Source organism: Pseudorhodoferax sp. Leaf265 (assembly GCF_001422365.1).
Taxonomy (GTDB): Bacteria; Pseudomonadota; Gammaproteobacteria; order Burkholderiales; family Burkholderiaceae_C; genus Pseudorhodoferax.
Genome location: NZ_LMMT01000023.1, coordinates 112,453 through 223,626, shown reverse-complemented (window position 1 = coordinate 223,626; position 111,174 = coordinate 112,453). Strand labels below are relative to the sequence as shown.

At 71.1% G+C, this 111,174-nt stretch carries 102 protein-coding genes, 1 tRNA gene and 1 pseudogene (2 of these 104 cut by a window edge); 50 read left to right on the top strand and 54 right to left on the bottom strand.

Annotated features, from left to right (window positions below; genetic code table 11):
* Window positions 1-951, top strand: the 3' portion of a protein-coding gene (locus ASF45_RS19590) for a DUF1513 domain-containing protein (RefSeq protein ID WP_235580975.1). Its footprint begins 120 nt before the window's first position; the window shows 951 of its 1,071 coding nt (coding positions 121-1,071); its start codon lies beyond the left edge, outside the window; the stop codon is at window positions 949-951.
* A gap of 105 nt (window positions 952-1,056) precedes the next feature.
* On the opposite strand, the gene ASF45_RS19585 is transcribed toward ASF45_RS19590, so the two are convergent.
* Window positions 1,057-2,484 (bottom strand): MFS transporter, encoded by a 1,428-nt coding sequence (locus ASF45_RS19585; protein WP_056666445.1) that lies wholly within the window; start codon window positions 2,482-2,484, stop codon window positions 1,057-1,059.
* A gap of 68 nt (window positions 2,485-2,552) precedes the next feature.
* Here ASF45_RS19585 and ASF45_RS19580 point away from each other — a divergent pair, with 68 nt between their 5' ends.
* The gene (locus ASF45_RS19580) at window positions 2,553-3,503 is read left to right on the top strand and encodes a LysR family transcriptional regulator (RefSeq protein ID WP_056666442.1); all 951 of its coding nucleotides are present in this window, start codon (window positions 2,553-2,555) and stop codon (window positions 3,501-3,503) included.
* 45 nt (window positions 3,504-3,548) lie between these two features.
* Here ASF45_RS19580 and ASF45_RS19575 read toward each other — a convergent pair whose 3' ends face one another.
* Window positions 3,549-4,211 (bottom strand): metalloregulator ArsR/SmtB family transcription factor, encoded by a 663-nt coding sequence (locus ASF45_RS19575; RefSeq protein WP_056666439.1) that lies wholly within the window; start codon window positions 4,209-4,211, stop codon window positions 3,549-3,551.
* A gap of 70 nt (window positions 4,212-4,281) precedes the next feature.
* Here ASF45_RS19575 and ASF45_RS19570 point away from each other — a divergent pair, with 70 nt between their 5' ends.
* From ASF45_RS19570 to ASF45_RS19560, 3 genes are all read left to right on the top strand, one after another.
* Entirely contained in the window at window positions 4,282-5,697 is a 1,416-nt protein-coding gene (locus ASF45_RS19570) for an MFS transporter (RefSeq protein WP_056666437.1), read from the top strand.
* A 149-nt stretch (window positions 5,698-5,846) separates the two neighbouring features.
* Window positions 5,847-6,875: a MerR family transcriptional regulator gene (locus ASF45_RS19565; protein ID WP_056666434.1), complete on the top strand. Its 1,029-nt coding sequence runs from the start codon at window positions 5,847-5,849 to the stop codon at window positions 6,873-6,875.
* A 17-nt stretch (window positions 6,876-6,892) separates the two neighbouring features.
* On the top strand, window positions 6,893-8,341 hold the full coding sequence (locus ASF45_RS19560) for a carotenoid oxygenase family protein (RefSeq protein ID WP_056666431.1): 1,449 nt from the start codon (window positions 6,893-6,895) through the stop codon (window positions 8,339-8,341).
* A 30-nt stretch (window positions 8,342-8,371) separates the two neighbouring features.
* Here ASF45_RS19560 and ASF45_RS19555 read toward each other — a convergent pair whose 3' ends face one another.
* A complete protein-coding gene (locus ASF45_RS19555; RefSeq protein WP_056666429.1) occupies window positions 8,372-9,262 on the bottom strand; it encodes an SMP-30/gluconolactonase/LRE family protein in 891 nt (296 codons plus the stop codon).
* Window positions 9,263-9,354: 92 nt separating this feature from the next.
* On the opposite strand from ASF45_RS19555, the gene ASF45_RS19550 reads away from it, so the two are divergent.
* Window positions 9,355-10,347 carry a TRAP transporter substrate-binding protein gene (locus tag ASF45_RS19550; protein ID WP_056667024.1) on the top strand — a complete coding sequence of 331 codons (993 nt, stop codon included), beginning with the start codon at window positions 9,355-9,357 and terminating at the stop codon, window positions 10,345-10,347.
* Here the strand turns inward: ASF45_RS19550 and ASF45_RS19545 are convergent.
* From ASF45_RS19545 to ASF45_RS19500, 10 genes are all read right to left on the bottom strand, one after another.
* Window positions 10,314-10,817, bottom strand: coding sequence for an HAD family hydrolase (locus ASF45_RS19545; protein ID WP_056666426.1), 504 nt, complete (start codon window positions 10,815-10,817; stop codon window positions 10,314-10,316). The two genes, ASF45_RS19550 and ASF45_RS19545, sit on opposite strands and share 34 nt — an antisense overlap.
* Window positions 10,817-11,722 carry a CoA transferase gene (locus tag ASF45_RS19540; protein ID WP_056666423.1) on the bottom strand — a complete coding sequence of 302 codons (906 nt, stop codon included), beginning with the start codon at window positions 11,720-11,722 and terminating at the stop codon, window positions 10,817-10,819. Before ASF45_RS19540 ends, ASF45_RS19545 begins: the two co-directional genes overlap by 1 nt.
* Before the next feature lie 30 nt (window positions 11,723-11,752).
* Window positions 11,753-13,174: a hypothetical protein gene (locus ASF45_RS19535; RefSeq protein ID WP_056666420.1), complete on the bottom strand. Its 1,422-nt coding sequence runs from the start codon at window positions 13,172-13,174 to the stop codon at window positions 11,753-11,755.
* Window positions 13,175-13,222: 48 nt separating this feature from the next.
* Window positions 13,223-13,609 carry a DUF779 domain-containing protein gene (locus tag ASF45_RS19530; RefSeq protein WP_056666417.1) on the bottom strand — a complete coding sequence of 129 codons (387 nt, stop codon included), beginning with the start codon at window positions 13,607-13,609 and terminating at the stop codon, window positions 13,223-13,225.
* A gap of 4 nt (window positions 13,610-13,613) precedes the next feature.
* Entirely contained in the window at window positions 13,614-14,057 is a 444-nt protein-coding gene (gene azu, locus ASF45_RS19525) for an azurin (RefSeq protein ID WP_056666414.1), read from the bottom strand.
* 12 nt (window positions 14,058-14,069) lie between these two features.
* Entirely contained in the window at window positions 14,070-14,633 is a 564-nt protein-coding gene (locus tag ASF45_RS19520) for a pentapeptide repeat-containing protein (protein ID WP_056666410.1), read from the bottom strand.
* A gap of 2 nt (window positions 14,634-14,635) precedes the next feature.
* Window positions 14,636-16,486, bottom strand: a complete 1,851-nt coding sequence (locus tag ASF45_RS19515) for a methanol/ethanol family PQQ-dependent dehydrogenase (protein WP_056666407.1) — start codon at window positions 16,484-16,486, stop codon at window positions 14,636-14,638.
* A 29-nt stretch (window positions 16,487-16,515) separates the two neighbouring features.
* A complete protein-coding gene (gene pedF / locus ASF45_RS19510; protein ID WP_056666404.1) occupies window positions 16,516-16,986 on the bottom strand; it encodes a cytochrome c-550 PedF in 471 nt (156 codons plus the stop codon).
* A 79-nt stretch (window positions 16,987-17,065) separates the two neighbouring features.
* Window positions 17,066-18,586 carry an aldehyde dehydrogenase gene (adh, locus tag ASF45_RS19505; RefSeq protein ID WP_056666401.1) on the bottom strand — a complete coding sequence of 507 codons (1,521 nt, stop codon included), beginning with the start codon at window positions 18,584-18,586 and terminating at the stop codon, window positions 17,066-17,068.
* Between the two features lie 211 nt (window positions 18,587-18,797).
* Window positions 18,798-20,807 carry a TonB C-terminal domain-containing protein gene (locus ASF45_RS19500; protein ID WP_156473100.1) on the bottom strand — a complete coding sequence of 670 codons (2,010 nt, stop codon included), beginning with the start codon at window positions 20,805-20,807 and terminating at the stop codon, window positions 18,798-18,800.
* Window positions 20,808-21,058: 251 nt separating this feature from the next.
* Here ASF45_RS19500 and ASF45_RS19495 point away from each other — a divergent pair, with 251 nt between their 5' ends.
* Both ASF45_RS19495 and ASF45_RS19490 read left to right on the top strand, forming a co-directional pair.
* Entirely contained in the window at window positions 21,059-21,802 is a 744-nt protein-coding gene (locus tag ASF45_RS19495) for a quinoprotein dehydrogenase-associated SoxYZ-like carrier (RefSeq protein ID WP_056666395.1), read from the top strand.
* Complete coding sequence (locus ASF45_RS19490) at window positions 21,799-22,740, top strand: quinoprotein relay system zinc metallohydrolase 1 (RefSeq protein WP_056666392.1); 942 nt, start codon at window positions 21,799-21,801, stop codon at window positions 22,738-22,740. Before ASF45_RS19495 ends, ASF45_RS19490 begins: the two co-directional genes overlap by 4 nt.
* Here ASF45_RS19490 and ASF45_RS19485 read toward each other — a convergent pair.
* Complete coding sequence (locus ASF45_RS19485; RefSeq protein WP_156473099.1) at window positions 22,734-23,999, bottom strand: FAD/NAD(P)-binding oxidoreductase; 1,266 nt, start codon at window positions 23,997-23,999, stop codon at window positions 22,734-22,736. The genes ASF45_RS19490 and ASF45_RS19485 overlap by 7 nt on opposite strands.
* Before the next feature lie 134 nt (window positions 24,000-24,133).
* Here ASF45_RS19485 and ASF45_RS19480 point away from each other — a divergent pair, with 134 nt between their 5' ends.
* A complete protein-coding gene (locus ASF45_RS19480) occupies window positions 24,134-26,026 on the top strand; it encodes a sigma-54-dependent Fis family transcriptional regulator (protein ID WP_056666386.1) in 1,893 nt (630 codons plus the stop codon).
* 116 nt (window positions 26,027-26,142) lie between these two features.
* On the opposite strand, the gene trfA is transcribed toward ASF45_RS19480, so the two are convergent.
* Both trfA and ASF45_RS19470 read right to left on the bottom strand, forming a co-directional pair.
* Window positions 26,143-26,985: a plasmid replication initiator TrfA gene (trfA, locus tag ASF45_RS19475; protein ID WP_056666384.1), complete on the bottom strand. Its 843-nt coding sequence runs from the start codon at window positions 26,983-26,985 to the stop codon at window positions 26,143-26,145.
* A gap of 802 nt (window positions 26,986-27,787) precedes the next feature.
* On the bottom strand, window positions 27,788-28,282 hold the full coding sequence (locus ASF45_RS19470) for a hypothetical protein (RefSeq protein WP_056667021.1): 495 nt from the start codon (window positions 28,280-28,282) through the stop codon (window positions 27,788-27,790).
* 234 nt (window positions 28,283-28,516) lie between these two features.
* On the opposite strand from ASF45_RS19470, the gene ASF45_RS19465 reads away from it, so the two are divergent.
* Together ASF45_RS19465 and ASF45_RS19460 are read left to right on the top strand one after the other, a co-directional pair.
* On the top strand, window positions 28,517-30,088 hold the full coding sequence (locus ASF45_RS19465; RefSeq protein WP_056666381.1) for a methyl-accepting chemotaxis protein: 1,572 nt from the start codon (window positions 28,517-28,519) through the stop codon (window positions 30,086-30,088).
* Between the two features lie 94 nt (window positions 30,089-30,182).
* Window positions 30,183-31,922, top strand: coding sequence for a bifunctional diguanylate cyclase/phosphodiesterase (locus tag ASF45_RS19460; protein WP_056666378.1), 1,740 nt, complete (start codon window positions 30,183-30,185; stop codon window positions 31,920-31,922).
* 8 nt (window positions 31,923-31,930) lie between these two features.
* Here ASF45_RS19460 and ASF45_RS19455 read toward each other — a convergent pair whose 3' ends face one another.
* Genes ASF45_RS19455 through ASF45_RS35465 form a run of 3 tightly spaced genes read right to left on the bottom strand, consistent with a single transcriptional unit; the run spans window position 31,931 to window position 33,471 of the window.
* Window positions 31,931-32,719 (bottom strand): glucose 1-dehydrogenase, encoded by a 789-nt coding sequence (locus ASF45_RS19455; RefSeq protein ID WP_056666370.1) that lies wholly within the window; start codon window positions 32,717-32,719, stop codon window positions 31,931-31,933.
* A 14-nt stretch (window positions 32,720-32,733) separates the two neighbouring features.
* The gene (locus tag ASF45_RS19450; protein ID WP_056666368.1) at window positions 32,734-33,234 is read right to left on the bottom strand and encodes a gluconokinase; all 501 of its coding nucleotides are present in this window, start codon (window positions 33,232-33,234) and stop codon (window positions 32,734-32,736) included.
* Window positions 33,235-33,276: 42 nt separating this feature from the next.
* Window positions 33,277-33,471, bottom strand: coding sequence for a hypothetical protein (locus ASF45_RS35465; RefSeq protein WP_156473097.1), 195 nt, complete (start codon window positions 33,469-33,471; stop codon window positions 33,277-33,279).
* Here ASF45_RS35465 and ASF45_RS19445 point away from each other — a divergent pair.
* Window positions 33,470-35,524 (top strand): TonB-dependent receptor domain-containing protein, encoded by a 2,055-nt coding sequence (locus tag ASF45_RS19445; RefSeq protein ID WP_056666365.1) that lies wholly within the window; start codon window positions 33,470-33,472, stop codon window positions 35,522-35,524. The two genes, ASF45_RS35465 and ASF45_RS19445, sit on opposite strands and share 2 nt — an antisense overlap.
* Window positions 35,524-36,810: a class I SAM-dependent methyltransferase gene (locus ASF45_RS19440; RefSeq protein WP_056666362.1), complete on the top strand. Its 1,287-nt coding sequence runs from the start codon at window positions 35,524-35,526 to the stop codon at window positions 36,808-36,810. Before ASF45_RS19445 ends, ASF45_RS19440 begins: the two co-directional genes overlap by 1 nt.
* A 15-nt stretch (window positions 36,811-36,825) precedes the next feature.
* Here ASF45_RS19440 and ASF45_RS19435 read toward each other — a convergent pair whose 3' ends face one another.
* The 5 genes from ASF45_RS19435 to pobA form a co-directional block, all read right to left on the bottom strand.
* Window positions 36,826-38,163, bottom strand: a complete 1,338-nt coding sequence (locus tag ASF45_RS19435) for an ATP-binding protein (RefSeq protein WP_235580973.1) — start codon at window positions 38,161-38,163, stop codon at window positions 36,826-36,828.
* Entirely contained in the window at window positions 38,160-38,927 is a 768-nt protein-coding gene (locus ASF45_RS19430) for a response regulator (RefSeq protein ID WP_082551136.1), read from the bottom strand. The genes ASF45_RS19435 and ASF45_RS19430 overlap by 4 nt, the downstream gene beginning before the upstream one ends.
* A gap of 67 nt (window positions 38,928-38,994) precedes the next feature.
* Complete coding sequence (locus ASF45_RS19425; RefSeq protein ID WP_056666359.1) at window positions 38,995-40,182, bottom strand: ABC transporter substrate-binding protein; 1,188 nt, start codon at window positions 40,180-40,182, stop codon at window positions 38,995-38,997.
* Window positions 40,183-40,272: 90 nt separating this feature from the next.
* The gene (locus ASF45_RS19420; protein ID WP_056666354.1) at window positions 40,273-40,491 is read right to left on the bottom strand and encodes a hypothetical protein; all 219 of its coding nucleotides are present in this window, start codon (window positions 40,489-40,491) and stop codon (window positions 40,273-40,275) included.
* Window positions 40,492-40,536: 45 nt separating this feature from the next.
* Window positions 40,537-41,715, bottom strand: coding sequence for a 4-hydroxybenzoate 3-monooxygenase (pobA, locus tag ASF45_RS19415; protein ID WP_056666351.1), 1,179 nt, complete (start codon window positions 41,713-41,715; stop codon window positions 40,537-40,539).
* A gap of 144 nt (window positions 41,716-41,859) precedes the next feature.
* On the opposite strand from pobA, the gene ASF45_RS19410 reads away from it, so the two are divergent.
* From ASF45_RS19410 to ASF45_RS19375, 8 genes are all read left to right on the top strand, one after another.
* Complete coding sequence (locus ASF45_RS19410) at window positions 41,860-42,618, top strand: IclR family transcriptional regulator C-terminal domain-containing protein (RefSeq protein ID WP_056666349.1); 759 nt, start codon at window positions 41,860-41,862, stop codon at window positions 42,616-42,618.
* 78 nt (window positions 42,619-42,696) lie between these two features.
* Window positions 42,697-43,767: a substrate-binding domain-containing protein gene (locus tag ASF45_RS19405; protein WP_056666346.1), complete on the top strand. Its 1,071-nt coding sequence runs from the start codon at window positions 42,697-42,699 to the stop codon at window positions 43,765-43,767.
* Complete coding sequence (locus ASF45_RS19400) at window positions 43,751-44,758, top strand: extracellular solute-binding protein (RefSeq protein ID WP_056666342.1); 1,008 nt, start codon at window positions 43,751-43,753, stop codon at window positions 44,756-44,758. The genes ASF45_RS19405 and ASF45_RS19400 overlap by 17 nt, the downstream gene beginning before the upstream one ends.
* Window positions 44,758-45,576 (top strand): ABC transporter permease, encoded by an 819-nt coding sequence (locus ASF45_RS19395; protein ID WP_056666338.1) that lies wholly within the window; start codon window positions 44,758-44,760, stop codon window positions 45,574-45,576. The genes ASF45_RS19400 and ASF45_RS19395 overlap by 1 nt, the downstream gene beginning before the upstream one ends.
* Window positions 45,573-46,358 (top strand): ABC transporter permease, encoded by a 786-nt coding sequence (locus tag ASF45_RS19390; RefSeq protein ID WP_056666336.1) that lies wholly within the window; start codon window positions 45,573-45,575, stop codon window positions 46,356-46,358. The genes ASF45_RS19395 and ASF45_RS19390 overlap by 4 nt, the downstream gene beginning before the upstream one ends.
* A complete protein-coding gene (locus ASF45_RS19385) occupies window positions 46,355-47,326 on the top strand; it encodes an ABC transporter ATP-binding protein (protein ID WP_056666334.1) in 972 nt (323 codons plus the stop codon). Before ASF45_RS19390 ends, ASF45_RS19385 begins: the two co-directional genes overlap by 4 nt.
* Window positions 47,320-48,141, top strand: a complete 822-nt coding sequence (locus tag ASF45_RS19380; protein WP_056666332.1) for a phosphodiesterase — start codon at window positions 47,320-47,322, stop codon at window positions 48,139-48,141. The genes ASF45_RS19385 and ASF45_RS19380 overlap by 7 nt, the downstream gene beginning before the upstream one ends.
* 69 nt (window positions 48,142-48,210) lie before the next feature.
* Complete coding sequence (locus tag ASF45_RS19375) at window positions 48,211-49,782, top strand: phosphatidylserine/phosphatidylglycerophosphate/cardiolipin synthase family protein (protein ID WP_056666330.1); 1,572 nt, start codon at window positions 48,211-48,213, stop codon at window positions 49,780-49,782.
* A gap of 4 nt (window positions 49,783-49,786) precedes the next feature.
* Here ASF45_RS19375 and ASF45_RS19370 read toward each other — a convergent pair whose 3' ends face one another.
* Window positions 49,787-51,133 carry an amidohydrolase gene (locus tag ASF45_RS19370; protein ID WP_056666325.1) on the bottom strand — a complete coding sequence of 449 codons (1,347 nt, stop codon included), beginning with the start codon at window positions 51,131-51,133 and terminating at the stop codon, window positions 49,787-49,789.
* Between the two features lie 93 nt (window positions 51,134-51,226).
* Here ASF45_RS19370 and ASF45_RS19365 point away from each other — a divergent pair, with 93 nt between their 5' ends.
* Window positions 51,227-52,192 carry a LysR substrate-binding domain-containing protein gene (locus ASF45_RS19365; RefSeq protein WP_056666322.1) on the top strand — a complete coding sequence of 322 codons (966 nt, stop codon included), beginning with the start codon at window positions 51,227-51,229 and terminating at the stop codon, window positions 52,190-52,192.
* Window positions 52,193-52,219: 27 nt separating this feature from the next.
* Here the strand turns inward: ASF45_RS19365 and ASF45_RS19360 are convergent, their stop codons facing one another.
* Window positions 52,220-54,082 (bottom strand): diguanylate cyclase, encoded by a 1,863-nt coding sequence (locus ASF45_RS19360; RefSeq protein ID WP_056666316.1) that lies wholly within the window; start codon window positions 54,080-54,082, stop codon window positions 52,220-52,222.
* Between the two features lie 215 nt (window positions 54,083-54,297).
* Here ASF45_RS19360 and dinG point away from each other — a divergent pair, with 215 nt between their 5' ends.
* Window positions 54,298-56,499 carry an ATP-dependent DNA helicase DinG gene (gene dinG, locus ASF45_RS19355; RefSeq protein WP_235580972.1) on the top strand — a complete coding sequence of 734 codons (2,202 nt, stop codon included), beginning with the start codon at window positions 54,298-54,300 and terminating at the stop codon, window positions 56,497-56,499.
* Window positions 56,500-56,502: 3 nt separating this feature from the next.
* Here dinG and ASF45_RS19350 read toward each other — a convergent pair whose 3' ends face one another.
* From ASF45_RS19350 to ASF45_RS19335, 4 genes are all read right to left on the bottom strand, one after another.
* On the bottom strand, window positions 56,503-57,126 hold the full coding sequence (locus ASF45_RS19350) for a LysE family translocator (protein WP_056666313.1): 624 nt from the start codon (window positions 57,124-57,126) through the stop codon (window positions 56,503-56,505).
* 10 nt (window positions 57,127-57,136) lie between these two features.
* Entirely contained in the window at window positions 57,137-57,592 is a 456-nt protein-coding gene (locus ASF45_RS19345; protein ID WP_056667010.1) for a flavodoxin domain-containing protein, read from the bottom strand.
* Window positions 57,593-57,618: 26 nt separating this feature from the next.
* Entirely contained in the window at window positions 57,619-58,770 is a 1,152-nt protein-coding gene (locus ASF45_RS19340; protein ID WP_369802148.1) for an HPP family protein, read from the bottom strand.
* Window positions 58,771-58,835: 65 nt separating this feature from the next.
* Window positions 58,836-59,231: a DUF488 domain-containing protein gene (locus ASF45_RS19335; RefSeq protein WP_056666310.1), complete on the bottom strand. Its 396-nt coding sequence runs from the start codon at window positions 59,229-59,231 to the stop codon at window positions 58,836-58,838.
* Between the two features lie 57 nt (window positions 59,232-59,288).
* Here ASF45_RS19335 and ASF45_RS19330 point away from each other — a divergent pair.
* Window positions 59,289-59,365, top strand: a tRNA-Pro gene (locus tag ASF45_RS19330).
* Window positions 59,366-59,460: 95 nt separating this feature from the next.
* Here ASF45_RS19330 and ASF45_RS19325 read toward each other — a convergent pair.
* On the bottom strand, window positions 59,461-60,219 hold the full coding sequence (locus ASF45_RS19325; RefSeq protein ID WP_056666307.1) for a class I SAM-dependent methyltransferase: 759 nt from the start codon (window positions 60,217-60,219) through the stop codon (window positions 59,461-59,463).
* A 198-nt stretch (window positions 60,220-60,417) separates the two neighbouring features.
* On the opposite strand from ASF45_RS19325, the gene ASF45_RS19320 reads away from it, so the two are divergent.
* Genes ASF45_RS19320 through ASF45_RS19295 form a run of 6 tightly spaced genes read left to right on the top strand, consistent with a single transcriptional unit; the run spans window position 60,418 to window position 64,997 of the window.
* On the top strand, window positions 60,418-61,296 hold the full coding sequence (locus tag ASF45_RS19320; RefSeq protein ID WP_056666304.1) for a MipA/OmpV family protein: 879 nt from the start codon (window positions 60,418-60,420) through the stop codon (window positions 61,294-61,296).
* 58 nt (window positions 61,297-61,354) lie between these two features.
* Window positions 61,355-62,086, top strand: a complete 732-nt coding sequence (locus tag ASF45_RS19315; protein WP_063887724.1) for a lysophospholipid acyltransferase family protein — start codon at window positions 61,355-61,357, stop codon at window positions 62,084-62,086.
* The gene (locus tag ASF45_RS19310; RefSeq protein ID WP_056666302.1) at window positions 62,083-62,859 is read left to right on the top strand and encodes a glycosyltransferase family 2 protein; all 777 of its coding nucleotides are present in this window, start codon (window positions 62,083-62,085) and stop codon (window positions 62,857-62,859) included. Before ASF45_RS19315 ends, ASF45_RS19310 begins: the two co-directional genes overlap by 4 nt.
* Window positions 62,859-63,536: a phosphatase PAP2 family protein gene (locus ASF45_RS19305; RefSeq protein ID WP_056666299.1), complete on the top strand. Its 678-nt coding sequence runs from the start codon at window positions 62,859-62,861 to the stop codon at window positions 63,534-63,536. The genes ASF45_RS19310 and ASF45_RS19305 overlap by 1 nt, the downstream gene beginning before the upstream one ends.
* A 13-nt stretch (window positions 63,537-63,549) precedes the next feature.
* A complete protein-coding gene (locus tag ASF45_RS19300; protein ID WP_056666298.1) occupies window positions 63,550-63,795 on the top strand; it encodes an acyl carrier protein in 246 nt (81 codons plus the stop codon).
* Window positions 63,792-64,997 carry a beta-ketoacyl synthase gene (locus tag ASF45_RS19295; protein WP_056666295.1) on the top strand — a complete coding sequence of 402 codons (1,206 nt, stop codon included), beginning with the start codon at window positions 63,792-63,794 and terminating at the stop codon, window positions 64,995-64,997. The genes ASF45_RS19300 and ASF45_RS19295 overlap by 4 nt, the downstream gene beginning before the upstream one ends.
* On the opposite strand, the gene ASF45_RS19290 is transcribed toward ASF45_RS19295, so the two are convergent.
* Genes ASF45_RS19290 through ASF45_RS19220 form a run of 15 tightly spaced genes read right to left on the bottom strand, consistent with a single transcriptional unit; the run spans window position 64,984 to window position 79,205 of the window.
* On the bottom strand, window positions 64,984-66,594 hold the full coding sequence (locus ASF45_RS19290) for an NAD(P)/FAD-dependent oxidoreductase (RefSeq protein WP_056666293.1): 1,611 nt from the start codon (window positions 66,592-66,594) through the stop codon (window positions 64,984-64,986). The genes ASF45_RS19295 and ASF45_RS19290 overlap by 14 nt on opposite strands.
* A 2-nt stretch (window positions 66,595-66,596) precedes the next feature.
* The gene (gene fabG / locus ASF45_RS19285; RefSeq protein WP_056666290.1) at window positions 66,597-67,328 is read right to left on the bottom strand and encodes a 3-oxoacyl-ACP reductase FabG; all 732 of its coding nucleotides are present in this window, start codon (window positions 67,326-67,328) and stop codon (window positions 66,597-66,599) included.
* The gene (locus tag ASF45_RS19280; RefSeq protein ID WP_056666287.1) at window positions 67,325-67,774 is read right to left on the bottom strand and encodes a hypothetical protein; all 450 of its coding nucleotides are present in this window, start codon (window positions 67,772-67,774) and stop codon (window positions 67,325-67,327) included. Before ASF45_RS19280 ends, fabG begins: the two co-directional genes overlap by 4 nt.
* On the bottom strand, window positions 67,768-68,574 hold the full coding sequence (locus tag ASF45_RS19275) for a beta-ketoacyl synthase chain length factor (protein ID WP_056666285.1): 807 nt from the start codon (window positions 68,572-68,574) through the stop codon (window positions 67,768-67,770). The genes ASF45_RS19280 and ASF45_RS19275 overlap by 7 nt, the downstream gene beginning before the upstream one ends.
* Window positions 68,571-69,758, bottom strand: coding sequence for a beta-ketoacyl-[acyl-carrier-protein] synthase family protein (locus ASF45_RS19270; protein ID WP_056666282.1), 1,188 nt, complete (start codon window positions 69,756-69,758; stop codon window positions 68,571-68,573). Before ASF45_RS19270 ends, ASF45_RS19275 begins: the two co-directional genes overlap by 4 nt.
* Window positions 69,755-70,480, bottom strand: a complete 726-nt coding sequence (locus ASF45_RS19265) for a class I SAM-dependent methyltransferase (RefSeq protein WP_056666279.1) — start codon at window positions 70,478-70,480, stop codon at window positions 69,755-69,757. Before ASF45_RS19265 ends, ASF45_RS19270 begins: the two co-directional genes overlap by 4 nt.
* Window positions 70,477-71,307: a polysaccharide deacetylase family protein gene (locus ASF45_RS19260; RefSeq protein ID WP_056666999.1), complete on the bottom strand. Its 831-nt coding sequence runs from the start codon at window positions 71,305-71,307 to the stop codon at window positions 70,477-70,479. Before ASF45_RS19260 ends, ASF45_RS19265 begins: the two co-directional genes overlap by 4 nt.
* A 13-nt stretch (window positions 71,308-71,320) precedes the next feature.
* Window positions 71,321-73,690, bottom strand: coding sequence for an MMPL family transporter (locus ASF45_RS19255; protein ID WP_056666994.1), 2,370 nt, complete (start codon window positions 73,688-73,690; stop codon window positions 71,321-71,323).
* A gap of 19 nt (window positions 73,691-73,709) precedes the next feature.
* The gene (locus ASF45_RS19250) at window positions 73,710-74,255 is read right to left on the bottom strand and encodes a LolA-related protein (protein WP_082551135.1); all 546 of its coding nucleotides are present in this window, start codon (window positions 74,253-74,255) and stop codon (window positions 73,710-73,712) included.
* A 10-nt stretch (window positions 74,256-74,265) separates the two neighbouring features.
* Window positions 74,266-75,258, bottom strand: coding sequence for an acyl-CoA synthetase (locus ASF45_RS19245; RefSeq protein ID WP_056666273.1), 993 nt, complete (start codon window positions 75,256-75,258; stop codon window positions 74,266-74,268).
* The gene (locus ASF45_RS36560) at window positions 75,255-75,584 is read right to left on the bottom strand and encodes a hypothetical protein (RefSeq protein ID WP_056666270.1); all 330 of its coding nucleotides are present in this window, start codon (window positions 75,582-75,584) and stop codon (window positions 75,255-75,257) included. The genes ASF45_RS19245 and ASF45_RS36560 overlap by 4 nt, the downstream gene beginning before the upstream one ends.
* Complete coding sequence (locus ASF45_RS19235) at window positions 75,581-76,939, bottom strand: AMP-binding protein (RefSeq protein WP_056666266.1); 1,359 nt, start codon at window positions 76,937-76,939, stop codon at window positions 75,581-75,583. Before ASF45_RS19235 ends, ASF45_RS36560 begins: the two co-directional genes overlap by 4 nt.
* The gene (locus tag ASF45_RS19230) at window positions 76,936-77,607 is read right to left on the bottom strand and encodes a hypothetical protein (protein ID WP_056666264.1); all 672 of its coding nucleotides are present in this window, start codon (window positions 77,605-77,607) and stop codon (window positions 76,936-76,938) included. Before ASF45_RS19230 ends, ASF45_RS19235 begins: the two co-directional genes overlap by 4 nt.
* 13 nt (window positions 77,608-77,620) lie before the next feature.
* A complete protein-coding gene (locus tag ASF45_RS19225; protein ID WP_056666261.1) occupies window positions 77,621-77,896 on the bottom strand; it encodes a phosphopantetheine-binding protein in 276 nt (91 codons plus the stop codon).
* 4 nt (window positions 77,897-77,900) lie between these two features.
* A complete protein-coding gene (locus ASF45_RS19220) occupies window positions 77,901-79,205 on the bottom strand; it encodes a cation:proton antiporter (RefSeq protein WP_056666258.1) in 1,305 nt (434 codons plus the stop codon).
* Between the two features lie 88 nt (window positions 79,206-79,293).
* Here ASF45_RS19220 and ASF45_RS19215 point away from each other — a divergent pair, with 88 nt between their 5' ends.
* The 15 genes from ASF45_RS19215 to ASF45_RS19145 all read left to right on the top strand — a co-directional run bounded on the left by ASF45_RS19215 (window position 79,294) and on the right by ASF45_RS19145 (window position 91,386).
* Window positions 79,294-80,649, top strand: coding sequence for an NAD(P)/FAD-dependent oxidoreductase (locus ASF45_RS19215; RefSeq protein ID WP_056666254.1), 1,356 nt, complete (start codon window positions 79,294-79,296; stop codon window positions 80,647-80,649).
* An 85-nt stretch (window positions 80,650-80,734) separates the two neighbouring features.
* Window positions 80,735-81,295 (top strand): DUF4410 domain-containing protein, encoded by a 561-nt coding sequence (locus tag ASF45_RS19210; protein WP_082551134.1) that lies wholly within the window; start codon window positions 80,735-80,737, stop codon window positions 81,293-81,295.
* A 32-nt stretch (window positions 81,296-81,327) separates the two neighbouring features.
* Window positions 81,328-81,981: a hypothetical protein gene (locus ASF45_RS19205; RefSeq protein WP_056666248.1), complete on the top strand. Its 654-nt coding sequence runs from the start codon at window positions 81,328-81,330 to the stop codon at window positions 81,979-81,981.
* A gap of 86 nt (window positions 81,982-82,067) precedes the next feature.
* On the top strand, window positions 82,068-82,853 hold the full coding sequence (locus ASF45_RS19200) for a transglutaminase family protein (RefSeq protein WP_056666243.1): 786 nt from the start codon (window positions 82,068-82,070) through the stop codon (window positions 82,851-82,853).
* A 257-nt stretch (window positions 82,854-83,110) separates the two neighbouring features.
* Window positions 83,111-83,398: a hypothetical protein gene (locus ASF45_RS36110; protein WP_200932179.1), complete on the top strand. Its 288-nt coding sequence runs from the start codon at window positions 83,111-83,113 to the stop codon at window positions 83,396-83,398.
* The gene (gene infA, locus ASF45_RS19190; protein ID WP_056666238.1) at window positions 83,395-83,658 is read left to right on the top strand and encodes a translation initiation factor IF-1; all 264 of its coding nucleotides are present in this window, start codon (window positions 83,395-83,397) and stop codon (window positions 83,656-83,658) included. The genes ASF45_RS36110 and infA overlap by 4 nt, the downstream gene beginning before the upstream one ends.
* A 23-nt stretch (window positions 83,659-83,681) precedes the next feature.
* Window positions 83,682-84,041 (top strand): RNA-binding protein, encoded by a 360-nt coding sequence (locus ASF45_RS36855; protein WP_056666236.1) that lies wholly within the window; start codon window positions 83,682-83,684, stop codon window positions 84,039-84,041.
* A gap of 351 nt (window positions 84,042-84,392) precedes the next feature.
* Window positions 84,393-84,620, top strand: a complete 228-nt coding sequence (locus tag ASF45_RS19180; RefSeq protein WP_056666232.1) for a hypothetical protein — start codon at window positions 84,393-84,395, stop codon at window positions 84,618-84,620.
* A complete protein-coding gene (locus ASF45_RS19175; protein WP_235580970.1) occupies window positions 84,614-84,991 on the top strand; it encodes a VOC family protein in 378 nt (125 codons plus the stop codon). The genes ASF45_RS19180 and ASF45_RS19175 overlap by 7 nt, the downstream gene beginning before the upstream one ends.
* A gap of 19 nt (window positions 84,992-85,010) precedes the next feature.
* The gene (locus ASF45_RS19170) at window positions 85,011-86,303 is read left to right on the top strand and encodes an O-acetylhomoserine aminocarboxypropyltransferase/cysteine synthase family protein (protein WP_056666228.1); all 1,293 of its coding nucleotides are present in this window, start codon (window positions 85,011-85,013) and stop codon (window positions 86,301-86,303) included.
* A 183-nt stretch (window positions 86,304-86,486) separates the two neighbouring features.
* A complete protein-coding gene (locus tag ASF45_RS19165) occupies window positions 86,487-86,966 on the top strand; it encodes a rhodanese-like domain-containing protein (RefSeq protein WP_056666225.1) in 480 nt (159 codons plus the stop codon).
* 48 nt (window positions 86,967-87,014) lie between these two features.
* Window positions 87,015-87,923 carry a serine O-acetyltransferase EpsC gene (epsC, locus tag ASF45_RS19160; protein WP_056666222.1) on the top strand — a complete coding sequence of 303 codons (909 nt, stop codon included), beginning with the start codon at window positions 87,015-87,017 and terminating at the stop codon, window positions 87,921-87,923.
* Between the two features lie 11 nt (window positions 87,924-87,934).
* The gene (locus ASF45_RS19155; RefSeq protein WP_056666219.1) at window positions 87,935-88,204 is read left to right on the top strand and encodes a helix-turn-helix domain-containing protein; all 270 of its coding nucleotides are present in this window, start codon (window positions 87,935-87,937) and stop codon (window positions 88,202-88,204) included.
* Between the two features lie 61 nt (window positions 88,205-88,265).
* The gene (locus ASF45_RS19150) at window positions 88,266-89,204 is read left to right on the top strand and encodes a family 2A encapsulin nanocompartment shell protein (RefSeq protein WP_056666216.1); all 939 of its coding nucleotides are present in this window, start codon (window positions 88,266-88,268) and stop codon (window positions 89,202-89,204) included.
* Between the two features lie 187 nt (window positions 89,205-89,391).
* The gene (locus ASF45_RS19145) at window positions 89,392-91,386 is read left to right on the top strand and encodes a family 2A encapsulin nanocompartment cargo protein cysteine desulfurase (RefSeq protein ID WP_056666212.1); all 1,995 of its coding nucleotides are present in this window, start codon (window positions 89,392-89,394) and stop codon (window positions 91,384-91,386) included.
* 111 nt (window positions 91,387-91,497) lie between these two features.
* On the opposite strand, the gene ASF45_RS19140 is transcribed toward ASF45_RS19145, so the two are convergent.
* Window positions 91,498-91,878: a response regulator gene (locus tag ASF45_RS19140; RefSeq protein ID WP_056666209.1), complete on the bottom strand. Its 381-nt coding sequence runs from the start codon at window positions 91,876-91,878 to the stop codon at window positions 91,498-91,500.
* Window positions 91,879-92,150: 272 nt separating this feature from the next.
* Window positions 92,151-92,867 carry a Crp/Fnr family transcriptional regulator gene (locus ASF45_RS19135; RefSeq protein ID WP_056666986.1) on the bottom strand — a complete coding sequence of 239 codons (717 nt, stop codon included), beginning with the start codon at window positions 92,865-92,867 and terminating at the stop codon, window positions 92,151-92,153.
* 275 nt (window positions 92,868-93,142) lie between these two features.
* Here ASF45_RS19135 and ASF45_RS36550 point away from each other — a divergent pair.
* Window positions 93,143-93,478, top strand: a pseudogene (locus ASF45_RS36550) (helix-turn-helix domain-containing protein); the annotation flags it as partial.
* A 1-nt stretch (window position 93,479) separates the two neighbouring features.
* Here the strand turns inward: ASF45_RS36550 and ASF45_RS19130 are convergent.
* Complete coding sequence (locus ASF45_RS19130) at window positions 93,480-97,928, bottom strand: CheR family methyltransferase (protein ID WP_056666206.1); 4,449 nt, start codon at window positions 97,926-97,928, stop codon at window positions 93,480-93,482.
* 406 nt (window positions 97,929-98,334) lie between these two features.
* Here ASF45_RS19130 and ASF45_RS35460 point away from each other — a divergent pair, with 406 nt between their 5' ends.
* Window positions 98,335-98,514 (top strand): hypothetical protein, encoded by a 180-nt coding sequence (locus ASF45_RS35460; protein ID WP_156473094.1) that lies wholly within the window; start codon window positions 98,335-98,337, stop codon window positions 98,512-98,514.
* Between the two features lie 82 nt (window positions 98,515-98,596).
* On the opposite strand, the gene ASF45_RS19125 is transcribed toward ASF45_RS35460, so the two are convergent.
* Window positions 98,597-98,872, bottom strand: coding sequence for a DUF1488 family protein (locus ASF45_RS19125; protein WP_056666203.1), 276 nt, complete (start codon window positions 98,870-98,872; stop codon window positions 98,597-98,599).
* A gap of 349 nt (window positions 98,873-99,221) precedes the next feature.
* Between ASF45_RS19125 and ASF45_RS19120 the strand changes: the two genes are divergently transcribed.
* Entirely contained in the window at window positions 99,222-99,428 is a 207-nt protein-coding gene (locus ASF45_RS19120) for a hypothetical protein (RefSeq protein WP_056666200.1), read from the top strand.
* A gap of 46 nt (window positions 99,429-99,474) precedes the next feature.
* On the top strand, window positions 99,475-99,672 hold the full coding sequence (locus ASF45_RS19115) for a hypothetical protein (protein ID WP_156473093.1): 198 nt from the start codon (window positions 99,475-99,477) through the stop codon (window positions 99,670-99,672).
* Between the two features lie 7 nt (window positions 99,673-99,679).
* On the opposite strand, the gene ASF45_RS19110 is transcribed toward ASF45_RS19115, so the two are convergent.
* Complete coding sequence (locus tag ASF45_RS19110) at window positions 99,680-107,860, bottom strand: GH36-type glycosyl hydrolase domain-containing protein (RefSeq protein WP_056666195.1); 8,181 nt, start codon at window positions 107,858-107,860, stop codon at window positions 99,680-99,682.
* Window positions 107,861-107,871: 11 nt separating this feature from the next.
* A complete protein-coding gene (locus tag ASF45_RS36545; RefSeq protein WP_063887723.1) occupies window positions 107,872-108,087 on the bottom strand; it encodes a hypothetical protein in 216 nt (71 codons plus the stop codon).
* Window positions 108,088-108,422: 335 nt separating this feature from the next.
* Between ASF45_RS36545 and ASF45_RS19105 the strand changes: the two genes are divergently transcribed.
* Window positions 108,423-108,812, top strand: a complete 390-nt coding sequence (locus tag ASF45_RS19105) for a hypothetical protein (protein WP_056666192.1) — start codon at window positions 108,423-108,425, stop codon at window positions 108,810-108,812.
* Between the two features lie 170 nt (window positions 108,813-108,982).
* Here ASF45_RS19105 and ASF45_RS19100 read toward each other — a convergent pair whose 3' ends face one another.
* A complete protein-coding gene (locus ASF45_RS19100; RefSeq protein WP_082551131.1) occupies window positions 108,983-111,079 on the bottom strand; it encodes an ATP-binding protein in 2,097 nt (698 codons plus the stop codon).
* An 84-nt stretch (window positions 111,080-111,163) separates the two neighbouring features.
* Window positions 111,164-111,174 carry the final stretch of a hybrid sensor histidine kinase/response regulator gene (locus tag ASF45_RS19095; protein ID WP_056666186.1) on the bottom strand. The gene runs 1,594 nt beyond the window's last position, so the window shows 11 of its 1,605 coding nt (coding positions 1,595-1,605); its start codon lies off the right edge, out of view — the gene reads right to left on this strand; it ends in the stop codon at window positions 111,164-111,166.

The following is a 111,174-nucleotide window of genomic DNA, read 5'->3' as shown; positions in this document are numbered from 1 at the left end:
GCCGCGCGCTACCAGATCGGCCTGCTGGCCGCCCAGGCCGACGCACTGGTCGTGGCCCGCGCGCTCGACGTGCCCACGCGCGCCCACGGCCTGCTGGCCGAGGCGGGCGGCACGGTGCTGGCCGTGGCGCGCCGCCCGGGCGACTGGCTGCTGCGCTGGAAACCCGGCGAGGCCGATCCACAGACCGCCTGGATCGAGCCGGACCGCGCCTTCAACGGCCATGTGATCGCCAGCCGCGACGGCCGGCGCCTGTACACCACCGAGACCGACCTGGAAACGGGCGCCGGCCTGGTCGGCGTGCGCGACGCGGCCACGCTGGAGAAGACCGCCGAATGGCCCACGCGCGGAATGGACCCGCACGAGCTGCTGCTCGACGCCGATGGCAGCCTCGTGGTGGCCAACGGCGGCATCCCCACGCTGCCCGAGACCGGTCGCCTCAAGATCGGCCTGGAACGCATGGACGCCTCGCTCGTGCGGCTGGACACGCGCGATGGCGCCGTGCGGGGCCAGTGGCGCCTGCCCGATGCGCGCCTGAGCCTGCGCCACATCGCCTGGGGCGGCCAGGACGGCCGCCTGCTCGGTATCGCGCTGCAGGCCGAGCACGGCGACGCGGCCGCCAGGCAGTCCGCGCCGCTGCTGGCCCTGTTCGACGGCCAGGCGCTGCGCACCGCCGCGGCGCTGCGGCCGCTGGGCGGTTATGGCGGCGACATCGCCTGGGCCAACGGCGGCTTCGCCGTCAGCACGCCCAAGGTCGACGGCTTCGCGCGCTGGGGCGCCGACGGCCGCTGGCAGGGCTTCACGGCGCTGGCCGAGGCCTGCGCGTTGGCCGCCGACACCGGCCGCCTCTGGGCCGGCGGGCGCGAGGAGGCGCTGGTGACCGAGGCCGGCACCGTCGCCACGCGGCCGGTGCCGGCGCTGCGGCTGGACAACCACTGGCTGCGCCTGGCTTGAGACGCGGTGAACGCAGCGCGCGCGACGCGCGGGGTCGCGTGACTGCTGGCGTGCGCCGTGATGCTCCGGCCAGTCGCGATCGACGTCTTCGCGGCCCCTGACGCATCAGGCGTCGGCCGGCGCTGCAGCGGCCTGGGGCCGGCCCGGCAGCCAGCCGCTGGCGCCCAACGCCAGCAGCGCGGCCGCCATGCCACCGCCGAACACCTGCTGCAGTCCGTGCGCGAAGGCCTCGGCCGCGCCGTGCAGCGCCCGCATCTGGGCCGTCACGTCGTGGCTCAGCAGCAGGGCCAGCAGCGCAACACCGAAGGCCCCGCCCAGGCTGCGCAGCATGACCGGCACGGCCGTGGCCACGCCGGTGTGCCGGGCCGGCGCCGTGCGCTGCGCGACCATGGTGACGACCGGGAACATCGCGCCCAGGCCCGCGCCCAGCGGCGCCAGCGCCGCCGACAAGGCCAGCGGCTGCTGGGGCCACCAGCGCACGGCGGCGGCCAGCAGCCCGAATGCGAGCAGCATGGCCGCGCTGGCCAGCCGCGCCAGCCGCGCCGCGGGCCACCGCGCGCGCAGCAGCCGCCCGCTGGCGATGGCGGCCACCGTCAACCCGGCCATCAGCGGCGCCAGGTGCCAGGCCGCGCGCGTGGGCGCCAACTGCAGCCCGGTCTGCAGGTACTGCGGCACGAAGGCCACGGCCGCGTAGAGCGCCACGCCCGAGGCCACCGCCAGCAGGCTGGCCGCCGCGTAGGCCTTGTGCGCGAACAGGGACAGCGGCAGCAGCGGCTGCCTGGCCCGGTGCTGGCGCCACAGGAATCCCAACGTGCACGTGGCGCCCAGAACCGCAAGCAGACCGGCCGTGACCCAGGCCGGCAGACCCAGGCGCGCATGCTGGGTGGCCAGCAGCAGCGCCGCCAGCGCCAAGGCCAGCAGCAACGCACCGGCGTAGTCGATCGAAGCTGGCCCGTCGGTGGCCCGAGCCGGTGGCGCTGCGGGCAGGGTGCGCGCCAGCACCGCCCAGGCCAGCGCGCCCAATGGCACGTTGACCAGAAAAGCCCAGTGCCAGGACAAGGCCTGCACCAGCCAGCTGCCCGCCAGCGGACCGAACACCGTGGCCACGCCGTAGGCCGCGCCGAGCAGGGATTTGCGCACGCCTTGCTCCTCGACCGGGAACAGTTCGGTGACCGCCAGCATGCACAGCGTCATGAGGCCGCCGCCGCCGGCACCCTGCAGCGCGCGCGCCAGCACCACCTGGCGCAGGTCGGCGGCCAGGGCGCAGGCCAGCGAGCCGAGCAGGAACAGCCCCAGTGCGAGCAGCAGAATCGGCTTGCAGCCACGCACATCGGCCAGCCGGCCATACAGCGTGATGACCACGGTGGCGGCCAGCAGGTAGGCGGAGAACACCCAGGCGATCGGCCAGCTGCCGGCGAGTTCGCGCGCCATCACGGGCGCGGCGGTGGCCAGGATGGTCTGGTCCAGCGCGCCGAGCGCGAGCAGCAGCATCAGCATGGCGAAGGGCAGGCGGGGAGAGGGCGAAGTGGTCATGGCGGGCAAGTCTGCGGGGCGCCCAGAGTTCTGTACAGTGCAATCGATTCAAGCGTGGATTGCATGAGATGAAAACCTACGACCTGAACCTGCTGGCCGCGCTGGATGCGCTGCTGACCACCGGCAGCGTGACCGCCGCGGCCGAGCGTGTGCACCTGAGCACGCCCGCCATGAGCCATGCGCTGGCCCGCATCCGCGAGGTGTTCGGCGACCCCATCCTCGTGCGGGCTGGTCGCGCCATGGTGCCGACGGCGCGCGCCCAGGCCCTGGCCGAGCCCGTGCGGCGCCTGCTGGGCGAAGCCCAGGCGCTGCGCGCCAACGCCGATGCCGCGCAGTGGGCCGAGCGCACGCGCAGCTTTGTCGTGCGCGCGCCCGAGGGCTACGCCGTGGTATTCGGCGCGCCCTGGCTGCAGGCCCTGCAGGCGCGCATGCCACAGGCCAGCCTGCAGATCCTGCCCGCCACCTACGTGGATGCCATGGCGCTGCGCGAAGGCCGCATCGACGTGGACATCGGCACCGGCCTGGGCGTCGACGGCGAGACCGAGGAGCGCGTGGTGTCGCAGCAGCCCCTGCTGGGTGCCGCGCGCGCAGGCCACCCGCTGCTGGCCGCGCGGCTCACGGCGCGGCGCTGGGCCGCGGCCCGGCATGTGGACGTGGTGCTGCGGCCTGGCGAGCGGTCGGTGGCGGACCAGGCCCTGGCCGAGCGCGGCCTGCAACGCCGCGTGGAACTGGCCGTGCCCAACAGCTACTCAGCGCTGCTGGCCGCTGCCCAGTCCGACCTCGTGGCCTGCGTCAGCGAGCGCATGGCGCGCAGCCTGGCCGGTCCGCTGCAACTGCAGACCTTCGCGCTGCCGCTGGCACTGCCGCCGCAGCCCGTGCGCATGCTCTGGCACCGCCGCCACGCGAGCGACCCGGCCCACGCCTGGCTGCGGGCGTGCCTGGGACAGGTGCTGCGGGCGCCCGTGACGGTGCCAGCCGTGCTGCCGGACCTGGGACGGCCAGCCCTGCCCGCCGCATAGGCGCCTGCGTGGCGGCCTCCCGGGTGCTGGCGGGGCGCGCCGGCGTCAGCGCTGCGGCGTGACGCGGTACACGCAGCGCGACGCGCCCGCCAACAGGTGCTGCTCACGCGTGACGCTTGCGCCAGGCCCGACGATCTCCTGGAACAGCTGCAGCTCCGAGCGGCAAAAGCCCTGGCAGCTGCGCGCCGCGGCGCAGATCGGGCAGTGGTCCTCGACCAGCAGCCAGGCGCCGTCGGCCTGGCGTTCCACGCGCGCCATGTAGCCCTCCGCGCTGCGCACTGAGGCCAGTTGCTCCAACCGCTTGCCCGGCGTCTTGCCGGTACAGGCGCGCTGGTACGCCGCGCGCGCCTCGTCCTCGCGCTGCGCGATCAGGCGGTCCAGCCCGGCCTCGCCGAACAGCTGGCGGATGGAGCCGATCAGTTGCACGCTGAGCTGCGCGTGCGTGTCCGGAAAGCGGCGGTGGCCGGCCTCGGTCAGCACCCAGTTCTGGCGCGGCCGGCCCACGCCCGCGGCCGCCTCCTGCTGGCCGGCGACGAGGCCGGCCGCCAGCAGCTTGTGCACCTGCTGGCGTGCGGCCTCGGCCGTCATGTCCAACGCGTGCGCCAGTTGCGCCGTGGAGACCGGGCCGCGCGTCTTGACCTGGAACAGCATGCGCTCGGCCGCCGATGCGGCAACCTGGTTATCCAAGTCATTGCTTGTGGAAGTCATGGGGCTCGGGTTAATATCCAAACAACTACTTTGATAATAAGGCGCACCTGCCGCGCTGTCGAGAACCCCCATGTCCGCTGTCGCTTCTTCCCCCGCCTCGTCTTCCGCCACCGCCTCCTGGGGCGATCTGCTGCGCGGGCGCAACGGCCTGCTGGCCGTCGCGCTGACCGGCGGCGTGGCCCTGCACGCCATCAACGTGCACATCGTGACCACCGTGCTGCCCTCGGTCGTGCAGGACATCGGCGGACTCGACTGGTACGCCTGGAACACCACGCTGTTCGTCGTGGCCTCCATCGTCGGTGCGGCCGTGTCGGTGCGGCTGCTGGCCGCGCGCGGACCGCGCGGCGCCTGCCTGGCGGCGCTCGCGGTGTTCGCGGTCGGCTCGGCCGTCTGTGCAGGCGCGCTGTCCATGCCCTGGATGCTGGCCGGGCGCAGCGTGCAGGGCCTGGGCGGCGGCATGCTGGCCGCGCTGAGCTACGCGCTGATCCGCGTGGTGTTCGCGCCGCCGCTGTGGCCGCGTGCCGTGGCGCTGGTCTCGGGCATGTGGGGCGTGGCCACGCTGTGCGGGCCGGCCGTGGGCGGGCTGTTCGCGCAGGCCGGGCACTGGCGCTGGGCGTTCTGGACGCTGCTGCCGGTGTCGGCACTGCAGGCCGCGCTGGTGGCGGTGCAGCTGCGTGGCCATGGCGCGGCCGGTGGCAAGCCTGCCGTCGCCGTGCGCCAGATCGCGCTGCTGGCGGCTTCGGTGCTGGCCGTCGCAGCGGCCAGCCTGTCGCCGCAGCTGGCCTGGCAGGGTGCGGGCGTGCTGCTGGGCCTGGCGCTCGGCGCGGCCGCCATCGCACTGGACCGGCGCGCGGCCGTGCGCCTGCTGCCGCAGGGCGCGACGGCGCTGGCCTCGCCACTGGGTGCGGTCTACGCTTGCGTGGCGCTGCTGCTGGTCGGCACCACGACCGAGATCTACGTGCCGTACTTCCTGCAGACCCTGCACGGCTATACGCCGTTGGCGGCCGGCTACCTGACGGCGGCGATGGCGGCTGGCTGGAGCGCGGGTTCGCTGCTGTCCTCGGGCCGCGCGGCGGCGCAGGCAGAGTGGCTTTTGCGCGCCGGCCCGGTGCTGTGCACCATCGGCCTGCTGGGCTTGTCCGTGTTGATGCCTGCGGGCGTGGGCGGGGGCCTGCACATGCTGCTGTGCGGCCTCGCGCTGGCCGGCGTGGGTGCCGGCGTGGGCGTCGGCTGGCCGCACCTGCTCACGCGTGTGCTGCGCCTGGCCCCGGCCGGCGAGGGCGGCCTGGCCTCGGCCGCCATCACCACGGTGCAGCTGTACGGCATGGCCATCGGTGCGGCCGTTGCCGGCCTGGTCGCCAACGCGGCAGGGCTCACGGCGCCGGGCGGCATGGCGGGCGGGCAGTCGGCCGCGGTCTGGCTGTTTGCCAGCTTTGCGCTGGCGCCCGCTGCGGCGGCGTGGCTGGCGCGGCGGCTCACCGCCTGAGGGTGCCGGCAAGGCGCCGCAAGCGCCACGTGGGGTGCGCAGGGGCCGTCTGCGCCCGGTTCTGCGGCCTGCATCCGTCCCTCGATGCCGCTTGACCCTCTCGTGGCGGCAGGCTCTACGGTGCCTTCCATCGAGAAAAAGAGGGCGGCATGCAGTTGAAGATTGGCGAGTTGGTGCGGCGCACGGGCCTGACCGTGCGCGCATTGCGTCATTACGACGACATCGGTCTGTTGCAACCCTCGGCGCGGGCGCACAACGGATACCGGCTGTACGGCCGTGACGACATCGCGCGGCTGGTCCGCATGCAGTCGCTGCGGCGCCTGGATGTTTCCCTGGGCGACATCGCCACGTTGCTGGAGCGCGATGGCGGCGGGCTGGGCGATCTGGTGGACCAGCAACTGGCCGCGCTGGAACGCCAGATCCAGCAGGCGACGGCGTTGCGCGGCGTTCTCGCAGGGCTGCAGGCCCAGTTGCACAACAGCACGGAGCCGACCGTGGACCAATGGCTGGTGGCGCTGGAAAGCATGGTCGCCGGCGCGAAGTACTTCAGTGGCGACGGACTCGCCAGGTTGAACGCGCAGGACGGCGCCGCAGCGGATGCCCGTCGGCGCGCCAAAGCCGGGCTGACGGCACGCCTGCAGGCCCTGGTGCTCGCCGGTGCCCGGCCCGACGGCGCGCAGGCGATGGCACTGGCCAGCGAATGGATCGACCTGCTTCTGCAAGAGGCCGATGGCGACGAAGGCCTGCTCATGGACCTGCACGCCATGCACTGGAACGAGCCGGCGCGGCAGTCGCTCACGGGCGTGGGCCAGGCCGGCATGCAGTTCATCTCGCATGCGATGGCCTGTGGCCGCCTGCGACTCTACGCGGCGTGCTGCAGTGCCGATGAGATGGCCGTGCTGCAGCAGCACTATGTCCGGCACACCGACGCCTGGCCGCCGCTGATCCGCGCCGTGCGGGACTGCATGCTGCGTGGCCTGGCGCCGGACAGCGAGGCCATGCGACCGCTCGCGCTGCGGTGGCAGGCACTGGCCCTGGCCAAGGCCGGTGGTGACGCCCGGCTGCAGGCCAAGTTGCAGACCGCATTGCAGAACACGCCCGCGCTGCGCCGCGGCTCGGGCATCGACGCGGCGCTCGCGGCCTACGTCGCCGCAGCCATGCCGATCGCCACCCCGTGACCCACCAGGACGCAGCCATGCATTCGGCGCCATCCACGCTGCCACGCAACACCCGGCATTTCTACAGCGGCAACTTTGCGCCCTTGCGCGAGGAGCTCGAGTTGTCCGCGCTCGCGGTGACGGGCCAGATTCCCGCGCAGCTGTCCGGCGCCCTCTACCGGGTCGGCCCCAATCCGCAGCACGACCCGCGTGACGACCAGTACCACTGGTTCAGCGGCGACGGCATGGTCCACGCCTTCTTTCTCGACAAGGGACAGGTCGCCTACCGCAACCGCTGGGCCCGCACGCCCAAGTGGCAACTGGAGCACCAGGCCGGCCGCGCGCTGTTCGGCTCCTTCGGCAACCCCGCGACCAGCGACCCCGCCGCGCTGGGGCACAACAGCGGCACGGCCAACACCAACGTGCTGTGGCACGGCGGGCGCTTGTTTGCACTGGAAGAATCGCACCAGCCGTTCGAGCTGGACGGCCTCACGCTGGCGTCGAAAGGGCACCAGAGCTTCGGCGGCCAACTGGCCAGCCGGTGCACCGCACACCCCAAGGTCGATGCCGCCACGGGGGAATTGCATTTCTTCGCCTATTCGCCCGAGGGCCCCGGCACGCCCGGCATGCTCTACGGCGTGATGGACAAGGACTGTGCCGTGCAGCAGGTCCAGTCGTTCGACGCGCCGTACGCCAGCATGGCGCACGACTTCATGCTGACACGCCGGCACGTGCTGTTCCCCGTGATGCCGCTGACCACCAGCGTGGAGCGGGCCATGCGCGGCCAGCCGCTGCTGGCCTGGGAGCCGGGCAAGCGCACCCATGTCGGGGTGATGCGGCGCGGCCAATCGACCGATACGCTGCGCTGGTTCGAGGCGCCGGCCTGCCACGTGTTCCATGTGATGAATGCCTGGGATGCGGGCGACAACGGCGACACCGTGGTCGCCTACGTGATGCAGGCCGAGGTCGCACCGGGCCTGCCCGATGCGCAAGGCAGGCCCGGCGACCCCGGGGCCATGGCCGCCCGCCTGTGCCGGTGGACGTTCGACTTGGCGAGCGGCTCGCCGCACTTTCAGCGCGCGTACCTGGACGATCTGGTCGCGGAGTTTCCACGCATCGACGAGCGCTACACCGGCCTGCGCAACCGCTACGGCTTCTACACCTGCCACGCGAGCCCGCGTGCGCGGGACGACGCGCAAAGCGTGTTGTTCGACAGCCTCGCGCGCTTCGACTTCTCGACGGGCCAGCGGCAAACCTACACGCTGCCCGCGGGCGACGTCGTCTCCGAGCCGGTCTTCGTGCCCCGGTCCGCACAGGCCGGCGAAGGCGATGGCTGGTTGCTGGCCGTGGCGTGGCGCGGCCAGCACAACCGCAGCGACCTGCTGGTCCTCGACGCCATGGACATCACGGCAGGGCCGCTGGGCACCGCCCACCTGCCGCACCGGGTGCCATTCGGCTTCCACGGCAACTGGCGGCCGAACACCTGAGCTGCATCGGGGCCAGGCCCTGGGTGGGTCTCAATCCAGCCCGAAGCGCCGCTCGGCCAGGCCGGCCACACCGACATCGATGGCGAGCAGCGCGCCCGCCCACGGCTCGGCGCGCAACTGCGCGCGCGTGAGAAAGCGCCGTGCGGTGGTGATGAACAGGGTGCGCAGGTCCGGGCCGCCGAAGCACACGCAGGTCGGGTTGCTGACGGGCAGCGTGAGCACGCGGTCCACCGTGCCATCGGGCGCGTAGCGCACCACGCGGCCGCCCGCGAAGATGGCGTTCCACACGTAGCCCTGGCTGTCGACGCAGGCGCCATCGGGCCGGTCGCGCTGGGCGCTGTAGTCGACGAAGACCTCGCGCGGCCCCAGCGTGCCGGCGCCCACGTCCAGCCCGAAGCGCCAGGTCGTGTAGCGGCGGGTGTCGGAAAAGTACAGGGTGTCCTCCGACGGCGACAGCGCCACTGTGTTGGACACGACCACGTCGCCGAACTGGCGGTGCACGCGGCCGTCCGGGTCCACACGGTAAAAGCCTCCGTTGCCGCGGGAGAGCTGGTTGTCCATGGTGCCGACCCACAGACGCCCGCGGCTGTCGCAGCGCCCGTCGTTGAGACGGTTGTCCATGCCCACGGGTTCGACCTGGCACAGCGTCTCGCGCGCGCCCGTGCCGAGATCGAAGGTCTCCAGCGCGAGGTCGACGCCCAGCAGCACGCGGCCCGGGCGCCGCAGCAGCGCCAGCGTGCCCAGGTAGCGCTCGTCGAACTGCCAGACGTCGTGCCGACCGCTGGCCGGATGGAAGCGCTGCAGCCGCGCCTGCTCGATGTCCAGCCACAGCAGGCTCTGGGTCTGCTCGCACCACAGCGGGGTTTCGCCGAGCACGTCGCTGCTTGGTACGACGCAGCGCACGCCATCGCTTGTTTGCATGGAATCTCCTGGAAACTATTTTCTGATCTGAAAGACATTCAATTCTGCCGCCTAGAATCGCCGCCAGACTTTGGGAGGAGACGGTTTTGAAGATGAGCAAGCACATGGCGTCCATCCTGTTGCTCGCTGCCAGCGCGGCAGCCACGGCCCAGGACATCCAGGAACGCGTGATCAAGTTCGGCCACGTCAATCCGCAGGGCCACCATCTGTCCATGGGCGTGCAGAAGTTCGCCGAACTGGTGGCGGCGCGCAGCGGCGGCAAGATCACGGTCAAGGAGTTCGCCGCGAGCACGCTGGGCGGTGAGCAGCAGCAGTTCAGCGCCACGCAGGGCGGCGTGCAGGAGATGGTGGTGCTGTCGGCCACGGTCACGGGCGCGTCGGTCAAGGAGTTCACGCTGCTGGACATCCCGTTCTCGTTCACGCGCGGCGAGCAGGCCGATGCGCTGCTGCAGGGGCCGTTCGGCCAGGCGTTGCTGCAGCGGCTGCCTGACAAGAACCTGGTCGGCCTGGGCTTCTGGGAAGCCGGCTTTCGCCAGTTCACCAACAGCCGCCGGCCGGTCCAGACCGTGGAGGACCTGAAGGGCCTGAAGGTCCGCGTGATTCCGAACCCGATGTTCATCGAGAGCTTTGCCGCGCTCGGCACCAACCCCGTGCCCCTGGCCTTCCCCGAGCTGTATGGCGCGCTCGAGTCCAAGGCCATGGACGCGCAGGAGAACCCGTTCGCGATCACGCTGAGCGCCAAGCTGTTCGAGGTGCAGAAGTACCTCAGCGTGACCAACCATGTCTACACCGCGAGCCCGGTGCTGGTCAGCAAGCGCTTCTGGGACAAGCTCAGCGCTGCCGAGCAGAAGATTCTGCAGAACGCCGCCACCGAAGCTGGCGCCTACCAGCGCAAGCTGAGCCGCGACACCTCGGTCGCCGCGCGCAAGGAACTGGAAGGCAAGATGCAGGTCAACGACGTGCCTGCGCCCGTGCTGGCACGCATGCGCGAGCTGACGGCACCGGTGGCCGACAAGTTCGCGGCAAGCTATGACCCGGCGCTGGTCAAGCTCTACCGCGAGGAACTGGACAAGGCCAGGAAGTAGGGCGCCAACGCCGCCAGGCCGTGCACCTCGGCCACTGGCAGCGGCGGCGTCGGCCGCGCGCCATCCGCGTTGAACCAGACCGTGCGCACCCCGAAGCGCGCCGGTCCCAGCACATCCTGTTCCAGCGAATCGCCGACCATCGCGGTCTCGTGCAGCGGCACGCCGGTGGTGGCCTGCACGGCCTGCCAGAAGACCGGCTGGTCCTTGCGTGCGCCGATCTCGGTGAAGCAAAAGATGTGCTGGAAGTGCTGCAGCAGGCCGGCACGCTCCAACGCCAGCGCGATCAGCGGCCGCGTGGACACGCTGGCGTTGGTCGCGATGTGCAAGGGCCAGCGCGCGGCGAGTGCGGCCAGCGTGGCGTGCGCGCCCGGCATCGCCTCGACCTGCGGCCACAGCGCCATGGCACGGTCTTGCGGACCGTCCTCGGACATCAGCGTGCCGCCCCAGTCGAAGCAGATGCAGCGCAGCATCAGCGCGGCAGACCGTGCAGCGGGATGTCCTGTTCGTGCCCCAGCTTTTCCAGCTGCTTGCGCGTGCGCGCGGCGAAGAAGGCCGCCACGGCCTCGTGCGTGGAGCGCGCCAGCATGCCCTTGCGCGAAGCGTCCGCCACGCCGGCAGCCAGGCACAGCGCCTTGGCGAAATGCGGCTCCAGCGCGGCCACGGCCACGCGGCCGTCCTTGCAGGGGTAGACGCGGTAGCCGGCATGCGCACCACCGACCGAGCCCTGCGGTGTGGTGAGGCCCCAGGTGCGCGGCAGCGCGAGGTAGGCCGCGGCATCGGCCAGCGCCACTTCGAGGAACTGGCCCGTGCCCTTGGCCGCGCGCAGCAGCTGGGCCTGCAGCACGGCCTCGCTGGCCGCCAGCGAGCCGCCCATGTCGGCATACAGCGTCGGCGGCAGCTCCAGGCCATTGACCAGGCCGTGCTCGGCCACGTAGGTCAGGTCGTGGCCGGGCTCCTCGGCGCGTTCGCCGGTGGCGCCCACGATGGCCACCTGCGAGAGCTGCGGGTAGAGCTTGTGCAGCTTGCGCCAGCCGAGGTCGAGCTTGGCCAGTGCCGAGGGCCGGAACGAGGTCAGCAACACGTCGGTGCGCGCCAGTTCGCGGTGCAGCGCTTTCTGGCCTGCCTCCAGCTTGAGGTTGGCCTGCAGCACGCGCACGCCGTCGTGCAGGGTGGCGTAGGCGCCCGGCGCGTAGATGGCCATGGGGTCGCCCGGGCCGCCGTCGGGCGCGGGCGGTTCCAGCTTGACGCAGGTCGCGCCCATGGCGCGGCAGCGCATCAGCGCGGCGGGGCCGGGCAGGTTGAGCGCCAGGCTCAGGATGCGCACGCCGGCCAGAGGGCGCGGCGCACGGGCGGGTCGGGTGATGGTGCTGGTCATGCGGAAGAGGGCGGCCGAAAGGGCCGCAATCTACCGCACGCCGGGCAGCAGATCCTCGCGTGTGTGTCGCTCACGCGGCTCGGTGTGCGTCTCCACGGCGCGGTGGTTCAGCAGCTTGGCATAGGTCAGCAGCTGCCGGTCTGCCTGCTGGGCGTCGGCGCGCACGAGCCGGCCGTGGGCCGTCGCCACCGTGGTCGTGCCACGGCTCTGGTCGTCGATGTCGGTGCGGTGGTAGTTGCCGCCCTTCAGGTCGATCTCGGCCTCGCCGAGTGCACGCAGGTACTGCGCCTGCAGCACGGCGCTGCGCGTCTGCGTCACGGTGATGTCCCCCGTGGCACTCGTGCGCTGCACGTTGGTCTGCTGCGCCACGGCGTAGCGGGCCTGGCTGACCTCGGTGAGGTAGCCATTCTGGTTGGTCTTGCTGGACTCGCCTGCGATGCGCAGTTCGAAGTCGGCCAGTCCGCTGAGCAGCGGTGCCACCTGGTTCTGCACCGCCTGTGGTGTGCCGTCCAGCGCCTGCGCCTGGCCATCGTTGGCGCCGTGCAACTGCGCGAAAGCCTGGCGCAGTTGCTCCACGAGTTCGGCACCGATGTGGCCGCGGTCTGCAGCCGCATCGAACTGCGTGAGGTACTGCGCGATGCTGGCCTGGCGCAGCTCCTCGCGCGCGGCTGCCAGCGGCTGGGCGGCGTCCAGGCGCAGCGACAAGTCGCCGGCCGTGCCCTGCATGTCGATGCGTTTCTCGCGCGCATTGGCCTGCAGGCTGAAGCTGCGCAGCGGGTCGTCGGCCCGGGGATTGCGCACCGTGAGTTCGATGGATGACAGCTGCTTGGTGTCGTAGGCCAGCAGGCCGGACAGCTCCAGCTGCGGCTGGTCCGCACGGCCCAGGCCGGCGAGGGCCTTGTCGAAGCCCTCGGCCAGCGCACCCAGGGCCTGGCGCTCGGCGTCGGTCAGCGCGCCGCTGCTGCGCATGTCGACCTGCAGGCCGCCCTGGACCTGGCCCGATCCGCGGTGGACGGCGATGGACAGTTCCACCGTCGCGCCCGACTGCGTGCGGATGCGCAGCTGCAGTGTCACGGCGCTGTCGCGCGCGCTGGCCAGCGCATCGCTGGCCGCCACGCCGCTGGCGTGCTGCACCAGCGTCTGCCGGTAGTCGCCGCCTTGTTCGGCCAGCCGCGTGAGCAGGGCGCCGCCCAGGCCGCGCCACTGCGACGCCAGGCTGCCCGTGCCGTTGGCAGCGTTGCGCTGCATCAGGCTGCTGATCGCGTCGCCGGGCGCGCTGGCCCAGCTGCGGGTCGGGCCGGTCGGGCGGTCGTAGACCGTGGACGCGGGTTCGCTGCGCCCGAGTTGCAGCACGGTGGACGGTGGCGTGGCGGTGGCCTCGGCCACGGGCTGGCGCGCCAGGGCCGCGCTGGCGGGCCATGGCGTGCTGCCGACGGCGGATACGGTGGTCATGCGGGTCGGGCACCTCGGTAGGGGCGGGGCGCCCGGATGGCGGCCCGTTCACGCGGTATCGGCTTTTCCCGCGCTTTCCGTAGCCTGCAGTTCGGCCCATTCGGCGTCCGTGAACAGCCGCGAACGCGTCAGAAAGCGCTGGCCCGTCGGTCCCTCCAGCGAGAACATGCCGCCGCGGCCCGGCACCACGTCGATGATGAGCTGGGTGTGCTGCCAGTATTCGAACTGCGGCCCGCTGATGTAGAACGGCATGCCGCCGATGCTGCCGAGCAGCCGGTCGTAGTCGCCCACGATGAACTCGCCGGCGCCGTAGCACATGGGCGCGCTGCCGTCGCAGCAGCCGCCCGACTGGTGGAACATCAGCGGGCCGTGCCGCGTGCGCAGCTGCGCGATCAGCACCAGCGCGGCCGGCGTTGCGGTGACGCGGTCCACCATGGCATCACCCGAAGACCAGCTTGCCCTTCATCACCGACCAGTGGCCGGGGAAGGAGCAGAAGAAGCTGTAGTCGCCGCCCTTGGTGAGCTTGGCAGTGGAAAAGCTGATCTTGGTGCTCGCGCCGCCACCGATGACCGGCGTGGCGGCGATGACGCGTTCGTCGCCAGGCTTGACGTAGTTTGCCGCCACGCCGGCGTTCATGCCGGCCAGCGCCACCGAGCGCATGGCCGCTGTCTCGGTCAGCACCCAGTTGTGGCCCATGGCCGTGGCCGGCAGCTGGCCGGTGTGCTGGAGCGTCAGCTCGACCGTGGTGCAGTCGGCCGCGACCTTGAGCTCGGCCTGGTCGAACTGCATCTGGTCGGTGGAGCCGATGGTGAGCGCGCAGGTCCTGGCCTGGGCGGCACCGGCCAGCAGCACACCGGCGCATGCGAGGAAGCAGGTTTTCATGGGGGTCATCTCTTACCAATCGACGGGGCAGCCCGTGCAGCCCTCGAAATCCACATCGGAGAACACCGCGAAGCGCAGCTTGGTGCCGCGCATCGACGCATTGCGGAAGGTCGACGTGCTGAACTTGGTCTCCTGCACGTCGGCGCTGTCCAGTCGCGCACCCTCGTAGCGGGTGCCGATGGACCAGGCGCCCGAGAGGTTGGCGGCCGACAGGTCGGCCTGCATGAAGTCGGACTTGCTCATGCGCGCCGATTCGAAGTCCGCGCCGACCAGCCGGGCGCGCACGAAGCGCGCTTGTGCCAGGTAGGCCTTGCCGAACTGCGCGGCCAGCGCGCTGGCGTCGGTGAAGTCCGCGCCGACCAGGTTGGCCGCGCGCAGGTCGGCACGGTCCAGGTTCGCACCGCGGAAGTTCGCGCCCTGCAGGTCCTTGCCGACGAGGTTGGCGAAGCGCAGGTCGGCACCGGCGCATTGCGCGCGCGGGCCGGGGGTGCAGGTCGGCTTGTCGGCAGTCTGCGCTGCAGCACCCAGGGATGCTGCCAGCGCCGCCGCGCCCAGGAGGATGCGAAGCGGCTGCATGCTCAGCTCTTGGGCAGCTTGAACACCCAGAACGAGCCGCCCTGCGTGACGGTCTTGGTCAGGTCGGCCATGTCGCCGCCCCACAGCGGCACGGCGCCGCCGTAGCCCGAGGCGATGCCGATGTACTGCTCGCCGTCCTGCTCCCAGGTGGTCGGGATCGCGATGATCCCCGAGCCGGTCTGGAACTTCCAGAGTTCGTCGCCGTTCTTCGCGTCGAAGACCTTCACGTAGCCGTTCGAGGTGCCCGTCACCACCAGGCCGCCGGCCGTGGCCAGCGTGCCGGCCCACAGCGGATAGACCTCCTTCTTCTCCCAGGCGATCTTGCCGGTCTGCGGGTCCAGCGCGCGCAGCGTGCCCACATGGTCGTCGTGCAGGCGCTTGATGCGGAAACCCATGCCCAGGTAGGCCGATCCGGGCTTGTAGGCCAGGTGCTCGGCCCAGTAGTCCATGCCCCAGTGGTTGGCCGCGATGTAGAACAGGCCAGTCTCGGGGCTGTAGCTCATCGGGTTCCAGTTCTTGCCGCCCAGGAACGGGGGCGAGACGAACACCGATTCGCCCTTGTCCTGGCCCTCGGCCGGCTGCTTGGGCCGCTGGTTCGGGTTCTCGATCGGCCTGCCCGTCTTGAGGTCGAAGCCCTTGGCCCAGGTGATGCCGTCCACGAAGGGGTAGGCCGCCAGCAGCGCCGTGGGCTTGTTCGGGTAGCCCGCGCCGGTCGCCAGCTTGTTCACGTCGGTGACGAAGAAGAAACCGTTGCGGTCGGCATGGGCACCGGCCTTGATGGTCTTGCCGTTCTTGTCCTTGTAGTCGAACAGCACGATCTCGTTGTTGCCCGAGAAGTCCCAGGTGTCGTTGGGCGTGTGCTGGAAGAAGCCCTTGAGCTCGCCCGTGGTCGCATCGACATAGGCCTGGCCCGAGGTGAACAGGCTGTCGTACTTGGACGCGTCGGCGCCGGGCGCCGTGCGCAGGTTGCCGTTCCAGGGCGCGGGGTTGCCGGCGCCGATCACGATGGTGTTGGTCTCGGGGTCGTAGGTCGCGCTCTGCCACGGCGCGCCGCCGCCCTGGCTCCAGGGCTGGACCTTGCCCGTGGCGCTCTTGGGGTCGGCGGGCCACGACGGTGCCTTGGGGTCGCCCGTGTGCGTGCCGGGCTTGCCGTCGAGCCGGCCCTGGTGGCCTTCGACCAGCGGACGCGCCCAGACCTCCTCGCCGGTCTCGGGGTCGCGCGCGAACAGCCAGCCGACCACGCCGAACTCGTCACCCGAGCTGCCGTGGATCAGCAGCACGCGGCCGTTCTTCTCCTTCACGAGCGTGGGCGCGCCGGTCATGGTGTAGCCCACCTTGTGGTCGCCGAACTTCTTGTTCCAGACCACCTTGCCGGTGTCCTTGTTGAGCGCCACGACGCGTGCATCGAGTGTGCCGAAGTAGACCTTGTCGCCGTAGATCGCGGCGCCGCGGTTGACCACGTCGCAGCAGGGGCGGATGTCGTCGGGCAGGCGGTGCTCGTAGGCCCAGAGCTGTTTGCCGGTCTTGGCGTCGAGCGCGAACATGCGCGAGTACGAGGCCGTCACATAGACCACGCCCGCGTGCACCAGGGCCTGCGTCTCCTGGCCGCGCTGCTTCTCGCCGCCGAACGAGAAACTCCAGGCCGGCGTGAGCCTGGCCACGTTGCTGCGGTCGATCTGCTTGAGCGTGGAGAAGCGCTGGCCCTTCAGGCCCATGCCGTAGGACAGCACGTCCTTGGTGCTGGCGTGGTCGTTGGCGATCTCGTCCCAGCTGACGGTGGGGCTGTCGGGCTGCGCGTGGGCGGCCGTGGCCAGCAGCAGGGCTGCGGCGATGGCGATGGTGGTCTTGTGCATGGATGGTCTCCTCGGTGGTTGGACTTGTGTCAATCGGGCTTCTTGGTGTCGACGTAGCTGCGGATGGCCCAGATGGCCTCCTGCGTGAAGATCTCCTTGAACGGTGGCATGTAGACGCGGCCGTCGCGCGTGCGGCCCTGCATCACGGTGGCGAGGAAGTACTGGTCCATCTCGGCCATGCAGGCCTTGTCGGGCTTCTTGGCATCGCCGCAGTCGGCGTTGAGCTTGCGCAGGTCGGGCGCGATGCCGCCGGACTTGGCCTCCAGCCCGTGGCAGCGCGCGCAGTTGGCGTTGTAGGCCGAGCTGCCGATGCGCACGGCCTCGCCGTTGGCAGACGCCTTGCTACCGGTCGGGCTGTAGGGGTTGTCGTCCAGCGGCTTGTCGCCGAGCTGGGGCAGGGTGTGGGTGTCCACGGCCTGCGGGGCCATGTCGCCGTGGGCGAACGCGCTGCCGGCCAGGGCCAGGGCCAGCGCCGCGATCAGGGGGCGTGCGATCTTCATGGGGGTGTCTCGTCGTCGTTCGGGCATGCGGCAGCCCAGCCTGGTGCGCCAGGCGTGGGCACAACGGGGTGTCAGCAGATCAGAAGAAGCCCAGCTTGCTTTCGCTGTAGCTGACCAGGAGGTTCTTGGTCTGCTGGTAGTGGTCCAGCATCATCTTGTGGTTCTCGCGGCCGATGCCCGACTGCTTGTAGCCGCCGAAGGCCGCGTGCGCGGGGTATTGGTGGTAGCAGTTGGTCCACACGCGGCCGGCCTGGATGCCCTTGCCCATGCGGAAGGCGCGGTTCATGTCGCGGCTCCAGACGCCGGCGCCCAGGCCGTACAGCGTGTCGTTGGCGATCGCCAGCGCTTCGTCTTCGTCCTTGAAGGTGGTGACCGAGACCACCGGGCCGAAGATCTCCTCCTGGAAGATGCGCATCTTGTTGTGGCCCAGGAACACGGTCGGCTGCACGTAGTAGCCGCCGGCCAGGTCGCCGTCGAGCTGGGCGCGCGCACCACCGGTCAGCACGGCAGCGCCTTCCTGGCGGCCGATGTCCAGGTAGGAGAGGATCTTCTCCAGCTGCTCGCCCGAGGCCTGCGCGCCGATCATGGTGGCCATGTCCAGCGGGCTGCCCTGCTTGATGGCCTTCACGCGGGCCAGCGCGCGTTCCATGAAGCGGTCGTAGATGGATTCCTGGATCAGCGCGCGGCTCGGGCAGGTGCAGACCTCGCCCTGGTTCAGCGCGAACATCGCGAAGCCTTCGAGCGCCTTGTCGAAGAAGCCGTCGTCCTTGTCGAGCACGTCGGCGAAGAAGATGTTGGGGCTCTTGCCGCCGAGTTCCAGCGTCACGGGGATCAGGTTCTGGCTGGCGTACTGCGAGATCAGCCGGCCCGTGGTGGTCTCGCCCGTGAACGCGATCTTGCCGATGCGGTTGGACGATGCCAGCGGCTTGCCGGCCTCCACGCCGAAGCCGTTCACGATGTTCAGCACGCCGGGCGGCAGCAGGTCGCCGATCAGTTCGGCCAGCACCAGGATGGAGACCGGCGTCTGCTCGGCGGGCTTCAGGACCACGCAGTTGCCGGCGGCCAGCGCGGGTGCCAGCTTCCAGATCGCCATCAGCAGCGGGAAATTCCAGGGAATGATCTGGCCCACGACGCCGATGGGTTCGTGGAAGTGGTAGGCGTAGGTCTCGTGGTCGATCTGGCTGATGCCGCCTTCCTGGGCGCGCACGCAGGCCGCGAAGTAGCGGAAGTGGTCGATGCCCAGCGGCAGGTCGGCGGCCATGGTCTCGCGGATCGGCTTGCCGTTGTCCCAGGTCTCGGCCGTGGCCAGCAGCTCGATGTTCTCCTGCATGCGGTCGGCGATCCTGTTGAGGATGTTGGCGCGCTCCGTGGTGGAGGTCTTGCCCCAGGCGGCCTTGGCCTTGTGTGCGGCGTCCAGCGCCAGTTCGATGTCGGCCGCCTTGGAGCGCGGCACTTCGCAGAACGGCTTGCCCGTGATCGGCGTGATGTTCTCGAAGTACTGGCCGTCCACCGGCTCCACCCAGGTGCCGCCGATGAAGTTGCCATAGCGCTTCTTGAAAGGCACGGCGGTACCGAATTTGCCGGGTTCGAGCATGTCCATTGTTGACTCCGTCTGTCAGTGATGGCCCCGCGACATGCGGTGGCTGGCCTGGACCAGTGCAAGCGGCAGGCCCGGTGGGCCTGGGACAAACACCGAGGGGGTGCTCAGAGGGAGAAGCATGCGGGGCGGACTGGCCTGCCGCGAATTGCGACAGCGCCGGTGCGCAGGCGGCGACGCGTCTGTCGCGGCTTGCGACAGCCGCGGGGTTTGCCTAGTACAGCCGGATCGCCACGTCGAAATGCCAGGTGCGGCGGATCTCCACCACGTCGAAGTCGCGCGCCAGCCGGGGCGGGAAAGCCGGGTAGTTGGCCTGGCCCTGCACGATGCCGCGCACCGCCTCGTCGATGGCCGCGACGCCGCTGGAGCGCACGAAGGTGATGGCCTCCACCGAGCCGTCGCGGCGCACGGCGACCGTCACGACCGGGGGCTGGTGCGGCTGCTGGAGCAGTGCGCGCACCTGCTCGGTGGGCGTGTCGAGTTCGATCTTGCGGCTCCAGGCGTCGCCGTATAGACGCAAGTCTTCGTTCGGATCGCCGCGCGCGAGGTTGCGGCCGCGCCTGGCATGGCTCCAGGACGAGGGCAGGTCGGGCCCCGCGCGCGCCGCGGCTTCGGCGGCGGCGCGCTGGTCGGCCTCGGCGTTCAGCTGCCGGCCGATCGCGCGCAGCCGCTCTTCGCGCTGGGCTTCGTAGGCGCGCGCCGCCTCGCGCTTGGCGGCCTCGCGCTGGGCCGCTTCACTGGCGGCGGAAGCCTGGCGCTGCTCGGCTTGCTGGCGGGCAGCGGCTTCTTGCGCAGCCGCCTGCGCCCGCGCCGCCTCCTCGCGTGCCGCCTCCTGCCGGGCCGCTTCGGCCCTGGCGTTGTCCTGGCGCGCCGCTTCCTGTTGTGCGGCCGCTTGTCGCGCGGCCTCGGCGCGTTCGGCCTGCTGGCGCGCGGCTTCTGCACGAGCGGCTTCTGCACGAGCCGCTTCCTGCCGCGCAGCTTCCTGCCTGGCGGCTTCGGCGCGTGCGGCTTCCTGTCGCGCGGCTTCGGCCCTGGCACTTTCCTGGCGAGCCGCTTCCTGTTGCGCGGCGGCCTGGCGCAGGGTCTCTCGCTGGACCGACTCCTCGCGTGCGGCTTCCTGGCGGGCCGCTTCGGCACGCACGGCCTCCTGGCGCAGGGCCTCCTGCCGGGCGGCCTCGGCCGTCGCGCTCGCCTGGCGCGCGGCCTCCTGCTGCGCGGCGGCCCGGCGTGCGTCTGCGGCACGTTCGGCATCCTGCCGCTCGGCGTCGGCGCGAACGGCCTCCTGGCGCGCAACGTCCTGCCGTTGCTCCTCTTCCCTGGCGCGCTCCTGGCGCTCCGCCTCCTGCTGCGCAGCGGCTTGCCTTGCGGCTTCGGCGCGCGCGGTTTCCTGCCGCACGGCTTGCGCACGCGCAGCCTGCTGGAGCGCAAGCTCCTGTTCCGCGGCAGCGTGTCGCGCAGCCTGCAGCCGCGCTGATTCGGCGGCCTGGGCCGCCTGCTGCGCGACGAGTTGCTGCTCGGCCGCCGCGCGTTCGACCGCGAGCCGGTCCGCTTCGGCCTGCTGCCGGGCGTCTTCCTGCTGCGCGGCCTGGGCGCGCGCAGCCTGTTGACGCTCGGTGTCCTGGTGTTCCAGTGCGGCCAACTGCTCGGCCTGTTGCGCGGCAGCCTCCTGGTGCTCCATCGCCAGGCGAGCCGCCTCGGCCTGCGCTGCCTGCGCTCGGGCAGCCTCCTGTTGCGCTGCCAGCGCCGCTTCGCGTGCCCGTGCCTGAGCGCGCTGGGCTGCCTCCAGGGCAGCCTGGCGGCTGGCCTCGGCCCGCTCTGCCTCCAACCGTTCCGTCTCGGCACGCACGGCCTCGGTGGCCTGCAGACCGGCGTCCCGGCGTTCTGCCGCGTCTTGCGCAGCTGCCTGCTGCGTGGTGTCGCTTCCGGTGTGGACGGATGGCATCGCCAGCACTGCAGTGCCGGGCACCGGTGCCGGCGCGGCAGGTGCGGCAAACGGCGCGGCGGACAGGGAGGGCGCCCGGCGGCCGACGGCGGGCGCCATGTCCGTGCCAGGCGCGGCCGGTGCCGGTGGGCTCGGCGCCGCGGCGGGTTCGAGCACCACGCGCAGCGCGGGCACTTCGCCGCGCCGCTCCTGCCAGGGCAGGCCCAGGCCCGGCAGGCCGAACTCGGCGCTGCCGAAGGTCAGGCTCAGCACCAGCGCGTGCACCAGCAGCGAGCCCAGCACGCCACGCACCAGCCCCGCGCCGGGATGGCGCCGGGGCCACGGCGGCGGGTATGCGATGGAGGGGGAATCCGCTGGGACCGACACGTGCTCTGCTTGCGCGCCCGTGCCATGCGCGCGGGACTGTGGATCAGGCCGCAACTGTAGTCGCAGCCGGTGCGGCCCCCGGGGAAAGCGCTGAGAAGATTCGCGCTTTGCGACACGCTGTGCGCGCGCCGCAGCCCTAGCATGCGGCTCCTACCGGAAAGGCGTCGATGCGAACCTTGCTGCTGCTGTGCCTGCTCGGCCAGCTCCTGCCCGCGCTGGCTGCGGACGATCCTTTGCGCTCGCCGCTGTGGAACGGCATGCGCCAGCGCATGCTCGGCAGCGAGGCCGTGGTGTTCGATGCGCGCGTGCAGGTGGCCATGCCGCACAGTGCGGAAGACCCGATGGCCGTGCCCGTGGAGGTGCGTTTCGACGGTCTGGCCGACGTGGACCAGGTGCGCGTGTTCGCCGACCTGAACCCGATCCCGCAGGTGCTGGACTATTGGCCCGGCCGGGCGGGTGGGGCGCTGGCCCTGCGCATCAAGGTCGAGCAGTCGACGCCGGTGCGTGCGGCCGTGCGCACGCGGGGCGGCACCTGGCACGTGGGCGGCGCCTGGGTGGCGGCCGCGGGCGGGGGCTGCACCATGCCCAGCCAGGGCAGCGGCAATGCGGCCTGGCAGGAGCGACTGGGCGAAGTCTCGGCGCGGCTGTGGCCGCGGCCCGCCGGCGCGAGCCGCTTGCGCCTGCGCGTGGTGCACCCCATGGACACGGGCCTGGCCGGCGGCATCCCGGTGTTCCATGTGGACCGGCTCGCACTGCGCGATGCCGCGGGGCAGGAGCTCGTGCGGCTGCAGCTGCACGAGCCCGTGGCCGAGAACCCCATGCTGAGCGTGGACCTGCAGTACCGCGGTGCCGTGCGCATCGAAGGGCGCGACACGCAGGGCAACCGGATCGCGGCGCAGGTCGTGCCATGAGGCAGATCCGGCAGATCCGCTCCGTGGGGCTGGGGCTCCTGTTGTTCGGCACCGCGGCGTTCGCGCGCGACTTTCCCCAGCCGCAGCGCGTGGCCGATGGCGTCTACGTGCTCGAGGGTGCGCGCGAGCACTTCAGCCGCGCCAATGGCGGCGACATCGCCAACACCGGCTTCATCGGCACGCCGGCCGGTACCGTGGTCATCGACACCGGAGCCTCGCTGCGCTATGGCCAGGCACAACGCGCGGCGGTGCGGGCGGCGACCGGCCACGACGTGGTGCAGGTCTACATCACGCACGCCCACCCCGACCATTTCCTGGGCAACCAGGCCTATGCCGACGTGCCGGTCCAGGCCCTGCCGGCCACGGCCGAGCGCATCGCGCAGGGCGGCGACCAGCTGGCCCAGAACCTCTACCTGCTCGTGGGCAGCGCCATGGCCGGCACCGCGGTGCAGGCGCCTGGCGCGCTGGCCACGCCCACGCCCGATGCGGTGGCGTTCGGCGGCCGCCGGCTGCAGCTGATCGCGCTGCAGGGCCACAGCAGCGCCGATCTCGCGGTCTTCGACGAGGCCACGGGCAGCCTGTTCGCGGGCGACCTGGTGTTCTTCGAGCGTGCACCGACCACGGCCGACGCCGACCTGCCGGCCTGGCTGGACGCGCTGGACCGGCTCGCGCGGCTGCCTGTGCGCGTGCTGGTGCCGGGCCACGGGCCGGTGGTGCGCGGCCCCGAGGCCATCGCCCAGACCCGCGACTACCTGCTCTGGGTGCAACGCACGCTGCGCGAGGCGGCAGCCCAGGGGCTGGACATGAACGAGGTGATGCGGTTGCAGGCGCCCGAGCGGCTGCGCCGGCTCGCGGTGCTGCAGGCCGAGTGGCAACGCACCGTGATGCACCTGTACCCGGCGGTGGAGGCCGGCAGCCTGCCCAGGCTGGGTCACTGACCCGCGAAGCTGTCGCGCAGCAGGGCGCGCCACCAGGCCTGGGCCGCGCGCGCTTCCCGGGCCCGCTGCGCGGCGTCGCCATCGTCAGCGATGCGTTGCTGCAGCGCCGACATGCGGCCGGCCAGCGCGGCGTAGTCGCCGTGCAGTGCGATGGCCTCCTCGGGCGCCAGCAGGCTGTAGCACTGGCTCTGCAGCACAGGGGGAGGCGGCGCCGCCTCTCCACGAAGCGCTGCGCAGATGGCCGCGGCACAGGCCAGCGCGGCGCTGTGGGCCGCCATGGCCGACTTGGGCAAGGGGTAGGCCGCGGCGGCATCGCCCAGCACGTGCACGCCCGCGTGGCGCAGCGAGGCGAAGCTGTCGGCCTGCACCGGACACCAGCCGGTCTCGTCCACCAGGTCGGCCGCGTGGCACGGCGCAGCGGCCTGCTGGGCCGGGATGATGCAGGCCAGGTCGGGCCGCAGGCGTTCGCCGCCGGCCAGGCGCACCTCGCCGCGTGCCGTGTCCACCGCCACGACCTCGCCACCCTGGGCGCGCGGCCACCATTCCACGCTGCCGGGCAGCCGCCCCCAGGCGCGCTGGAACAGCGGGCGCAGGCTGAAGTCGTCCTTGGCGTCGGCGACGAGCAGCTTGGCACGCCGCCCCCGCAGCGCCCAGGCGAACAGGCTGGCGCGCTCGTAGGGCCCGGGCGGGCAGCGGTAGGGATGGGCCGGCACGCCGATCAGCACGGTCGCGCCGTCGCGCAGCGCCGCGAAGCGCTGGCCCAGGGCCCGCATCGATGCGTCGCCGAGCCAGCCATGCGGCATCCGCGCACTGTTGCCTGCGTCCAGGCCCGCGATGCCGTCCCACACCAGGTCGATGCCGGGCGCCAGCACCAGCCGGTCGGCCGCGTGCCAACGGCCCATGCCGTCGCGCACGCGCAACCGCACGGGGTCGAGTTCGGCGATGGCCTCGGCGCGCCAGTCCACGCCCAGTGCCGCCAGCCCGGCCGGGCTGGCGGACACCGCCGCCGGATCGCGCAGGCCGGCCAGCATGGCGTTGGCCATCGGCCCGGCCACGAAGCGGCGCCGCGGCTCGAACAGCAGCACCTGCAGCCGCGGCCACAGCCGCTTGAGCGCGCCGGCGCAGCTGGCCCCGGCAAAGCCGCCGCCGACCACGACCACGCGTGCGCCGGCCGACGCGTGCGCACTGAAGGCCGGCCCGGCGCTGCACAGCGCGGCCGCCTGGCGCAGGATGCGCCGGCGTTGAAGATCCATCGCCATGGCGCCAGCCTAGCTGCGGCGCCGCCGCAGTGCGACCCGGGGAAAGCGACAGGAAAATTCGCAACTTGCGACAAACCGGCCAGGGCCTCGCCCGCTACGATGCCAGCCCGGACCTTGCACAACGGAGACACGCCATGACGGACGCCCCCGCCCCGGCCCACCCGCTCGACGGGTGCGATCCGATCGCCCTGGCCCGCGAACTGTTCTTCCGCCAGGGCCGCGAGGCCACCGGCGTCGCCGAGCCCATCGCGCGTTCCTGGCAGCGCAGCCGGCACCTGCCCTGGCAGCACCCGCAGCTCGAGCCGATCACGCAGGGCGAACTCGACGAACGGCGCGAGCAGTCGCTGCGCCTCTTGGCCTGTGCCCAGCCCGAGCTGGACGGCCTGGCCGAGCACGCCGCCGGCAACGGCTGCGTGGTGATCCTGACCGATGCGAGCGGGCTGATCCTGCACGAGATCGGCAGCCCGGATTTCCTGCCCAAGGCCGAACGCATCGCGCTCAAGCCGGGCGTGGAGTGGTCCGAAGGCCTGCGCGGCACCAATGCGATCGGCACAGCCCTGGTCGAGCGCCATGCCGTGATGGTGCTGGGCGGCGAGCACTACCTGGCGCCCTATGCCCAGCTCGGCTGCGCCGCCGCGCCCATCCTGGACGGCCGCGGCGCGGTGGCCGGCCTGCTGGACATCTCGGGCGACACGCAGCGCGTGAACCAGCACGCGCTGGGCCTGGTGCGCATGTCGGCCCAGCAGGTCGAGCACCGCATGCTGCTGGCCGGTGCCCACGGCCACGTGCTGCGCTTCCATGCCCGGCCCAGCCTGATCGGCACGCCGCGCGAAGCCATGCTGGTCATCACCGACGGCCGCATCGCCGCTGCCAACCGGCTCGCGCTGGAGCTGTTCGAGAGCGACTGGGCCGGCCTGCTGGACCGCGACATCCGCGACCTGCTGGGCCGCGACTGGGGCCGGCTGGAGCACCAGCGCGGCCTGTTGACCCTGCCCGGCGGCCGCCAGATCGCGGGCGTGGTCGAGCGCCTGGGCGCGCCGCTGCATGCGGCGCCGCGCCGCCGCGCCAGCGAGGCCCAGGACGTCGGCCCCGATGCCGACCCCGTGGCGCCGCTGCTGGCCAAGGCCGCGCGCGTGCTCGACCAGGGCGTGCCCGTGCTCGTGACCGGCGAGACCGGCAGCGGCAAGGACGTGTTTGCGCGCCGCCTGCATGCGGCCAGCCGGCGCAGCGCCGGCCCGTTCGTGGCGCTGGACTGTGCCTCGCTGCCGGAGAACCTGATCGAGGCCGAACTGTTCGGTTACGAGGACGGCGCCTTCACCGGCGCGCGCAAGCGCGGCAGCCCGGGCCGCGTGCGCGAGGCCGATGGTGGCATCCTGTTCCTGGACGAGATCGGGGAGATGCCGATCGGACTGCAGAGCCGGCTGCTGCGCGTGCTGGAGAACCGCGTGGTGGTGCCGCTCGGCGGCGGCCGGCCCGTGGCGGTGGATTTCGACCTGGTCTGCGCCACGCACCAGAGCCTGCAGGCCATGGTGCAGGCCGGCCGTTTCCGGGCCGACCTGATGTACCGGCTGGCCGGCTTCACGGCCAGTGTGCCGGCGCTGCGCGAACGGGCCGACCGGCGCGCGCTCATCGCGCGGCTGTTCGACGAACTCGGTGGCCAGCAGCGCCGCCTGCGGCTGCGCGAAGAGGTGCTGGACCGGCTCGCCGCGCACAGCTGGCCCGGCAATGTGCGTGAGCTGCGCAGCGTGCTGAAGTCGCTGGTGGCGCTGGCGGAGGAGGGCGACCAGGTGGGCCTGGACGAATTGCCGGCTTCCCTGCGCGACGCCATGCCGGTCCCTGCAGCGCCGGCGCTGCCTGCCGAAGCGTTCGACCGGCCGCTTGCGGGGACGGAGTCCCTGCGCGATGCCACCCGGTCGGCGATCGCGCAGGCGCTGGAGGTCAGTGGCAACGATGTGGCGCAGGCGGCGCGTCTGCTGGGCGTGCACCGCAGCACGGTGTACCGGCATCTGGCGCGGCGGCAGCCGTAGCACGGGCGGAAAACGGGGTCTGCTTCAAACCCCGAGTAGGCACAGGGCCGCAGGGTGGCTGCCCAGGGTTCTGCCTCAAACCACGAGTGCTGCCTCGTGGTTTGAGGCAGGAGTCCTCAGGCTGCGAGCGGGCCCTCGACCACGGGCATGTGCGGGCGGCGCAGCACATGCACGGTCTTGGTCTTGGTGTCGTAGATGAAGTCGGAGATCAGCCGGCGCTCCTTGAGCACATCCAGCGCTTCCAGCAGGTTGCGGCGAAAGCCCGACAGGCAGGTCGCGGTCGATCCGCTGAGGCCGAACAGGGTCTCGACCTTGTAGGGAAACGGTGTCTCGTGGGTGCTGAAGAAGCCGTAGATCCATTGCGCCAGCGGCGTCAAGCCCAGGCGCTCCTCGCCATTGAGCAAGGTGAAGGCATCGGGCTGGAACAGCTCCAGGATGTTGGGGTCGAGGTAGAGCCGCCACTTCTCGCGCGACTTGGAGCCCGCATCCGACCACTCCAGCCGCATGATCAGGTTGCCCGAGAAGCCTTTGCCGTTGGGCTTGTCGACCCAGACCGAGCCTTCGCGCATGCGGGCGATGGAATCGCGCAGGCGCTTGTAGGTGTCGCCGCTGTTGCCCCAGCCGATGGCCACGCCCAGCGAGCTGGCCGAGACCTCCACCTGGTCGCCGATGGGCTGCATGCGGGCCAGGTGGACGACCTGCAGCCACACGGTGAGGTCGTCCTGGCGCAGTTCCTTGCCGGTGTAGCGGATCTCCTGGCCGGCCACCGAGACGATGACCTGGCGGTCGAAGCTGCGGCGCGGCTTGCGCTTGTCTGCACAGGTGAACAGGGCCGAGCGGGCCAGTGCATTGGGCGCACCACGCACGCGTTCGCCCCACAGCGGCAGTTGGGTCGGCCCGGCGAGGAGCATGCCGTGGGACTTGCGTTTGGACTTGGGAAGAGTGGCGAGGTCGGTCATCGGGCCGCGACGATAGCAGCCGCCTGTCGTCGCTTGAGGCAGGAGTCTCGTGGTTTGAATCAAGCTGTTCGTGTCTTGAGACAGCCTGTGGTGTCGACCAGCCCGCGTGCGGGCCGCCTGGAAGCCCGATCTGTCGTCGGTTGAGGCAGGCTTGGGGCGAACCAGGGCGACAAGCGGGCTGGATCGTGGTTTGAAGCAGGCCTGCCTGTCGTGGTTTGACGCCGGTTCGAAGACCTGCCGTTGTCGTGGTTTGAGACCGTTTCTTGCGCACCCGATCGCGCATGCCCACGCGCCAGAAACCGCCCGGGGCAAGCCCCGGACCCCTTCCGCCATCGATTCCGGCAAGCCGAAATCGACGGCGGCTGCGTTTGCGGATTAAGAATTTGATTAATAAGAAAGGATTAGAGACCGATTAAAGAGTGATTAGCGGGGTGCCAATACTTTTGCAAGTCATTGATTGCAATGAGAAATTTAGAAGGCCTTCCGATTCATTCGCCGAGTTGCTGCGCCTCATCCGACGAGTGCGTCCGCTTCATCCCGCGATGGGGCCAGCGTCATCCCACGACGCGAGCTGATTCATCTGCCGAAGGACGGTGCGCGCTGTGGCGTGATTCAAACCCCGACAGGCAAGTACAGGGAGCGTGCCTCAAACCACGAGGTGCTTGCTGCCCCAGGCGTGCTTCATGCCACGAGAGTTGCTCTGCGACAGCGTGCGTCAAACCACGAGCACAGGTTGCCGTACCGGCGCCTGCGGCGATTCGTGGTTTGAGACAGCAGGCGCTCACCGTGCTCCTGGGCCTGCTCAGCGCACCCGCGCGGCGTAGCCGCTGTCGATCCAGGCCTCGGCCCTGTCCGCGCTGAGCTTGAAATCGGCCGCGACGCGGGCCTGGCCCAGGGTCTCGCCCGATTCGTCCTGCGCCGTCAGCACCGCATAGGGGTACTCCTCGTCCGGCACGATGGTCAGGGCCACGCGGATGCGCTCGGAGCCCGCGCCCACGCTCACCTCCTTGTGCAGCCGCGCATGCAGTTGCTGCTCGTGCCGGCGCAGCACCTCGGCCGCAGTCTTCACCAGCGTGTGGAAGGCCGCAGCGTCCAGCGGCTTGGGGTTCTTCTTGTCGCGGCCCATGGTCCAGGGGCCGACCAGGGCCGGCTCGGCCTCGCCACGCAAGGTCATGGACACGGCCCAGCCGTCGTCGTCCTCGTTCTTGATGACTTCGGCGGTCCAGCGCTCGTCACGCCACAGGCGGGCTTGCTGGACTGGGCCGTCGGCCGCGGGAGAAAGTGCTTCGTCGTTCATCGCGGCATTGTCCGGCCCCGGCTGCTGCATCCGCGCGCACATGACCGGCATCAACTTTGACCAAGGTCAAGACCATTGTGTTGATTGCAACGCATGATCCGGAGGTGTTCCCGGCGACGGTGATGCGTAGAAGAATGCAAGGTCGCTCCTTGTCCCCGTGTACCGTGCTTTGTGGCCTTATGGGCAACGAATGCAGGCACGCGGGCTTCTCCGGTTGGTAGCAACAAGGCATACATGAACAAACTCAAGATCTCCTCGCGCCTGGCTCTTCTGATCGGCATCCTCGTGGTGCTGATGGGGGGCATCGGCGCCATCGGTCTGCTGGGCATGGGCCGCACCAACGCAGCCTTCGAAACCGTCTTCCACGATCGCATGGAGCCGCTGCACGAGCTGGCCGAGGTCCAGCGGCTGACGCTGCGCAACCGCATGGAAGCCACCAGCGCACTGGTCGACCAGCGCACCGACGCCACGCGCGCGCGGCTGCAGAGCATGGAGGCCAACACGCGCGAGATCGACAGGCACTGGAAGCGCTACATGGCCTCGGCCATGACCGCCGAGGAAGCCGAGATGGCCAAGGCCTTCGAGGCCGCGCGCGCACGCTTCCTGGCCGAAGGCCTGCTGCCGATGGAAGAGGCCCTGCTGGCCAGCCGCTACGAGGAGGCGCGCCGCATCAATGACGACAGGCTCGCGCCCCTGTACGAGGAGGTGCGCAAGCCCATCGTGGCGTTGGTGCAGGTGCAGTTCGACGAAGGGCTCAAGGAGTTCAACGCCTCGCACAGCCGCTACGAGGCGGTGCGCACCGCCACGCTGGTCCTGCTGGTGGCTGGCGTGCTGTTCGCGCTGGTCTTCGGCGTGGCGCTGGTGCGCGGCATCGCGCGGTCGCTGCGCAACGCGGTGGAGGTCTCCGGCGCCATCGCCGGCGGCGACCTCACGCGGGCGCTGGACGTGCGTGGGCGCGACGAGGTGGCGCTGTTGCTGCAGTCGCTGGCCGCCATGCAGGGCAACCTGGTGCAGATCGTCGACCGCGTGCGCCAGGGCTCGAATGCGGTGTCCAACGCCAGCGCCGAGATCGCGCAGGGCAACCAGGATCTGTCGAGCCGCACCGAAAGCCAGGCCAGCGCGCTGCAGCAGACGGCCGCGAGCATGGAGCAGCTCAGCGCCACCGTGCGCCAGAACGCCGACAGCGCGCGCGAAGGCGATGCGCTGGCCCGCGGCGCCTCCGGCGTCGCCGAGCGCGGCGGCGCAGTCGTGGGGCGGGTGGTCAGCACCATGCAGGGCATCGACGAAAGCGCGCGCCGGATGGCCGAGATCATCTCGGTCATCGACGGCATCGCGTTCCAGACCAACATCCTGGCGCTCAACGCCGCCGTGGAGGCTGCGCGCGCGGGCGAGCAGGGCCGCGGCTTCGCGGTGGTGGCCGGCGAGGTGCGCGGCCTGGCCCAGCGCAGCGCGCAGGCGGCCAAGGAGATCAAGGGCCTGATCACCGAGAGCGTGGACCGGGTCGCGCAGGGCAGTGCGCTGGCCGACGAGGCCGGCCGCACCATGCAGGAGGTGGTGGCCAGCATCCGCCGCGTGACCGACCTGATGGCGCAGATCAGCGCCGCCAGCGGCGAGCAGAGCGATGGCGTGGTGCAGATCGGCGAGGCGGTGCAAAACATGGACCAGGCCACCCAGCAGAACGCCGCCCTGGTCGAGCAGATGGCGGCGGCTGCCGCCAGCCTGCGCAGCCAGGCGCGCGAGCTGGTCCAGACAGTCTCGGTGTTCCGCACCGGTGCGGCCGTGCCCGCGCTCCACGCTCCCCGCTGACCGATGGTGCACATGCATCCCGAAGCCCAGGGGGAACAAGGCATCCTGTCGATCGCCGCTGCGCGCAGCATGCAGCGCCAGCTGCGCGAATTGCATGCGCGAGGTCAGCGAACTCAATGCCGCGCTGGACGCGCATGCCATCGTGGCCGTGACGGACGCGCGCGGCGTGATCCTTCGCGTCAACGACAAGTTCTGCGCCATCTCGGGCTACGCACGGGAGGAGCTCGTCGGCAGCACGCACCGCGTCATCCACTCAGGCAGGCATCCCGAGAGCTTCTTCGCCGAGATGTGGCGCTGCATCGCCGGCGGCCAGGTCTGGCATGGCGAGATCTGCAACCGGGCCAGGGACGGCGCGCTGTACTGGGTGTCCACCACCATCGTGCCCTTCCTGGACGCCGACGGCCGGCCCGAGCAGTACATCGCCATCCGCACCGACATCACCCAGCGCAAGCGGGCCGAGGAGGAGGCCCAGCGCATGGCCTTTTTCGACACGCTCACGGGCCTGCCCAACCGGCGCCTCATGCACGACCGGCTGGAGCAGCTGCTGGGCCGGACGCGCCGCCATGGCCTGCCCGGCGCGCTGGTGCTGATCGACCTGGACAACTTCAAGGAGGTCAACGACACGCTGGGCCACGGCCAGGGCGACGCCCTGCTGCGCCTGGTGGCGCAGCGCCTGCAGTCCTGCGTGCGCCGCAGCGACACCGTGGCGCGGCTCGGTGGCGACGAGTTCGTGCTGCTGCTCGGCGATCTGGGCGCCGACCTGTCCGCGGCCACGCTGCGCGCGGCCGACCTGGGCGAGAAGCTGCGCCGCATCCTGGAGCAGCCGTACTTCCTGGACGGCGACCGCGTGCACGCCGCGCTGAGCGCGGGCGTGGTGTTGCTGCAAGGGCGCGACGAGAGCGTGGACCAGGTGCTCAGCCAGGCCGACATGGCGCTCTACAAGGCCAAGGGCGCAGGCGGCAACCAGGTCTGCTTCTTCGATCCGGCGCTGCAGGCCGACGTGAATGCCCGCGCCGGCCTGCTGGCCGACCTGCGCCAGGCCCAGGCCCGCGGCGAACTGCGCCTGTACTTCCAGCCCATCGTGCAGGCCGATCGGCAGGTCGGCGGCTTCGAGGCGCTGTTGCGCTGGGTGCACCCGGTGCGTGGCCTGGTGTCGCCGGCCGACTTCATCCCGCTGGCCGAGCAGTCCGGCCTGATCCTGCCGATCGGCCAGTGGGTGCTGGACCAGGCCTGCGCCCAACTGGCGCGCTGGGCGCAGGGCCCGGCCACGCGCGGCTGGACGCTGGCCGTCAACGTGAGCGCACGCCAGTTCCGCGATGACGGCTTCGTGCCCAGCGTGCAGCGCGCGCTGGCCTGCAGCGGCGCCGACCCGCACCGGCTGCGGCTGGAGCTGACCGAGAGCATGCTGCACGCCGACCTGGACGCCACCATCGCCCGCATGGCGGCGCTGCGCCGGGTCGGCGTGCGCTTCGCGCTGGACGATTTCGGCACCGGCTACTCCTCGCTGAGCTACCTCAAGCGCCTGCCGCTGGACCAGCTCAAGATCGACAAGTCCTTCGTCGCCGAGATCACCACGGATCCGGACGACGCGGCCATCGCCCGCACCATCGTCTCGCTGGCCCGCAGCCTGCGGCTGCGCGTGGTGGCCGAGGGCGTGGAGACCGAGGGGCAGTTCGCGTTCCTGCGCCGCATCGGCTGCCATGGCTACCAGGGCTACCTGTTCGCTGCGCCGCAGCCGCTGCACGACGCGGTGCGCAGCGCCGGCGTGGCGCCCGGGGCGCTGCAGTCGCCGGACAGTTCGGCCACACCCTTGCGCGCCGCGCTGGCGCAGTGAGCAGGCCCTCAGAGCTGGGCTGTCACGCCGCCGTCCACGTACAGGATGTGGCCGTTGACGAAGCGTGAGGCATCGCTGGCCAGGAAAATCGCCGCGCCCGTCAGGTCCTCGAGTTCGCCCCAGCGCCTGGAAGGCGTGCGGCCGACCAGCCAGTCGGAGAACGCGGCATCGTCGACCAGCGCCTGGTTCAGTTCGGTCTTGAAGTAGCCTGGGCCCAGGCCGTTGACCTGGATGCCGTGGCGGCCCCAGTCGATGGCCATGCCCTTGGTCAGCATCTTCACCGCGCCCTTGCTGGCGGTGTAGGGCGCGATGCCGGGGCGGCCCAGCTCGCTCTGCACCGAGCAGACGTTGACGATCTTGCCGCGCCCGCGCGGGATCATGTGGCGCGCCACGGCCTGGCCGACCAGGAACACGCTGTCCACATTGGTTTTCATGATCTCGTGCCAGTGCGCCTGCTCGAACTGGTCGAGCGGGCCGCGGCGTTGCATGCCGGCGTTGTTGACGAGGATGTCGATGGCGCCGTGCTCGGCCTCGATGCGGTCGACGGCGGCGCGCACGGCCTCGCCCGCGGTCACGTCGAACGCGGCCGTCAGCACCTCCAGGCCCGCGTGCCGCAGCGCCTGCGCCGCCCGCTCGAGCTTGTCGGCGTTGCGCGCATTGAGCACCACGCGCGCACCGGCGCCGGCCAGGCCGCGCGCGAGCGCCAGGCCGATGCCGGTGCTGGAGCCGGTGACGAGGGCCAGGCGGCCCGTGAGGTCGAACTGCGCAAGCGCGGGGCGGGCGGTGCCGTGGGCCATGGGGTGCATCTCCTTCAGGGGTTGGGCGCCAGTTGCCGCAGCACGGCGTCGCGCTGGGCCTCGAGCGGCAGCAGGGCATCGACGCGGACCACGCCGGGCTCGCCGACGGGCGACTCCAGCGCCGCAAACTGGTTGGCCACCAGCTGGGCCGGAAAGAAGTGGCCCTGGCGCGCACCCACGCGGGCCTGGGCCTCGGCCTGGCTGATGTCGACGAAGACGAACTGCAGGCCGGGTACGTAGCTGCGCAGCAGGTCGCGGTAGCGGCGCTTCAAGGCCGAGCAGGTCAGCACCACGCTGGCCGCGTCGTCGTCGCGCACGCGCTGGCCGAGCTGTTCCAGCCAGGGCCAGCGGTCCTCGTCGGTCAGCGCGATGCCCTGCGCCATCTTGGCCAGGTTGGCCGGCGGGTGGTGGTCGTCGCCCTCGATCAATGGCCCGCCCAGCGCCTGCGCCAGCGCGGCGCCCAGCGAGGACTTGCCGCAACCCGACACCCCCATCACCACCAGCTTCATGGCCATCGCAGCCTCCTGTGGCACGGCGTCATATGCCGTGTCGTGCTGTCACAAGTTGACAAATTTTGCAGCATGCCGATGCATATCATTCTCAATTGGATGCGGTGGGAGTCCCCGCCAGCGCAGCGCGCCGAGCGCCTGCACATCCACCTTCTTCGCCGATTGTGCAGCCGGGCCGCCGGTCTGCCTGGGCGCAGCCGTGCCCGGCTGCCGGACGCTGTTTGTTGTTTCTGGAGAGTCCATGTCCACGTTCCGTTTTCCGCTCACGGCGACCGCCGTTGCCGCCGGCATGCTGCTGGCCCACCATGCCGCAGCCCAGACCGCTGAGAGCGTGGGCCAGCTCGACGCCATCACCGTGACGGCTGGCGGCTACGAGCAAAGCGTCAAGGACGCGCCGGCCTCGATCAGCGTGATCACCGCGGCCGAGATCGCCAAGAAGTCCTACACCGACGTCACCGACGTGCTCAAGAACATCCCCGGCGTGCACATCCAGGGCGGCGGCGTGGAGCAGTCCGTGATGATCCGCGGCATGAGCTCGGACTACACGCTGTTCCTCGTGGACGGCCGGCCGCAGCAGGACAACCAGGCCTTCGGGCTGAACGGCACCTCGACCGGCGCGCCCATCGCCTTCCTGCCGCCGCTGGACTCCATCGAGCGCATCGAAGTGATCCGCGGCCCGTCTTCCTCGCTGTACGGCTCGGACGCCATCGGCGGGGTGGTCAACATCATCACCAGGAAGGTGGTGAACGAATTCAGCGGCAGCGTCACCAGCGAATACATCCACCCCGGCGCGGGCAACGATGTGACCAATGCCGGCTGGACGAGCAGCGTGGCCCTGAACATGCCGATCAAGAAGGATGTGCTCTCGCTGCAACTGACCGGCGGATTCCGCCACCAGAAGGAAGCGGACTTCGTCGGCGGCGACGACAACACCGCGGCCGATCCCAAGTTCCGCAACCAGAACCTGGGTGCCAAGCTGGGCCTGCGGCTGGACGCGCAGAACACCTTCACGCTGGGCGGTGGCCGCACCACGCAGCAGCGCTGGCACAACCCGGGCAAGAGCCTTGCCGTGGACGACGCCGCCAGCTACAGCAAGGCCGTGCGCGACAACCTGTTCGTGACCCACGAAGGCCGCTACAAGGACATGCTGTGGGAAACCTACCTCAACTACGACACCTCGGAGAACCCCACGCGTGTCAACGCCACCACCGGCAACGGCATCGACTTCGACACCTTGAGCGCCAACACCCAGGCCACCTTCTTCCTGGGCAGGCACACGGTCACGGCCGGCGCCAACTACAAGCATGAGGAACTGCAGGACGGTTCGACCAACGGCCTGAATCTGCCCGGCATCGTGGTGCCCACCGACGTGGTGACCATGGAGCGCAAGCAGAAAGCCGTGTTCCTGGAAGACAACTGGCAGCTGACCGACGACCTGGCGCTGTTGCTGTCGGGCCGCTACGACCACAGCGACACCTACGGCGGCAAGTTCAGCCCCAAGGTCTACTCGGTCTACAACCTGACGCCGCAGCTGGCGCTCAAGGGCGGCCTGACCACGGGCTACAAGACGCCCGCACTGCGCTCGGCCGCCACGGACTTCGGCAGCACCTCCATGGGCGGCGTGATCATCGGCAACCCGGACCTCAAGCCCGAGACCACGCGCAACTTCGAGATCGGCCTGAACTACGGCAGCAAGCAGACCGGCCTGTCCGGCAGCCTCACGGTCTACAAGAGCAAGTTCAAGGACAAGCTGCTGCGCACCGGCCGCATCTGCGCGCAGAACGTGGTCTGCGAATGGGGCGGCGTGACCTACCCGGCGCACCCCTTCGGCTACACCACCATGACCAACGTGGACTCGGCCGAGCTGCAGGGCGTGGAGTGGACGCTGGACTGGAAGATCAACCGCGAGCTGACCTACCGCCACAGCTACACCTATGCGGAGTCGGAGCAGACCTCGGGCACCAACGCCGGCAAGCCGCTCAACGACATCCCCGAGCACATGTTCAACGTGGCGCTGGACTGGCGCGCTGCCGCCCAGTGGAACCTGTGGACGCAGCTGAACTACCGCGGCAAGACCTCGGGCCGGACCACCAACGCCAGCGGCTCGGCGACCAACGACGTGCGCTACCCGGCCTACACCTTCCTGGACCTGGGCGCGGTCTATGACGTCACCAAGGACGTGAAGCTGCGCTTCGGCGTCTACAACCTGACCAACAAGACCGTGACGCCCGAGGACGGCTTCGCCTACGTGCTGGATGGCCGGCGCTACAGCGTCGCCCTGAACGTGCGCTTCTGATGGCACAGCGGGCCGACGGCTACACCACCGATGTCGACTACCCGGCCTTCTTCTACAAGGAGATGCAGCCGGTGTGGCTGGCCTGCGTGGCGCGCCTGCTGGGGTTCGGCGCGCCCGATGTGGCGCGGCCCTTCCGCTACGGCGAGCTGGGCTGCGGCGTGGGCATCAACCTGCTGGTGGCGGCGGCCTGCCATCCGCAGGCCGCGTTCGTCGGCGTGGATGCCAACGAACGGCACCTGCGCACCGCGCGCGAGGCAGCGCAGGCGGCGGGCCTCACGAACATCACGTTCGTCCACGCCGGCTTCACCGAATTCGCCGCCAGCCGGCCCGCGCCCTTCGACTTCCTGGCCACGCACGGCGTGTGGTCCTGGATCGCGCCGCAGCACCGCGCCGGCCTGCTGGCCTGCGTGCAGGCGCAGCTGGCGCCTGGCGGCCTGTTCTACCTGCACTACATGTGCCACCCGGGCTCCACCGACTTGCAGGCGCTGCAGCATGTGCTGAACCTGTTTGCGCCGCATGTGCCGGGCGACTCGGCCCGGCAGCTGCAGATGGGCCTGAAGCTGCTGCGCCAGCTGGCCGAGCGCGGCATGTTCGCGGACCGGCCCGGCGTGCTGCGGCACCTCCAGGTGCTCCAAAACAAGGACCCGCACCACCTGGCCCACGAGTTCCTGACCGACCACTGGCAGCCCCAGCATGGCGTCGACGTGCACCGGCAGGTCGGCGCGCTGGGCCTGGACTACCTGGGCAACGCGGACGTGTTCAACAACCTGGACGTGGCGCTGTCCATCCCCGGGCAACTGCAGGCCGTGGTGCGGCAGACGCAGATCCCGGCCCTGGCCGAAACGCTCAAGGACATGGCGCGCAACAGCCACCAGCGCATGGACCTGTTCCAGCGCGGCGCCCGGCCGCTGGGGCAGGAGGCGCACACCGCGCAGCTGGGTGCCACGGTGTTCCAGGCCATGCCCGGTGCCCCGGCCAGCGGGCCGGTGGCGTTCACCACGCCCATCGGCCCGGTCGAGGTGCCGCAGGCGCTCGTCAGCGCGCTGCTGCAGCGGTTGGCGGCCGGTCCTGCCTCATTCGCCGAATTGGTGCAGCTGCCGGCCTTTGCGGGCCAGCCCGGGGCGCTGCTGCAGATCCTGCAGCTCCTGCTGATGCAGGAGCTGGTGCATCCGGCCCAGGCGGCACCGGACCCCGGCCGGGCGCAAGCGCTGACGCAATGGTTTGCGCACAAGGGCGTCGCCCTGCGCGTTCTGGAAAAGGCGGGGACGGCCGTCAGGATCGCCTGACGGCTTCTCTTCACATCAGGGCAAGCTGACCGTGGCGCGCAACCCGCCCTCGGGCCGGTTGGCCAGCGCCACCTCGCCGCCGTGGGCGCGCACGCAGGAGCGCGCGATCGACAGGCCCAGGCCCACACCGCCGCCCTGGTGGTTGCGGGCCGGGTCCAGCTGGAAGAAGGGCTCGAACACCTGTTCCAGCAGTCCAGGGTCCAGGCCCGGCCCCGCGTCGTCCACCGTGATGCGCACGCCACCCGCGGCCGCCAGGCCCAGGCGCGCCTGCCGGCCGTGGCGCACCGCGTTGTCCACGAGGTTGGCCACGGCGCGCTTGAGGCTCACGGGCCGGGCGCGGTAGGGCAGGGCCGGCCCGTCTTCCAACGCCACGTCGTGGCCCAGCGCGCGCTGCTCCTGCACCACCTGCTGCAGCAGTTCGCGCAGGTCGACCGCGCGCGTGGGCTCGCTGGCCGCGTCGTCCCGCGCGAAGTCCAGCGTCTGCTCCACCATCACGCGCATCTCGTCGAGCGTGCGCACCATGGCCGCGCGCTGTTCGGCGTCGTCCACGAGTTCGGCGCGCAGCCGCAGCGCCGTGATGGGCGTGCGGAAGTCGTGGCTCACGGCGGCCAGCAGCTGCGTGCGGTGGTCGATGAAGCGCGTGAGCTTGTCCTGCATGAGGTTGAACGCGGCCGAGACCTCGCGTGCCTCGCGCGGGCCGACCAGCGGCAGCGGCGCGATGCGCTCGCCGCGGCTCACGCGCTCGGCAGCATCGGCCAGCGCCTTGATCGGCCGCAGCATGCGCCAGACGAAGAACAGCACGATGGCCAGCACCGGCAGGGTGCTCGTGGGCAGCGAGAAGCGCAGCAGCCGCCACCACTGGTAGCCGGCCAGCGGCAGCTGGCGCGCATGCAGCCAGCGCCCGTCGGGCAGGCGCACGGCCGATTCCAGCGTCAGGATGGACCAGCCCAGCTCGACCTCGAAGGCCGCGAAGGCGCCGCCGGGCGGCACGTCCAGCACCACGCGGATGGCATCCGCCGGCACCTGGGGCAGCTTGGCGGCCAGCGCCTGCAGCATGCGCTCCTCCTCGGCCGAGGGCGGGTGGTCGTGCGCCACCGGCGGTTGCGCGTCGAGCCAGAAACGCCCGCTCGCGGTGCTGAGCGTGTCCAGCACCTCCTGGACATCCTCGGCATCGGTGAGCTGCAGCACGCGCCAGGTGATGGCCAGGCGCTCGAGCACGCGGTCGCGCGCCACCGGGTTGAGCACCTGGGCGTTGTACTGCAGCGCCACGATGGCCAGCACATGGGTGGCCAAGAGGCCCAGCAGCAGCAGGGCGGCGAGCTGGCCCGCCATGCTGCGCGGCCACAGCTTCATGCGCGTGCGCTGACGTTGGCGACGAAGATGTAGCCGTTGCCCCAGGCGGTCTTGATCAGCGCGGGCTTGCGCGGGTCGGCCTCGAGCTTCTGGCGCAGCCGGCTGATCTGCTTGTCGATGCTGCGGTCGAACACGCTCTGCTCGCCGCGCTGGGTCAGGTCGAGCAGGCGCTCGCGGCTCAGCACCTCGTTGGCGTGCTGCACCAGCACCAGCAGCAGCTGGAATTCCACCTCGCTGAGCGGCACGTCCTGGCCGGCCCGGTCGCGCAGTTCGCGCCGCGCCACGTCGAAGGTCCAGCCGTCGAAGACCAGGCAGCTGCTGCGCGCGGCCGGCAGCACAGTGCGCGCCTGGCGCCGCAGCACGGCGTGGATGCGGGCCAGCAACTCGCTGGGCTCGAAGGGCTTGACCACGTAGTCGTCGGCGCCGGTCTGCAGGCCGGCCACGCGGTCGCCCAGCGTGGCGCGCGCCGTCAGCAGGATGACGGGCAGGCCCAGCGCACCGCCGATGGTGCGGCACAGGTCCAGGCCGCTGGCGTCGGGCAGCATGATGTCGAGCACGACCAGGTCGACGGGGCTGCCCGCCAGCTGGGCGTGCATGGCGGCCGCGCTGCCGGCCGTGGCGACCTGCAGGCCGCAGCGGCGCAGGTAGGTGGCCAGCGGCACACGGATGTCCTCGTGGTCGTCGACCACGAGCACGCGCACCGGCGCCTCGGCCGGTGCCTGGCCGGCCGCAGCGTCGCCCGGCGTGCCGGCATGGTCGAACATCGTGCAGATCCCGTGACAATAAGAATGATTCTCATCATTTTACGGGGCATGCTGCTGTTCACCATTCCTAGACGAAAGCCCAGGTCTTTCCGTTGAAGCGCTGCAACTTCATGTACTCGACCACGCGGTAGTCGGTCGGGCTGGTACTGATCAGGCTGCCGGGCAGCAGCGCCGGGTTGCGCCAGTCCTTGAGGCTGGCGGCCTGACGCATGATGTTCTCGCGTGTGAGGTCGTCGCCGCACTGGCGCAGCACCTGCTCCAGCGTGAGCGCAATCGCCCAGCCCATGGTGTAGAGCGCGTCGTTGAGGTCGGCGTCGGGCTGGTACTTCTTCATCGTGGCGACGAAGGGCGCCAGGTCCGGGTCGTTCGCCCACTGCGGGTCGGTGATGTCCTTGATGAAGCCGGCCGTGCGCACGCGCGTGGCGTTGTCCAGGCCCGCGGGCGCCAATGTGGCGCTGACCGAGGCCGAGCCCAGGTGCAGGTAGATGTCGGGCTGCCAGCGCAGGTCGGCGGCCTTGCGGATGCTCTGGGCCGCATGGCGCGCGTAGGCGAACAGCATCAGCGTGTCCGCGCCCTTTTCCTTGATCGTGATGAGCTGCGAGTCCACCGTCGGGTCGGTGGCCTGGAAGCTCTGCGCCGAGACGATCTGCTTGGCCTTGTCGCCCAGGCCGTCCGTCAGGCCGGCCAGCAGCTCCTTGCCGAAGTCGTCGTCCTGGTAGAGCACGCCGATCTTCGCGTCCGGCCGCTCGGCGAGGATGCTGCGCGCGTAGAAGCGGGCCTCGGCCCGCAGCGTGGGCTGCCAGCCCATGGTCCAGGGAAACTGCTCTGGCTGGGCGAAGGTGTCCGAGCCGGCCGAGATGAACAGCTGCGGCACCTTCTTCTGGTTCAGGTAGCGGCGCGTGCCCACGTTCACGGATGTGCCCAGCACGCCGAAGATCAGCGCCACCTCGTCCTGTTCGACCAGCTTGCGCGTGAGCTCCACGGCCTTGGGCGGCGCGTAGCCGTCGTCCAGCGAGAGGAAGACGATCTTGCGGCCGTTGATGCCGCCGTTGTCGTTCAGGGACTTGAAGTGCGCGGCCTCGGCGCGGCCGAGTTGCGCATAGGCCGAGGCCGGGCCGCTGTAGGGCAGGGTCTGGCCGATGCGGATCTCGGTGTCGCTGGTGCCGGGGCCGTACTTCTTCGCCTGGGCCCGGCCCGCCAACGGTGCCGCGGCGAGCGCGAGCATCAGGGCGCGGCGCTGGATGGGGTGGTGCATGTCGTCTCCGTTGTTGTTGGGAGCGGCCACGGTAGTGACCGCTACCCGGAGACGGCATCGTCGGAAGCGACTATTTTTCGTCGCTCGCGCTCAGCTGGCGGCCGAGGCGCCGCTGCGCGTCCCGTGTCGCGTGGATACAGCGGGTACTGGCACATGGGCTTGGACGCGATCTCGGCGAACGGCGCCAGCGCGTTCTTGTTGGTTGGTGGCGTCCATCCATTGCGAGACCTGCAGCACGCGCTCGCGGAAGTTGGCGGGCTCGTAGGTCGGCGGGTCGAAGGCCGCGTTCTGCGCGATGAAGTCGCGCACATCGCCATTGCCGTAGCGCTAGACCTGGTTGAAGCCGTTGCCGGCTCACCACTCGGCCGGCAGGCCCACGTAGTTCTCGGCCAGCGCGGTCGAGGCCGCATGCGACTTCACGAGGTAGTCGAGCTCGGCCTCCTGGATCTTCTGGCCGAAGGCGCCGGTGTCGGGGAAGCGGTGCATGAGCGAGGTGAACCACCAGGAGAAGCGCTCGGCCTTCCAGACGCGGCGCAGGCAGGTGGCGGAGTAGTGGTCGATGCCGCTCGTGCTCTTGTCGGCATAGAACTCGCGTAGCGCATGCCAAAGGTAGCCCACGTCCGAGGCCGCCAGGTTCAGGCCCTTGGCGCCCGTGGGCGGCACGATGTGCGCCGCGTCACCGGCCAGGAACAGCCGGCCGAAGCGCATGGGCTCGGCCACGAAGCTGCGCAGCGGCGCGATGCTTTTCTCCAGCGAAGGGCCGGTGATGAGTTGCTCGGCGGCCTCGGGGTCGAGCCGGGCGCGCAGCTCGTTCCAAAAGGCCTCGTCGCTCCAGTCCTCGACCTTCTCGGTGAGCCTGCACTGCACGTAGTAGCGGCTGCGCGTGGCGCTGCGCTGGCTGCACAGCGCGAAGCCACGCTCGGTGTTGGCGTAGATCAGTTCGTGCGAGACCGGTGGCACATCGGCCAGGACGCCGAGCCAGCCGAAGGGATAGACCTTCTCGTACTCGGTGATGGCGCCAGCCGGCACGCTCTGGCGGCTGATGCCGTGGTAGCCGTCGCAACCGGCGATGAAGTCGCATTGCAGGGTCTTGCGTTGGCCGTCCTCTGTCCAGCTCACGCTGGGGCTGGTGCCGTCGAAGTCGTGCAACTGCACGTCGGCAGCCTGGTAGATGGTCGTGAGGCCGGCGGCGGCGCGCGCCTCCATGAGGTCGCGCGTGACCTCGGTCTGGCCGTACACCACCACGCGCTTGCCGCCGGACAGGCCATGCAGGTCGATGCGGTGGCGTTGGCCCTTGAACAGCAGTTCGATGCCGTCGTGCGGCAGGCCTTCGGCGCGCGCCCGCTGGTCCACGCCGGCAGCCGCCAGCAGGTCCATGGTGATCTGCTCCAGCACGCCGGCGCGGATGCGCCCCAGCACATAGTCGCCGCTCTGGCGCTCCAGGATCACGTTGGCGATGCCGGCCTGGTGCAGCAACTGGCCGAGCAGAAGGCCGGAAGGGCCGGCGCCGATGATGGCGACTTGGGTGCGCATGGGGTGTCTCCGCGGGTCTGAAAAGGGATGCCGCGAGCGTAGGGCGCCGGCGCGCCGCGTGGGATGGCCGGTGCGCGCTGTTGTGCGATCATCGGCCTGCCTGCGCGATGATCGCGCAGTTCTGCGGGATGTCGGAGGGATTGCATGACCATTGCCAAAGCAGACCTCATCGAAGGCATGGCCAAGGGCATGGCCGTGCTGGAGAGCTTCGACACCGAGCGCCAGCGGCTCAACGCCACGCTGGCGGCCCAGCGTGCCGGCATCACGCGCGCCGCAGCGCGGCGCCACCTGCTCACGCTGGCGCACCTGGGTTACCTGGAAACCGACGGCAGCTACTTCTGGCTGGCACCCAAGGTGCTGCGCTTTTCAGGCAGCTACCTGGCCTCGGCGCGGCTGCCGCGCGCGATCCAGCCCACGCTGAACCGGCTCGCGGCGCAGACGGGCGAATCCTTCTCGGCCGTGGTGCGCGATGGCGACGAGGTCGTCATCGTGGCGCGCAGCGGCACCTTGCGCATGCTGGCCTACGGCCTGCACCTGGGGGCGCGGCTGCCGCTGCATGCCACCTCCACGGGGCGGGTGCTGCTGGCGGCCGAGACACGCACCGCCTTCGCGGACTGGATGAAGGGCAGGGCGCTGGCCCGGCTGACTGTGCACACGGCCACGGACGCCAGGCGCTTTCGCGAACTCATCGCCGAGGTGCGCCGTCTCGACTACTGCGTGGCCATCGAAGAGCACGAGCTCGGCGTGCACGCGCTGGCCGTGCCGCTGCGCAACATGCAGGGCCGCACGGTGGCGGCGCTCAACGTGGTGGCTTCGCCCGCGCGCACCGGGCGCGAGGCCATGGAGCGCGAACTGCTGCCGGCCATGCTGGATGCGGCGCGTGAGCTGCGCGGGCTGTTGTAGCGCACAGCCCCTCGGCGTCACGCCGCTGTCACGCGCGGCCGGAAGAATGAAAACGTTTACAACGCTTTCACCCGCCACGTGTCCACCCAGCGCTCCGCCACGATCAAGGACATCGCCTCGCGCGCCGAGGTGTCGATTGCCACCGTCTCGCGCGTGCTCAACGCCAAGGCCGGTGTCAGCGATGCCGCCAGCGAGGCGGTGCTGGCCGCCGCGCGGCAACTGGGCTTCAGGCCCAACCAGCTCGGCCGCAACCTGCGCGCCGCACGCAGCGCCACGCTGGGCGTGATGCTGCCGCGCCTGGGGCATCCGGTGTTCGCCGAATGCCTGCAGGGCATCGAGCAGGCGGCGCGCGGCCGGGGCCTGTCCATCGTGGTCTCGGCCACCGACTACGACCGCGCGACCGAGGAGGCCGTCAGCGAGCAGCTGCTGCGCCAGCGCGTGGACGGCCTCATCCTGACCGTGGCCGATGCGGCCGACAACCCGCTGCTGGACAAGCTCGATGCCGAGGGCGTGCCCTATGTGCTGGTGTTCAACCAGCCGCTCGCGGCCAAGGCCGCGGTGCGCAGCAGCGTGGGCGTGGACAACCGCGCAGCTGCACGCGAGATGGTGCAGCAGCTGCTGGCCTGGGGCCACCGCGAGATCCACATGCTGGCCGGCCAGTTCGGCCAGTCCGACCGCGCGCGCCAGCGCTTCGCCGGCTACTGTGATGCGATGCAGCAGGCCGGCCGCGACTGGCGCGCGCCGCTGCAGGTGCCGTTCACGACCGACGACACGCGCGATGTGCTGCTGCACCTGCTGCACGAGCGGCCGCAGACCACGGCGCTGTTCTGCTCCAACGACCAGCTGACCATGACCGTGGTGCGCGACCTGCGCGCGCTGGGCCTGTTCGTGCCCGGCGACATCAGCGTCGCGGGCTTCGACGGCGTGCAGACCGGCGCACTCATGCATCCCCCGCTGACCACGGTGTCCACGCCCACGGTGCAGATTGGCCGCGCGGCCGTGGCGTTGCTCAGCGAACGCATCGCGGGCGCGGCACCCCAGGGCGCCGTGCTGCTGCCACATGCGCTGGTGCCGGGCGGCACCGCGCGCGAACCTTCCCCCATCCCCCCACGCCTTCCCGAAAGGACTTCCCATGCTGACCCGTCGTGACTTCGCGCTGGCCCTGGCGGCCGCCGGCCTCGGTACTTCCGCGAGCGCCCAGGCGGCCCGCGCCGTCTGCTACAACTGCTCGCCCGAATGGGCCGACTGGGGCGGCATGCTGCGCCTGCTGAACCAGCGCCACGGCATCCTCGTGCCGCCGGACAACAAGAACTCGGGCCAGGCGCTGGCGGCCATGATCGCCGAGCGCGCCAAGCCCGTGGCCGACGTCTGCTACCTGGGCGGTCAGGTCGGCCCGGCGGCCAAGGCCGCCGGTGTGATCGAGCCCTACCAGCCCCAGCGCTTCGCCCAGATCCCGGCCGGCCTGAAGGACGCCGACGGCAGCTGGTTCGCGATCCACTCGGGCACGCTGGGCTTTTTCGTCAACACGCAGGCGCTGCGCGGCAAGCCCGTGCCGCGCAGCTGGGCCGACCTCCTCAAGCCCGACTACAAGGGCCTGGTCGGCTACCTGAACCCGGCCAGCGCCGCGGTCGGCCAGGTCGGCGTGATCGCGGCCAACCTCGCGCTGGGCGGCAGCTACGAGAACCTGGAGCCCGGCATCCGCTTCTTCAAGCAGCTGCAGGCCAACGCGCCCATCGTGCCCACGCAGACCGCCTATGCGCGCGTGCTGTCGGGCGAGATCCCGATCCTGCTGGACTACGACTTCAATGCCTACCGCGCGCAATACGCCGACCAGGCGCCCACGGCCTTCGTGATCCCGCAGGAGGGCACGCAGCAACTGCCCTACGTGATGGCCCTGGTCAGGAACAGCCCGAACCCCGAGAACGGCAAGAAGCTGCTGGACTTCGTGCTGTCCGACGAAGGCCAGGCGCACTGGGCCCGCGCCTACCTGCGCCCGGTGTTCGCGAACGCGATGCCCGGGGACGTGAAGACGCGTTTTCTGCCCGACGCCGACTACCAGCGCGCCCAGGCGGTCGAGGTGCTCAAGCTGTCCGCCGCGTCGAAGGCCATCGGCGAGCGCTATCAGAAAGAGGTCGGCTGATGCCGCGTGACCGCGCCTGGCTGGTCGGCCTGATGCTGCCGAGCGCGGCCTTCTTCCTGGTGTTCTTCGCGCTGCCGCTGGGCCGACTGCTGCTGGTGGGCGCCAGCGGCGACCTCGGCTGGGGCGCCTACGCCGCGGCCGTGACCGAGCCGCGCTACCTGCGCAGCATGCTCTCCACGGTGCTGCTGTCGGCCGCCGTGACGGCCGCCACGCTGGTGATCTCTGGCGTGGCCGGCGTGTTCCTCGCCCGCCAGCAGTTCCCCGGCCAGCGCCTGCTGACGGCGCTGCTCACGCTGCCGCTGGCCTTTCCGGGCGTGGTGATCGGCTTCATGGTCATCATGCTGGGCGGGCGCCAGGGCCTGGTGCCGGCCGTCACCGAGGCCTTGACCGGCGAGCGCCTCGTGTTCGCCTATTCCATGGCCGGACTGTTCATCGGCTACATCTACTTCTCGATCCCGCGCACCATCCTCACGGTGATGGCGGCTGCCGAGAAGCTGGACCCGCAACTGCTGGAGGCCGCGCGTTCGCTCGGCGCGTCGCCCTGGCAGCAGCTGCGCGACGTGCTGGTGCCGGGCCTCCAACCCGCGCTGCTGGCGGCCGGCGCGATCTGCTTCGCCACCGCCATGGGCGCCTTCGGCACGGCCTTCACGCTGGCCACCAAGATCGACGTGCTGCCCATGGTCATCTACACCGAGTTCACGCTGCAGGCCAACCTCGCGATGGCCGCGGCCCTGTCCTTCGTGCTGGGCGGCGTGACCTGGGCCGCGCTGGCCTTCGCGCGCAGCCTGGCAGGAAACAGCGTGGTGGCGGCGGCATGAGACGTCCTGCGCTGTTCTGGCTGCTGCTGGCCTTCACGCTCTGCGTCGCGGCCTTCCTGGTCGTGCCGGTGGGGTTGTCGGTGCTCACCGGGCTGACCAACAACCAGTTCCAGGGTGTGTCCAGCGGCCTCACGTTCAAGTGGGTCGTCAAGGTCTGGACCGACTACCAGGGCCCGCTGTGGCTGTCGCTGGGCATCGCGCTGGCCTGCCTGGCCTGCACGCTGCTGCTGGGCGTGCCGTCGGCCTACGTGCTCTCGCGCACACAGGGCCGCTGGGCGCGCGCGATCGAGGAACTGCTCATGCTGCCCGTGGCGCTGCCGGGCCTGGCCACCGGCCTGGCGCTGATCCTGGCCTATGGCGCGGTGGGCAGCTTCCGTACGCACTGGAGCTTCGTGCTCGTGGGCCATGTGCTGTTCACGCTGCCGTTCATGGTGCGCGCGGTGCTGGCCGTGCTGCTGTCGGTGGACATGCGCCAGCTGGAGGAGGGCGCGCGCAGCCTGGGCGCCTCGTTCGCGCAGCGCTTCTTCGGCATCGTGCTGCCGAATTGCAAACCCGGCATCGTGGCCGGCGCGCTGATGGTGCTGACGCTGTCCATCGGCGAGTTCAACATGTCGCTGCTGCTGCACAGCCCGTTCACGCAGACCCTGCCCGTGGGCCTGGCCGACGCCTACGCTTCGCTGCGCATCGAGGTCGGCAGCGCCTACACCATCGTGTTCTTTCTGATGATCGTCCCGCTGCTGATCGCCCTGCAGGTCGCCGGCGGACGGTCCAAGACCCCATGAATCCATCGACAGACCATGGCGTGCGCATCACGCTTTCACACTGCACCAAGCACTTCGGCACGCAGCGCGTGCTCGAGCCCACCGACCTCACCATCGCCGCTGGCGAAACGCTGGTGCTGCTGGGCCCCTCGGGCTGCGGCAAGACCACCACGCTGCGGCTGATCGCCGGCCTGGAGGCACCCGACAGCGGCCGTGTGCAGTTCGACAGCGAGGACGTCACAGCGCTGCCCATCGAGCGCCGCAACGTGGGCATGGTGTTCCAGAGCTATGCGCTGTTCCCCCACATGACGGTGGCCGAGAACGTGGCCTACGGCCTCAAGGTGCGCGGCATGGCGGCGGCCGACCGCGCGCGCCGCGTGGACGAGATGCTGGAGATGGTGCAGATCGGGCCGCTGGCCGGCCGCGCGATCACGCAACTCTCGGGCGGCCAGAAGCAGCGCGTGGCACTGGCCCGCGCGATCGCGCCGCGCCCGCGCGTGCTGCTGCTCGACGAGCCGCTGACCGCGCTGGACGCGCGCCTGCGCGAGACGCTGCGCAGCGACATCGACGCGCTCTTGCGCTCCATCGGCATCACCACGGTCTACGTCACGCACGACCAGGCCGAGGCCATGGCGCTGGCCGACCGCATCGCCGTGATGGACAAGGGCCGCATCGCCCAGCTGGGCACGCCGCGCGAGATCTACTTCCAGCCGGCCAATGCCTTCGTGGCCGACTTCGTCGGCACGCTGAACCGCGTGGGCGGTCAGCGCTTCCGTCCCGAGGATGCCGAACTCGTCGCGCCGCAGGACGCGGCCCTTGCCGGCCAGGTGACCGCCAGCCACTTTCTGGGCGACCATCAGCGTGTGCAGCTGCGCATGGATGGCGGCGAGGACATCGTGCTCAAGCTGCCGCCGCGCGCGCTGCTGGCAGCCGGCCAGCGCGTGGGCCTGCGCATCCATCCGAATCCGCTGGAGAGCACCGCATGCTGATCGCCCAGATCTCCGACCTGCACATCAAGGCCCAGGCCAGGCTGGCCTACGGCATCGTCGACACGGCCGGCCTGCTGGCCGCCTGCGTGCAGCAGCTGCTGCGGCTGGACCCGCAGCCCGACGCCGTGCTCGTGACCGGCGACCTGGTCGACTACGGCCGGCCCGAGGAGTACGCGCTGCTGCGCGAACTGCTGGCGCCGCTGGCGCTGCCGTTGTACCTGCTGCCCGGCAACCACGACGAACGCGAGGCGCTGCGCGCGGCCTTCCCCGAGCCGCGCTTCGACTACCTGCGCCAGCAGGCCGGCTTCCTGCAGTACGCGGTGGACCTGGGGCCGCTGCGCCTGCTGGCCCTGGACACCGTGGTGCCGCAGCAAGGCCATGGCGCGCTGTGCGCGCAGCGCCTGGACTGGCTCGACCGCCAGCTGGCCGCCGACCCGCGCCCGACCATCGTGGCCATGCACCATCCGCCGTTCGCGACCGGCATCGCGCACATGGACGCCATCGGCCTGCTGCAGGGCGCGGCGGAGCTGGAGGCCGTGCTGCGCCGCCACCCGCAGGTCGAGCGCGTGTTGTGCGGTCATCTGCACCGCAGCATCCAGGCCCGTTTCGGCGGCACGCTGGCGTCGACCTGCCCGAGCCCGGCGCACCAGGTCGCGCTGGACCTGCGCGACGCGGGCCCGGACTGCTTCGTGATGGAGCCGCCCGGCTACCAGCTGCACGCCTGGCGCGGTGGCCGGCTGGTCACGCACACCGAGGTGCTGGGCGACTGGCCGGGGCCCTACCGGTTCCGCGAGGGCGGGGTGCTGATCGACTGACGCCCCCATGGCAGCTTGACCGCGCTCAAGCTAGGATGGTCCCGCCGGATTCTTTGCGCGGTGCGAACCATGACAACCACGAGATCGCTGCTGCTGGCCTGCTTGCTCGCCTGGTCCGCGGGCTGGCTCACGGGCTGCGCCTCGCTGCCCGCCCGCCAGGCGCCGCCGCCGGCCTACGCGCTGGCCGATGTGGGCGCCACCAGCCTGGCGCGCCTGGCCGCTGCCAGCACACCGGCCGATGCGGCCGGCAGGTCGGGGCTGCGCATGCTGCCCGAAGGCCCGTTCTCGCTCGACGCCCGGCTGGCGCTGGCCGCCACGGCGGAGAAGTCGCTGGACCTGCAGTACTACCAGCTGCAGAGCGACAGCGTGGGTTTGCGCCTGTTGCGCGCGCTGCGCGATGCGGCGGCGCGCGGCGTGCGCGTGCGCCTGCTGGTCGACGACTTCTACACCGCCGGCCAGGACGAGCTGTTCAGCACGCTGGCCGCCTACCCGAACGTGCAGGTGCGGCTGTTCAACCCGCTGCCCGAGCGCAAGGGCAGCTTCGTGGGCCGCTTCATCGGCTCCGCGCTGGCGTTCTCGCGCATCAACCACCGCATGCACAACAAGCTGTTCATCGCCGACGGCAGCGTCTCCGTCGCTGGTGGCCGCAACATCGGTGACGAGTACTTCATGCAGAGCGAGACCGCCAACTTCATCGACGCCGATGTGCTGGCCACGGGACCCGTGGTGCGCGAGCAGTCCGCCGCCTTCGACCTGTACTGGAACAGCGCCCATGTCTGGCCCATCGAGCAGGTGGTGCCGCCTTTGCTGGCGCCCGAGGACGCACGCAGGCGCTTCGACGCGATCGCCGGCCCGCAGGACCCCCCGATCGAGGTCCGCGCACACGACGTGCTGGGCAGGACGCCTGTGCACCAGCAGCTGGCCGAGGGCCGGCTCGACCTGATGTTCGCCAAGGCCAGCGTGCTCGTCGACGATCCCGACAAGATCACGCGCACCAATGCCGACGCGCGGCTCGCGGGCAGCGTGACGCAGCATGTGCTGGACCTCATGGACTCGGCCCGTTCGCAGCTGCTGATCATTTCGCCGTACTTCATCCCCGGGCGCCTGGGCATGCAGCGCCTGGGCCGCGCCGTGGGCAACGGCATCCGGGTGACGATCTACACCAACTCGCTGAGCTCCACCGACGAGCCGCTGGTCTACCTGGGCTACGCGCGCTACCGCGACGACCTGCTCCGGCTCGGCTTCGAGATCTACGAGGTGGCGCCGCACCGGGGTGCCACCACCAACCTGGGCGCCTTCGGCACCTCGATCTCGCGCCTGCACGCCAAGATTTCCGTGGTGGACGACGACCGCATCTTCGTCGGCTCGATGAACCTGGACAGCCGCTCGGCCCGCATCAACACCGAGATCGGCCTGGTGGTCGAGAGCGCCGAGGTGGTGCGCGAGTTCCGCCGCCTGATTCCGGCGCGCGGCTTCCAGTCGGCCTACCGGCTGCGGCTGTCCGACAGCGGCCGCGTGGAGTGGCTGGAGCCGCGCGAGGACGGCGGCTTCACGGTGCACCATGACAACCCCGGCACCAACTGGGTGGCCGAGATCTGGCACTGGTTCAGTTCGCTCTTCGTGGGCGAGGAGCAGCTGTAGTGCCTCAGCGCTGGTCCATCGCCATGTAGTCCACCGTCAGGTGCGACAACGTGCGCACGCCGACCAGCAGGCTGGCCTCGTCGACGAAGAAGCGCGGCGAGTGGTTGGGCTCGGCCTTGGCCGCGTCCTGGCCCGGCGGCGTGGCGCCGATGAACACGAACAGGCCGGGCACGGCCTGGGCGAAGAACGAGAAATCCTCGCCGCCCGTGCTCTTGGGCACGGTGTCCGCGCGCGCGCCGGGCACGCGGCGCAGGCTGGCGGCCATCTTCTCGGTCAAGGCAGGGTCGTTCACGGTGGGCGCGTAGCCGTCAGGCTCGAAGTGCACATGGGCCTGGCCGCCGCCGCTCTGCGCGATCAGCGCGGCCGTCTCGCCCATGCGCTGCATGATGAACTTGCGCATGCCCTCGTCGTAAGTCCGGAGCGTGCCGCTCATCTTCACCTCGTCGGGAATGATGTTGTAGCGCGTGCCGCCGTTGATTGTGCCCACGCTGAGCACCGAGGGCTCCTTGGTCACGTTGACCTGACGGCTCTCGATCGTTTGAAAGCCCAGCACGATCTGCGAGGCCAGCACGATGGGGTCGATGCCCGACCAGGGCTGCGAGCCATGTGTCTGGCGGCCCTTCACGTCGACCTTGAAGGCGTCCGAGCCGGCCAGGATGGGGCCCGCCTTGTAGCCGATGGTGCCGGTGTTGCCGCCCGACATCAGGTGCAGGCCGAACACCACTTCCGGCTTGGGCGCATCGAAGGCGCCTTCGGCCAGCATGCGGCGCGAACCGCCGATCTCGCCGTTCGGCAGTTTCTCCTCGGCCGGCTGGAACAGGAGCTTGACGGTGCCGGGCAACTGCTCCTTCATGGAGGCCAGCACCTCGGCCACGCCCATCAGGATGGCGACATGGCCGTCGTGGCCGCAGGCGTGCATCACGTCGACCTCCTTGCCGTCCCAGACGGCGCGGGCCTTGGAGGCGAAGGGCAGGTCGACCTGCTCCTTGACGGGCAGCGCGTCCATGTCGGCGCGCAGCGCCACCACGGGGCCAGGGCGGCCGCCCTGCAGCGTGGCGACCAGCCCGGTCACGGCCACGCCCTCGCGCACCGTGAAGCCCAGCCGCTTCAGGTGGGCCGCGACCAGGGCGGCGGTGCGCTTTTCCTGGTTGCCGAGCTCGGGGTGCTGGTGGATGTCGCGGCGCCAGGCGATGACCTGCTGCTCGATGGCCTGCGAGCGCTGCGCGATCAGCGGGTACAGGGCCTGGGCGGCGGCCGGCGGCGGCGGGGTCTGGGCCGTGGCGTACGAGGCCAGCGTGGCGAGCAGCGCTGGCAGCAGCCGGCGGGCAGGGAGAAGCAGGGCGGTGGTCATGGGAACTCGGGGCAGGGGAAAGGCCGGCAGCTTAGGCGGCGCTACGATAGGCGTCCAATCCAATAACGATGCATTGATAAGCATTGCCTATCGATGAATGCCAGCCCGCCCACCACCGGCCACGTGCTGCACGAGCGCCTGCTCGCACGCCTGCGGCTGCGCCACCTGAAGCTCATCGACGCACTGGCCACCCAGGCCCACCTGCGCCGTGCGGCCGAGGCCGTGCACATCAGCCAACCTGCCGCCACGCAACTGTTGCGCGAGCTCGAAGACCTGCTGGGTCTGGCGCTGTTCGAGCGCCATGCGCGCGGCATGCGCATCACCGAGGCCGGCCGCGTGCTGGCCCGCCATGCGCGCGTGGCGATCGAGGCGTTGGCCAGCACCGCCGAGGCGCTCGCGCAGCAGGCCGCGGGGCAGCAGCGGCCACTGCGCGTGGGCGCGATCCTGGCCGCGCTGTCCAGCCTGCTGCGGCCGGCGCTGCCGGTCCTGCGCGCGCAGCATCCCACGCTGCGGCTGGCGATCGAGGAGGCCAGCATCGAGCGCCTGCTGGCCCGCCTGCAGGGCGGCGCGCTCGACCTCGTGCTATTGCGCCGGCCCGCGCCCGTGCCCGAGGGTTGCCGCTTCGAGCCGCTGCGGGCCGACCGCATGGTGGTGCTGGCCGGCACCGACCACCCCTGGACCGGCCGCAAGCGCCTGCGCCTGCGCGACCTGGCCGAGGCACGCTGGGTGCTGCCGCCGCCGCATTTCGCGGTGCGCCAGGCGCTGGACGCGGCCTTCGCGCGCGAACAGGCCCAGCCGCTGGCCCATGCCCTCCAGGTGCTGGTGCCGGAGCTGTTGCCCGCGGTGCTGGCCGAGCCCGGCGTGCTGGCGCCCGTGCCGCAGTGCGCACTGGACCGGCTCGACGGCTCCCGCGTGCAGGTGTTGCCACTGGCGCTGGACGCTCCGCTGGAGCCGCTCGGCATGCTGTACCGGCAGGCCGATGCGGACGGGACGCTGGCCCCGCTGCAGACACTCGTGGATTTCCTGCGCAGCCAGTGGGCACGGCCGGCAGCGGCATGAAGGCCGCACCGCCGCCGGCGCGCGGCGTCAGCGGCGTTCCTGCAGTTCCGCGGCCGACCCGGCGACCACGAAAGTCCGCCGGCCGGTCTGCTTGGCCTGGTACATGGCGGCGTCGGCCGCGGCCAGGATCTGCTGCTCCGCGGTGCCGGCCACGGCACTGAGGGCGACGCCGATGCTGCAGCCGACCTCGACCAGCACCTCGCCGTCCAGCACGATGGGGCGCTGCACCGCCTCCATGCAACGCGTCAGCACGGGCTGCACGTCCTGTGCCGTCACGGCGCCGGCCACGATCCAGGCGAACTCGTCGCCGCCCAGGCGGGCCACCGTGTCGTTGGCGCGCAGCGCGGTGCGCAGCCGGTCGCCGACGGCGCGCAGCACGGTGTCGCCGGCTTCATGCCCATGGCGGTCGTTCACGGGCTTGAACCCGTCCAGATCCATGTAGCAGACCGCGAACTGCGGGCCGGAGCGCCGTGCTTGCGCGGCGCTGCGCCGCAGGTGCTGCTCGAACAGCCGGCGGTTGGCCAGGCCGGTCAGCGCATCGTGCAAGGCCAGGTGCTGGGCACGCTCCTCGCTGTGCTTGAGCACATCGATGTCGACGATCATCCAGATGGATTCGGTATCGCTGAGCGCCGCGCCGCTGAGGTCGACCCACAGCGCGCCGCCGGCGCGCGTCTGCATCTGGATCTGGGTGCGAAAGCGCCCGTCGCGCTGCAGGGCCGGATAGCCGGCCTGCCAGATCTCCTCGAAGGCCGCGTCGCTCGTGTACAGGATCCGGGTCGACTGGCCGGGCAGGGCCGCCGCGGCATGGCCCAGGATGCGCTCCATCGCGCGGTTGGCCCACAGGATCTTGCGGTCCTGCACCCGGATCATGCCGATCATGTCGTTGTCCAGGATCAGGTTCTGCTGCCGCGCGAGCCGCGAGGCATAGGTGCTGATCGCGAACTGGCGGCGGTGCTGCAACAGCATGAAGGTGAACACCGCGACGACCAGCGCGAAGGTGGATCCGGCGATGGCCCAGTGCCGCCGCGCGCTGCTGGCCCAGGGGGTGAGGTAGTTCTCCGCGCTGAAACCGACGAGCACGGTCAGCGGATAGCCCGGAACCCGGCGGTAGGCCGTGATGCGTTCGACCTGGTCCAGCGCCGTGGGCGTGATGTACGAGCCGGCATCGCGCCGCTGCGCGAAGGCGCGCTGCAGTTCGGCCGAGACCTCCCGCCCGCCCAGGCCCCGGGTGGAGTGCGGTTCGGCCGCCGAATGGCGCGCCGCCAGGGCCAGGGTGTCCGTGCGCAGCGAGACGGCACCGCTGTCGCCGACCGACATCTGCGCGAACAGGCGCTGGAAATGGCTGGCCAGCAGCACCGCGTAGACGATGCCGCTGAACTCACCGGACGGCGATTGCAGCCGCAGCGCCACGGCGATGCCCCATTCCTGCGACACGCGGCTGAACAGCGGTTCGGAGACGATGTGGCGCGACGAGGCACGGGCCTGCGCGAAGTAGTCGCGGTCGCCGACGAAGACCGGGGCGCTGCCCTGCGGCAAGCCGGCGACCACCGTGCCCGAGGCATCCGTGGCGCGCAGCGCGCTCGCGAACGGCACCAGCCCGTGCTGCTCCCGGATGGCGTGGCGCAGCCGCTCGGCCACGGGGCGGGTGTCGGTCTCGTGCCGGTAGTCCAGCGCAACGCTCGTCAACGCGTTCTCGACCAGGCGCAGTTCGGAGGCGATCTCGATGCCCAGGCCATGGGCCACGTTGTCGGCAGCGTTCTTCGCGCGCGCGAGATCGCTCCGCCGCGCCGCGTCCAGGCTGGCCCAGGTCGCCAGGAACAGTGCAAGGCCGATCAGAAGGGCGCCGAAGAGGGTCCACGCCGCCGTTTGCCAAAAAGGACGCGTGGGCATCCGTACCAGCCTGTTGACCACTGTCGATGTCCTCGCAAGGTGGGCAGGAGCCGTGAGCGTAGCGCGCATCGACCGCTCGCCGCACCGCTCAGCGCGGCTCTCGTGGCCGCTGCGCCGCGCACTGTATCGCCAAAAGCAGTGCGCCGGCCGCTGCGCCTACACTTGCGGCCCGCGCCCGATCCTGGCGCCGCGGCACCGTTTCTGCATCCGCCCCCGTGCCTCCCCCGATCCCCACCCCCGGCCCCGCGCCCGCCGCCCTGGCAGAGGACGCACTGAACGCGTTCGACCGCGTGCTCGCGCGCAACCAGGGCCTGCGCGCCCGCGAAGGCCAGCGCCAGATGGCCGAACGCGTGGCCCGCACCTTCGCGGCTGGCGAACTGGGGCAGGTGGAGGAGGGCGAGGAAGCCGGGCGCGCCATCGCCGTGATCGAGGCCGGCACCGGCGTGGGCAAGTCGCTGGCCTATGCGGTGCCGGCCATCGCGCTGGCCTTGTCGCGCAAGACCCGCGTGCTGATCTCCACGGCCACGGTGGCGCTGCAGGAGCAGCTGGTGCACAAGGACCTGCCGGCGCTGGCCGCCGCGATGGACGAGCCCTTCCGCTTTGCGCTGGCCAAGGGCCGCGGCCGCTATGTCTGCAAGCTCAAGCTGGCGCGCCAGGCCGGCGAGGAGGGCGGCGGCGAGGACGACCTGTTCGCCGACGAGGGCGGCGACGACGGCAGCGGCCTGCCGCCCGGCTCCGATGCCGAGCGCCAGGCACGGCTGCAGTTCTACGGCGCACTCTCCAAGAGCCTGGGCCGCGACTGGGACGGCGACCGCGACAACCTGGCCCAGCAGCCCGCGCCCGAGGCCTGGTGGCCGGTGGCGGCCGAGGCCAGTTCCTGCACCGGCAAGCACTGCCCGGCCTTCAACGGCTGCACCTACTTCGAGAAGCGGCGCGAACTGGTCGGCGCCCAGGTCATCGTGGTCAACCACGACCTGTTGCTGGCCTCGCTGGGCGGGCGCAACCTGCCGGCGCTGGACAACAGTCTGCTGGTGCTCGACGAGGCGCACCACCTGCCTGCGGTGGCGCTGGAGCGCTTCGCCTGCAGCATGGACCTGGCGGCCACGGCCTGGATCGAGACCCTGGGTGCGCGCTGCAAGCGCATCGGGGCGCTGATGCTGGTGTCCGAGGCGGCCGATGCGCCGCGCCAGGCGGCCCAGCTGCAGCAGAGCCTGATCGACCTGCAGCGCCTGGTGCTCGATGTCTACGCGGCCGATTTCGCCGAGGCCCGCGAAGGCCCGGACGGCAGCCGCGTGCGCGTGCCCGACAGCCGGCTGCCCGAGGTGCTGGTCGAACCCCTGGAACTGGTCTGCGCCATGGCCGACAGCTTCCTGGCCGCGCTGTCGGGCGTGGCCAAGGCCTTGCGCGCGCAGATCCGCGACCTGCCCGACGAGGCGCGCCGCCTGTCCGTGCTCTACGCCCAGCTCGGCATGCTCACGCCGCGGCTGGAGCAGGTGCACGCCACGGCGCAGTTGCTGTTGCAGGAGCCGGTGGGCACTGCCGCCCCCGTGGCCAAGTGGTTCAGCCTGCACGGCGGCGGCGTGCGCGGCCCGCGCGTGCGCGCCCATGCCAGCCATGTGCTGCCGGGCGGCAGCCTGCGCGCCCAGCTGTGGAGTGCCGCGCGCGCCGTGGTCATGAGCTCGGCCACGCTGCGCGCCGGCGATGCCTTCGACTTCTTCCTGCACGAGGCGGGCCTGGCCGGCGACGAGGCCGTGACCACGCTGGCCGTGGCCAGCCCCTTCGACTACCCGCGCCAGGGCCGCTTCGTCGTCGTGGAGACGCGCGCCGACCCCAAGGACGCCGCCCGCTTCACGCCCGAGATGGTGGGGCTGCTCATGGCCGACCTGGCCGAGGTGCGGCGCGGCGCACTGGTGCTGTTCACCTCGCGCGAGCAGATGCGCCAGGCCGTGGCCGCGCTGCCTGCGGCGCTGCGCGCGCTGGTGCTGGTGCAGGGCGAGCTGCCGCGCACCGTGCTGCTGGAGCGCCACCGCGCGGCCGTGGCGGCCGGCGGCCCGTCCATCGTGTTCGGCCTGCAGTCCTTCGGCGAGGGCATGGACCTGCCCGGCGCGCAGTGCGAGCAGCTGTTCATCACCAAGCTGCCGTTCGCCTCGCCCGACGACCCGGTCGGCGAGACGCGCGCGGCCTGGCTGCGCAGCAACGGCCGCGATGCCTTCGTCGAACTGGTGCTGCCGGCCACCGCCATGCGTCTTGCGCAATGGGCCGGCCGCGCCATCCGCACCGAGGACGACCAGTGCAGCATCCACTGCTACGACCGGCGCCTCGTGGCCACGGCCTTCGGCCGCCGGCTGCTGGCCGCGCTGCCGCCGTTCGCGCGTTGGCGGCGCGACACGCAAGGGCGCATGCACGCCCTGGCGTGAGCTTCAGGCGCTGCGCCGCGCGAACAGCAGCAAGGTGCCCATCAGCGCGAACAGGCTGCCGCAGATGCGGTTGATCCAGCGCGCCGGCCCGCTGCGCGCCAACCAGGGTGCCAGGCGCGCCACGCCGAGCGCGCAGGCCGTCAGCACGCTGAACTCGATCGCCACGAAGCTCAGCGCCAGCAGCGCGAACTGCGGCAGCATGGGCGCGGCCGGGTTCAGGAACTGCGGGAAGAAGGCCGCGAAGAACAGCAAGGCCTTGGGGTTGCTGGCGCCGACCAGGAAGCCCTGCAGGTAGGACGAGCGGCGCGAGGGCCCGGCCGCGGCATCGACCTGCAGCGCGGGCGCCGGGCTGCGCAGCGTCTTGATGCCCAGCCAGACCAGGTAGGCCGCGCCCAGCGTCTTGGCCACCGTGAAGGCCGTCTCCGAGGAGGCCAGCAGCGCGCCCAGGCCCATGGCCGACAGCAGCATCACGCACAACACGGCGCTGACCGAGCCGGCCACGCTGGTCATCGCGGCGCGCGGGCCGTGGTGCAGCGCGCGCGTCATGCACATGAGCATGGTGGGGCCGGGCGTCACGACCAGCAGCAGCACGGCGGCCAGGTAGAGCAGGTAGGTGGAGAGGGTCATGGCATGGATCTCAGGTGCGGGCGTGGGCCAGCCAGGCGCGGCACCAGTCCACGCCCGCCGTCTCGGCATCTTCGTCGCCGCTGGCGTCGTGGGTGAAGACCTCGCCGATGCGTTGGGCGCCCAGGTCCTGCAAGGCCGCGTCGAACTTGAGGCCACCTTCGACGAAGGTGGAGGCATGCGCGCCGGCATCGCCGAGCGCGATCAGGCCGTAGCGCAGCTTGCCCAGGTAGTGCGGCTCGTTGAGGAGCGAGGCGTACAGCGCCTGGGCGTTGTCGGGCACGTCGCCTGCGCCAGTGGTGGAGGTGCAGACCAGGAACAGCGCGTCCTCGTCGAACACGCGGATGTCCAGCCCGTCCATGGGCTGCACGGCGATGTCGGCCACCAGGTCGGTGCACGAGAGCTGGATGGCCTGGGCCACGGACAGGGCGTTGCCGGTCACGGTGCCGACGAGGATCTTCAGTTGCATGGCGCCGAGCATAGCGGCGCCGCGCTTCAAGCGGCCCGCACGGTGCGGTGCAGGGCGCGGATCAGGTCGGACTGCGTGATCACGCCGACCACGCGGCGCTCCTCGTCGAGCACCGGGATGTGGTGGTGGCCGGCCTCGGAGAACAGCGGCAGCAGCTCGCTGATGTAGCGGTCGGCGCTGGCGATGCGCACCTGGCGCGTCATGATCTGGCCCACCACGTGGGGCTTGTCGTCGTGCGTGAGGCCGCTGGCGCGGATCAGGCTGCGCAGGCGCGCGCCCAGGCCTTCGATGGACGTGAAGTCCGCATGCTTCATGAAGTCGGCCACGGTCACGATGCCGACGATGCGCTGGGCGCGGTCGACCACCGGCAGGGCCTTGATGCGGCGCTCGCGCATCAGCCGCCAGGCCTCCTCCAGCGTGCAGCCGAAGGGCACCGTGAGCGGCGGCGTGGACATCACGTCGCGGCAGCGCAGCTCGCCGAACTTGCGCTCGTAGGCCGCCGCCTCGGCGAACTGCAGCAGTTGCTCCAGGTCTTGCCGGCTGATGTCCAGCACCTGGTCGTAGTGGGCCAGTGCGGCGTCCAGGTCGGCGCCCGAGAAACGGGCTGGCGCGGCCGCGGCGGTGGCCGGGCGCAGCGATACCGTGTGCGGATAGGCCCGCCCGGTCAGCCGGTTGTAGGCCACGCCGACCAGCACGATGACCAGCGTGTCCATCAACACGGGCGACAAGGCGAAGCCGGGTTCCACGCCCGACAGCGCCGCCAGCAGGGCCGTGGCACCGCCGGGCGGATGCAGGCAGCGCAGCGCGAACATGGCGGCGATCGCCAGTCCCACGGCCAGCGGCGCGGCCAGGCCCAGGTCGCCGGCGTAGCGCGCGCACAGCGCGCCGACCAGCGCGGAGACGGTGTTGCCGGCCACGGCCGGCCAGGGCTGGGCCAGCGGGCTGGCCGGCACGGCGAACACCAGCACGGCCGTGGCGCCCATGGGCGCGATCAGCCCCAGCGCCGGCAGGCCGGGCGCCAGCGCATGCGCGACCAGCGAGGCGATGAGGATGCCCACCGCGCTGCCGAGCGCGGCGCGGCCGATCTCGCGCGAACTCACGCGGCCACCGGCCACCAGGCCGGTGGTCCAGAAGCCGTGGGCCAGGGCCTGGAGGCGAGCGAGGAACGGAGAGGGGATCAAGCGCGATGCCGGTGCGGGCGGACCATCCGGAAAACCGCAAATCCTATCATCACGTGATGCTTTCAGGCGATGGCGGCGCCGCGCGCGGCCAGCAGTTCACGCAGCAGCGAGCGGTGGCAGCGCGCCTCGTGCTCGCAGTAGCAGCCCACCGACAGGTTGGCACCGTGCGACAGCGCGGCCAGCAGGTCCAGATTGCGGGCGGCCTCGGGGGTGTTCATCTCGCGCAGGTACTGCTTGCGAAAGCCGGCCCAGGCCTTGGCATCGCCCGAGGCCTGGGCCGCCTGGCCCAGCGCCATGGTCTCGGCGCTGGGCGCGAGGTTGGGGTACCAGCAGTCGTACCAGTCCTGGCTGGCGAACGCGGTCTTGGGCACGCCGCGCGGCGGCCGGCGGACCGTGCCGATGCGCAGGCCTTCGTCGGCGGCGCGTGGCGAACCGAGGCGAACGATGCGGATGCTCATGTTGTTTGTCTCCGTGCTACAGGAATGCCCGCGCGTCCAGGCTAGAATGGCGGGCTTCGGAGCGTAGCGCAGTCTGGTAGCGCATCTGGTTTGGGACCAGAGGGTCGTAGGTTCGAATCCTATCGCTCCGACCACACAAGACGGCCAAGGGCGTCCGGCAGACATGCCGGACGCCCTTTGTCATTGGGCTGCCAACTGGGGAGCCGACCGGGGAGCCATGGGTGCGTCTTCAGCCCGGCTTGCGCGCCGTGTACTCGGAGAACACGCCGAGCTCGGTGTGCCGCTGCACCTGCTCGAAGCCGGCCTCGCGCAGCGCGGCCAGCACCGACTCCGGCGGGATGCAGGCGTCGATGGTGTCCCAGTAGTAGCGCCACAGCTCGGCCGTGTCGCGCTGGCGACCCACGACGCGGGCGACCAGCGGGACGAAGGCCCGCATGTAGGCACGCAGCAGCGCGCGGCCCATGCGGTGTTCGGGCCGCGTGATCTCCAGCACCAGCAGCCGGCCGCCCGGACGCAGCACGCGGTGGAACTCGGCAAAGGCCGCGTGCACGTCGGCGATGTGGCGCAGCGCATAGCCCATGCTCAGGAAATCGTGGCTGGCATCGGGTTGGGGCAGGGCCTCGGCGCGGCCTTGCAACAGCTGCACCTGCGGCAGGCGGACTTCGCCCAGCATGCCGGGGCTGGGGTCCACGCCGACCAGGCGCCCCTCGAAACCGATCAGCCGCAGGGCTTCGCGCGCGACCAGGCCGGTGCCGATGCCCACGTCCAGCACCCGCGCGCCGCTGCCGAGCCCGGCGCGCTGCAAGGCCATGCGCCGGTACCAGGGGCCGGTGCCCAGCGCCAGCAGGCGCTCGATGCGGTCGTAGTCGGAGGCGGTGGCGTCGAAGATGCGGCGCAGGTAGCGGTCGCGTTCGGATTCGTCTGCGTAGTACGCACGCAGCGGTGCGTGCGGCGCCAACGCGGAGGGCGCCTGTCCTGGTGGGTGCATGCGGGCATTATTTCCGAGGCGCGCGTCGTGCAGGCGTGACAGTTGGTAGCAGGCGGGGGCTGAGGGGCGGCGATGGCGAAAGAAAACCAGGGAGAATCACGCGCTTCGGGAAGGGAGCCTCCACCCAGCCCTCCGGAGATTCGCATTGACCGATCCAAGCAAGCAACGCACCGACGCCATGCCCGGCGTGCAGGCCTGATGCGCGCGCGCGCGTTCCTGCGGCAGGCCGCCGTGCTGGCCGCGGCACTGCCCGCCGCAGGGCTGGCAGCCGAGCCCATCGCGGCCGGCCCCGCTGCCGACAACGGCCTGGGCGCGGGCCAGCGCCCGCTGTGGGAGCTGGGTCTGGGTGTGGCCGCATTGCGCCTGCCCGACTACCGCGGTGCCGACCAGGGCCGCAACTACCTGCTGCCCTTGCCGTACATCGTCTACCGCGGCGACTGGCTCAGGGCCGACCGCGACGGCGCGCGCGCCGTGCTGCTGGACACGCCACGCGTCCAGTTCGACCTGAGCCTGGCGGCCTCGGCCCCCGCGCGCAGCAAGGACAACGACGCGCGCCGCGGCATGCGCAACCTGAAGGGGCTGGCCGAGATCGGCCCCAACCTCAACCTGGCGCTGGCGCGCTCCGCACAGGAGCGCTGGAAGCTGGATCTGCGGCTGCCCGTGCGCGCCGCCTTCACGCTGGAGAAGTCGCCGCGCTTTGCCGGCACCACCTTCTCGCCGCACCTGAACCTCGATGTGGCCAACGTCGCCGGTGGCTGGAACCTCGGCATGCTCACAGGCCCGGTGTTCGGCGACCGCAAGAACCACGCGTACTTCTACGGCGTCGGCGCCGGCGATGCCACGGCGAGTCGGCCGGCCTACGAAGCCCGCGGCGGCTACGGCGGCTGGCAGGCGCTGGCCTCGACCTCGCGCCGCTTCGGCAACACCTGGGTCGGCGCCTTCGTGCGCTACGACCGACTCGACGGCGCCGCTTTCGACGACAGCCCGCTGATGCGGCGCAACTCGGCACTCTCGGCCGGCATCGGCGTGTCGTGGATCCTCGCCACCTCGTCCGAGCGGGTGGCGGGCAGGGATTGAGCTGGAACGTGCCGAGGAATTCCTGGGAACCGCCGCTGCAGCGCAGCGGCGTTCACGCATGAGCATGCTGCGCCGGCTCTGGCAGTGCACGCTGTTCTACCTGCTGCTCGCGCACCTGGGCGCCATGTCGCTGACATGGAACCTGGTCTGCGTGCTGTTGTATCCGCTGTTGCCGCGCGCGCATGGCACGGTGGTCGGGCGGGCGGCGATCTCCTCGGTCTACCGCGGCTTCTGGACCTGCGCGCAGTGGCTGGGCCTCATGCGCATCGACTACGAGGCGCTGGACGCCCTGTCGCGCGACCAGGGCCTGATCATCGCGGCCAACCATCCCTGCATGCTGGACGCGCTGCTGATCGTCGCGCGCGTGCCACGCGGCATCTGCATCATGCGCGCCAGTCTCATGCGCAATCCCTTCCTGGGCGCTGGCGCGCGCATGGCGCGCTACATCCGCAACGACCCGCCGCGCAGCATGGTCCGCGGCGCCGTGGAGAACCTGCGCGCCGGTGGCCAGCTCGTGCTGTTTCCCGAGGGCACGCGCACCGTGCAGCCGCCGATCAACCCGTTCCGCCCCGGCATCACGCTGATGGCCCATCTGGCGCAGGTACCGATCCAGACCGTGTTCATCGAGACCGGCACCGACTACCTGCGCAAGGGCTGGCCGATCTGGCGCGCGCCGCAGTTCCCGATGGCGTTCACGGTGCGGCTGGGCCAGCGCTTCGCGCCCGAGGCCGACCATGCAGGGCTGCTGCAGCGGCTGGAACATTACTTCGCCGAAGAGTTGCGGCCATGACCATCCCATCGACCACCCATGTGCTGCTGATCCCCAGCTACAACACCGGCCCCAAGGTCTACGAGACCGTGGCCGCGGCGCGCGCGCAGTGGAACCCGGTCTGGGTCGTCACCGACGGCAGCACGGACGGCACGCCGGCCGGCCTGCAGGCCATGGCGGCCGAAGACCCGGGCCTGGTCGTCATCGCGCTGCCGGCCAACGTGGGCAAGGGCGCGGCGCTGCTGCACGGGCTGGAGCGTGCGCAGGCCGCCGGCTTCACGCACGCGCTGACCATGGACTCGGACGGCCAGCATCCGGCCGCGCTGATCCAGGCCTTCATGCAGGCCTCCATCGCGCGGCCCGAGACCATGGTGCTGGGCCGGCCCGTGTTCGACGCCTCCGCGCCGCTGCTGCGCGTGCGCGGGCGCCGCGTGTCGAACTGGTGGACCAACCTGGAAACGCTGGGCGCCGGCATCGACGATTCGCTCTATGGCTTTCGCGTCTACCCCATCGCCGACCTCGTGGCCGTGATGCGCCGCCAGCCCTGGATGCGCCGCTTCGATTTCGACACCGAGGCCGTGGTGCGGCTGGCCTGGCGCGGCGTCAAGCCCGTGAACCTGGCCGCGCCCGTCAAGTACCTGACGGCCGAGGAGGGCGGTGTCTCGCACTTCCGCTACGGCCGCGACAACGCGTTGCTGAGCTGGATGCACTTTCGGCTCATGCTCGAGTTCGTGCTGCGCCTGCCGCTCTTGGCCTGGCGCCGTGCCACGCGGCGTGCGCCGTTCCAGCCGTGATGTCCCGCTCCGCGCACCCCGACTGGCGGGCCGAGATCTGGTCGCGCATGCGCGAGCTGTTTTGGCTCAAGTTGCTCGGCACCGCGTTGTGGACCACGCTGTTCTTCATCGGCTACTTCGAGCTGCTGCGCCACCCCGCGCACCCGGTCACCGTGATGCCGCTGACCTGGGTCGACGCGCTGGTGCCGTTCCAGCCGGCCATGCTGTGGCCCTACCTGTCGCTGTGGTTCTACATCGGCATCGCGCCCGGCCTGCAGCGCGGCTTTCCGCAGTTGCTGGTGTACGGGCTGTGGACCGTGGTGCTGATGGGTGGCGGCCTCGCCATCTTCCACTTCTGGCCGACCGCCGTGCCGCCGCTGACGCTGGACCGCACGCTGTACCCGGGCTTCTCGATGCTGGAGGGCGTGGACGCCGCCGGCAACGCCTCGCCGTCCATGCACGTGGCCTCGGCCGTCTTCACCGGCATCCGCATCCATGCCGTGCTGCGCGAGACCGGCTCGCCCATGGCGCTGCGCCTGGCCAACCTGGTGTGGGCCGCGCTGATCGCCTGGTCCACCATGGCCGTGCGCCAGCACGTGGCGCTGGACGTGCTGGGCGGCGCGTGCCTGGGGCTGCTGGTGGCATTGGCCTCGCTGCGCTGGCGCCCGAGCACGGGCTATCATGCCCCCCGCCCGTAGAAGACCGTCCACCATGAGTTCCCTGCCCGCTCTCCAGGAGCTGATCCACAGCAAGTTCGGCATCGACGCCGCCACCCTGACGCCCGACACCTCGATGCGCGAGTCCGGCTTCGATTCGCTGGCCCTGGTCGAGTTCGTGTTCGCGGTGGAGGACCAGTTCAAGATCTCCGTGCCGGACGACAACACCAGCATCGACACGCTGGCCGAATTCGCGGCCCTGGTCGACCGGCTGGTCGCTGCCAAGCAGGCCGCTGCGTGAGCACTGCGGTCGCTGTCACCGGCCTTGGTGTGGTCTCACCCCATGGGTCGGACGCCGGCACCCTGTTCGATGCACTGCTGCAGGGCCGCTCGGCCATCGCACCGGTGTTCCCCGAGCTGGCCAAGCCGGCCTGCGCCGCCACCGTCGACTTCGACCCGCTGCAGTGGTTCACCAAGCTGCAGCTGACCGGCGTCGACCGCGTGAGCCAGCTGGCCGTCGCTGCCGCCGACCTGGCACTGCGCGACGCCGGAGTGCCCGGCGATGTGGCGCCCGAACGCCTGGGCGTCTACGCCGGTTGCGGCATGGGCGGCGCCGCCGCGCTGGAAGCCGCCTACCGCAGCGGCGGCCGCGTGCCGCCGCTCACCATCCCGGCCTTCATGCCCAACGCGCCGGCCGCCCATGTGGCCATGCGCCACAAGGTGCTGGGGCCGGTGCTGACCTATTCCGTGGCCTGCGCCTCGTCGGCCGTGGCCATCGCCGAGGCCGCCGCCGCCGTGCAGCGTGGCGATCTCGACGTGGCCATCGCCGGCGGCAGCGAAGCGCTGATCGTGCCCGGCGTCGTGCTGGCCTGGCAGGCCATGCACACGCTGGCCGCCTTCGACGAGGGCATGGCGGCATCCTGCGTGCGGCCGTTCGCGGCCGACCGCAGCGGCTTCGCGCTGGGCGAGGGCGCGGCCTTCGTGGTGCTCGAGTCGGCCGAGCGTGCGCGTGCGCGGGGCGCCCGCGTCCATGCGCGGCTGGCCGGCTGGGGCATCAGCAGCGACGCGACCCACCTGACCAAGCCCGACGCGGCCGGCCAGGCCCGCGCGCTGAGCGCCGCGCTGCGCCGCGCCGATCTCGCGCCGCGCGACGTCGGCTACTGCAATGCGCACGGCACGGCCACGCGCGCCGGCGATGTGGTCGAGTGCGAGGCGCTGGCCCAGGTGTTTGGCGCTGCGCTGCCCGATCTGGCCGTCAGTTCCACCAAGGCCTTGCACGGCCATCTGCTGGGCGCGGCCGGTGCGCTCGAGGCCGTGGTCACGGTGCAGACGCTGGCCCAGCGCCGACTGCCGCCCAATGCCCATTGCAGCGCACCCGATCCGCAATGCCGCGTGCCGCTGGTGCCGGCCAGCGGGGCGCAGGCGCCACAGCTGGCGGCCGCGCTCAGCAACTCGTTCGCGTTCGGCGGCACCAATGCGGTGCTGCTGTTCACGCGGGACTGAGGTTCGGAAACAAGAGGTTCTGCGCCGCAGGCGCGGCCGGCCGCTGCGCCATCACGGCGCGCAGGGCTTCGGCCGGCAGGCCCGGGTGCTGGCGCAGCGCGCGGTCCATGAGCTGCTCGGCGAGCTGGTGCAGCAGCTGAAGATTGGCCTGCAGCCGCGCATCGAAGGCGGCCTGGTCCAGCCGATCGGCGAGGCCGCGGTTCATCTCGGCGAACCATGCGAGCTTGGCCTGGTCCAGCATGCGGCGCGGCCGCGCGCCGCCGTCCGCGGCGCCCCAGGCGCGCAGAAAGTCCTGCACCGCCACGTTGATGCGGTGCGACCAGGCCAGGTCGTCCTGCAGCCGGGCCATGGCCTGCACGTCGACCAGCCGGTTCTGGAAGAACAGCTGGCACATCACGCCCCAGTAGAAGGTGTAGTCCCACAGCACCTTGAGCGGCATCACCTCGGCGCTGTGGAACAGCGGGTACTGGCCGGTGTAGATCGGCAGCATGGCCTCGTACAGCGAGAAGTAGATGCGCTCGTACATCGGCGCCAGCATGCCGACCGGGGCCTGGGCGCGGTCGCGCTCGACCATCTCCGTCACGAAGCTGTTGGAGATCGCGATGAAGTCGCCGCCCGGCGAGTAGAACGGGTCCAGGAACAGCCCGGCCTCGCCCGTCAGCGCCCAGCGGTCGCTGCCGCTCCAGACCTTCTTGCAGCCGTAGGAGAAACGCTTGAAGAACGCGAAGTCCTGCAGGCCGTCGCGCTTGGCATCGAGGTCGGCATGGAGCTGCGGCTGGTGGACCAGCAGCCAGTCCATGGCCTTGTCGAAGCTGTTCAGCGTCTCGGGCGGGTGCAGCGCGGGGTCGGCCACGATGCCGACCGAGTGCGAACCCGAGGCCAGCGGGATCAGCCAGACCCAGTAGCCCGCGCCGACCAGATGGTTGGTCGACAGCCAGCGGTTGGGCGGGTTGCAGCGCGCCAGCCATTCCGTGTCCTGCGTCCAGTCGGCCACGTCGATGCGGCGGTCGATGCGGAACCAGACGGCATGGGCCGTGTGGTCGTTGGGCTGGGCCAGGTCGAGCCGGCGCTTGATCAGGCCGGCGCGGCCGCTGGCGTCGACGATCCAGTCGGCCGTGGCCTCGTGCTCTTCGCCGCCGTGCGTGTAGCGCACCTGGTGCCGTTCTCCCTTGCGGCCCAGCGTGAAGTCGCGCACCAGCGCGCCATCGCGGTGCTGAACGCCGGCGGTCTGCACCATCTGCGCGAGGTCGTTCTCCAGCATGCCGCGGTCCAGCTGGTAGCTCTGCGTCGGCAAAAAGGTGCTGGCGCCCAGTTCGGTGACCTGCGTGATGTCGGGCGCGCCGTCGCTCCAGAAGAAGCGGAAGCCGAACTTCTTGAGCTGGCGCCGCTCCAGGTAGTCCTTGAGGCCCAGCACCTGCGACAGGTGGTGCGCCTGGATCTCGACCGAGGATTCTCCGACCTTGTGGGCGGCCTCGGGCAGCGGGTGCGTGCGGCGCTCCAGCACCAGCACGTCCAGATCGGGCATGCGCCGGCGCAGCTGCAAGGCCAGCGTCAGGCCGGCCAGCCCGCCGCCGAGGATCACGACGTCGTGGTGCATCGTCAAACCATTCCCCCGTTGATGGAGATCACCTGGCCGCTGATGTAGCCGGCCGCGTCCGAGGCCAGGAAGCCGACCAGCGCCGCCACTTCCTCGCCCGTGCCGGCCCGCTTCATGGGCACGATGCGCTCGATCGTGGCCTTGTCGAAGTCCTGCGCCATGCCCGTGGAAATGATGCCGGGCGCCACCGCGTTGACCGTGATGCCGCGGCTGGCCAGTTCAAGTGCCAGCGACTTGGTGGCGCTGTTCAGAGCGCCCTTGGCCGCCGCGTAGTTGACCTGGCCGCGGTTGCCGGCCACGGCCGACATCGAGGAGATGTTGATGATGCGGCCCCAGCGCGTGCGCACCATCGGCATGCTCAAAGGCTGGGTGACGTGGAAGAAGCCGTTCAGCGAGACGGCTATGACCTGGTGCCACTGCGCGGGCCGCAGCGCCGGGAAGGCCGCGTCGTCGTGCAGGCCGGCGTTGTTGACGAGGATCTGCACCGGGCCCGCGGCCAGCAGCTGCGCGCAGGCCGCGGCACTGGCCTGCGCATCCGTCACGTCGAAGGCCACGGCCTCGGCACTGCCGCCGGCGGCGACGATCTCTTCGGCCAGCGCCTGGGCGGTGGCCAAGCGCTGGTTGGCGTGCACGATGACATGGTGGCCGTCGCGCGCGAATTGCAGTGCGATGGCGCGGCCCAGGCCGCCGCTGGCGCCGGTCACGAGAGCGCGCTTGGAAGTGGTGGAAGTCATGCAGCGAGCGGCGTGTTCAGCACGACGGCAGCCCGGCCTTCGGCCACGGGCTGGCCCGCGTGCTGCACGCGGAAGTGGTAAAGGATCTGCTGCGCATCGCCGGCCTGGCGCTGCGCCTCGATGCGGAGGTCTCCGGCCAGCTCGTCCAGCCGCAGCCGGTGGAACTGCACGCCGCGCGCGCTGGCCAGAAAGCCCGGGCTGGCTGCGTTGGCTGCGCCATCGGCCTGCTGACCGATCAGCGCGCCGTGCAGGGCCATGGCCTGGGCCGCGTACTCGATGGCGCAGGGCGCCAGCAGGCCAGAGGCCGTGCGCAACGGGTTGGCCGCGTCGCGGTGGCTGCTCGCGCTGCAGACGATGGTGTCGGCGTCCCAGTGCTCCAGCCGCGCGAGCAGGCACATGCTGCCGCTGTGCGGGATCAGCCGCGCGATGCCGGCCGCATCTAGCACGGCGCGACCTCGACCTGCAGCGCGAGGTCATCCAGGCAGTGCAGTTGCAACGTGGCCGTGGCGCGCCGGGCCAGCGCCTGCAGCAGCGGCAGCGCGGCAGCGGCCGGAATGCCGCTGCGCAGCGCTTCGAGCGAGGCGTCGGCGCAGGCGCTCTGCGGGCCACCGGCCGCGAGCGGCTGCACCTGGAGCCGGGCCAGGCTGCGCGGCGTGCGCGCGGGCGCCAGCAGCAGGGCCAGGCCGAAGTTCTCGGCGATCGGCCGCTTGCTGTGCAGCGGCTCGGGGTAGGGCAGGTCGTAGGCCACCAGCAGCAGCGGCCGGCCGTCGGCGTGCACGCTGGCCGCGGCCTCGAGCAGGCCGGCGCCGAAGCTGCCGTCGTGCGCGCACAGGCTGGTCGAGCTGGCTTGGCTGCCCACCGCGATGTGCCAGTAGCCGGCCGCCGCGTTGTGCACCGAGTTCGTGAAGCGCGTGGGCGAGACCATGGGGTTGGGCACGGCCAGCGCCTCGCACAGCGAGTGGCAGTTCGCGCCCTCGCCGCCGGAGGAGCTGAACACCGTGGCCAGCGTTGCGGGGTCGGCGCCGGCCTGGGCCACGGCCGCGTCGGCCACGCCCATGGCCAGCCGGATCACGGGGCCGGCGCGGCGGCGCTCGGCCGGCGGCAGCCGGGCCGGCGGGGCCAGCTGGGTGGGCGCGAACTGGTGCGCGACCTCGCCGCGCAGCACCGGTTGCGCCGTTTCCCAATCGGTCAGGCCGGGGCCGAGCAGGCCGACGCCTTCGATGTACAGGGGCAAGGCGCAGGTCATGGCACCTCCTTGGCCAGCACCAGGCTGGCGTTGGTGCCACCGAAGCCGAAGGAGTTGCTCAGCACATGGCGCAGCGGCGCGGCGCGGTTGGTGTCCAGGTACTGCGCGTGCAGGCCGGGGTCGCTCTGCTGGCGGTGCAGGCCGCCCGGCATGAAGCCGTGCTGCAGCGCCAGCAGGCTGATCGCGGCCTCGATGCCACCGGCCGCGCCCAGCGTGTGGCCGGTCGCGCCCTTGGTCGAGCTGCACGGTGGCGTGTGCTCGCCGAACACGCTGCGCACGGCGCGGTCTTCCGAGGCGTCGTTGGTCGGCGTGGCGGTGCCGTGCAGGTTGATGTAGTCGATGTCGCCGGGCTGCAGGCCGGCGGCGTCCAGCGCGGCGCGCATCGCGGCGATGGCGCCCGTGCCCTCGGGATGCGGTGTGCTCATGTGGTGGCCGTCGTTGGTCTCGCCCACGCCCAGCACCCAACCTTCGGGCGCCTCGGCCTCGCGCTCGACCAGCAGGAACGAGCCGGCTTCGCCGATGGACAGGCCACACCGCTCCGCATCCCAGGGCCGGCAGGCCTCGGGCGCCAGCAGTTCCAGCGCGTTGAAACCGTACAGCGTGGTCAGGCACAGGCTGTCGACGCCGCCGACCACGGCCGCGTCGATCCAGCCGGCCTGCAGCATGCGCTGGGCATTGCCGAACACCTTGGCGCTGGACGAGCAGGCCGTGGACACCACGTAGCGCGGCCCGGCCAGCTGCAGCGCCTCGGCTGCGAAGCCGGCCAGCGAGAAGGTGTTCTGTGTCTCGGCGTAGCGGAAGCCCTCGGGCAGCATGCCGTCGCCCTGGCGGTTGCGGTAAGCCAGTTCGGTCTGCAGCAGGCCCGAGGTGCTGGTGCCCAGGAACACGCCGACGCGCGCGGTGCCCCAGCGCGCCCGGGCGCGGGCCACGGCCGCCAGGAAGCCGTCCTGCTGCAGGGCCAGCCAGGCCAGCCGGTTGTTGCGGCAGTCGTGGTGGGCCAGGGCCGTGGGCAGCCCGGCCTGTTCCAGGCCCGCAACCTCGCCGGTCCAGGTGGCCAGCGGCAGGTCGAGGAAACGCAGCGGCGCCAGGCCCGAGCGTTGCGCCTGCAGTGCTTCCAGCGTGGCGGCGCGGCCGGCGCCCAGGGCCGTGCTCAGCGTGAAGGCGGTGATGGCGAGTGGCTTCATGCGCGCGCCTCCGCCACCAGCAGCACGTTGGCAAACGGCGTGCCGGCGCTCATGGGCTGGCTGCGCACGGCAAAACCCAGCTGCTCCAGCTGTGCCGACCACTCGGCCAGCGTGCGACCGTACTGCGGCAGCACGCGGTGGCCGCGGACCCGCGTGACCACCGCGTCGACCCACTGGCTGACCGCGAAGCCCCAGCGCGCGTTGGCGTCGCCCACGCGCAGCAGCAGCCGCCCGCCGGGCGGCAGCGCGGCGCGCACACGCGCCAGCACCTGGTTCTGCTCATGGATGCCGATGTAGTGCAGCACGTCCAGGATCACCACGGCATCGACCGGCGGGAACGCGGTGTGCCGCATGTCGCCGCAGATGAACTGCGCCCCATCGCCCAGTGGTGCCAGCGCCGCACGGGCGCGCGCCACGTCGCGCGGCATGAGTTCGATGCCGGTCACGTGCGCGGGCACGGGCGCCGGCGGCCAGGCGCTGGGCCAGCGGCCCGCGCGCACCAGCGCGCCGCTGCTGGACAGCAGGCTGGCCAGCAGGCCCTGGCCGCAGCCGATGTCGAGCACGCGCGCACCGGGGCGCAGGTGGCCGGCCTCGATCAGGTGGCGGAACACCGGGTCCATGGACAGCTTGCCGCGCGCGAAGCGCCAGGCGAAGCGGCCGGCCGCGCGGTAGGGTGCACTGGCCAGATCGAGCAGGGAAGTCCAGGCGTGCGAGGGGGTCAAGGGTTCAGTGCCTCGGGAAGGGTGACGGCATGCAGGCCGGCGCTGCGCAGCCGCGCCAGCAGCAGCGGCAGGGCCTGCAGCACCACGGGGCGGCCGTCGGCCATGGGAGCGCCGTGGCGGTCGTGCAGCAGCACGATGTCGCCAGCGGCCAGGTTCCGGGTCAGGCGCGCGAGCACGGTCTGCGGATCGGCCTCGCGCGTGTCGAAGCCGCGCCGTGTCCAGGCCACGAGCCGCAGGCCCAGCGCATGCAGCACCGGGTCCAGGAACAGGTTGCGCAGGCCGGCCGGTGCGCGAAAGCAGCTCGGGCGCTGGCCGGTGGCCTCGGCCAACCGGTCCTGCGCCTGGCCGATCTCGCGCTTGAGGCCCGCCGGGCCCAGCAGCGAGAAGTCGTGGCGGTGGCGCAGGCTGTGGTTCTGCACGCTGTGGCCGCGCCGCACGATCTCGCGCGCCAGCGCCGGATGCCGCGCGGCCTGCTCGGCGATGCAGAAGAAGGTGGCGCGCGCGCCATGCGCGTCCAGGATGTCCAGCACCTGCGGCGTGACCGCGGGGTCGGGCCCGTCGTCCAGCGTCACGGCGACCTCGCCGCGCGCCGTGGCGGCCGCGGGCAGGCGCAGCAGGTTGGCGCCCAGCCAGGTCGAGCGCGGCCACAGGCCGGTGGCGGTCAGCAGCGCGTGGTCCAGCGCCACGGCGCCCAGGGCCCAGGGCCACAGCGGCGGCGCGGCAGCCACGAGCCCGGCCGCGCCCAGGTGGCAGGCCGCGCTGGCCTGGAGCAGCAGCGGCGCGCGCCAGCGCTTGGACGGGGTTGGGGACGGGGCGGTGGCGTGCATGGCGGCGAGCAATTTACACGCGGCGCGTGGCGCCCCGTGTAGGAATGAAGGCCGCCGACAGCAGCAGGCACAGCACGATGCCGGGCGCCACCACCTGGCCCAGCGCGTTCAGCGTCGGGATGCTGGACAGCGCCAGCAGGAAGAACGAGATGGCCGCCGTCACGTTGGCCAGCGCCAGCGAGGCCAGCATGTCGTGGTCGATGGGCTGGCCCTGCCGGTCGGCGCGCAGCTGGTCGAAGAACAGCGCGTAGTTCGAGCCGATGGCCACCGTCAGCAGCAGGCCGACCAGGTGCAGGATGCCGAGTTCCTTGCCCGCCAGCGCCAGCGCGGCGATGACGATCAGCGCCGCCGCGCCCACGGCCTGCGCGATGCGCCACAGCCGCGCCCACGAGCGCAGATGCGCCAGCAGCACCAGGCACAGCGCCAGCGCGCCGAAGCCGGCCTGCACCCCGGCCTCGTGCAGGTAGCGCGCGTACATGCCACGCAGCTCGCCCGTGATGTCGACGATCTGCACCTGCGGCATGTCGGCGAAGGCGGCGCGCAGCGCGGCCTGGTCGAGCGGGCGGTTGCCCTGGTTCAGCGTCAGCAGGCCGCGCCAGGGGCGTTCGCCCACGCCCGGCACCGTCAGCGCGTCGAAGGCCGCGCCCAGCGCCGTGCCATCGAGCGCGGCGCGCGTGAGCAGCGCCTGCGCGCGGGCCTGGGCCACGTCGTCCAGGAAGGGCTGCAGGCGCGCGGCGGCGATCGGGCCGTCGGCCGTGGCCTCCTGCAGCCGCGCGCGCAGCACCTCGGCCGCGGGCAATGCATCGCGCCGGGCCTGCTGCACGGGCGGGCTGGGCAGGATGCGGGCCGGCGAGGCATAGCCGGCCAGCCGGCCGTCGGCCACCAGCCGGTCCAGCCGCTGGCCCGCGGCCTCGGCTGCCTGCAGCATGCCGGCCTCGTCGGCGCCCGACACGGCCACCACCACGCCCGGGTCGCTGGCGCCCAGGTCGGCGCGCAGCGCGGCGTCCAGCGCCATCTTCTCGTCGCCCACGGGGCTCAGCGCGGCCAGGTCGCCGCGCCAGGGCGAGGGCATCCAGGCCAGTGCGAGCGCGGCCGCCACGGCCAGCGCGGCCAGCGCCCAGCGCAGGCGCTGCAGCACCGGCATGGCGGCGGCCACGGCGCGGCCCAGGTGGCGGCGCAGGCCCATGCCGGGCGCGCCTTCGGGCGCGATGGTGGTCAGCACGAAGCGCGTGGTCAGCGCCGCGCCGGCCAGGCCGGCGATGGAGAACAGGCCCAGTTGCGCCAGCCCCGGAAAACCAGAGAACAGCAGCGCGGCGAAGCCGCACAGCGAAGTCCACAGGCCCAGCCGCACGGTCGGCCAGCTGGCGCGCAGCCAGAGCCGGCCGCCACCGGCCGCGCCAGTGGCACCCGCACCGGCGCGGGCCTGGATCAGGTAGTAGATGGCGTAGTCCACGGCCTCGCCGATCAGCGTGGTGCCGAAGCCCAGCGTGATGCCGTGCACGTTGCCGAACACCAGGCTCACGGCTGCGATGCCGGCCAGCACGCCGGTGCTGACCGGCAGCAGCGCCGTGACCAGCGTGCGCAGGGAGCCGCCGAAGGACAGCAGCAGCAGGCCGATGACGATCACGCCGCCGGCCAACGCGAGCCGCTCGACCTCGGTCTTGATCTGTGCGCGCGAGGCGACCGCGAAGGTGCCGGCGCCGGAGACCTGCAGTTCCAGGCCGGCCGCTGCATCGGGTGCGAAGCTGCTGCGCACCAGGGCCAGCGCGCGCTCCTGCCCGTCCAGGTCGCTGCCATCGGCGTGGGTGGTGGCCAGCAGCACGGCGCGGTTGCCGTCGCGCGACACCCAGACGCCGCCTTCGCTGCGCGGGGCTTGCGCCGGCAGCATGGACTCGGCCATGCGCAGCGTCTCGCCCGTGGGGTCGCGCAGCAGGATGGGCTTGATGAGGCTGCCGGCCGGCGTGCCGAGCAGGCTGGTGGTCTCGTCGATGCCTCCGCGCAGGCCCTCGGCCGTGAAGCGCTGGTCGTCCACGCCCGGGCTCAGCAGGTAGCGGTGCGCGAACAGGAACTGCGCGGTGTCCGCGAGGCTGCTGTTGTCGCCGTTGTGCACGGCGTCGAAGGCGCCGCTGGCGCGCAGCGCCTGGCCCAGCCGCAGCGAGGCCTGGCCGCGTTGCTCGGGGCTGCCGCCATCGATGCCGACCAGCACCAGGCGCGAGGCCACGCCGCTTTGCAGCTGGTCCAGCAGCACGGCCTGCTCGGCACTCGGGTTGCGCGGCAGGAAGGCCGACAGGTCGGCCACGTAGTGCGTGCGCGCGGTGATGGCCGCCGCGGCCAGCACGAACACGAGCCAGAGCAGCAGGGCGGTGTGGCGCAGGCGGCGCATCAGCACGGGGCCTGGGCGCTCATTGCGGCGTGATCCGCATGACGGCGTAGTCGCCGTCGGCCATGGAAATCGTGATCTCGCGCGGGGCCGACTGCCGGCCCTGGATCGCGACCTGCACGACGAGCTTGCGCAGGCCGGCGTCGCGCGGCGCCAGCAGCAGCTGCCAGCCGTCCGGCCCGCCGCCGACCCGGGCCTCGAAATGGCGGTCGATGGCCTCGCGGTCGCCGGTCAGCGTGCCGCGGATGGCTTCGACGATCACGGCGGCCTCGGGCACGCTGTCCAGCTGCACGGTGCGGCTGCGGCTGCCCTGGCGCAGCGTGACCTCGTTGCCGACCACGCTGATGCTCTCGCTGCGCGGCTTGAGCGTCTCGCGCGTGAAACGGTCTGGCGCCTGGAACGACAGCCGGCCCGTGCTCTCGACGGGCCGGTCGAGCACGCTGGAATGGCGCTGTTCGGTGAAGCTGGCCTGGCCGGACTGCACCTGGGCCAAGAGGCGCATCAGCTGCGCGAGGTCGAAGACCTGGGCGCGCCCGGCCAGCGGCGACACGGCCAGCGCCAGCAGCAAGGCCCGGCGTTCAATCCGGTGTGGCGGAAATGGATGCGGCATCGCTCGCCCAGAAGTCATAGAAGTTGAACCAGTTGTACGGTGCTTCGCGGCAAATGGATTCCAGCAGCGCCACATAGCGTTGCAGCGCGGCCTGCACCTCGGCCTCCAGCGCCGGGCCGGTGGTGGCACGGAAGTCGGCCAGCGGCTCGAAGCGCAGGCTGTAGCGCGCACCGCCGAGGTAGAGCCCGACCATGAAGAACACGCGTTGGCGCAGCAGGGCCGCCAGCCGCAGCGGGCCGTCGGAGAACGGCGCCGGCTCGCCCAGGAAGGGCAGCATCCACGTGCGCGAGCGGCCCGAGTGGCCGGGCAGCGTGCGGTCGGCCAGCAGGCCGGCCATGCCGCCACCGTCCAGCCAGCGGCGCAGCGCGAGCATGGCGCCGGGCCGGCCCAACGCGATGGTGTGCAGCTGCACGTCGGGCGCGATGGCGCGCAGCGTGGCGGTGATGAGGCGGGCGTTGTCCTCGTACATGAGCATGGCCGCGCGCGTGCCCACGCTCTGCGCGCCGGCGCGCAAGGCCTCGAAGCTGCCCACGTGCGCGCCCAGCAGCATCACGCCCTGGCCCTCGGCCAGCACGGCCTCGACCGCGGGCACGTTGTGGCTGCCGATCTGGAACTGCGCCAGCCGGTCCTGCAGGAAGTAGACGCGGTCCAGCACGGTCGCGGCGAAGCTGTGGATGTGGCGGTAGCTGTCGCGCCAGCCGGCCGGGCGCTGCAGCGCGCGCGCCAGGTAGGCGCGCGATGCGCGCCGTGCCCGCCCGTTGGCCAGCAGGAAGTACAGCGTGATCGGATGCAGCACCAGCCGCGCCAGCGGCCGGCCGGCGTGGACGGCGATGGCACCCATCAGCCGCAGCACCCACAGGTTGCTGCGCTCGCGCTGGGTGGCCCAGTCGGCCGGGGGCGCCGGGGATGTGGCCCCCGAGGGGGCGCGCGCCTGCTTGGGGCGGCCTTGCGCTTCGCTCATGGCGCGGCTTCGAATTGCCCGCTGGCCGCCACGCGCGCACCGTTGGACAGGTCACGCACTTCGAAGCGCAGGCCGCGGCCGCTGCCGTCCAGCCGCACTTCCAGCTGGGCGCCGGGCCGCACGGGCGCCAGGAACTTGGTGTTGGCCAGGCGCGGCGCGGAGCCGACCCGGGCGGCCAAGGCCGCGTCGGCCAGCACCGCTTCCAGCACCTCGGCCAGCAGCGCCACGCCCGGCAGCAGCGGCTGCCCCGGGAAATGGCCGGCAAAGGCCGGGTGGTCGGCCGGGATGTGCAGCGCCAGGCTGCGCAGCGCGGCGGCGTCCGTCATCCGGCCAGCTGGCGTTGCGCCCATGCGCCGAAGGCGATGGCCGGCAGCTTGCCGGTGGAAGGCTCGCGCGGCAGCGCCGGCACGGCCAGGATGCGGCGCGGCAGGAAGACGGGGTCCACGCGTGGGCGCAGGCCGGCCAGCACGGCCTCCTGCAATGCGGCCCGGGCCAGGCCGGGCGCGACCACGAAGGCCACCAGCCGTGCGACCGTGCCGTCGGCCTCGTCCGGCGGCAGCCAGAACGCGCCGTCGGCCACGCCGGGCGTGCTGTTCAGGTGGAAGTTCAGGTGCGCCAGCGAGTTGCGCTTGCCGGCGATGTTGATGAGGTCGTTGGAGCGGCCCAGCAGCCGGAAGCGGCTGGGTTCCAGCACCTCCAGGATGTCGGCCAGGGGCGTCGGCACGACCACGTGGCCGCCCTGCACCTGGCTCAGCTCGCCGTCGCCCGACAGCGCCAGGCCCGCGTAGGTGCGCCATTCCGGGCCGTCGGTGGTGCGCCGCGTGGCGACCTGGCCGGCTTCGGTGCAGCCGTAGATTTCCACCAGCTGGCCCTGCAGCGCGGACTCGGCGCGGGCCGCCAGCTGGGGCGACAGCGGCGCCGTGGCGCTGAGGACCAGGTCGACCGTGGGCAATGCGATGCCGGCTTCCAGCAGCATGCGCAGGTGAAAGGGCGTGGTCACCAGCATGCGCGGGCGCGGCAGCCGGTCCAAAGCCGCGGCGATGTCTGCGGGGTAGAACGGCCGCTCGGCATCGAAGGCGGCGCCGCCCAGCATCGCGATCAGCACGGTCGACTCGAAGCCGTACATGTGCTGCGGCGGCACCGTGGCCACCAGGCTCAGGCCCTCCAGGTCAGGCCGGCCCAGGTGCTCGGCCAGGCGCTGCGCGCCGGCCACCGTGCAGTCCACCAGCGGGCCCCAGCGCTTGGGATGCGGCACGGGCTGGCCGGTGGAGCCGGAGGTCAGCACGTGGGCGGCCAGCTGCGCACGGGGCAGGGCGGGCGGCACGTCGGCATCGGCGGCATCCGTCGCATCGCCGTACGCCGCCTGTGGCAGCGCCACTTCGCTGCCTTGGCCATCGACGAGCGCGTAGGCCTGCGGAAACAGGCTCTGCAGCCGCGCCACGGTCTCGCGCTGGTGGTTGGGTGGCATCAGGTTGGGCTGGCCGCGCAGCATGGCCGCGCCCAGGCCCACGGCGAAACGGTAGCGGTCGCCCGACAGGTTCAGCATCGCGCCCTGGGCCGGCAGCCGGGCGGCCAGGGCCTGCACGTCGGCCAGATAGCGGCGCCGCGCGATCGGCGCGCCGGCGCGCCAGGCGATGGGCGCGTCCAGGTCGGAGCCGAAGATCAGCGGGGCCTGCGTCATGCCCGGGTGTCGGGGTGGGTGGGGGCGCCCGGCTTGGCGCCGTGCATGTAGCTGCGGACCGCGTCGGCCAGGCTGGCGCGTTCGAACTCGGGGTGCAGCCGGTAGCGCAGCCAGTATTCGCCGCCGAACAGGGTGGCCACGGCCAGCGGCGTCAGCACGTTGGCGAACAGCGCCCAGGTCTCGAAGCGTGCGAACGCGTACAGGCCCAGCGACAGCAGCGCCATGGCGACGAAGTAGACGGTCCAGACCCGTGTGAGCCGGCGCGTGTAGGCCGCCATGTCGGCTGTGAACTGGCGGTGCACGCTGCGGGCAAGCCGGGTGATCAGCGCCTCCTGGCCCGCGCGCAGCGTGCCGCCGAAACCGACCGCCAGAAACACATTGATGCCCACGTGCTGGGCCAGGTACAGCACCTGGGTGGACAGCGGCTTGGGCAGGCTGGCCTGCACGCACAGCGCCACCAGCGACAGCGCGCTCAGCGCGGCCAGCGGCCGCTGGCCCCCGCGCCAGGCGCCCCAGGCGATGGTCAGCAGCATGGGCGCCAGCACCAGCACGGCGTTCCAGGGCGTGGCCGGGGCGGCCGTCATGAGCCAGTGCGAGACGGCGATGTAGGCCAGGCTGAGCGACAGCACGGCCAGGATGCGAACGGGCATGGACAAGGCGCGCGGCATGGTGCCGCGCCTCTCAGGCAGCGGGCGCGCGGTGCGCGGCGATGTGCTCGGCCAGACTGGCCAGCGAGGCGAAGATGCGCACGTTGTCTTCGTCGTCCGAGCGCAGCTGGAACCCATAACGCTGCGACACCACCAGGGCCACTTCGAGGATGTCGATGGAGTCCAGGCCCAGGCCTTCGCCGTAGATCGGGGCGGCTGGGTCGATGGTCTCGGGGGCCATTTCCAGGTTCAGCGCCTCGACGAGGAGCGACGCGACTTCGCGTTGCAGATCGGTTTGAGTGGGGTTCATGCGGTCACGGGTCGGTTGGCGGCAAAGGGCTTGGCGCCGGCCCTGCGGCTACCCTGTGGCGGGCCGGAAGTATAGCCAGCGGGGCCCGGGCGCCCAGCAGGTTCAGCAGCGGGCCGGTCAGTGCGGTGGTGGCCAGCGCCATCAGCAGCAGCATGGTGAAGAGCGTGGGCGTGATCAGGCCGGCGTCCAGGCCGATCTGGATGACGATGAGTTCCATGAGGCCGCGCGCGTTCATGAGCGTGCCGGCCGCCAGGCTGTCGCGCCAGCCCCAGCCCGCCAGCCGTGCGCCGGCCGCGCCGCCGGCCACCTTGCCGACGATGGCCGCGGCCAGCACCAGCGCGAACGTGGGCAGCGCGGCAGCGCCCAGCGCGTCGGCACTGGCGTTGAGTCCGGCCAGCGCGAAGAACACCGGCAGCAGCAGCGCCGTGGCCATTGGCGCCAGCCGGGCCTCCAGCGCGTGCAGCAGTGCGTCGTCGCGCGGCAGGCAGACACCGAACAGGAAGGCTCCGAACACGGCATGCACGTGCAGCCATTCGGCCACGGCCGCGCAGGCGATCAGCCCGACCAGCACCGCGACCAGGCCCAGGTCCGACAGTGCGCCGGCCTGGAGCTCGCGGCGCAGCAGGGCCGCGTACAGCGGCTTGAGCACGAGGAACAGGGCGGCCGCGAACAGCACCAGTCCACCACAGATGCGCAGGAAACCGGACCAGCCCTCGGCGCCCTGGCCCTGCGTGCTGCCGACCGCCAGCACCAGGGCCAGCACGATCCAGGCGAAGGCATCGACCACGGCGGCCGAGCCCAGCGCCAGCTGGCCGACCGGGGTGCGGCCCATGTTGCGGTCCTTCAGGATGCGCGCCAGCACCGGGAACGCGGTGATCGACAGCGCCACGGCCACGAACAGCGCGAACGGCCACAAGCCCAGGCCCCCGGGCGCCAGCGCCGGGTGCAGCACTGGCGCGATGGCCAGGCCCAGCAGCATGGGCAGCGCCATGCTGGACAGGCCCACCCACAGCGAGGCGCGCAACTGCGCGCCCATGCCGCCCGGCGCGCGCAGTTCCGCGCCGACCAGGCCCATGAACAGCACCACGCCCAGGGTGGACAGTGCCGACAGCGCATGCAGCGAGGCCGGAGGGAACAGCTGGGCGTGGAGCTGCGGCGCCAGTGCGCCGAACACGATGGGACCGAGCACGATGCCGGCCGCCATCTCGCCGACGACCATGGGCTGGCCCAGCGCACGCAGCAGCAGGCCGCACAGGCGTGCCGCGACGAGGATCACGGTCAGTTGCAACAGCAGCAGAAGAACGGTCATGGCGCAGGGGAGGGCCGCAGGGTGCCGGGAGAGAAAGCGTCGACATGGCTATCTTATGATCCCGCTCCCTTCTCCAGACCCCGCAGCGATGCCGTTGTCACCTTCTGTTTCCACCTCCGAGCCGACCGATGCCTGCGACGTGCTGGTGATCGGCGGCGGACCGGCCGGCTCCACCATCGCCACGCTGCTGGCCCGCCAGGGCCGCGACGTGCTGCTGGTCGACAAGGAGCAGCACCCGCGCTTTCACATCGGCGAATCGCTGCTGCCGGCCAACGTGCAGCTGTTCGACCAGCTCGGCGTGCGCGAGCAGGTCGAGCGCATCGGCATGCCCAAGTACGGCATCGAGTTCGTCTCGCCCGAGCACGACCACTGCAGCTACGTCGACTTCGCCGATGCCTACGACAAGAGCATGCCGTTCGCCTGGCAGGTGCGCCGCTCCGAGCTGGACGAGCTGCTGTTCCGCAACGCGGCGGCCTGCGGCGCGCGCACGCTGGAGCGCTGCCATGTGCGCAGCGTGGCCTTCGACGCCGAGGGCGCCAGCGCCCAGGCCCAACTGGCCGACGGCACGCGCCGGCAGCTGCGCGCACGCTACGTGGTCGACGCCAGCGGGCGCGACACGCTGCTGGCCCACCAGCTGGGCAGCAAGCAGAAGAACCCCGCGCACAACAGCACCGCGCTGTTCGGCCACTTCCGCAACGTGCGCCGGCTGGAGGGCAAGCGCGAGGGCAACATCAGCATCTGCTGGTTCCCGCATGGCTGGTTCTGGTTCATCCCGCTGGCCGACGGCACCACCAGCGTGGGCGCGGTCTGCTGGGCCTACTACCTGAAGGCGCGCGGCGCCAAACCGCTGGAGCAGTACTTCCGCGAGACCATCGCGCTGTGCCCCGAACTGGCCGACCGGCTCAAGGACGCGACTCTGGTCGACGACGCCGTGCACGCCACCGGCAATTTCTCGTACAGCAGCACGCACGCCACCGGCCCGCGCTACGTGCTGCTGGGCGATGCCTTCACCTTCATCGACCCGATGTTCTCCTCGGGCGTGTACCTGGCCATGCACAGCGCCTTCGACGGCGCGGACCTCGTGGCCAAGGCGCTGGACGCGCCGGCCGCGTACCCGGCCGCCTGCCAGGCCTTCGAGGCCATGATGCGCAAGGGGCCGCGCGAGTATTCGTGGTTCATCTACCGCGTGACCAACCCGACCATCCGCGAGATGTTCATGTACCCGGCCAACCCGTTCCGCGTGAAGGAGGCGCTGATGTCGCTGCTGGCCGGCGACATCTACGGCAAGACGCCGCTGTGGGGCGCGCTGCGCATGTTCAAGGTCATCTACTACATGATCTCGCTGCGCCACCCGCTGCGCAGCTGGCGCGGCTGGCTGCGGCGCGCGGGCAACATCCGGGACCACGGCCTGCTGGCCGGCGAGACGATCCAGCAGGTGAAGTGAGCCGCGGGCGTCGACACGCCGTTGCCACGCGGTCCAGGCGCCGTCCGACAGCACAGGCGCAGGGCCAGCGGCTAGAGTCCCCGGCATGAACACTCCAAGCCCTTTCTCCCCGTGGCCACGCCTGCCGGCGCTGGCCTTGTGCGTGGCCCTGGCCGGTTGCGCCGCGAACGTCGAGCGCCCCGGCTCAGCCGGCGGCAATGCCCTGCAGGTGCCGGCCCGCGCGCAGACCAGCGTGGCGCTGGTGGTGCGTGCGGCCAGCCCCGAACTGGCCCGGTCCGCCGACTGGCAGGCGCTGCGCGGCGCCTGGCGCGATGCCATGGCCGAGGCCGCGAAGACCGCGGGCAAGCAGTTCCAGTACCTGGAGGCCGAACCACAGAGCACGCCGGCCGGCAGCACGCTGGTGGTGGTCCAGGTGAAGGACTACCGCTACCTCAGCACCGGCGCGCGCTACGGCCTGGGCGTGATGACGGGCAATGCCTATGTGAACGCCGATGCAGCCTTCTACGTGGGGCCCGGCCGCACGCCGGTGGGCCAGCGCAGCTACAGCACCTCCAGCAGCGCCTGGCAGGGCATCTTCTCGGCCATGACCGACAAGCAGCTGGCCAGCATCAGCGCAGCCATGCTCAAGGACATCGACGGCGGCTGAGCCTCGGCTGTGAGTTGGGGAACAATGGTGCGATGGGTGCCGCCGACTTTCTTCTGTCCCCGACCGTTCAGCACATCCTGCAACTGGTGCTGGCCGAGCCCGCCAGGCAGTTCGCCGCCGCCGACTTCGCCAAGGTGTGCAAGCTGGACCTGCCGCAGGTCGAGGAGACCTTGACCCATCTGCTGGGCAACGGCGTGCTGACGCGCAGCGAGGCCCGGGAAGGGCAGCCCGAAACCGTCGCTGTCAACACCGCGTTCGTGTTCTATCCCGAGCTGCGTCGCATCGCGCTCAAGTCCTTCGCGGCCGCCGAACCCTTGCGCGCGATGCTGCAGTCCAAGTTCCGCGCCTCGGTGCAGCGGGCCTTCCTGCTCGGCGAGGACGCCGAGACCGGCGCCCTGCATGTGTTGCTGGTGTATGCCGAGGTCGCTCCAGAGCGCGAGGCCCTCGACCAGGCCTTGCGCAAGCTGCTCAAGTCCGGCGCGCTGCGCCAGCATGTGCAGGCCGACGTGGTGCCCGCGCGGCGCTTCGAAGCGCTCAGGCGCGGCGATGTGTTGCACGCCCGGCTCGCGGCGGACGGCTGCATCGACATCTCGCCCACGGCGCCGAGGAAGTCCAGGGCCGTGCCTGCGCCATCCATGGGCTTCCTGCAGCGCGCGCGCCAGCGCCTGGGTGGCTTCGGGCCCTGAAAGCCGCCGACTGTAGGACCCGCGGCCCGCGCACAAGGGCTGGCCGCTGACAGCGCCGCGCAGGCGCCGGCCCTACCGTGCAGCCCATGCTGCTCGATACCCGCGCCACCATCACCGTCGAATGTCCCCATGCCTGCCCGGTCGTGGCCATGCTGCGTCCGCGCAGCGGCGCCGCGCAGTGGGTGGTGTCCGAGCACTACGGCATCGCGCCCTGGATCCGCCCGCGCGAGTACGAGGACGCCTTTGGCAACCTGTGCCAGCGCTTCACGGTGCCGCCGGGCCGCACCACGCTGGACGTGCGCTCGCAGGTGGAGGTCGATGCGGAGCTTGCGGTGGCGCCGGACGCCGCCCCCACGCCGATCGACCTGCTGCCCGACGAGGTGTTGGTCTACCTGCTGCAGAGCCGCTATTGCCCTTCCGACAAGCTCGAGGCGCGGGCGCGCGAGATCGTCGCGGGCGTGGCGCCGGGCCATGCCCAGGTGGAGGCCATCCGCCACTGGATCCACGCCAACCACGAATACCGCTACGGCGTGAGCCAGGAGAGCACGGATGCGTTGGACACCATGCAGGCCAAGGCCGGCGTGTGCCGCGACTTTGCCCACGTCGGTGTCGCACTGTGCCGCAGCCTGCGCATCCCGGCCCGCATCGTCGTGGGCTACCTGTACCAATTGGATCCGATGGATCTGCATGCCTGGTTCGAGGCCTTCGTGGGCGGGCGCTGGTACAGCTTCGACGCCACCCAGACCGCGCCGCGCGGTGGCCGTGTGGTGATGGCCTACGGGCGCGACGCGGCCGACGTGGCCTTCCTGTCGAACTACGCCGACATGGAGGTGGTGGACATGCAGGTCAGCGTGGCCATGGCCGGCGCGTAGCGCGCCTTCGTGGCCGGATTGACCCTTGACCGCGCAGGTTGCACACGCACGGCCGCAAATGGGGTTACACTCGTCGGCCTGCCGTGTCTTGCTCTCCCCCACGGCAGCCATCGTCTGACATGCACGCGCCCTCCAACAGGGCACCTGCCACGCTCCATGACCGGGCTCCACCCGGTACCCCGCGGTCGTCGAACATCTCCGCGGCGAGCATCACCGCTCCGGCCCTTTGGCTGGATCTCCCACGCGTGGCGGCCAGCTTGGCCGAAACGCTGTTCATGTCCGATTTTTCAAGCACAACCCTCACACTCGGCAGATACCTCATCTCGCCTTTGATCCGCAGCGCCGACTGCGGCGGCTACAGCGCCTCCGTCTCGATCAAGAGCGGCCGCGGCAGCGCCACCCACGACCGCGTGTTGCGCCTGGTCGGCCGCTTCCGCACGGCCGAAGGCGCCCAGTCCCACGCACTGGCCAAAGCCATCGAATACATTCGCCCACGCTTCGGTGCCGCGGGTGTTCTTTTTCCACATACCCAAGGAGCCGAATGAGCAAGGAAGAACTGATCGAGATGCGCGGCAAGGTGGACGAAGTCCTGCCTGACTCGCGTTTCCGCGTGACCCTGGAGAACGGCCACTCGCTGGTGGCCTACACCGGTGGCAAGATGCGCAAGCACCGCATCCGCATTCTCGCGGGCGACAACGTCTCGCTCGAACTTTCCCCTTACGACCTGACCAAGGGCCGGATCACCTTCCGGCATCTGGAACCCCGCGCTGGCGGCGCCCCGGCCCGCCCGCAATACCGACGCTAAATCTTCACCCTAGGAATCTCTCCATGAGCACCCGCATCTACGTTGGCAACCTTGCCTACAGCATCACCTCCGACTCCCTGCGCGAAAACTTCGCCGCGTACGGCGAAGTCAAGTCCGCCCAAGTCATGCAGGACCGCGACAGCGGCCGCTCCAAGGGCTTCGGCTTTGTCGAAATGGGCTCTGCCGCAGAAGCCCAGGCTGCCATCAACGGCCTGAACGGCGCCATGGCCGACGGCCGTGCGCTGACGGTCAACGAAGCCCGCCCCCGTGAAGAAGGCGGCGGTGGCCGCGGCTTCGGCGGCGGCGGCGGCGGTGGCGGTGGCCGCGGCGGCTACAGCGGTGGTGGCGGCGGCGGCTACGGCGGTGGCCGCAGCAACTACTGATCGCCAAGGCGCCTGCGCCTGCGCATCGACACAACCGCCTTCGGGCGGTTTTGTCGTTTCTGGAGCGCCGCAACCTTGTCCCACGTTGCCGTGGGCAAGGCTGTGGACAAGGGCAGGGGATTCGTCGCAAAGCCAAGCCTGGCGCGGCCTGCGCCAGGATGCCTGCGAAACAGGCAGCGGCTCGGTCGCGCCCGATGTTGCCGGCCTTGATCTCCTCCTGCGGCTGCGGCCCGCGCTGCTTGCATAAGGTTCTAACGATTGGTTCGTTCCCTTCTCGCGAGGGCTTGCACACAATCCGCCCGTTCTTTGCGACGGCCCGTGCGGCCGCCGTCTCTTGCAGGAGTTGTTCCCATGGCCGATGCCCTGACCTATTCATCCGATCCGACCGCCATCCCTGCCGAATGGGCCACGCGCGTGCTGGACGTGACCGCCCGCGCCTGGCAACTGGCGCCGCGCTCGGCGCAGGCCCTGGCCCGCCGGGCCCCCCATGGCTATGTGCCGCGCCGGGCCCGCCTGCGTGCCGCGGCGCTGGCCGCGCTGCGGCCGGCCATGCCCAGCTTGCTGGCGCATTCATGGTGAACGCGGCCATGGACATCCAGGCCATCAACCGTGTGCAGCTGCCGTTCCCGCCGGCGCTGGCCAGCGCGGTCACGCATTTCTACGGCGAGCTGCTGGGCCTGACGCTGATGCCGCAGCCGCCCGGGCCGGTGCTGCGCTTCGCCGCGCGCGGCCAGCGCGTGGACCTGGTCGCCACCGAGCAGCCCGCAGCCGCGGCGCCCGGGCTCACGCCGCTGTCCTTCGAGGTGCAGGGCCTGCCGCAGCTGCGCAAGCGCCTGCTCGACGCTGCCTTCCCGCTCGAGGAGAACCAGCCACTGCCGGGCTACCTGCGCTTTTTCGTGCACGATCCGGCTGGCAACCGGCTCGAGTTCGTCGAGCCGGATGTGAGCTGAACCACCCCCAAGGAGACCCATGTCCAAAGACTGGAAATTCGAGACCCTGTCCGTGCATGCCGGCTACTCGCCGGACCCGACCACGCGCGCCGTGGTACCGCCGATCTACCAGACGGCCGCCTACGCCTTCGACAGCGCGCAGCATGGCGCCGACCTGTTCGACCTCAAGGTGCCGGGCAACATCTACACGCGCATCATGAACCCGACGCAGGACGTGCTGGAGCAGCGCGTGGCGGCGCTGGAATGCGGCATCGCGGCGCTGGCCCTGGCCTCGGGCCAGGCGGCCGTGACCTACGCGATCCAGACCATCGCCGAAGCGGGCGACAACATCATCAGCAGCACCGCGCTGTATGGCGGCACCTACAACCTGTTCGCGCACACGCTGCCGCTGTCGGGCATCACCACGCGCTTCGCCGACCACCGCGACCCCGCCAGCTTCGAGAAGCTGTTCGACGGCCGGACCAAGGCCGTGTTCGTCGAGTCGCTGGGCAACCCCGCCGGCAACGTGACCGACATCGCCACCATCGCAGAAATCGCGCACCGCCATGGCGTGCCGCTGATCGTGGACAACACCGTGCCCTCGCCCTATCTCAGCCGGCCGATCGAGCACGGCGCCGACATCGTCGTGCACTCGCTGACCAAGTACCTGGGTGGCCATGGCAACAGCATCGGCGGGGCCATCGTCGACTCCGGCAAGTTCCCCTGGGCCCAGCACAAGGAGCGCTTCAAGCGCCTGAACGAGCCCGACGTGAGCTACCACGGCGTGGTCTACACCGAGGCCCTGGGCCCGGCCGCCTACATCGGCCGCGCGCGCGTGGTGCCGCTGCGCAACACGGGCGCGGCGATCTCGCCGTTCAACGCCTTCCTGATCCTGCAGGGCATCGAGACGCTGGCGCTGCGCATGGACCGCATCACGGCCAACACGCTGGCCATCGCCCAGTACCTGCAGGGGCACGCCAAGGTCGGCTGGGTCAACTACGCGGGCCTGGAGAACCACCCCGAGCATACGCTGGCGCGCAAGTACCTGCGCGGCACGGGCTCGGGCATCCTGACCTTCGGCGTCAAGGGCCAGGGCGGCGCCCGTGAGGCCGGCGCGCGCTTCCTGGACGCCCTGGGCCTGTTCACCCGGCTCGTCAACATCGGTGACGTGCGCTCGCTGGCCACGCACCCGGCGTCCACCACGCACCGCCAGCTCTCGCCCGAGGAACTGGCCAAGACCGGCGTGAGCGAGGAGACGGTGCGCCTGTCGGTCGGCATCGAGCACATCGACGACCTGAAGGCCGACCTGGAGCAGGCACTGGCAGCCGTCTGAACACGCAGCACGGCATGGGCCGCACCCGGTCCCCGTCAGGGGACTGCGTGCGGCCTTTTCCATGGCCGCACGCTTATACCTTGGGGTTCTTTGAAAACGAGAAAACAGTCGTTTGTTCTGCGCGGCATGCCCCCTACATTCGTTTCACCCCATCCCGCAACGCACAGTCCCCAGGAGTTTTCGATGTCGTCCGATCTCGCAGAAATCGTCTTGCCCGCCGCCCTGGAGCATGCCCGTGCGCAGGCCGCGGAGCAGGGGCTGTCCTACGCCGGCGGCGTGACACCGCAGCAGGCCTGGCAGCTGCTGCAGGACGGCGCCGCGCAACTGGTCGACGTGCGCTCGGCCGAGGAGCTCAAGTTCGTCGGCCAGGTGCCCGGCAGCCAGCACGTGGCCTGGGCGACGGGCACGGCGCTCACGCGCAACCCGCGCTTCGTGCGGGAGCTCGAGGCCAAGCTGGCCAAGGCCGGCGGCAAGGAAGCCACGGTGCTGCTGCTGTGCCGCAGCGGCAAGCGCTCGGTGCTGGCGGCCGAGGCCGCGGCCAAGGCCGGCTTCGCCAACGTCTACAACGTGCTCGAAGGCTTCGAGGGCGAGATCGACGCCAACGGCCAGCGCGGCCATGGCGACGGCTGGCGCTTCCACGGCCTGCCCTGGCAGCAGGACTGAGCGGCGCTGGGCGCCCCCCCGATCTGCCAACACCAACAAGGAACAACAGTGGCCCAGTTCGAAGTCGGAGAAATCGTGCGCGCGCTGCATGGCGTGCGCGACGAATGGCGTGCCGCGCAGAAGCGCTCGCGCGAACCCGGTGGTCGCGAGTTCCCCTCGCGCGATGCGTTGGCGCGCACCATCGAAGGCCTCAAGGGCGTGCTGTTCCCGATGCGGCTGGGTCCACCGGATCTGCGCGTGGAGAGCGAGGACTACTACGTCGCCAACGAGCTCGACACCGCGCTGCACGTCTTGCTGCAGCAGGCCCGGCTCGAACTGAACTACGCACACCGCCACGCGCCCCTGGCGGCCGAGCAGATCGACCGCCGCGCGCACGATGCCGTGAACGCCTTCGCCGCGAGCCTGCCCGCCACGCGGCGCCTGCTCGACAGCGACGTGCTGGCCGCCTTCCATGGCGACCCGGCGGCCGGCAGCGTCGACGAGGTGCTGCTGTGCTACCCGGGCGTGCTGTCCATCATCCACCACCGGCTGGCGCACACGCTGTACGGTCTGGGCCTGCCGCTCCTGGCGCGCATCATCGCCGAGCTGGCCCATGCGCAGACCGGCATCGACCTGCACCCGGGCGCCAGCATCGGCGCGGGCTTCTTCATCGACCACGGCACGGGTGTCGTGATCGGCGAGACGGCCGTGATCGGCCAGCGCGTGCGCATCTACCAGGCCGTCACGCTGGGCGCCAAGCGCTTTCCGACCGATGGCGACGGCAAGCTCAGCAAGGGCTTGCCACGCCATCCGCTGGTCGAGGACGACGTGGTCATTTACGCCGGTGCCACCATCCTGGGCCGCGTGACCATCGGCGCCGGCGCGGTGATCGGCGGCAACGTCTGGATCACCGACGACGTGCCGCGCGGCGCCAGCGTGACGCAGGCCAGCCTGCAGAACGCACCGCTGCCGCGCTGAGGCTCTGCGCCATGAGCACCCTGGTCGAGCATTTCGGCATCGCCGTGCGCCAGTTGCGCGAGCAGCGCGGCTGGTCGCAGGAGCATCTCGCTGCGCTGTCGGACCTGAACCGCAGCTATGTCGGCGAGATCGAGCGTGGCCGCGTGATCGTCTCCATCGTCACCGTGCAGAAGCTGGCCGTGGCGCTGCAGCTGGAGCCGGCCTCGCTGCTGGCGCGCGGCGAACAGGTGGCTTCCGTGCGGCGTGCACACCACGACGCCTTGGCGGCTATAGGCGGTTGAGACCGCTGCCGGCGCGCCAGACACTGGCCGCCGTTCTGTTGTGTACACCCCTGGAGTTTGAATGACTGCAACCGTAGGCGGCACTGTCGCCCTGGGCGATAGCGCCGCACGCCAACTGGCCAATGCCACCAAGACCGTTCCCCAGCTGGCGACGATCACGCCGCGCTGGCTCACGCACCTGCTGCAGTGGGTGCCGGTGGAGGCGGGCATCTACCGCCTGAACAAGGTCAAGAACCCCGAGGCCATCAAGGTCACCTGCACGGCCAAGGAGTCCGAGAACCAGCTGCCGCGCACCTTCGTCGACTACGAAGAGCACCCGCGCGAGTACTTCCTCAATGCCGTCAGCACCGTGCTGGACGTGCACACGCGCATCTCCGACCTCTACAGCAGCCCGCACGACCAGATCAAGGAGCAGCTGCGCCTGACGATCGAGACGATCAAGGAGAACCAGGAAAGCGAGCTCATCAACAACCCGGACTACGGCCTGCTGGCCCAGGTCACGGACGAGCAGCGCATCTTCCCGCTGAGCGGCGCACCCACGCCCGACGACCTCGACGAGCTGCTGACCAAGGTCTGGAAGGAGCCGGCCTTCTTCCTGGCGCATCCGCTGACGATTGCCGCCTTCGGCCGCGAAGCCACGCGCCGCGGCACGCCGCCGCCCACCGTGAGCCTGTTCGGCTCGCAGTTCATCACCTGGCGCGGTGTGCCGCTGATCCCCTCGGACAAGGTGCCCGTGGCCGACGGCAAGAGCAAGATCATCCTGCTGCGCGTGGGCGACAAGCGCCAGGGCGTGGTCGGCCTGTTCCAGCCCGGTCTGCCGGGCGAGCAGGGCCCCGGCCTGTCGGTGCGCTTCATGGGCATCAACAACCACGCCATCGCCTCCTACCTGATCTCGCAGTACTGCTCGCTGGCCGTGCTGACGCCCGACGCTCTGGCGGTGCTAGACGACGTGGAGATCAACCGCTACCACGACTACTCGGTCCTGGACACCTACAAATGAGTCCCCCCCGTTTGGACGGACCCACTGCGTGTAGCCGTCCAATACCCCCCAGGGGGCGCACCCAGCGGCCTGGCAGAGCCAGTTCCGCGGGTGCACTTGCATGGCCTGGTCCGCGGCCACCTGAACCATTGATTGCGTCGGCCGCTGTATGCGATGCGTCCGACGCGCACTACCCGAGTTCGTCCACATGACCATCGCTTCTCTGCCGTCCCAGGCTGTGGGGCCGGAGGCGCCGATCGATCCCGCGGTGCTCGCGCGCATGGCCAACGCCTTGTTCGCGGCCCTGCCGGGCACGCCCCCTTCGTCCGTGCCCGCATTGGGTTCGGCGGGCGTGCCGGCCGGCGTGCAGGCACCCGTGAACATCGCGCCGCCCGGCTCGCCCCTGGTCAGCCCGGCGGGCTTCGGCCCCTCGGTGCCTGGCACGCCGTTCCCGCAGGGCATCGCCCCGGGCGCCAACCTGCTGCCGGCCTCGCCGACGCCGCTGGCATCGCTGGCCCACCGTGCACCGGCGCTGCTGCCGCACGCCCAGGCCGGCAACGGCCTGCCCGACACCGTGGTCACCGCCTTGCCGGCCTACGAGCCGCGCGTCGGCGGGGCCGCGCTCGGCGTGCCCGAAGCCTCCGGTGCCACGGCCCAGCAGTCCGCCACGCACCCGGCCACGGGCGCCGTGCCGTATTACTTCCTCGACACGTCGCATGGCCATCCTGCGGCTGGGGGCGCCGACCCCGGCCGTGCGGCCGATCCGCTGGACGCGCTGGCCGGCCTGCCGTTCACGGGCCACGCGGCGCCGCCGCAGGCCGCCGGCATTCCCGCCGGCGCCGGCGTGCCGCAGGCCACGCCCTCGGTCGAGCCGAAGTTCTACTTCGTCGACGCGGTCGTGCTGCCCGGCGGCTATGTGACGCCGGCCAAGCCTGCGCCCCACGGCACGGCGCCGGTGGCCGACCAGGGCCGCCACCCGGCCTTCGACGTGAACGCCGTGCGGCGCGATTTCCCGATCCTGGCCGAGCGCGTCAACGGCCGCCAGCTGGTCTGGCTCGACAACGCTGCCACCACGCACAAGCCGCGTTCGGTGATCGAGCGCATCAGGTACTTCTACGAGCACGAGAACTCCAACATCCACCGCGCTGCGCACGCGCTCGCAGCCCGCGCCACGGACGCCTACGAAGGCGCGCGTGAACGCGTGCGCCAGTTCATCAACGCGCCCGACGTGAACGAAGTCATCTTCGTGCGCGGCACCACCGAGGCCATCAACCTGGTGGCCAAGAGCTGGGGCGCCCAGCACGTGGGCGAGGGCGACGAGATCATCGTCTCCCACCTGGAGCACCACGCCAACATCGTGCCGTGGCAGCAGCTGGCGTCCGCCAAGGGCGCCAGGCTGCGCGTGATCCCGGTCGACGGGTCGGGCCAGGTGCTGCTGGACGACTACAAGAAGCTGCTCAACGACCGCACCAGGATCGTGGCCGTGACCCAGGTGTCCAATGCGCTGGGCACCGTGGTGCCGGTCAAGGAGATCGTGGAACTGGCGCACCGCGCTGGCGCCAAGGCGCTGGTCGATGGCGCGCAGTCGGTCTCGCACATGCGCGTGGACGTGCAGGACATCGGCGCCGACTTCTTCGTCTTCTCCGGCCACAAGGTGTTCGGTCCGACCGGCATCGGCGTGGTCTGGGGCAAGCGCGAGATGCTCGAAGACATGCCGCCATGGCAGGGCGGTGGCAACATGATTGCCGACGTCACGTTCGAGAAGACCGTGTTCCAGCCGATCCCGAACACCTTCGAGGCCGGCACCGGCAACATCGCCGACGCGGTGGGCCTGGGTGCGGCGATCGACTACGTGAACAAGATCGGCATCGAGAACATCGCGCGCCACGAGCACGACCTGCTGGCCTACGGCACGGAGCGCCTGCGCGAGATCCCGGGCCTGCGGCTGATCGGCACGGCCAGTGAGAAGGCCAGCGTGATGTCCTTCGTGCTCAGGGGCTACAGCACCGAGGAGGTGGGCAAGGCGCTCAACGCCGAGGGCATCGCCGTGCGCACCGGCCACCACTGCGCCCAGCCCATCCTGCGCCGCTTCGGCGTGGAGACCACGGTGCGGCCCTCGCTGGCGTTCTACAACACGTTCGGCGAGATCGACCAACTGGCCACCGTGGTGCGCCGGCTGGCGTCGCAGCGCCGCGCGGGCTGACGCGGGGGCAGGGCGGCGCGCCCGGCGCACGAGCTGCTTCGTCGGGCAGGTGCGTCCCTGAGAGGCACCCGTGCGTCTGGATGCCGTGGTGCCCCGGTGAGACGCCCGCCATCAGTGGTCGGGCTCAAACCGAAGCGCGCAAAAGTCGAAGAAGGCGTCGAGCTGGGTCGATTTGTCGAACATGCCGTCGGCGCCGAGTGTCCGGCACTCCTCCCGCATCCTTGGCGTTGCATAGTTGCTGAGCACCACAACGACGCGGCCCACGCGGCGTCCTGCACAGGCGCGCAGCACATCCAACCCCGAGCCCTGCTTGAGAAAGAGGTCGACGACGGCCAACTGCCATGTGCCGTCCTGCGCGCCGAGCGCGGCGACCGCTTCACTGGCGGTCTCTGCCACAGCCACGACCTCCATGTCGCCCAATTCCGCCATCGTCGGAATCAGGGCATCCCGGATGGCCTTGCTGTCTTCGACGAGGATGGTTTTGATGGACATGCCACATTACGCGTGCCGTCGCCAGCCTGCAGCGTAGTCCGACGCGCCGACAGACCGTCAAGGTCGAGCAATGGAAGCCTGGGACGTTTGCCGACAGGGTCCAGGCGGCGTCAACGGCGCGTCATGCGCGCCCGTGCTCGCCTGGCCGGCCCGATGTCTCCTCGTGGCATCGCCGCTACGCCGTTGCGGCAACGCACGCACCTTGTGTGGCCACGGCATGCATGACGGCCGGAATGCCCCCATGCGGGCCGCTTGTGGAGGCCTGGGCGTGCTCACGCAAAAGCATCGACCTGGCACCGCTCGCCTGCCGCATAGCAGCTGCAGGCCATGGCTTGCAATCCGCGCCGGTCCAGCACGGTGAAGTTGCCGCGCCGGTAGTGGATCAAGCCGCGCCGCTGCAAGGCTCCTGCCGCCGCCGAGACGCCGGCACGCCGCACACCGAGCATGTAGGCCAGGAAATCCTGGGTCACCGGAAAGCTGTCGGCATGGGCGCAGTCCTGCGTCATCAGCAGCCACCGCGCCAGGCGCGGTCCCAGCAGGTGGAAGTGCAAGCACCCCGCCGAGATCGCCGTCTGGGCCATCTGCACATACACATACCGGTGCAGCACATCCGCCAGCGCGGGGCTGCGGGCCATCTCTCTGCGCAAGCTGCGGCTGTCCACCAGCAAGGATTCACCAGCGCCCTGCACCAGCGCGTGCAGCGGAGCGGTCGTCACACCCAGCACGACCTGCGCACCCAGCATGCCTTCGCTGCCCACCATGCCAACCTCGACGCCGCGACGGCCTTCGACCATGGCCACCATGGAAATGAATCCCTGGATCGGAAAGTACGCATGGGACATCGGTACCCCGGGCTCGCAGAGCACCTCGGCGGCCCGCAACTGCACCGTTTCGCAGCACGCGAGCAGGCGACGGCAGTCCGAAGGTCCCAGCCGGGCCAGCAGGCGGTTCTGCGGTGTGGGCTGCAGTGGTGCGGCAAGGGATGTCATGTCCGCAGTCTGGCCCGAGGTCTGCCGCTGTTCCGTCTGCCCGCGCACATAGCAAGGCCATCCGGCACGCAACGCATGCGGGCGCATCTGCGATACCGTGCATGCGCGGCCGGTGTGGCCACGTCCAAGCTGCACGCAGCTTTGCTTCTGACGGACCTGCCCCCGTGCAATCCGGTCCGATTGCGCGCAGCGCACAGCGCGACCCGCTGCACAAGCGCTTGACTTCGACGCGTCCCGGCGACGAGAGGCGCAGTGGGAACCCCTGGCCCCACGCACTGGCGCTCTTGCTGCGCCATGTGCAGGCACTGATCACGCAGATGGCGCAGACGGCGGCCTGCAACCGCCACCACCGCGTCGACCGGCAGCTGTGCCGTTGGCTGCTGCTGCGTCTGGACCGGCTGGACGGCGACGAGATCGCCATGGCGCAGGAGTTGATTGCCGACATGCTGGGCGTGCGCCGCGGGCGCGTCACCGCAAGCGCGCTGAAGTTGCAGAAAGCCGAGCTGATCCGCTACGCGCGCGGCCACATCACCGTGCTGGATCGGCCCGCGCGCGAAAGCCGTTCATGCGACTGCTATGCGGTGGTCAAGAAGGAAGACGACCGGCTGCTGCTCAACGGCCTGCCGCACTGGGCGCAAGAGCCTGCGTGGCAGGCTCGCCTTGCGCGCTCGCGTCACGGCCCCGCAGCGGCGCGTCCGCGACCATCTCCGCCAGGACGTCCAGATCGACAGGTTTGACCAGATGCCGGTCGAACCCCGCGGCCTTCGATCGCGCGAGGTCCTCCGGTTGCCCATAGCCGGTCAGCGCGATCAGCGTGGCACCCGATGTCGCAGCGCTTCCCCGCAACACGCGCGCGACCTGGTAGCCGTCCATGCCCGGCAGGCCGATGTCCAGCAGGACCACGTCGGGACGCACTGTGCTGGCCTTCTCCACTGCCTGGTCGCCGTCGTACGCGATGGACACCAGGTGGCCGTCCAACTCCAGCACCTGGGCCAGGGCGTCGGCGCCATCGACGTTGTCGTCCACGACCAGGACGCTGCGCGCGTGCGGGCCCTTGCGTCCGCGCGGCACCGCGTCATGCAAGGATGGCGCGGCCCGGCGTTCGAGCAGCGGCAGGAACACGGTGAAAGTGCTGCCGGTTCCAAGCCCCTCGCTGTGGGCGTGCACGCTGCCGCCGTGCAGCTCGACCAGTTGCTGGACCAGCGTCAGCCCCAGTCCCAGTCCGCCCTTGGCACGGTCCAGCGTCGTGTCGGCCTGTGCGAACAGGTCGAACACGCGTGGCAGCATCTCCCGCGAGATGCCCGCGCCGTTGTCCTCGATGCGCACGCACACCCGGTCGTCGGCCGGCGCGACGGTCAGCGCGATCGTTCCCTGCTCGTCCGTGTACTTGGACGCGTTGTTCAGCAGGTTGGCAAACACCTGCGTCAGGCGCAGCAGGTCACCCTCCACCATCAGGTCGGCGGGGCACTGCACGGTCAATGTCTGGCGGCGTGCACTGACCAGCGTCTGGCTCATCTCGACCGCCCGCTGCACCACCACCAGAAGTTCGACGGGCGCCACGTCCAGTGTCAACTTGCCGCGCGCGATACGGGCCACATCCAGCAGGCCGTCCAGCAGCTTGGCCATCAGCTCGGCCTGACGGTCGATCACGCCGACCGCCCATTCGGAGCGGGCATCCGGCAGGCCAGCCCTGCCCAGGATCGTCACGGCACTGCGGATCGGCGCCAGTGGGTTGCGCAGCTCGTGCGCCAGCATGGCCAGGAACTCGTCCTTGCGGTGGTCGGCATCGACCAGCTGCATCTCGGCGCGCTTGCGGTCTTCCACGTCCACCATCAGGGCGACATAGCCTGCGAACGCACCGGACCCGTCGGCGTGCGGAACGCTCATGGAACGCATCCACCGGTAGGCGCCGTCGTGGCGTCGCAGGCGGATGTCACTGTCCAGGGCACGCTGCTCCGCCTGTGCCGCCGCGTACTCCTGCAGGTAGCGGTCCCGGTCCTGCGGGTACACGAACTCCAGCCACCCGTTGCCCACAAGGCGCTCGCCGGACTGGCCGACGAACTCGATGCAGCTGCGGTTGAGGAACTCCGTGCGACCGGCTGCGTCCTCGACCCGCAACAGCGCAGGGATGTCGTCGGCGAGGCGACGGAAGCGGATCTCGCTCTCGACACGCAGGCGCTCCGAGATGTCGCGCTCGGTGAACAGCAACGCATGCACCGCACCCAGGGCGTCGCGCAGTGCCGTGGCCGACATCGACACCGTGGCAACCCGGCCTCCCTTGGTGAGCCGTTGTACATCCACCGGACCCAGAGCGCCGTCGGCGATACAAGCGGCCAGGGCATCCACGGCCAGGTCCGAAGCCTGGGTGGCAGGCGCCGAAAGCTCGGCCACCGCGGTACCGATGACCTCTTCCCGGCGGTGCCCGTAGATGCGCTCCGCACCCTTGTTCCACGACAGGATGCGCCCCTGCGGGTCGCAGCTGTACACGGCATCGTTGGAATCCTCCAGGATGGTCGCCAGCTGGACGACCTGCCGCGCAGCAGCACGCAGGACTGTCACATCGACAAAGGTCACCACGACGCCTTCGATGCGGCCCTGATAGCCCACGTACGGCAGGATCCTGCGCAGCCAGGTCGTCGCCCACTGGCCCGGCACCTCCGCCTCGACGGACCCGCCGCTGCGCAGCACGGCCAGGGCATCGTCGAACAGTGCTGTGTCGTGCACGGCTGCCGCCATGTCGCTGAGCGGGCGGCCCTCGTCCCCGGCGCGCAGCCGGAAGAGCTCTCCTGCCAGGGGGGTGAAGCGGCGCAGCCGCAGCTCCGGATCGAGCAGCAAGGTCGCGACATGCGTGCTGTCCAGCAGGTTGCGCAGGTCGTCGGCGTTGTGCAAGGTCTCGGCGATCTTGTCCTCGAGTTGGGCATTGACCGTCGACAGCTCCTCATTCAAGGCCTGCAGCTCCTCTTTGGAGCTTTCCAGCTCCTCGTTGGAGGACTGCACTTCCTCGTACAGGGACGAGACCTCTTCGTTCGCGATGCGCAGTGCGTCGTTGGTGCGTTCGGCATCTTCCAGGGCCAGGGCCAGCTCCTGCCGGTTCTCCTGCATTTCCGCGTCCAGCGACAGCAGCACCGGGCCGCCTTCGTCTGCCGCGCCGGCCTGCCCCATGGGCGCGACGGTGAACGTCACGACCAGCATCCCGTTCGCTGCCGGGCCGTCGATGCTTTCGGCCTGCAGGCCGATCTGCTGGCGCACCGACGGGTCGCGGCGCGTCGGCAAAGCCAGGCTGCGCCGGGCAGGCCGTCCGCCCTCGGCGACCTGCCGCAGCAGGTGGCGTGCGGAGGGCCGCAGCTCCTTGCGCAGCAAACGCAGCAGTTCCAGGCTTGCGTCGCCCTGGGGCTCCAGGAAGCGCGCCGTCTCACCCAGGAAATAGAGCGCCCTCCCGTCGCGATCGACCAGGATGGCAGCCGCCACCTTTCGGCCGGCGATGTGCTCGCGCAGGACGTCCGCCGCCGAGCGCAGCCGCAGGTCTGCGCCGCGGGGCCCTGCGGCAACCGCCGAGAACATCTTGGAACTGAAAACACCGGGCAGGAGCGACCGTCCGCCGATGCGCCGGTACAGCCGCAAGGGGCCGGAGACCTGCTCGAAGAGCGACGTGTGGGCAGGCGCCAGCGATTCCGCCTTGCCAAGCCACAGCAGCCCGCCCGGCTTGAGCGCGAAATGGAACAGCTGGAAGACCCGCTCCTGCAGGCGCGGTTCGAAGTACATCAGCAAGTTGCGACAGCAGATCAGGTCGAGCCTGGAAAACGGTGTGTCCTGGGCCAGGTTCTGCGGCGCGAAGGTGACGGCATCGCGCAACTCTTTGCAGACCGCGAACATGCCGCGCCGGCGCTCGAAGAACCTCTCCAGCCGCTCGTCGGCGACGGATGAGACGATGCTGTCGTCGTACAGGCCCTTGCGCGCCACGGCGAGCGCTTCACCATCGATGTCGGTGCCAAAGACCTGCACCGGCCCCTCGATCTCGTGGCGAGCGAACAGATCGAGAAGCACCATGGCAATCGAGTAGCTCTCTTCACCCGAGGAGCACGCAGGCGTCCACACCCTGAACGAAGCATCGGTCCGGGGCAGTTGCGCGACCAGCGGCGCGAGGACCGTCTGTTCCAGCGCCATCCACACATCGGGATCGCGAAAGAAGTTGGTGACGCCTATCAGGAACTCCGAGCTCAGCGTGCTCGCCTCGTCCGGAGAATCCGTGAGCAAGCGCAGGTAGTCCGCTGCATGCGCACAACGGGTCACCGAAATGCGTCGCTTGAGACGGCGCTGCAGCATGCCAGGGCGGTACTGCCGGAAATCACTGCCCGTGCGCGCCAGCACCAGCTCCAGGATCTCGCGCAGGACCGACGATGCCGACTCCGAGAAGATCGGCGCCGCGCGCAGTTCGCGCTCGGCGTTCTGGACGCCCAGGAAATCGGACAGGGCCGATGGAACCGCAGCCGGGGGGAGCACCAGATCCACGGTGTGGGCGCCGATCGCGCTGTTGGGCATTTCGGGAAACTCTGCCGTGGCCGGGGTCTGCACGATCGTCAGTCCGCCAACCGCACGGATCGCCTTCAGGCCGACCGTGCCGTCGTGGTCGGTGCCGCTGAGCACCACGCCAACGCAGCGCTCGCCCGCATCCTCCGCCATGGAGCTCATGAAGAAATCGATGGGCTTGGGCACCGGCCGCAGTTGCTGCGGCACCGGATCGAAGAAGACCTTGCCCTGGTGCAGGCCCATGATCCTGCCCGGCGGCATCACATAGACGCGACCGCCCTGCAGACGTTCGCCACCCACCGCATCGGCGGTCGGCAGGGATCCCGCACGGCCCAGCAGATCGGCCAGATGGCTGACATGGTCGATCGACAGGTGGGTGATCACGACATAGGCCAGCTGCGGATCGGCCACGGCAGCGGCGAAGAGCTGCCGGAGCGCCTCCAGGCCACCTGCCGACGCCCCGACGGCCACGTAGGTCAGCAGCCGCTCCGGTGCGTCGTCGGCGTCATCGGACAGGAACTCAGTGCCATCCAAGAGAGCGCTCCTCATCACATCTGGTTGGGGGGACATGCAGCATGCGCAGTTCTGCGCCTGGACGGTGTTGCCAACCGTCGCGCGACGGCCTGGCCGGGATTGCGAGCCGGGCCTGGAACACGGAAAGCAGAGGCGGCGCGTGCTGCACCGCTGCCGAAGCGCCACCCGTCTGTTCCCGATCTGTGGCGCAGCCTGTCGGAATGCAATGGCAAAGCGCATGGCCGGCGGCACGGATGCCAGCGATGAGCGCGGAGTGCATCGAACGCCCACTGTCGCCGCATGCCGGCGCAGACGGCGCGCCGTCCGACGTCGGGTCGGTCGGGTACCGCACGCCTGGCGCCAGGCGCGGAAGTGCACGATGTTCCGGTGGGTCGAACAGGCCTGCACCGGACTCACTGGAACGACGATGACATCTACACGACTGAAGGCCGACATGCCGCTGGGGCCAGCGCGGCCCGCCACGGTGCTGCCAAGAACCCACGTCAACAGCGCGATGCGGCTGCCCTACATTCCAGCCGCCGAACCGGCCGTGCGGCCGGGCTCCAACGACCATCGGCGCTACGCGACCAAGGGCAACCCCACATGAACAGGCAGGCATGCCGAGCCGCGCGGGAGTGACCTGACCGCGAACTGCTGCTGGATGGCATGCTGTCGCACGGCCTGCCGCGCTAACGCCCGGTGCCGGCGCCTGGCCGCGGCGCGATGTCTGCATCGCGCAGCAGGATGGGCTCTGCCGAGCCTGCGGCCACGCGGCGGCGCACGGCGCTGTCGATCTCTGCAGCGTTGTCACGGTAGGTCTCGAGGGGATCGTCGTTCACCGCCAGCGGGCGGTAGCGGTAGTGCAGTGTTTCCTTCCTCACCATGGCGCCAATCGGCGCCTGGTCCAGCTGCACCCAGAACCGGACCGTGCCGGAATCGCCATGAAAGTACGCTTCTGTCGACATCTTCTTCCCTTTCACTGCAAGGAGACATGCTCCCCGGCACTGCAAGGAGACATGCTCCCCGGCACTGCAAGGAGACATGCTCCCCGGCGTCTGCGACACGACGGTCAGGCTCAGCATCGCGTGCGGCCTGAGCGGGCCAGCTTCGCAGCAGGCGCGGCAGAAGCCGCCGCCACAGGCGAAGACACGACATCCGACCGGACCTCGAGGGCCAACACGGTTCCTCTACCCATGCTGCGCCCGCGGCGCCGGCCCATCTGTACGCCGCCGCACATACACCCTGTGCGATGCCGCACAGACGCAGGGGCACCACGCGCTACGGTGGAGTCTCCGAACCGGCCAAGGGGTGTCCATGTCCAATACCGAACTCGCCGCGCGGGTGCTGATCCAGCGCTATCTGCGGCACCGCAAGATTCCCCGCTTGATGCATGACGCTGCGGTCGTGATGGTGCAGTCCAGGCTGCAGAAGGGCACGCTGCCCTACCTGACCGACTGGATGCGAAACGACATCGACAACCGGGCCGAGCCCGCCAGCGCAGATGTGCAGCCCGGCCACTGATGCCGCCAGCGACGGCGCCGCTGCGCCAGTGGGCACGGACGTGCGCATGCTGAGCGACGCGGACCTGATCCACCGGTTCAAGCTGGTGTGTGCGCTGGAGCGGTCTTTGCATGTGCCATGCGCAGATGCCGGCGTGCACGCAGCCATCGCCTGCGCCGCCAGGCACAACAAGGTGGACATGGAGAACATCGTGGAAGATCTGGTGCGCCGCGTGCGGCAGCGCGGGCAGGCAGTGCCGCGCTGAACCGGCATCACGCAGGTGGCACCGCATCGATCCGCAGCACGGCGCTCAAGGGCAACTGGCGCCAGTCGATCCACTCGCCCGCCGCGAGGTGCTGCACGGGCGCCGCAGCCACTGCAGGCTCCCTTGCATACTGCAGCGTGATCCGGTGCGCGCCCAGCCGCAGCGCCAGCTCGAAGCCCGGCCAGTCTGCCGGCACGCAGGGCGTCAGGCGCAGCCGTTCGCCCCGCACCTGCAGGCCCAGCAGCGTCTCCACCGCCGCGCGGTGCATCCAGGCGGCCGATCCCGTGTACCAGCTCCAGCCGCCGCGGCCGACGTAGGGCGGCGCGCTGTAGATGTCGCCTGCCATCACATAGGGCTCGAGTTCATAGGGCGGGCCGCGCTCGGCGTCTGCGGCGCGGTGCGCCGCGCTGAGCCCGCGCCAGCTGCGCCAGGCGGCTGCGCTGTCGCCCAGCTCGGCCTGGGCCATCAGCGCCCACACGGCCGCATGCGCGTACTGTCCGCCGTTCTCGCGCACACCGGGCGGGTAGGCCTGGATGTAGCCAGGGTTCGGCGTGGACTGTGCGAACGGTGGGTGCAGCAGGCGCAGCAGCCCGGCGTCGGCATCGACCAGTTCGGCCTCCACCGCGGCCATGGCAGCCTGGGTGTAGCGCGGCTGCGAAGCGCCCGACAGCACCGACCAGGCCTGCGCGATGAGGTCGATCCGGCATTCCGCGTTGGCGCTCGATCCGAGCGGGGTGCCGTCGTCGAAGAAGGCGCGCCGGAACCAGGCGCCGTCCCAGCCGGCGCCGTGCAGCGCCGTGATCCAGCCCGCGCGTGCCACGCGCCAGCGCCGGGCCCGCGCGTGGTCGGCACGCGCATCGGCGTACGGTGCGAAGCCCTCGACCACGCTGCACAGGAACCACCCCAGCCACACCGATTCGCCACGGCCGGCGTGGCCGACGCGGTTCATGCCGTCGTTCCAATCACCCGACCCCATCAGCGGCAGGCCATGCGCGCCCGTGGCCAGGCTTTTGTCGATCGCGCGCGCGGCGTGCTCGTAGATGCTGGCCGTCACCGCGCTGGGGGTCGGGGTGGCGTAGAGGTCTTCTGCGCCAGGCGGGACTGGCGGGCCGTCGATGAAGGCGACCTGCAGGTCGAGCAGCCCGGCGTCGCCGGTGGTCTCGACATAGCGCGTGCACGCCAGCGGCAGCCACAGCAGGTCGTCCGAGAAATGCGTGCGCACGCCGGCGCCACCCGGCATGTGCCACCAGTGCTGCACGTCGCCCTCGGGGAACTGGCGCGCCGCGCAGGCCAGGATCTGCGCGCGCAGCCGGTCCGGCTCGCACAGCGCGAACGCCATCGCGTCCTGCAGCTGGTCACGGAAGCCGGAGGCGCCGCCAGCCTGGTAGAAGCCGGCCTTGGACCAGATGCGGCACGACAGCGTCTGGTACAGCAGCCAGCGGTTGACCAGCACATCGAACAGCGGGTCGGGCGTGCGCACCTGCACGCGGCCCAGCAGCCCGTCCCAGAAGCCGCGCACGCGCGCCAGTGCCGCCGCGACGTCCTGGTGCTGCCAGCGCCGGGCCAGGGCCATGGCGGCGTCGGCCGTGCCGGCATGGCCCAGCACGAAGCACGCCACGACCTCGCTGCCGGCTTCCAGCACGGTCTCGGCGGCCACTGCTCCGCACGCATCCAGCCCGCTGCCCTGGCGCTGCGCCAGCCGTTCCGGCAGTTCCAACGCACCATTGGCCCCGAAGAATGCGCCGCGCTCGCAGCTCCACTGCAGGCCGCCCAGCCCGGTCAGCATCAGGAAGGCGGTGGCGCCACCGAAGCCGGCGCTGGACTCGCGCTGCTGCGCGAACACGGCGGGCAGCGCGTCCGGCTTCCAGGTGTGCACGGTGCGGCGCTGGCCGCGCGCCGCACCCAGCTGCCATTCGGCCAGCGCCAGCACGCGCAGCCGGCGTCGGCCGCTGCCGGTATGGCGCACGCGCACCTGCACCAGCTTCACGGCATCGTCGCGGTCGGCGAAGAAGGTGGCCTGCAGCACCAGCTGCTGGTGCTGGCACGTGAAGATGCTGTAGCCCTGGCCGTGCTGCACGCGGTGCACGGCCTGGCGGTCGGCGTTCGCCGGCAGCAGCGGCAGCACCGCGCCGGTGTCCAGGTCCTGCAGCAGGTAGTGCTCGAAGGCGGTATCGCACACCGGATCGTTGGACCACGGCGTGAGCTGGTGCAGCCGGCTGTTGACGGCCCAGGTGTAGCCCACGCCCGACTCGGACACCTGGAAGCCGAAGCCACTGTTGGCGATCACGTTGACCCAGGGCCTGGGCGTGGGCTGGTCGGCGCCGATGTCGACACGGTACTCGCCGCTGGCCACGTCGAACTCGCCGCTGGATGCAAAGGTCGGCGTGGCCGCCGGTGTCGCCACCGGTGCCACCAGCCAGGGCAGCGCAAGGCCCGTCGCCGCACTTTGCTGGTCGGGGGCGGCGCTTTCAGCAGCCTCGCGCAGCGCGGCCACCTGCAGCTCCAGCGGCCGGCCGTCGGCCGTGAACACGGCCCGTGCCAGCGCGGCCAGCGCCGCCTGTTCGCGCGGCGTGAGTTCGCGCTCGCGCAGCAGATGGAAGTCGGCTGCGTCCTCCCGCGGAAAGCTGTGGCGCACCTGCAGCGCCACCGCGCTGCGCAAGGCCTCGATGCCGCGCTGCAGCGGCATGGCATAGGAATCGGGCTCGCCATTGAGCACCACCACATCGCAGGCCACGCCGCCGAAGCCCCACCAGGGCTGGGCGCGCAACAGGGCATGCAGCAGCCCCATGCCGAGCGGACCGTGGATGCGCACGAGCACGATGGGCTTGTCGCCGGAGATGCCGAAGCGCCACAGCGCGCGCAGGTCGACCAGGCCGCGCTCCCGCGTGGCGCGCGGCGTGGTGTAGGTGAGGATGGTGGTCAGGTCCTGCAGCGCGAAGTCGCGCTGCGGATCGGCGCCCAGGTCGCGCAGGCGCACCTGCGCCAGCGTGGCAGACAGCCGCGCGGCCCGCTCGACCTGGGTGGGTTGCAGGTAGCGGTCGATGCTGGGGTACAGGCCCTCCAGGCTGTCGCCGGCCGTCGTGCCGAAGGTGAGGCTGGCCGTGGCGCCCGGCCCGATGCTCAGCCGCACGCGCAGGCCGGCGATCGGGTCCAGGCCGGTGCCGGGCTGGCCGTCGGCCCCGCTGGGCTGCGCGTGCAGCGCCGGCCGGGCCAGCGTGCGGTTGCGGCCGATGAACGCACGGCGGTCCGTCAGGCAGTCCACCGACAGGATGCGGCCCTCGCTCGCGCCGAGGAAATGCGCGGCGGCCACCACCGGCTCGCCAGGCAGGCGCGGCCGGCGCTCGAGCAGCAGCGCCTGCCATTCGGGCTTCCAGTGCGCGCGCACGAAGAGATTCGCGAACGCCGGGTGCGCTTCGTCGGCCTTGGGGTTGGACAGCACGGGTTCGAAGCAGGAGATGAGTTCCAGCGTGCGCGCGACCGCCCCCTCGTTGTGGACGGTGACGGTGCGCAGCTCGGTGTCGTCCTCGGGGCTGATCAGCACCAGGGTGCGCAGGCGCAGGCCGTCGCCCTGGGCATCGAACTGCACCCGGTCGGCGAGGAACAGGCTGCGGTAGACCCAGCCCTGGCCCGGCGCCGGCAGCGCGGTCAGCGATGTCGGGGCCAAACGCCCGCTCTCGCATACGTACAGGAAGCTGCCGTGGCTGTCGCGCAGCGGATCGTCGCGCCAGCGGCTGACGTTGAACGCACGCCAGCGGCTCACGCCGGCACCAGTGGGCCGCAGCGCCACCGTGTAGCGGCCGTTGGACAGCAGTTGCGTGGGCAAGAAGCCGCGCACGCTCGGGTCGATGCTGCGCGAACGGAACGCGGCAGCCGCCTCCTGGCCCTGAGGTTCGGGCGGTGTGCGTGGATCGGCGCTGCCGATGATCTGGCGCGGCGTGCGCTCGTGCAACAGCGTCGCGTGGGCCCGCACCAGCGGTGCAGCCGCAAACCAACGCCTGGGCGCGGCCTCGCACAGCAGGTTGCACAGTGCCACCAGCGCCATGCCCTGGTGGTGCGCCATGAAGTTGCGCACCACCGTGACGGGCTGGCCCGCGAGCTGGCGCGCGGCGGTGAAGTCCAGTGCGTCGAAGAAGCCGAAGTCGCCGCGCCCGCCCAGCGCCTGCAGCCGCTGCAGGTTGGCCAGGGCCGCCTGCGGTGCCACCATGGCCGCCATCACGCTGGCATAGGGCGCCACCACCTGTTCGGCCAGCGGCGTGCGCCGCAACGCCAGCCGCGGCACGCCGAACGGTGCGTACTGGTAGGCCAGCGAGTGGTCGCGTGCGGCATAGGCCGATTCCGACACCCCCCAGGGCAGGGCACGGGCGCGCGCGAACGCGCGCTGCGCCTGCACCGCCGCACCGCTGGCCCCGCGCAACAGGCTGCCGCGCGGCTCGTCCATGACCAGCAGCGGCATCAGGTACTCGAACATCGAGCCCGACCAGGACTTGAGGCCCGCGCGCATGCCCACCGGCAGGAAGACGCGCCCCAGCGCCGACCAGTGGCGCCGCGGCACATCGCCCTTGGCGATGGCCAGGAAGCTCAGCAGGCGCGCTTCCGAAGCCAGCAGGTCGTAGTAGCCGGCGTCGAGCGTGTTGTCGTCGGCGCGCAGGCCGATGTGGAACAGATGGCGCTTGCCGTCGTACAGGCCGCGGAAATCCATGGCGGCGCACAGCGCTTCGCAGCGCAGGGCCTGCGCCCGCAGCACCGCAGCGCTGTCATGCCCGTCGCTGGCGAGCAGGCGGCAGGCCTGCGCGACGGCGACCAGGTGCCCGGCCAGGTTGCCGCTGTCCACGCTGGAGACGTAGGCCGGCGCCAGCACCTGCAGCGTGCGGGTCTCATACCAGTTGTAGAGATGGCCGCGGTGCTTGTCCAGGCGTTCCACGGTGTCCAGCGTGGCTGCCAGGCGCTGGGCCAGGGCGTCGCGGTCGATCCAGCCGAAGCGCTCGGCGCAGCAGGCCGCCAGCAGGTACATGCCGATGTTGGTCGGCGAGGTGCGGTGCGCCAGCACAGGCTGCGGATCGATCTGCAGGTTGTCCGGAGGCAGGTGGTGGTCGTCGGGGCCCACCACCTGCTCGAAGAAGCGCCAGGTGTCGCGGGCCAACGTGTCGGCGTAGGCCCGCTCGGCTGGCGTGAGCGCAGGGGCCGGGCCGGTGGGCACGCGGCTGCCCCACCAGGCCAGCAGCGGCGCGCAGGCCCACAGGCCGAGCATGAGCGGGCCCAGCAGCGGGTGCGGGCCGCGCGCCGCCGCCGCCGCGGCCAGTGCCAGGCACAGCAGCGTGGGCAGCGCGTCGATGCGCAGGAAGGGTGCCAGGCCCTGGCCGGCCTGCGCCTGCGCCTGCGCGGCGGTGGTCCACTCCAGCAATCGGCGCCGGCTGACGGTCAGCCGCCACAGCGAGCGCAGCGCCGCATCCAGCGACAGGCGGCTCTGGGCTGCCAGCTGCACGAACTGCCAGGCCGCGCCGCCCACGGCACGCGCCAGTTCGGTCGCGCCAGCAGCGAAGAAGTGGCGCCATGCGATGCCGCGGCGCGTGGGCACCAGGGCCGCGAGCGCCCCCAGCAGCGGTCCCAGCGCGAAGGCGGCCGCGACGCAGGCCGTGGCCCAGCCCAGCGGCACCGCGCGCGTGAACAGCGCCAGCACCAGCAGCGCCACGCAGACGGGGGCCAGCAGCGCACGGCGCAGGTTGTCCGCCATCTTCCACAGGCCCAGCGCGTCGATGCCGAAGTGCCGGGCCTGCCGCATCAGCGGCAGCAGTTGCCAGTCGCCGCGCATCCAGCGGTGCAGGCGCGCCGCGGCCACGCCCGCGTGGTGCGGATGCGCCTCGACGAACGCCAGGTCGCTGACCAGCGCGCAGCGCGCCAGTGTGCCTTCGAGCAGGTCGTGGCTCAGCACCGCGTCGTTGGGCAGGCGCCGGTCCAGCGTGGCGTGCAGGGCCCGCACGTGCAGCAGGCCCTTGCCGCTGAACGAGCCGCTGCCGAACAGGTCCTGGTAGATGTCGGACGCGCCGGCGCTGTAGGGGTCGATGCCGCACTGGCCGGCGAACAGCCAGTGGAAGGGCGAGCGTTCGGCCCGCGCCGGCAGCGGCGCCAGGATGCGCGGCTGCAGGATGCCGAAGCCGGCCGTGATGCGCCGCGTGTGCGCGTCGACGACCGGCGCATTGAGCGGGTGCGCCGCCACGGCCACCAGTTCACGCAGCGTGCCCGGCGGCAGGATGGTGTCGCTGTCCAGCGTGACGACGTAGGCGATGCGCTCGGCCAGGCGCTGGCCCGGTGCCAGCGGAAAGAAGCCACGGTCTTCCCCGATGGCCAGCAGGCGCATCAGCATCTCCAGCTTGCCGCGCTTGCGCTCCCAGCCGATCCAGCGCTGCTGCGTGAAGCACCAGCGGCGCGGCCGGTGCAACAGCGCGAAGCGCGGTGGCTCGCCCGGCCCGGGAGGATGGCGCCGGTTGAGCGCGGCGATCTCGCCCAGCGCGGTGTCCAGCACCGCCTTGTCGGCGGGCAGGGAGGCCGTGTCGGCATCGGGCCAGTCGGTCAGCAGCGCGAACTGGGCATGGGTTTCCCGGTTGGCCAGCCAATGGCGTTCGAGTGCCTGCGCCAGCTCGGCCGCTGCAGCCGGCGAGCCCAGCAGCGCCGGCACCACCACCAGCACACGGTGCAGCGGCGGAATGCCGTCTGCAAAGCTCAGGCGGGGCAGCGGCTCGACGCGCGCGGATTCGGCCACCAGCCGGTGCAACAACGCCATCACCGCCTCGAACAGGGGCATGGCGAACAGCACGGCCGCCACTGCCAGCAACCAGGGCGGCGCGGCCGGGTCGCCGGGCTGCAGCCGGTGCCAGCCCAGGCCCAGCAGCAGGGCGGTGCCTGCCGTGGCAACGAGCAGGCACAGCGCCAGCGTGGCACCGGATCCGAACCGCAAGCGCAGCCGGGGGCCCGTGCCGCCGGCTGGCGGCGGCGCCAGCTGCTGCAGCAACGCAGCGCGGCCGTCGCCGAACAGGTGGTAGCCCGCGGTGGCCGCTGCCGCGCGGCTGCTGTCCTCGACGGCCCCATCAGCCCGGCCGGCGGCCAGGGCGCGCTCCACCACCGCCTGCGCCACCGTGCGCTCGGTCTGGCGGCTGTTGCGCGCCAGCTGCTCCAGCGCACCGGTGATCTGCTGGCGCGTGCGCTCGCTTTCTTCGCTGAAGCTGGGCAACTGCCGCAGCACGCGCAGCGGGCGGCTGATCGGGTCGATGAGGTCGGCCCATTCCACCTGGCCGACCAGGCGCAGGGTGGTGATGATGTTGCCGACCGTGAGGTTCGTCGACGCCTGCTCGCCTTGTACGCGGGCCAGCAGCGCGGGGCCGTCGCCGCAGTGGCGCTCGGTCCAGTCGCGCACCGGCGGTGGGTCGTCGCCGCGCTCGACCGGCAGGCGCTGCCACAGCTGCGTGAGATAGGCGGCGCGCTGTCCGATCCCTTCCATGCCGGCGAGCAGCGCGTCGAGCTGGGGCAACGAGAGATCCGCCGCTGCATCCCAGACCGCATGGGCGACTTCGCGTGCCACCTTGCTCTCGGCGATGCCCTGCGCCACCCGGCGCAGGTTCTCCAGCAGCACCACGCGCAAGGTGGTGGGCAGCGCCCAGAGTTCGCCGGTGCCGAGTTCGGCGACGTCCTGGTAGGCCTCCAGGAAGCCGGTGAACAGCGCCTGGTCGAGCACGCTGTCGGTGTGCGCTACGTAGGCCCAGGCAATGCCATACACACGCGGCAGGCCCGCCAGCGGCGGTGCGGACAGCTTGGGCAGCTGCGCGTAGTACCGGCGCGGAACACCCTCGCGGATCTGCTGCAACTGGGCTTCGACCAGGTGGAAGTTGTCCAGCAGCCATTCGGCCGCGGGCGAGATGTAGTGGCCGTTCTGCGATGTCAGCGCGATGTAGTCGAAGGCGCGGCGCAGCGCACCCAGGTTCTCGGCGACCCGCGGGAAGAACCCGGTGCCGCGCGGCACCTTGCCTGGCGGGTACACCGTTTGCGCATGGGCGAGGCTGTGGCCGTGCTCGGCGAAGCGCTGCACGCCGAACAATTCGGCACGCACATGGACGGCCGCGGGGACACAAGTTCTGTCCAGCAAGTCACGCGCATAGCGGCTGAGGCCGGGCAGGCCATCGATCAAAGGACGCGTCAAACGGCGTCGGCTCAACGGAAGGCGGCGAGCGCGGCGAGCAGCAAGGCCCCCAGGCAGGCCACGGTGACCAGGCGCCCTGCCGTGGCAACCGACACACGCTGCAGCGCGCCGGCGAGGCCGAACCAGTCGCCACGCGCTGCCTTGCACTGGAGCATGTGCGCGGCCATCTGCGCGGCGTCGCGGCCGATGGCATCGGAAGAGAGTTTCTGTGAAGCGAATCGAGACATGCAAGTACCCAGTGCGGTGAATCGGTGCGCCGCTGAGCAAGCCGGGCAGGTGTTGCCAACCGCCTTGCGCGCGGCGCGTGCACCGCCCGTGCGGACCGGTCTCAGGAGGTGGCGACACGCGCCATGAGACGCGCAAACCCGGCCAAGCGATGAAGCGACAGCTTGGGGCCGGCGCACGGTCCCGTCGGTGCGGTAGCGAACATTCGGCGTGCACGGCCTGGCATCCCAAGAGAACAGGCCGACCATGCTGCGGACAATGCCAATGCGCGCGGACACGTGCCGACCGATTCAGGCGCACCATGGGGCCAGGCTGTCCGCAGCCGATGGAGCCGAACATGGAACTCAACAACTATCTGCTGCATGCTTTGCTGATCGCTGCATGCATCCCGATCCTGGACGTCATTGCGACGTGGTACTACGCGTTCGGTGTCCGGAGCAGGGAGGCGCTGGGCCGGGATGCGCTGGCGGGCCGCAGCGCAGCGCCTGACAACGCGCCGTTGGACGCCCCCGAGGCCAGCGCGCCGGCGCCTTCGAGCGCCGGCGCCGCGCCGCCTTCGGACCTGGCCGCGCAGGTGCACCGATTGGGCGTCGGTTTCAACGGGCGGCAGTTCACCTTCGCGGGCCAGGCCTACGACAGTGCGGCGGATGCGGTGGCCTATGCGGACAGGGTGCTGAGAAGGAGCAATGCACTGAAGGAGCGCATGCTTGGCGTGAAGAACGGCTGACATGCGGACGCCGCGGCGCGGGCGCAGCGCGGCCTGCCGCGCGCGCGACCGCGATCGGGTTCACGCCGGTGGTGTCGGCGTCTGGATCGTTGCGATTGCCGACGATGTGAACCACGGCACGTCCGCCCCGGCAGAACCGGCCAGGCAGACCAGCACCCGCACGCGACGCTTCATGCAGACCCGTCGTGGCGCAGCGTGCTGCGTGCCGGTGGCTGCGGCGTGAGCCAGCGGCCCAGCAGTTCGAGCAGGTCGTCGGGCGCCACCGGCTTCGTCAGGTGGGCGTCGAAGCCGGCCGCCGCCGTTCTCTCGCGGTCGCGCTGGGTGCCCCAGCCGGTCAGCGCCACGATGCGTGCCTGAGCGAGGCCCAGGTCCTGGCGCATCCGTGCCGCCACCTCGTAGCCGTCCATCTGCGGCAGCCCCAGGTCCAGCAGCACGATGTCCGGCGGCCACTGCGCGGCGGTTTCCAGCGCACGGGGGCCGTCGGGCGCGCCCCGCACGGCGTGGCCTTCCGCTTCGATGAGTTCCACCAGTGCAGCCAGTCCATCGACGTTGTCTTCGACCACCAGCACGCGCCCCTTGGGCTGCACGGTGCCGCGGCTGCCCGCTGCCGTCGCGGCAACCTGTGGCGCTGCCGCCAGCGGCAGTTCGATCCAGAACGTGCTGCCCTGGTGGAGCCCGGCACTGCGCACGCCGACGGCACCGCCGTGCATGTCCACCAGGCGCTTGACGAGCGACAGGCCGATGCCCAGCCCGCCATGGGCCTTCTTGCCGGTGTGCGGCAACTGCGTGAACATCTCGAAGACGCGGTCGTGGTCCCCCGGGTCGATGCCCAGGCCGTTGTCCGCCAGCGCGATGTGCGCCTTCCCGTCCGCCACCCTGACCGACAGGCGGATCTCGCCTTGGTCGGGCGTGTACTTGGCGGCGTTCGTCAGCAGGTTGGTCACGGCCTGCACCACGCGGGCCGGGTCTGCGTCGATCCATGCGGGCGCCTCCGGAATCTGCACGGAGAGCCGGTGCCGGGCGCGCTCCATGGCCGGCGTGACGGCTTCCAGGGCCTGGGCCACGAGCGGTCCCAGCGCGACGACCTCGCGCTTGAGTTCGACCAGGCCGCGGTTGATGCGGGAGACGTCCAGCAGGTCGTCGATCAGCCGCACCAGGTGCCTGGCCTGCCGCTCGATGACGGCGCGCGAGCGCGCCTGGTCCTCGGCGACCTGTGTGCGCTGGAGCAGGGCCAGGGAGAACAGCATCGGGGCAATGGGGTTGCGCAGCTCGTGCGCCAGCGTGGCCAGGAACTCGTCCTTGCGGCGGTCCTGGTCGCGCAGGGCCGCGGCGTCGCGCACCCGCTCGATGTGGACCCAGCAGCGGTCGACCACGTCCGTGATGATGCGCAGGTCGTCCTCGGTCCAGCGGCGCGGATGCGCCTGGTGAACGGCCATCATCGCCACCAGCCGGCCGGCCTTGACCAGGCCGGCGCAGACGATGGCCTTGATGCCGATGGCGTTGAACATGCGGCCGCCGCCTTCGTCGCCCAGCTCGGCATCGACATCGTGCACGACCAGGTGCCGGCCGTTGCGCAGGTTGGAGGTGGCCTGCGGCCCGAACAGGTCGAGCGTGTAGACGCCGACACTGGAGGGCACGCCGGGGCGCGACCAGTCGCTGCGGATCGTGAAGCGGTTGTTGTCGGCCGCCACGTCGGCGTAGGCGCAGCGCGTCGCATCCAGGTGTTCGCCCAGCAGCCGGGTGGTGACCTGCATGACCTCGCCGGGATCGGTCAGCGTTCGGGTGGCGCGCTCGATGCGGTCCAGCAGGTGCAGGCGCTGCTGCGCGATGCGCTGCAGGGCTTCGGCCTCCTTGCGCCGGGTGATGTCGATGGCCGTGCCGATCGCCCGCCTGCAGATGCCGGCCTCGTCGAACAGGCCCCGGCCCTTGGCGGCGACCCAGCGCACCACCCCGTCTTCCTTGCCGACCGTGCGGTACTCCACGTCGTAGATCGCGCGCAGCGCGGGGTCCTGGGCGTCGGCGAAGGCTTGGAGCACCGCGTCGCAGTCCTCCGGATGCAGGCCGGAGACGAAGTCATCCAGGGTGGCCGGCGCATCGGCAGAAATGCCGAACATGGCCTTGACCCGCGCCGGCCAGTACAGCGTGCCGGTGACGACCTCCACGTCCCACAGGCCGACTTCGGCCGCGTCGACGGCCAGCCGCAGTTGCTCCTCGCGGTCTTCGAGCGACATGTCGCTGTGCGGAACACCGCTGCGTGTTGCATTCATGGAGGGCGCTTCCGTGGCTGGTCTGCCGGTGCCGGGCGGGTCGGCCGGTGCGGCATGGTAGTGCGGCCGTGCCGGGCCTGCGGCCTACTCGACAC

Bases quoted from the DNA above. Each gene is read 5' to 3' on its own strand.
- fabG (WP_056666290.1), bottom strand. From the start codon at position 67,328: ATGACTTCCACCACTTCCAAGCGCGCTCTCGTGACCGGCGCCAGCGGC.
- ASF45_RS19390 (WP_056666336.1), top strand. From the start codon at position 45,573: ATGAGACGTCCTGCGCTGTTCTGGCTGCTGCTGGCCTTCACGCTCTGC.
- ASF45_RS19435 (WP_235580973.1), bottom strand. From the start codon at position 38,163: ATGAAGCTGTGGCCGCGCAGCATGGCGGGCCAGCTCGCCGCCCTGCTG.
- ASF45_RS19495 (WP_056666395.1), top strand. From the start codon at position 21,059: ATGCGAACCTTGCTGCTGCTGTGCCTGCTCGGCCAGCTCCTGCCCGCG.
- ASF45_RS19490 (WP_056666392.1), top strand. From the start codon at position 21,799: ATGAGGCAGATCCGGCAGATCCGCTCCGTGGGGCTGGGGCTCCTGTTG.
- ASF45_RS19450 (WP_056666368.1), bottom strand. From the start codon at position 33,234: ATGGCCATGAAGCTGGTGGTGATGGGGGTGTCGGGTTGCGGCAAGTCC.
- ASF45_RS19105 (WP_056666192.1), top strand. From the start codon at position 108,423: ATGGAACTCAACAACTATCTGCTGCATGCTTTGCTGATCGCTGCATGC.
- ASF45_RS19320 (WP_056666304.1), top strand. From the start codon at position 60,418: ATGCGCGCGCGCGCGTTCCTGCGGCAGGCCGCCGTGCTGGCCGCGGCA.
- ASF45_RS19215 (WP_056666254.1), top strand. From the start codon at position 79,294: ATGCCGTTGTCACCTTCTGTTTCCACCTCCGAGCCGACCGATGCCTGC.
- ASF45_RS19430 (WP_082551136.1), bottom strand. From the start codon at position 38,927: ATGTTCGACCATGCCGGCACGCCGGGCGACGCTGCGGCCGGCCAGGCA.
- ASF45_RS19560 (WP_056666431.1), top strand. From the start codon at position 6,893: ATGCATTCGGCGCCATCCACGCTGCCACGCAACACCCGGCATTTCTAC.
- ASF45_RS19180 (WP_056666232.1), top strand. From the start codon at position 84,393: ATGGCCGATGCCCTGACCTATTCATCCGATCCGACCGCCATCCCTGCC.
- ASF45_RS19175 (WP_235580970.1), top strand. From the start codon at position 84,614: ATGGTGAACGCGGCCATGGACATCCAGGCCATCAACCGTGTGCAGCTG.
- ASF45_RS36560 (WP_056666270.1), bottom strand. From the start codon at position 75,584: ATGACGGACGCCGCCGCGCTGCGCAGCCTGGCGCTGCACATCCCGGCC.
- ASF45_RS19545 (WP_056666426.1), bottom strand. From the start codon at position 10,817: ATGCTGCGCTGCATCTGCTTCGACTGGGGCGGCACGCTGATGTCCGAG.
- ASF45_RS19115 (WP_156473093.1), top strand. From the start codon at position 99,475: ATGCTGAGCGACGCGGACCTGATCCACCGGTTCAAGCTGGTGTGTGCG.
- ASF45_RS19530 (WP_056666417.1), bottom strand. From the start codon at position 13,609: ATGGTGGACCGCGTCACCGCAACGCCGGCCGCGCTGGTGCTGATCGCG.
- ASF45_RS19485 (WP_156473099.1), bottom strand. From the start codon at position 23,999: ATGGCGATGGATCTTCAACGCCGGCGCATCCTGCGCCAGGCGGCCGCG.
- ASF45_RS19455 (WP_056666370.1), bottom strand. From the start codon at position 32,719: ATGGCCCACGGCACCGCCCGCCCCGCGCTTGCGCAGTTCGACCTCACG.
- ASF45_RS19410 (WP_056666349.1), top strand. From the start codon at position 41,860: ATGACCATTGCCAAAGCAGACCTCATCGAAGGCATGGCCAAGGGCATG.
- ASF45_RS19270 (WP_056666282.1), bottom strand. From the start codon at position 69,758: ATGAAGCCACTCGCCATCACCGCCTTCACGCTGAGCACGGCCCTGGGC.
- ASF45_RS19155 (WP_056666219.1), top strand. From the start codon at position 87,935: ATGAGCACCCTGGTCGAGCATTTCGGCATCGCCGTGCGCCAGTTGCGC.
- ASF45_RS19515 (WP_056666407.1), bottom strand. From the start codon at position 16,486: ATGCACAAGACCACCATCGCCATCGCCGCAGCCCTGCTGCTGGCCACG.
- ASF45_RS36855 (WP_056666236.1), top strand. From the start codon at position 83,682: ATGAGCACCCGCATCTACGTTGGCAACCTTGCCTACAGCATCACCTCC.
- ASF45_RS19535 (WP_056666420.1), bottom strand. From the start codon at position 13,174: ATGACCACCGTATCCGCCGTCGGCAGCACGCCATGGCCCGCCAGCGCG.
- ASF45_RS19255 (WP_056666994.1), bottom strand. From the start codon at position 73,690: ATGCGCCGCCTGCGCCACACCGCCCTGCTGCTCTGGCTCGTGTTCGTG.
- ASF45_RS19540 (WP_056666423.1), bottom strand. From the start codon at position 11,722: ATGACCAGCACCATCACCCGACCCGCCCGTGCGCCGCGCCCTCTGGCC.
- ASF45_RS19275 (WP_056666285.1), bottom strand. From the start codon at position 68,574: ATGACCTGCGCCTTGCCCCTGTACATCGAAGGCGTCGGCCTGCTCGGC.
- ASF45_RS19230 (WP_056666264.1), bottom strand. From the start codon at position 77,607: ATGCCGCGCGCCTTGTCCATGCCCGTTCGCATCCTGGCCGTGCTGTCG.
- ASF45_RS19400 (WP_056666342.1), top strand. From the start codon at position 43,751: ATGCTGACCCGTCGTGACTTCGCGCTGGCCCTGGCGGCCGCCGGCCTC.
- ASF45_RS19470 (WP_056667021.1), bottom strand. From the start codon at position 28,282: ATGAACGACGAAGCACTTTCTCCCGCGGCCGACGGCCCAGTCCAGCAA.
- ASF45_RS19480 (WP_056666386.1), top strand. From the start codon at position 24,134: ATGACGGACGCCCCCGCCCCGGCCCACCCGCTCGACGGGTGCGATCCG.
- ASF45_RS19140 (WP_056666209.1), bottom strand. From the start codon at position 91,878: ATGTCCATCAAAACCATCCTCGTCGAAGACAGCAAGGCCATCCGGGAT.
- ASF45_RS19360 (WP_056666316.1), bottom strand. From the start codon at position 54,082: ATGCCCACGCGTCCTTTTTGGCAAACGGCGGCGTGGACCCTCTTCGGC.
- ASF45_RS19440 (WP_056666362.1), top strand. From the start codon at position 35,524: ATGGCACAGCGGGCCGACGGCTACACCACCGATGTCGACTACCCGGCC.
- azu (WP_056666414.1), bottom strand. From the start codon at position 14,057: ATGAAAACCTGCTTCCTCGCATGCGCCGGTGTGCTGCTGGCCGGTGCC.
- pedF (WP_056666404.1), bottom strand. From the start codon at position 16,986: ATGAAGATCGCACGCCCCCTGATCGCGGCGCTGGCCCTGGCCCTGGCC.
- ASF45_RS19555 (WP_056666429.1), bottom strand. From the start codon at position 9,262: ATGCAAACAAGCGATGGCGTGCGCTGCGTCGTACCAAGCAGCGACGTG.
- ASF45_RS19225 (WP_056666261.1), bottom strand. From the start codon at position 77,896: ATGAACCCCACTCAAACCGATCTGCAACGCGAAGTCGCGTCGCTCCTC.
- adh (WP_056666401.1), bottom strand. From the start codon at position 18,586: ATGGACATGCTCGAACCCGGCAAATTCGGTACCGCCGTGCCTTTCAAG.
- ASF45_RS19205 (WP_056666248.1), top strand. From the start codon at position 81,328: ATGGGTGCCGCCGACTTTCTTCTGTCCCCGACCGTTCAGCACATCCTG.
- ASF45_RS35465 (WP_156473097.1), bottom strand. From the start codon at position 33,471: ATGGACTCTCCAGAAACAACAAACAGCGTCCGGCAGCCGGGCACGGCT.
- ASF45_RS19460 (WP_056666378.1), top strand. From the start codon at position 30,183: ATGCGCGAGGTCAGCGAACTCAATGCCGCGCTGGACGCGCATGCCATC.
- ASF45_RS19220 (WP_056666258.1), bottom strand. From the start codon at position 79,205: ATGACCGTTCTTCTGCTGCTGTTGCAACTGACCGTGATCCTCGTCGCG.
- ASF45_RS19315 (WP_063887724.1), top strand. From the start codon at position 61,355: ATGAGCATGCTGCGCCGGCTCTGGCAGTGCACGCTGTTCTACCTGCTG.
- ASF45_RS19580 (WP_056666442.1), top strand. From the start codon at position 2,553: ATGAAAACCTACGACCTGAACCTGCTGGCCGCGCTGGATGCGCTGCTG.
- ASF45_RS35460 (WP_156473094.1), top strand. From the start codon at position 98,335: ATGACATCTACACGACTGAAGGCCGACATGCCGCTGGGGCCAGCGCGG.
- ASF45_RS19135 (WP_056666986.1), bottom strand. From the start codon at position 92,867: ATGACATCCCTTGCCGCACCACTGCAGCCCACACCGCAGAACCGCCTG.
- ASF45_RS19345 (WP_056667010.1), bottom strand. From the start codon at position 57,592: ATGCAACTGAAGATCCTCGTCGGCACCGTGACCGGCAACGCCCTGTCC.
- ASF45_RS19375 (WP_056666330.1), top strand. From the start codon at position 48,211: ATGACAACCACGAGATCGCTGCTGCTGGCCTGCTTGCTCGCCTGGTCC.
- ASF45_RS19245 (WP_056666273.1), bottom strand. From the start codon at position 75,258: ATGAGCGAAGCGCAAGGCCGCCCCAAGCAGGCGCGCGCCCCCTCGGGG.
- ASF45_RS19100 (WP_082551131.1), bottom strand. From the start codon at position 111,079: ATGAATGCAACACGCAGCGGTGTTCCGCACAGCGACATGTCGCTCGAA.
- ASF45_RS19145 (WP_056666212.1), top strand. From the start codon at position 89,392: ATGACCATCGCTTCTCTGCCGTCCCAGGCTGTGGGGCCGGAGGCGCCG.
- ASF45_RS19335 (WP_056666310.1), bottom strand. From the start codon at position 59,231: ATGAGCATCCGCATCGTTCGCCTCGGTTCGCCACGCGCCGCCGACGAA.
- ASF45_RS19570 (WP_056666437.1), top strand. From the start codon at position 4,282: ATGTCCGCTGTCGCTTCTTCCCCCGCCTCGTCTTCCGCCACCGCCTCC.
- ASF45_RS19210 (WP_082551134.1), top strand. From the start codon at position 80,735: ATGAACACTCCAAGCCCTTTCTCCCCGTGGCCACGCCTGCCGGCGCTG.
- ASF45_RS19120 (WP_056666200.1), top strand. From the start codon at position 99,222: ATGTCCAATACCGAACTCGCCGCGCGGGTGCTGATCCAGCGCTATCTG.
- ASF45_RS19200 (WP_056666243.1), top strand. From the start codon at position 82,068: ATGCTGCTCGATACCCGCGCCACCATCACCGTCGAATGTCCCCATGCC.
- trfA (WP_056666384.1), bottom strand. From the start codon at position 26,985: ATGACCGACCTCGCCACTCTTCCCAAGTCCAAACGCAAGTCCCACGGC.
- ASF45_RS19445 (WP_056666365.1), top strand. From the start codon at position 33,470: ATGTCCACGTTCCGTTTTCCGCTCACGGCGACCGCCGTTGCCGCCGGC.
- ASF45_RS19585 (WP_056666445.1), bottom strand. From the start codon at position 2,484: ATGACCACTTCGCCCTCTCCCCGCCTGCCCTTCGCCATGCTGATGCTG.
- ASF45_RS19260 (WP_056666999.1), bottom strand. From the start codon at position 71,307: ATGCACGCCACCGCCCCGTCCCCAACCCCGTCCAAGCGCTGGCGCGCG.
- ASF45_RS19370 (WP_056666325.1), bottom strand. From the start codon at position 51,133: ATGACCACCGCCCTGCTTCTCCCTGCCCGCCGGCTGCTGCCAGCGCTG.
- pobA (WP_056666351.1), bottom strand. From the start codon at position 41,715: ATGCGCACCCAAGTCGCCATCATCGGCGCCGGCCCTTCCGGCCTTCTG.
- ASF45_RS19365 (WP_056666322.1), top strand. From the start codon at position 51,227: ATGAATGCCAGCCCGCCCACCACCGGCCACGTGCTGCACGAGCGCCTG.
- ASF45_RS19465 (WP_056666381.1), top strand. From the start codon at position 28,517: ATGAACAAACTCAAGATCTCCTCGCGCCTGGCTCTTCTGATCGGCATC.
- ASF45_RS19395 (WP_056666338.1), top strand. From the start codon at position 44,758: ATGCCGCGTGACCGCGCCTGGCTGGTCGGCCTGATGCTGCCGAGCGCG.
- ASF45_RS19235 (WP_056666266.1), bottom strand. From the start codon at position 76,939: ATGACGCAGGCCCCGCTGATCTTCGGCTCCGACCTGGACGCGCCCATC.
- ASF45_RS19425 (WP_056666359.1), bottom strand. From the start codon at position 40,182: ATGCACCACCCCATCCAGCGCCGCGCCCTGATGCTCGCGCTCGCCGCG.
- ASF45_RS19305 (WP_056666299.1), top strand. From the start codon at position 62,859: ATGTCCCGCTCCGCGCACCCCGACTGGCGGGCCGAGATCTGGTCGCGC.
- ASF45_RS19125 (WP_056666203.1), bottom strand. From the start codon at position 98,872: ATGTCGACAGAAGCGTACTTTCATGGCGATTCCGGCACGGTCCGGTTC.
- ASF45_RS19520 (WP_056666410.1), bottom strand. From the start codon at position 14,633: ATGCAGCCGCTTCGCATCCTCCTGGGCGCGGCGGCGCTGGCAGCATCC.
- infA (WP_056666238.1), top strand. From the start codon at position 83,395: ATGAGCAAGGAAGAACTGATCGAGATGCGCGGCAAGGTGGACGAAGTC.
- ASF45_RS36545 (WP_063887723.1), bottom strand. From the start codon at position 108,087: ATGTCTCGATTCGCTTCACAGAAACTCTCTTCCGATGCCATCGGCCGC.
- ASF45_RS19350 (WP_056666313.1), bottom strand. From the start codon at position 57,126: ATGACCCTCTCCACCTACCTGCTCTACCTGGCCGCCGTGCTGCTGCTG.
- ASF45_RS19310 (WP_056666302.1), top strand. From the start codon at position 62,083: ATGACCATCCCATCGACCACCCATGTGCTGCTGATCCCCAGCTACAAC.
- ASF45_RS19575 (WP_056666439.1), bottom strand. From the start codon at position 4,211: ATGACTTCCACAAGCAATGACTTGGATAACCAGGTTGCCGCATCGGCG.
- ASF45_RS19165 (WP_056666225.1), top strand. From the start codon at position 86,487: ATGTCGTCCGATCTCGCAGAAATCGTCTTGCCCGCCGCCCTGGAGCAT.
- ASF45_RS19385 (WP_056666334.1), top strand. From the start codon at position 46,355: ATGAATCCATCGACAGACCATGGCGTGCGCATCACGCTTTCACACTGC.
- ASF45_RS19150 (WP_056666216.1), top strand. From the start codon at position 88,266: ATGACTGCAACCGTAGGCGGCACTGTCGCCCTGGGCGATAGCGCCGCA.
- ASF45_RS19565 (WP_056666434.1), top strand. From the start codon at position 5,847: ATGCAGTTGAAGATTGGCGAGTTGGTGCGGCGCACGGGCCTGACCGTG.
- ASF45_RS19300 (WP_056666298.1), top strand. From the start codon at position 63,550: ATGAGTTCCCTGCCCGCTCTCCAGGAGCTGATCCACAGCAAGTTCGGC.
- ASF45_RS19290 (WP_056666293.1), bottom strand. From the start codon at position 66,594: ATGCACCACGACGTCGTGATCCTCGGCGGCGGGCTGGCCGGCCTGACG.
- ASF45_RS19550 (WP_056667024.1), top strand. From the start codon at position 9,355: ATGAGCAAGCACATGGCGTCCATCCTGTTGCTCGCTGCCAGCGCGGCA.
- ASF45_RS19380 (WP_056666332.1), top strand. From the start codon at position 47,320: ATGCTGATCGCCCAGATCTCCGACCTGCACATCAAGGCCCAGGCCAGG.
- ASF45_RS19325 (WP_056666307.1), bottom strand. From the start codon at position 60,219: ATGCACCCACCAGGACAGGCGCCCTCCGCGTTGGCGCCGCACGCACCG.
- ASF45_RS19170 (WP_056666228.1), top strand. From the start codon at position 85,011: ATGTCCAAAGACTGGAAATTCGAGACCCTGTCCGTGCATGCCGGCTAC.